This is a genomic window from Micromonospora sp. NPDC047527, from assembly GCF_040643015.1.
Classification (GTDB): domain Bacteria; phylum Actinomycetota; class Actinomycetes; order Mycobacteriales; family Micromonosporaceae; genus Micromonospora.
Genome location: NZ_JBEYTK010000003.1, coordinates 132,834 through 248,176 on the forward strand (window position 1 = coordinate 132,834; position 115,343 = coordinate 248,176).

At 69.7% G+C, this 115,343-nt stretch carries 92 protein-coding genes, 1 tRNA gene and 3 pseudogenes (1 of these 96 only partly in view); 49 read left to right on the plus strand and 47 right to left on the minus strand.

Features of this window, described 5'->3' with window-relative positions:
* Positions 1 to 77 precede the first annotated feature (77 nt).
* Complete coding sequence (locus ABZ808_RS13720; RefSeq protein WP_320064829.1) at positions 78 to 257, minus strand: DUF4236 domain-containing protein; 180 nt, start codon at positions 255 to 257, stop codon at positions 78 to 80.
* Between the two features lie 249 nt (positions 258 to 506).
* Between ABZ808_RS13720 and ABZ808_RS13725 the strand changes: the two genes are divergently transcribed.
* A complete protein-coding gene (locus ABZ808_RS13725; RefSeq protein ID WP_357005196.1) occupies positions 507 to 1,067 on the plus strand; it encodes a flavin reductase family protein in 561 nt (186 codons plus the stop codon).
* Positions 1,068 to 1,175: 108 nt separating this feature from the next.
* Here the strand turns inward: ABZ808_RS13725 and ABZ808_RS13730 are convergent, their stop codons facing one another.
* Together ABZ808_RS13730 and ABZ808_RS13735 are read right to left on the minus strand one after the other, a co-directional pair.
* Positions 1,176 to 1,631 carry an Rrf2 family transcriptional regulator gene (locus ABZ808_RS13730; protein ID WP_357005198.1) on the minus strand — a complete coding sequence of 152 codons (456 nt, stop codon included), beginning with the start codon at positions 1,629 to 1,631 and terminating at the stop codon, positions 1,176 to 1,178.
* 7 nt (positions 1,632 to 1,638) lie between these two features.
* Positions 1,639 to 2,634 carry an AraC family transcriptional regulator gene (locus tag ABZ808_RS13735; protein WP_357005201.1) on the minus strand — a complete coding sequence of 332 codons (996 nt, stop codon included), beginning with the start codon at positions 2,632 to 2,634 and terminating at the stop codon, positions 1,639 to 1,641.
* Between the two features lie 203 nt (positions 2,635 to 2,837).
* Here ABZ808_RS13735 and ABZ808_RS13740 point away from each other — a divergent pair, with 203 nt between their 5' ends.
* Complete coding sequence (locus tag ABZ808_RS13740; RefSeq protein ID WP_357005204.1) at positions 2,838 to 3,614, plus strand: glucose 1-dehydrogenase; 777 nt, start codon at positions 2,838 to 2,840, stop codon at positions 3,612 to 3,614.
* Positions 3,615 to 3,730: 116 nt separating this feature from the next.
* Here ABZ808_RS13740 and ABZ808_RS13745 read toward each other — a convergent pair whose 3' ends face one another.
* Entirely contained in the window at positions 3,731 to 4,162 is a 432-nt protein-coding gene (locus ABZ808_RS13745; RefSeq protein WP_007457244.1) for an SsgA family sporulation/cell division regulator, read from the minus strand.
* A 273-nt stretch (positions 4,163 to 4,435) separates the two neighbouring features.
* On the opposite strand from ABZ808_RS13745, the gene ABZ808_RS13750 reads away from it, so the two are divergent.
* Together ABZ808_RS13750 and ABZ808_RS13755 are read left to right on the plus strand one after the other, a co-directional pair.
* Positions 4,436 to 5,050: a TIGR02611 family protein gene (locus tag ABZ808_RS13750; protein ID WP_357005207.1), complete on the plus strand. Its 615-nt coding sequence runs from the start codon at positions 4,436 to 4,438 to the stop codon at positions 5,048 to 5,050.
* 50 nt (positions 5,051 to 5,100) lie between these two features.
* A tRNA-Val gene (locus tag ABZ808_RS13755) sits at positions 5,101 to 5,172 on the plus strand.
* 428 nt (positions 5,173 to 5,600) lie between these two features.
* Here ABZ808_RS13755 and ABZ808_RS13760 read toward each other — a convergent pair.
* A pseudogene (locus ABZ808_RS13760) lies at positions 5,601 to 6,163 on the minus strand (IS5 family transposase); the annotation flags it as partial.
* A gap of 65 nt (positions 6,164 to 6,228) precedes the next feature.
* Here ABZ808_RS13760 and ABZ808_RS13765 point away from each other — a divergent pair.
* Positions 6,229 to 6,566 (plus strand): annotated as a pseudogene (locus tag ABZ808_RS13765) (transposase); the annotation flags it as partial.
* Positions 6,567 to 6,613: 47 nt separating this feature from the next.
* Here the strand turns inward: ABZ808_RS13765 and ABZ808_RS13770 are convergent.
* Positions 6,614 to 7,459, minus strand: a complete 846-nt coding sequence (locus ABZ808_RS13770; RefSeq protein ID WP_357005210.1) for a hypothetical protein — start codon at positions 7,457 to 7,459, stop codon at positions 6,614 to 6,616.
* Between the two features lie 236 nt (positions 7,460 to 7,695).
* Here ABZ808_RS13770 and ABZ808_RS13775 point away from each other — a divergent pair, with 236 nt between their 5' ends.
* The 4 genes from ABZ808_RS13775 to ABZ808_RS13790 all read left to right on the plus strand — a co-directional run bounded on the left by ABZ808_RS13775 (position 7,696) and on the right by ABZ808_RS13790 (position 11,682).
* Complete coding sequence (locus tag ABZ808_RS13775; RefSeq protein WP_357005213.1) at positions 7,696 to 8,181, plus strand: hypothetical protein; 486 nt, start codon at positions 7,696 to 7,698, stop codon at positions 8,179 to 8,181.
* Between the two features lie 1,244 nt (positions 8,182 to 9,425).
* Positions 9,426 to 10,625 carry a helix-turn-helix transcriptional regulator gene (locus ABZ808_RS13780; RefSeq protein WP_357006759.1) on the plus strand — a complete coding sequence of 400 codons (1,200 nt, stop codon included), beginning with the start codon at positions 9,426 to 9,428 and terminating at the stop codon, positions 10,623 to 10,625.
* Positions 10,626 to 11,059: 434 nt separating this feature from the next.
* Positions 11,060 to 11,398: a hypothetical protein gene (locus ABZ808_RS13785; protein WP_357006761.1), complete on the plus strand. Its 339-nt coding sequence runs from the start codon at positions 11,060 to 11,062 to the stop codon at positions 11,396 to 11,398.
* On the plus strand, positions 11,395 to 11,682 hold the full coding sequence (locus ABZ808_RS13790) for a hypothetical protein (protein ID WP_357005216.1): 288 nt from the start codon (positions 11,395 to 11,397) through the stop codon (positions 11,680 to 11,682). The genes ABZ808_RS13785 and ABZ808_RS13790 overlap by 4 nt, the downstream gene beginning before the upstream one ends.
* A 679-nt stretch (positions 11,683 to 12,361) precedes the next feature.
* Here ABZ808_RS13790 and ABZ808_RS13795 read toward each other — a convergent pair.
* The 5 genes from ABZ808_RS13795 to ABZ808_RS13815 all read right to left on the minus strand — a co-directional run bounded on the left by ABZ808_RS13795 (position 12,362) and on the right by ABZ808_RS13815 (position 19,383).
* On the minus strand, positions 12,362 to 13,141 hold the full coding sequence (locus ABZ808_RS13795; RefSeq protein ID WP_357005219.1) for a transposase family protein: 780 nt from the start codon (positions 13,139 to 13,141) through the stop codon (positions 12,362 to 12,364).
* 154 nt (positions 13,142 to 13,295) lie between these two features.
* A complete protein-coding gene (locus ABZ808_RS13800; RefSeq protein WP_357005223.1) occupies positions 13,296 to 16,403 on the minus strand; it encodes an AAA family ATPase in 3,108 nt (1,035 codons plus the stop codon).
* The gene (locus ABZ808_RS13805) at positions 16,400 to 17,572 is read right to left on the minus strand and encodes an NAD(P)/FAD-dependent oxidoreductase (protein ID WP_357005226.1); all 1,173 of its coding nucleotides are present in this window, start codon (positions 17,570 to 17,572) and stop codon (positions 16,400 to 16,402) included. The genes ABZ808_RS13800 and ABZ808_RS13805 overlap by 4 nt, the downstream gene beginning before the upstream one ends.
* A gap of 22 nt (positions 17,573 to 17,594) precedes the next feature.
* A complete protein-coding gene (locus tag ABZ808_RS13810) occupies positions 17,595 to 18,806 on the minus strand; it encodes an NAD(P)-binding domain-containing protein (RefSeq protein ID WP_357005229.1) in 1,212 nt (403 codons plus the stop codon).
* Positions 18,807 to 18,810: 4 nt separating this feature from the next.
* Positions 18,811 to 19,383 (minus strand): OsmC family protein, encoded by a 573-nt coding sequence (locus ABZ808_RS13815; RefSeq protein WP_357005232.1) that lies wholly within the window; start codon positions 19,381 to 19,383, stop codon positions 18,811 to 18,813.
* A 589-nt stretch (positions 19,384 to 19,972) separates the two neighbouring features.
* Here ABZ808_RS13815 and ABZ808_RS13820 point away from each other — a divergent pair.
* The 9 genes from ABZ808_RS13820 (at position 19,973) to ABZ808_RS13860 (ending at position 25,603) form a co-directional block, all read left to right on the plus strand.
* On the plus strand, positions 19,973 to 20,707 hold the full coding sequence (locus ABZ808_RS13820) for a PIG-L family deacetylase (RefSeq protein WP_357005235.1): 735 nt from the start codon (positions 19,973 to 19,975) through the stop codon (positions 20,705 to 20,707).
* Between the two features lie 41 nt (positions 20,708 to 20,748).
* Complete coding sequence (locus ABZ808_RS13825; protein ID WP_357005238.1) at positions 20,749 to 21,501, plus strand: AzlC family ABC transporter permease; 753 nt, start codon at positions 20,749 to 20,751, stop codon at positions 21,499 to 21,501.
* Positions 21,498 to 21,812, plus strand: coding sequence for a hypothetical protein (locus ABZ808_RS13830; RefSeq protein WP_357005241.1), 315 nt, complete (start codon positions 21,498 to 21,500; stop codon positions 21,810 to 21,812). Before ABZ808_RS13825 ends, ABZ808_RS13830 begins: the two co-directional genes overlap by 4 nt.
* A gap of 204 nt (positions 21,813 to 22,016) precedes the next feature.
* The gene (locus tag ABZ808_RS13835; RefSeq protein WP_357005244.1) at positions 22,017 to 22,970 is read left to right on the plus strand and encodes an SdrD B-like domain-containing protein; all 954 of its coding nucleotides are present in this window, start codon (positions 22,017 to 22,019) and stop codon (positions 22,968 to 22,970) included.
* Positions 22,971 to 23,154: 184 nt separating this feature from the next.
* Entirely contained in the window at positions 23,155 to 23,388 is a 234-nt protein-coding gene (locus ABZ808_RS13840; protein ID WP_357005247.1) for a hypothetical protein, read from the plus strand.
* A 105-nt stretch (positions 23,389 to 23,493) separates the two neighbouring features.
* A complete protein-coding gene (locus ABZ808_RS13845) occupies positions 23,494 to 24,705 on the plus strand; it encodes a transcriptional regulator (protein ID WP_357005250.1) in 1,212 nt (403 codons plus the stop codon).
* Between the two features lie 333 nt (positions 24,706 to 25,038).
* A complete protein-coding gene (locus ABZ808_RS13850; RefSeq protein ID WP_357005254.1) occupies positions 25,039 to 25,218 on the plus strand; it encodes a hypothetical protein in 180 nt (59 codons plus the stop codon).
* The gene (locus ABZ808_RS13855; RefSeq protein ID WP_357005258.1) at positions 25,215 to 25,433 is read left to right on the plus strand and encodes a hypothetical protein; all 219 of its coding nucleotides are present in this window, start codon (positions 25,215 to 25,217) and stop codon (positions 25,431 to 25,433) included. The genes ABZ808_RS13850 and ABZ808_RS13855 overlap by 4 nt, the downstream gene beginning before the upstream one ends.
* Positions 25,430 to 25,603, plus strand: coding sequence for a hypothetical protein (locus ABZ808_RS13860; protein WP_357005261.1), 174 nt, complete (start codon positions 25,430 to 25,432; stop codon positions 25,601 to 25,603). The genes ABZ808_RS13855 and ABZ808_RS13860 overlap by 4 nt, the downstream gene beginning before the upstream one ends.
* 104 nt (positions 25,604 to 25,707) lie before the next feature.
* On the opposite strand, the gene ABZ808_RS13865 is transcribed toward ABZ808_RS13860, so the two are convergent.
* The 9 genes from ABZ808_RS13865 to ABZ808_RS13905 form a co-directional block, all read right to left on the minus strand.
* A complete protein-coding gene (locus ABZ808_RS13865) occupies positions 25,708 to 26,469 on the minus strand; it encodes a maleylpyruvate isomerase N-terminal domain-containing protein (protein WP_357005264.1) in 762 nt (253 codons plus the stop codon).
* Positions 26,470 to 26,609: 140 nt separating this feature from the next.
* The gene (locus tag ABZ808_RS13870; protein WP_357005268.1) at positions 26,610 to 27,287 is read right to left on the minus strand and encodes an HAD-IA family hydrolase; all 678 of its coding nucleotides are present in this window, start codon (positions 27,285 to 27,287) and stop codon (positions 26,610 to 26,612) included.
* Between the two features lie 143 nt (positions 27,288 to 27,430).
* The gene (locus ABZ808_RS13875; protein ID WP_357005271.1) at positions 27,431 to 28,384 is read right to left on the minus strand and encodes an AEC family transporter; all 954 of its coding nucleotides are present in this window, start codon (positions 28,382 to 28,384) and stop codon (positions 27,431 to 27,433) included.
* A 670-nt stretch (positions 28,385 to 29,054) separates the two neighbouring features.
* On the minus strand, positions 29,055 to 29,228 hold the full coding sequence (locus ABZ808_RS13880; protein ID WP_357005274.1) for a hypothetical protein: 174 nt from the start codon (positions 29,226 to 29,228) through the stop codon (positions 29,055 to 29,057).
* Between the two features lie 149 nt (positions 29,229 to 29,377).
* Positions 29,378 to 35,566 (minus strand): carboxypeptidase regulatory-like domain-containing protein, encoded by a 6,189-nt coding sequence (locus ABZ808_RS13885; protein ID WP_357005277.1) that lies wholly within the window; start codon positions 35,564 to 35,566, stop codon positions 29,378 to 29,380.
* Positions 35,567 to 35,581: 15 nt separating this feature from the next.
* Positions 35,582 to 35,743 (minus strand): hypothetical protein, encoded by a 162-nt coding sequence (locus ABZ808_RS13890; RefSeq protein WP_357005280.1) that lies wholly within the window; start codon positions 35,741 to 35,743, stop codon positions 35,582 to 35,584.
* Positions 35,744 to 35,824: 81 nt separating this feature from the next.
* Positions 35,825 to 38,719 (minus strand): AAA family ATPase, encoded by a 2,895-nt coding sequence (locus ABZ808_RS13895; protein WP_357005283.1) that lies wholly within the window; start codon positions 38,717 to 38,719, stop codon positions 35,825 to 35,827.
* Between the two features lie 420 nt (positions 38,720 to 39,139).
* Positions 39,140 to 40,390 carry a diaminobutyrate--2-oxoglutarate transaminase gene (gene ectB / locus ABZ808_RS13900; RefSeq protein ID WP_357005286.1) on the minus strand — a complete coding sequence of 417 codons (1,251 nt, stop codon included), beginning with the start codon at positions 40,388 to 40,390 and terminating at the stop codon, positions 39,140 to 39,142.
* A 182-nt stretch (positions 40,391 to 40,572) separates the two neighbouring features.
* Positions 40,573 to 40,770 carry an MbtH family protein gene (locus ABZ808_RS13905; protein ID WP_357005289.1) on the minus strand — a complete coding sequence of 66 codons (198 nt, stop codon included), beginning with the start codon at positions 40,768 to 40,770 and terminating at the stop codon, positions 40,573 to 40,575.
* 178 nt (positions 40,771 to 40,948) lie between these two features.
* Here ABZ808_RS13905 and ABZ808_RS13910 point away from each other — a divergent pair, with 178 nt between their 5' ends.
* The 8 genes and pseudogenes from ABZ808_RS13910 (at position 40,949) to ABZ808_RS13945 (ending at position 61,325) form a co-directional block, all read left to right on the plus strand.
* Positions 40,949 to 41,896, plus strand: a complete 948-nt coding sequence (locus tag ABZ808_RS13910; protein WP_357005292.1) for an ornithine carbamoyltransferase — start codon at positions 40,949 to 40,951, stop codon at positions 41,894 to 41,896.
* Positions 41,893 to 43,365: an amino acid adenylation domain-containing protein gene (locus tag ABZ808_RS13915; RefSeq protein ID WP_357005295.1), complete on the plus strand. Its 1,473-nt coding sequence runs from the start codon at positions 41,893 to 41,895 to the stop codon at positions 43,363 to 43,365. Before ABZ808_RS13910 ends, ABZ808_RS13915 begins: the two co-directional genes overlap by 4 nt.
* Positions 43,362 to 44,249, plus strand: a pseudogene (locus ABZ808_RS13920) (pyridoxal-phosphate dependent enzyme); the annotation flags it as partial. The gene ABZ808_RS13915 and the pseudogene ABZ808_RS13920, both read left to right, overlap by 4 nt.
* A 166-nt stretch (positions 44,250 to 44,415) precedes the next feature.
* Positions 44,416 to 45,426 (plus strand): 2,3-diaminopropionate biosynthesis protein SbnA, encoded by a 1,011-nt coding sequence (gene sbnA, locus ABZ808_RS13925; protein WP_357005298.1) that lies wholly within the window; start codon positions 44,416 to 44,418, stop codon positions 45,424 to 45,426.
* Entirely contained in the window at positions 45,420 to 46,430 is a 1,011-nt protein-coding gene (gene sbnB, locus ABZ808_RS13930) for a 2,3-diaminopropionate biosynthesis protein SbnB (protein ID WP_357005301.1), read from the plus strand. The genes sbnA and sbnB overlap by 7 nt, the downstream gene beginning before the upstream one ends.
* Complete coding sequence (locus tag ABZ808_RS13935; RefSeq protein ID WP_357005304.1) at positions 46,427 to 52,867, plus strand: amino acid adenylation domain-containing protein; 6,441 nt, start codon at positions 46,427 to 46,429, stop codon at positions 52,865 to 52,867. The genes sbnB and ABZ808_RS13935 overlap by 4 nt, the downstream gene beginning before the upstream one ends.
* Complete coding sequence (locus ABZ808_RS13940; protein ID WP_357005306.1) at positions 52,864 to 60,024, plus strand: amino acid adenylation domain-containing protein; 7,161 nt, start codon at positions 52,864 to 52,866, stop codon at positions 60,022 to 60,024. The genes ABZ808_RS13935 and ABZ808_RS13940 overlap by 4 nt, the downstream gene beginning before the upstream one ends.
* A gap of 5 nt (positions 60,025 to 60,029) precedes the next feature.
* On the plus strand, positions 60,030 to 61,325 hold the full coding sequence (locus ABZ808_RS13945) for an MFS transporter (protein WP_357005309.1): 1,296 nt from the start codon (positions 60,030 to 60,032) through the stop codon (positions 61,323 to 61,325).
* Between the two features lie 341 nt (positions 61,326 to 61,666).
* On the opposite strand, the gene ABZ808_RS13950 is transcribed toward ABZ808_RS13945, so the two are convergent.
* The 7 genes from ABZ808_RS13950 to ABZ808_RS13980 are packed head-to-tail and all read right to left on the minus strand — an operon-like array spanning position 61,667 to position 67,651.
* On the minus strand, positions 61,667 to 62,596 hold the full coding sequence (locus ABZ808_RS13950; RefSeq protein ID WP_357005312.1) for an LnmK family bifunctional acyltransferase/decarboxylase: 930 nt from the start codon (positions 62,594 to 62,596) through the stop codon (positions 61,667 to 61,669).
* Positions 62,596 to 63,651, minus strand: coding sequence for a histidinol-phosphate transaminase (locus ABZ808_RS13955; protein ID WP_357005315.1), 1,056 nt, complete (start codon positions 63,649 to 63,651; stop codon positions 62,596 to 62,598). The genes ABZ808_RS13950 and ABZ808_RS13955 overlap by 1 nt, the downstream gene beginning before the upstream one ends.
* Positions 63,644 to 63,871 (minus strand): acyl carrier protein, encoded by a 228-nt coding sequence (locus ABZ808_RS13960; RefSeq protein WP_357005317.1) that lies wholly within the window; start codon positions 63,869 to 63,871, stop codon positions 63,644 to 63,646. Before ABZ808_RS13960 ends, ABZ808_RS13955 begins: the two co-directional genes overlap by 8 nt.
* Entirely contained in the window at positions 63,864 to 64,928 is a 1,065-nt protein-coding gene (gene dmpG, locus ABZ808_RS13965) for a 4-hydroxy-2-oxovalerate aldolase (protein WP_357006763.1), read from the minus strand. The genes ABZ808_RS13960 and dmpG overlap by 8 nt, the downstream gene beginning before the upstream one ends.
* On the minus strand, positions 64,925 to 65,821 hold the full coding sequence (locus tag ABZ808_RS13970) for an acetaldehyde dehydrogenase (acetylating) (protein ID WP_357005320.1): 897 nt from the start codon (positions 65,819 to 65,821) through the stop codon (positions 64,925 to 64,927). The genes dmpG and ABZ808_RS13970 overlap by 4 nt, the downstream gene beginning before the upstream one ends.
* Positions 65,822 to 65,852: 31 nt before the next feature.
* Positions 65,853 to 66,617: a fumarylacetoacetate hydrolase family protein gene (locus tag ABZ808_RS13975; protein ID WP_357005323.1), complete on the minus strand. Its 765-nt coding sequence runs from the start codon at positions 66,615 to 66,617 to the stop codon at positions 65,853 to 65,855.
* Positions 66,618 to 66,664: 47 nt separating this feature from the next.
* Positions 66,665 to 67,651 carry a class I SAM-dependent methyltransferase gene (locus ABZ808_RS13980; RefSeq protein WP_357005326.1) on the minus strand — a complete coding sequence of 329 codons (987 nt, stop codon included), beginning with the start codon at positions 67,649 to 67,651 and terminating at the stop codon, positions 66,665 to 66,667.
* Positions 67,652 to 68,293: 642 nt separating this feature from the next.
* Between ABZ808_RS13980 and ABZ808_RS13985 the strand changes: the two genes are divergently transcribed.
* Both ABZ808_RS13985 and ABZ808_RS13990 read left to right on the plus strand, forming a co-directional pair.
* A complete protein-coding gene (locus ABZ808_RS13985; RefSeq protein ID WP_357005329.1) occupies positions 68,294 to 68,896 on the plus strand; it encodes a LuxR C-terminal-related transcriptional regulator in 603 nt (200 codons plus the stop codon).
* 44 nt (positions 68,897 to 68,940) lie between these two features.
* Complete coding sequence (locus tag ABZ808_RS13990; RefSeq protein ID WP_357005332.1) at positions 68,941 to 69,531, plus strand: LuxR C-terminal-related transcriptional regulator; 591 nt, start codon at positions 68,941 to 68,943, stop codon at positions 69,529 to 69,531.
* Between the two features lie 79 nt (positions 69,532 to 69,610).
* Here ABZ808_RS13990 and ABZ808_RS13995 read toward each other — a convergent pair whose 3' ends face one another.
* The 3 genes from ABZ808_RS13995 to ABZ808_RS14005 all read right to left on the minus strand — a co-directional run bounded on the left by ABZ808_RS13995 (position 69,611) and on the right by ABZ808_RS14005 (position 73,560).
* Positions 69,611 to 70,393, minus strand: a complete 783-nt coding sequence (locus ABZ808_RS13995) for a thioesterase domain-containing protein (RefSeq protein WP_357005335.1) — start codon at positions 70,391 to 70,393, stop codon at positions 69,611 to 69,613.
* Between the two features lie 361 nt (positions 70,394 to 70,754).
* The gene (locus ABZ808_RS14000) at positions 70,755 to 71,708 is read right to left on the minus strand and encodes a TauD/TfdA family dioxygenase (RefSeq protein ID WP_357006765.1); all 954 of its coding nucleotides are present in this window, start codon (positions 71,706 to 71,708) and stop codon (positions 70,755 to 70,757) included.
* A gap of 73 nt (positions 71,709 to 71,781) precedes the next feature.
* The gene (locus ABZ808_RS14005) at positions 71,782 to 73,560 is read right to left on the minus strand and encodes a condensation domain-containing protein (RefSeq protein WP_357005338.1); all 1,779 of its coding nucleotides are present in this window, start codon (positions 73,558 to 73,560) and stop codon (positions 71,782 to 71,784) included.
* Positions 73,561 to 73,920: 360 nt separating this feature from the next.
* Between ABZ808_RS14005 and ABZ808_RS14010 the strand changes: the two genes are divergently transcribed.
* Positions 73,921 to 75,378, plus strand: coding sequence for an AMP-binding protein (locus tag ABZ808_RS14010; protein ID WP_357005342.1), 1,458 nt, complete (start codon positions 73,921 to 73,923; stop codon positions 75,376 to 75,378).
* Positions 75,379 to 75,390: 12 nt separating this feature from the next.
* On the opposite strand, the gene ABZ808_RS14015 is transcribed toward ABZ808_RS14010, so the two are convergent.
* Both ABZ808_RS14015 and ABZ808_RS14020 read right to left on the minus strand, forming a co-directional pair.
* Entirely contained in the window at positions 75,391 to 78,483 is a 3,093-nt protein-coding gene (locus tag ABZ808_RS14015) for a BTAD domain-containing putative transcriptional regulator (protein WP_357005346.1), read from the minus strand.
* A gap of 156 nt (positions 78,484 to 78,639) precedes the next feature.
* Positions 78,640 to 78,951 (minus strand): phosphopantetheine-binding protein, encoded by a 312-nt coding sequence (locus ABZ808_RS14020; RefSeq protein WP_357005349.1) that lies wholly within the window; start codon positions 78,949 to 78,951, stop codon positions 78,640 to 78,642.
* Positions 78,952 to 79,142: 191 nt separating this feature from the next.
* On the opposite strand from ABZ808_RS14020, the gene ABZ808_RS14025 reads away from it, so the two are divergent.
* Positions 79,143 to 79,751 (plus strand): phosphopantetheine-binding protein, encoded by a 609-nt coding sequence (locus ABZ808_RS14025; RefSeq protein ID WP_357005352.1) that lies wholly within the window; start codon positions 79,143 to 79,145, stop codon positions 79,749 to 79,751.
* Between the two features lie 28 nt (positions 79,752 to 79,779).
* Here ABZ808_RS14025 and ABZ808_RS14030 read toward each other — a convergent pair whose 3' ends face one another.
* Positions 79,780 to 80,862, minus strand: coding sequence for a hypothetical protein (locus ABZ808_RS14030; RefSeq protein WP_357005354.1), 1,083 nt, complete (start codon positions 80,860 to 80,862; stop codon positions 79,780 to 79,782).
* A gap of 640 nt (positions 80,863 to 81,502) precedes the next feature.
* Positions 81,503 to 82,168, minus strand: a complete 666-nt coding sequence (locus ABZ808_RS14035) for a TetR/AcrR family transcriptional regulator (protein ID WP_357005357.1) — start codon at positions 82,166 to 82,168, stop codon at positions 81,503 to 81,505.
* Positions 82,169 to 82,277: 109 nt separating this feature from the next.
* Between ABZ808_RS14035 and ABZ808_RS14040 the strand changes: the two genes are divergently transcribed.
* Positions 82,278 to 83,195, plus strand: coding sequence for an SDR family NAD(P)-dependent oxidoreductase (locus ABZ808_RS14040; protein ID WP_357005360.1), 918 nt, complete (start codon positions 82,278 to 82,280; stop codon positions 83,193 to 83,195).
* An 810-nt stretch (positions 83,196 to 84,005) separates the two neighbouring features.
* On the opposite strand, the gene ABZ808_RS14045 is transcribed toward ABZ808_RS14040, so the two are convergent.
* Together ABZ808_RS14045 and ABZ808_RS14050 are read right to left on the minus strand one after the other, a co-directional pair.
* Positions 84,006 to 84,389, minus strand: a complete 384-nt coding sequence (locus tag ABZ808_RS14045) for a hypothetical protein (RefSeq protein WP_357005362.1) — start codon at positions 84,387 to 84,389, stop codon at positions 84,006 to 84,008.
* Positions 84,390 to 84,909: 520 nt separating this feature from the next.
* A complete protein-coding gene (locus tag ABZ808_RS14050; RefSeq protein WP_357005364.1) occupies positions 84,910 to 86,328 on the minus strand; it encodes an FAD-binding oxidoreductase in 1,419 nt (472 codons plus the stop codon).
* Between the two features lie 541 nt (positions 86,329 to 86,869).
* Here ABZ808_RS14050 and ABZ808_RS14055 point away from each other — a divergent pair.
* Genes ABZ808_RS14055 through ABZ808_RS14090 form a run of 8 tightly spaced genes read left to right on the plus strand, consistent with a single transcriptional unit; the run spans position 86,870 to position 93,835 of the window.
* On the plus strand, positions 86,870 to 87,913 hold the full coding sequence (locus ABZ808_RS14055) for an aromatic ring-hydroxylating dioxygenase subunit alpha (protein ID WP_357005367.1): 1,044 nt from the start codon (positions 86,870 to 86,872) through the stop codon (positions 87,911 to 87,913).
* Complete coding sequence (locus tag ABZ808_RS14060) at positions 87,910 to 88,128, plus strand: hypothetical protein (RefSeq protein WP_357005370.1); 219 nt, start codon at positions 87,910 to 87,912, stop codon at positions 88,126 to 88,128. Before ABZ808_RS14055 ends, ABZ808_RS14060 begins: the two co-directional genes overlap by 4 nt.
* Positions 88,125 to 89,081, plus strand: a complete 957-nt coding sequence (locus tag ABZ808_RS14065; protein WP_357005373.1) for a PDR/VanB family oxidoreductase — start codon at positions 88,125 to 88,127, stop codon at positions 89,079 to 89,081. The genes ABZ808_RS14060 and ABZ808_RS14065 overlap by 4 nt, the downstream gene beginning before the upstream one ends.
* Before the next feature lie 30 nt (positions 89,082 to 89,111).
* The gene (locus ABZ808_RS14070; protein WP_357005376.1) at positions 89,112 to 89,873 is read left to right on the plus strand and encodes an IclR family transcriptional regulator; all 762 of its coding nucleotides are present in this window, start codon (positions 89,112 to 89,114) and stop codon (positions 89,871 to 89,873) included.
* Between the two features lie 50 nt (positions 89,874 to 89,923).
* Positions 89,924 to 90,850, plus strand: a complete 927-nt coding sequence (locus ABZ808_RS14075; RefSeq protein ID WP_357005379.1) for an SDR family NAD(P)-dependent oxidoreductase — start codon at positions 89,924 to 89,926, stop codon at positions 90,848 to 90,850.
* A gap of 51 nt (positions 90,851 to 90,901) precedes the next feature.
* Positions 90,902 to 91,804: an amidohydrolase family protein gene (locus ABZ808_RS14080; protein ID WP_357005381.1), complete on the plus strand. Its 903-nt coding sequence runs from the start codon at positions 90,902 to 90,904 to the stop codon at positions 91,802 to 91,804.
* Positions 91,801 to 92,253, plus strand: coding sequence for a MaoC family dehydratase (locus ABZ808_RS14085; protein ID WP_357005383.1), 453 nt, complete (start codon positions 91,801 to 91,803; stop codon positions 92,251 to 92,253). Before ABZ808_RS14080 ends, ABZ808_RS14085 begins: the two co-directional genes overlap by 4 nt.
* Before the next feature lie 58 nt (positions 92,254 to 92,311).
* Positions 92,312 to 93,835, plus strand: coding sequence for a long-chain fatty acid--CoA ligase (locus ABZ808_RS14090; RefSeq protein WP_357005385.1), 1,524 nt, complete (start codon positions 92,312 to 92,314; stop codon positions 93,833 to 93,835).
* Here ABZ808_RS14090 and ABZ808_RS14095 read toward each other — a convergent pair.
* The 7 genes from ABZ808_RS14095 to ABZ808_RS14125 all read right to left on the minus strand — a co-directional run bounded on the left by ABZ808_RS14095 (position 93,759) and on the right by ABZ808_RS14125 (position 101,018).
* Positions 93,759 to 94,646, minus strand: a complete 888-nt coding sequence (locus tag ABZ808_RS14095; RefSeq protein ID WP_357005387.1) for a PaaX family transcriptional regulator C-terminal domain-containing protein — start codon at positions 94,644 to 94,646, stop codon at positions 93,759 to 93,761. The genes ABZ808_RS14090 and ABZ808_RS14095 overlap by 77 nt on opposite strands.
* Before the next feature lie 36 nt (positions 94,647 to 94,682).
* Positions 94,683 to 95,495 carry an ABC transporter ATP-binding protein gene (locus ABZ808_RS14100; protein ID WP_357005390.1) on the minus strand — a complete coding sequence of 271 codons (813 nt, stop codon included), beginning with the start codon at positions 95,493 to 95,495 and terminating at the stop codon, positions 94,683 to 94,685.
* Entirely contained in the window at positions 95,488 to 96,312 is an 825-nt protein-coding gene (locus ABZ808_RS14105) for an ABC transporter permease (protein WP_357005395.1), read from the minus strand. The genes ABZ808_RS14100 and ABZ808_RS14105 overlap by 8 nt, the downstream gene beginning before the upstream one ends.
* Positions 96,309 to 97,109: an ABC transporter permease gene (locus ABZ808_RS14110; protein WP_357005399.1), complete on the minus strand. Its 801-nt coding sequence runs from the start codon at positions 97,107 to 97,109 to the stop codon at positions 96,309 to 96,311. Before ABZ808_RS14110 ends, ABZ808_RS14105 begins: the two co-directional genes overlap by 4 nt.
* Before the next feature lie 72 nt (positions 97,110 to 97,181).
* Positions 97,182 to 98,156 carry an ABC transporter substrate-binding protein gene (locus ABZ808_RS14115; RefSeq protein ID WP_357005402.1) on the minus strand — a complete coding sequence of 325 codons (975 nt, stop codon included), beginning with the start codon at positions 98,154 to 98,156 and terminating at the stop codon, positions 97,182 to 97,184.
* 205 nt (positions 98,157 to 98,361) lie between these two features.
* Complete coding sequence (gene pobA, locus ABZ808_RS14120; RefSeq protein ID WP_357005405.1) at positions 98,362 to 99,534, minus strand: 4-hydroxybenzoate 3-monooxygenase; 1,173 nt, start codon at positions 99,532 to 99,534, stop codon at positions 98,362 to 98,364.
* Positions 99,535 to 99,557: 23 nt separating this feature from the next.
* On the minus strand, positions 99,558 to 101,018 hold the full coding sequence (locus ABZ808_RS14125; protein WP_357005408.1) for a benzaldehyde dehydrogenase: 1,461 nt from the start codon (positions 101,016 to 101,018) through the stop codon (positions 99,558 to 99,560).
* A 312-nt stretch (positions 101,019 to 101,330) separates the two neighbouring features.
* Between ABZ808_RS14125 and ABZ808_RS14130 the strand changes: the two genes are divergently transcribed.
* Genes ABZ808_RS14130 through ABZ808_RS14165 form a run of 8 tightly spaced genes read left to right on the plus strand, consistent with a single transcriptional unit; the run spans position 101,331 to position 107,607 of the window.
* A complete protein-coding gene (locus tag ABZ808_RS14130) occupies positions 101,331 to 102,149 on the plus strand; it encodes a CoA-transferase (protein WP_357005411.1) in 819 nt (272 codons plus the stop codon).
* Between the two features lie 38 nt (positions 102,150 to 102,187).
* Positions 102,188 to 102,955, plus strand: a complete 768-nt coding sequence (locus tag ABZ808_RS14135; RefSeq protein WP_357006767.1) for a CoA-transferase subunit beta — start codon at positions 102,188 to 102,190, stop codon at positions 102,953 to 102,955.
* A gap of 12 nt (positions 102,956 to 102,967) precedes the next feature.
* On the plus strand, positions 102,968 to 103,720 hold the full coding sequence (pcaH, locus tag ABZ808_RS14140) for a protocatechuate 3,4-dioxygenase subunit beta (RefSeq protein ID WP_357005414.1): 753 nt from the start codon (positions 102,968 to 102,970) through the stop codon (positions 103,718 to 103,720).
* Entirely contained in the window at positions 103,713 to 104,285 is a 573-nt protein-coding gene (pcaG, locus tag ABZ808_RS14145) for a protocatechuate 3,4-dioxygenase subunit alpha (protein ID WP_357005416.1), read from the plus strand. The genes pcaH and pcaG overlap by 8 nt, the downstream gene beginning before the upstream one ends.
* Entirely contained in the window at positions 104,260 to 105,600 is a 1,341-nt protein-coding gene (pcaB, locus tag ABZ808_RS14150; RefSeq protein ID WP_357005418.1) for a 3-carboxy-cis,cis-muconate cycloisomerase, read from the plus strand. Before pcaG ends, pcaB begins: the two co-directional genes overlap by 26 nt.
* Complete coding sequence (gene pcaD / locus ABZ808_RS14155; protein WP_357005420.1) at positions 105,597 to 106,376, plus strand: 3-oxoadipate enol-lactonase; 780 nt, start codon at positions 105,597 to 105,599, stop codon at positions 106,374 to 106,376. Before pcaB ends, pcaD begins: the two co-directional genes overlap by 4 nt.
* Complete coding sequence (pcaC, locus tag ABZ808_RS14160) at positions 106,373 to 106,753, plus strand: 4-carboxymuconolactone decarboxylase (RefSeq protein WP_357005423.1); 381 nt, start codon at positions 106,373 to 106,375, stop codon at positions 106,751 to 106,753. The genes pcaD and pcaC overlap by 4 nt, the downstream gene beginning before the upstream one ends.
* Positions 106,750 to 107,607 (plus strand): IclR family transcriptional regulator C-terminal domain-containing protein, encoded by an 858-nt coding sequence (locus tag ABZ808_RS14165; protein ID WP_357005426.1) that lies wholly within the window; start codon positions 106,750 to 106,752, stop codon positions 107,605 to 107,607. The genes pcaC and ABZ808_RS14165 overlap by 4 nt, the downstream gene beginning before the upstream one ends.
* A gap of 62 nt (positions 107,608 to 107,669) precedes the next feature.
* On the opposite strand, the gene ABZ808_RS14170 is transcribed toward ABZ808_RS14165, so the two are convergent.
* From ABZ808_RS14170 to ABZ808_RS14185, 4 genes are all read right to left on the minus strand, one after another.
* Positions 107,670 to 108,374: a DUF4386 domain-containing protein gene (locus ABZ808_RS14170; RefSeq protein ID WP_357005429.1), complete on the minus strand. Its 705-nt coding sequence runs from the start codon at positions 108,372 to 108,374 to the stop codon at positions 107,670 to 107,672.
* 170 nt (positions 108,375 to 108,544) lie between these two features.
* The gene (locus tag ABZ808_RS14175) at positions 108,545 to 109,633 is read right to left on the minus strand and encodes a hypothetical protein (RefSeq protein WP_357005432.1); all 1,089 of its coding nucleotides are present in this window, start codon (positions 109,631 to 109,633) and stop codon (positions 108,545 to 108,547) included.
* Between the two features lie 43 nt (positions 109,634 to 109,676).
* Positions 109,677 to 110,822, minus strand: coding sequence for an SPFH domain-containing protein (locus tag ABZ808_RS14180; RefSeq protein ID WP_357005435.1), 1,146 nt, complete (start codon positions 110,820 to 110,822; stop codon positions 109,677 to 109,679).
* Positions 110,823 to 111,155: 333 nt separating this feature from the next.
* Entirely contained in the window at positions 111,156 to 112,475 is a 1,320-nt protein-coding gene (locus ABZ808_RS14185; protein ID WP_357005438.1) for a cellulose binding domain-containing protein, read from the minus strand.
* A gap of 819 nt (positions 112,476 to 113,294) precedes the next feature.
* Between ABZ808_RS14185 and ABZ808_RS14190 the strand changes: the two genes are divergently transcribed.
* Both ABZ808_RS14190 and ABZ808_RS14195 read left to right on the plus strand, forming a co-directional pair.
* Positions 113,295 to 114,950: an ABC transporter substrate-binding protein gene (locus tag ABZ808_RS14190; protein ID WP_357005441.1), complete on the plus strand. Its 1,656-nt coding sequence runs from the start codon at positions 113,295 to 113,297 to the stop codon at positions 114,948 to 114,950.
* Positions 114,951 to 114,965: 15 nt separating this feature from the next.
* On the plus strand, positions 114,966 to 115,343 hold the start of the coding sequence (locus ABZ808_RS14195; protein WP_357005444.1) for an ABC transporter permease. It continues 633 nt past the right edge of the window; only the first 378 of its 1,011 coding nucleotides appear in the window; it begins with the start codon at positions 114,966 to 114,968; its stop codon lies off the right edge, out of view.

The window sequence follows — 115,343 nt, forward strand, 5'->3', positions numbered from 1 at the left end:
GCCCCGGTTTACCCCCCCCCCGGGCGGCGGCGGGGGGGGGGTGTCAACCCCCCCCCCCCCCCTCGACTCCCGGGTCGTTACGACCGGGACTTGTCCTGCTTCCAGGACAGCGGACCCGGCAGGTCGACCCGGTGCGCCTTGGCCCGCGAGTTCCAGGACCAGCGTCCGATCTTGATGCTCCACGAGGAGAAGCCGTTCTCGGTGAAGTTCAGGATGATCGGACCGTACTTCTTGCGCTTGCGAAACATGAGGCCCATCGGAGGACTCCCCTCGTCACCGTTCCCTGCCGTGTCGAGATCGAACATTCCCGAACCGACGAATGCCGAAACCCCCTCGACGTCCGGGGTGGACAGTGCTGTGGCGCCGCATCGTAATCCCTATCCACCAGATAGGCGTTGCGCGACGATAAACACTGCCTGGGGCTGCACGTAACAACGACAGCGATACAAGTCTCACGTTTTGGAAGGACGTTGACCGGCCGGTCGCACCGGCGGCAGCATGAGGTCATGTCGCAGCGGGGTGAGCCTCTCGTCGAGCTGCGGCCGGTCGACCGGGACCTGTTCCGCGCGCTGCTGCGCCGGCAGGCCACCAGCGTCACAGTGGTCACCGCCGTCGCCCGGGCCACCGACCCGGCCTGCCTGGGCGGCATCGGCGCGCCGATCCGGGCCGGGTTCACCGCCACCTCGTTCACGTCGGTGTCGATGGACCCGCCGCTGGTGTCGTTCTGCCTCGGCGTCGACTCGTCGAGCTGGCCGGTGCTGGCCCGCGCCGAGCATGTCGCGGTGCATCTGCTAGCCGCCGGGCAACGGGAGGCGGCGGCCGTCTTCGCCACCAGCGGCATCGACCGGTTCGCCGCGTACCCGGACTGGACGCCGGGGCCGTTCGGCGTGCCGCTGCTGGGCGGGGTGCTGGCCCGGCTGCTCTGCCGGGTGGTGCACCGCGTCCCCGCCGGCGACCACACGCTGGTGATCGCCGAACCGCTCGCCCTGGGCGACGGCGGGGACGGCGCGCCTCTGCTGCACCACCAGGGCGGCTACACCACCGCCGTCCCGCGGGTGCTGGCGTGAGCGCGCCCGCCCTGCCCGACCTGCTCGCGCTGGGACCACGCCCGGCGCCGACGGGTCCACCGCGTCGCCACGTCGCACCGTGGTCGTCGCTGTAGCCGCCGCCTGACGTCAGCGCGGCTCCCAGGCGTCGGGCAGGGCGGTGAGCTTGCGGACGTGGGCGGGCAGCCGACCGCTGACGATCTCGGCGAGGCTCACCTCGTCGACCACCCGCCGGACGGCGGCGCGCACCGCCACCCACAGGCCGGGCAGGTTCTCCGCCGAGCCTTCGTACCGGGTCTCCTCCGGGCGCAGGCCGCGTACCCCCGCGAGGGGGCCCTCCACGGCGCGCAGCACCGCGCCGACGGTCACCTCGCGCGGCGGACGTGCCAGGGTGTAGCCGCCCTCGGCGCCGCGCTGGGCCCGGACGACGCCGGACCGGCGCAGGTCCGCCAGGACGGCCTCCAGGAACTTGCGGGGCATGTCCTGCTCGGCGGCGATGGCCTGGGTGGACAGCAGCGAAGGGTACGCGGTGGCGAGGCTCAGCGCCGCCCGTACCGCGTAGTCGCCGCGCGCGGAGATCTGCACCCCGTCATCATGCCCGCCCGGGGCCGCCGCCCGGACCGGTGGGCGACCAGAGCCGCCCGGCGTGCCCACCGTTGGCCGGTTCGGCGAGGGTGCCAGTGCGGAACCACCCACCGTTGGCGCCCGGCGGGTCGGCCGGCGGTCGGGGTCGTACGATCCGGCCGGCCGCCGGCTGGTCTCGGGCTGCCCGGAACGCGCCCGGACTCGTCCCGGTCTCCCGGGTGAAGAAGCGGCCGAAGTTGGTGGGCTCGGAGAAGCCGAGCTGCCGGCCGATCTGGGCGATCGGCTCGTCGGTGGCGGCGAGCAGGCGGGCGGCCTGCAACGCGACCCGCTCGTCGATGACCTGTTTGGCGCTGCGTCCGGTGATGGCCAGGCAGGCCCGGGTCAGGGTACGCACCGAGCAGCCGAGCGCGACGGCGTAGTCCTCGACCCGCCGGGTGCCCTGGTAACCGTGCTCCACCTCCCGGCGGAACCGTTGGAACGTCTCCACCTCGGGTCGCTGGGGTGACCGGTCCACGCCGGGCAGGGCCAGCCGCAGCAGCAGCACGGCGAGCTGGTGGCGCAGCAGCGCTCGGGCGGCGGCCGAGCCGTCGCCGTGCCGCTGACAGTCCACGGCCAACTGGCTCACCTCGCTGATCACCGCGTCCTCGTCCTCGCCGGCCAGCTGCCGCCACGACGGTGGCGCGTCCGGGTCGACGGCGAGACCACGCAGCGCCTCCGGGGCCCAGGCGACCACGGTGCCGTCGAACTGAGGCCCGGGACAGCGCAGCACCTGACCGGCGTGGACCCGCAGCAGCGTGCCGGGTCGGCAGGGCAGCAGGTGGAAGTCGAGCTCGGCGTCGCCGTGCCCCCGGGTGGTGAGGATCAGCAACTCGGGCTCGACGATCACGGGGCGATGCCAGCCCGGGTCACCGGCGAGGTCGGCCAACGCGAACGTGGAAATCTCGTCGGCTACGGGTGACGCCGTTCCGATCGATGGCGCGGGGGAGGGATCGGTGGAGACCATCGCCTGCGACCGTAGCCCGAACCGCAGGTCATTGCATCCCCACGGGCGTGTAAGGCGGCCGGGGCGCGGCGTCACGGGCTTGTCCGGATCCCGGCGACCGGGCTACGTTACCCGGCGGTAGTGCCGTCCGGGCCGCGGTCCGCCCGGCGCCCCGCCGCCCGTCCAACGGGTCGGCGACCCCGCCGACTCGCGATGGGATGGGCATGACGCAGCTGTTCTCGGTCGAAGGCAAGACGGTTCTGGTCACTGGCGGGTCGCGGGGGATCGGTCTGATGATCGCCCAGGGCTTCGTCCGGGCCGGCGCACACGTGATCATCTCCTCCCGCAAGGCGGACGTCTGCGAGGCGGTCGCCAAGGACCTCTCCGCCGAGGGGCGCTGCGAGGCCATCCCCGCCGACCTGGGCAGCGACGCCGGCGCCGAGGCCCTCGCCGCCGCCGTGCGGGAACGCGTCGACCGCCTCGACGTGCTGGTCAACAACGCCGGCGCCACCTGGGGCGCGCCGTTGGAGAACTACCCGGAGGCCGCGTTCGACAAGCTCTGGGCGGTCAACGTCAAGGCCGTCTTCCGGCTCACCACCGCGCTGCTGCCGGCGCTGCGCGCCGCAGCCAGCGCCGACGACCCCGCCCGCGTGATCAACATCGGGTCCATCGACGGCGTCCGCGTGCCGTGGATGGAGGTGTACGCCTACTCGGCCACCAAAGCGGCAGTGCACATGCTCACCCGCAGCCTCGCCCACCAACTCGCCGGCGAGCAGATCACCGTCAACGCGATCGCGCCCGGCCCGTTCGAGAGCAAGATGATGGCGTTCGCCCTGGACGACCCGGCGAGCCGGGCCAGCATCGAGCAGCAGGTGCCCCTGGGCCGCATCGGCCGTCCGGAAGACATGGCCGGCACGGCCATCTACCTCTCCTCGCGGGCCGGCGCGTACCTCACCGGTGCGGTCATCCCGGTGGACGGCGGCATCACCACCCACGGCTGAGCACCGGCCGACCCGGGGGCGGGCGAACGCGCGTACCCCCGGGGCGTGCCGGGGCCGCGCGGACTCGGCAGATCCGCGCGGCCCCGTCTGGCCGGTGTCGCCCGTTCGGGCGGTGGTCAGCGACCGGCGAGCAGCCGGTTCACCGCCGTGTCGACGTCCAGGTGCTCGGCCTCCCGGCCGCGCGGGACGACGACGTAGGTCCGTCGAAGGAAACGCACCAGGACGCTGCGCGGCACCTCGAAGAGGGCGTTGCCGTCCGGTGACGAGAGGGCCAGCGCGACGAAGTCGCCGCGCGGGGTGGCCCACGGCCAGACCCGCACATCGCCGATGCCGGCTGGCTCGTCCAGGCCGGTGACCAGCAGTTCGCGGGCGAAGGACCAGCTCACCGCCTCGCCGCCGGCAGATTCGGCGTGGAACAGGACATGGACCGCATACGGGTCAGCAGGGTCGTAACGCAGACTGGCACGCACCGGCAAGGCGGTGGCGTCAGGTGCGACGAGCCTTAGCGACGTCTCGACCTCTACGGTCGTCGGTCGGATGACACTCATGGACGTTCTCCCCCCGGCACCGCTGCGGAACGCGCGTGTCCCGCTTTTCCCATACTCAGGTGCTACTCCTGGCTACGCTCCGCCATACGCTGACTTCACCCAGTGGTGGGAAGGGGGACGGAAAGGCCGCGTGAATGTGAGGATTCATGTAGGATTTCCGGTTCTGCCCAGTGCGTGATCCCGCCCGGCATCGGGTGGTTCAGTCGTCGACTTACTCCGGTAACGTCCAGTCGGCCGTTGCAGTGACGGGCCCGGGCGACACTGGGGGGTGAAATGGTCACGAACCGATCCTCAGTGGATCCGGTGGTCGTGCCTGGTCCGCCGAACGTCGCGGTCCGAGCAGCCGAAAAGCGGGGGTACGAAGTGTCGATGGAGCAGCCTGAGCGGGCTGGTCGGCCGGCGTCCGACGACGGCCGCCCCGACAGTGGTACGCGTGGCGGTGGCGCCGGTCACGCCGGCGGAATCCTCGTGGTGGCCGACCGGCCGCGACGCCCCCGCTGGCGGCAACGCATCTCCACCACCCTCGACCTGATCCGCGCCAACCCCACCGGCCGGATCACCCTCAAGGTCGTCATCGCGATCGTCGGGGCGCTAGTGGTGACCATCGGCATCGCCCTCATCCCGCTGCCCGGCCCTGGCTGGCTGCTGGTCATCGCCGGGCTCGGCATCTGGGCCGTCGAGTACCACTGGGCCCGCCGGCTGCTCGACTTCACCCGCCGACACGTGTACGCGTGGACCAACTGGGCCAAACGGCAGTCCCTTGCGGTGCGCCTCGTGCTCGGCTCCGTCGGCCTGGTCTTCGTGGCCACGGTGGTCTGGCTGTCACTCAAGTACAGCCTCGACATCGACCTGGTCGCCATCGCGATGGATTACCTCGGGGCGCGCTGACCCCGGATTTCCGGTCCGGCTCCACGATCGGGTAGAGTTACCGGCGCTGAGGGCGATTAGCTCAGTGGGAGAGCGCTTCGTTCACACCGAAGAGGTCGCTGGTTCGATACCAGCATCGCCCACTCTCAGTTCCGCAGGTCAAAGGCCACTTCCCGGGTTCGGGAGGTGGCCTTTCTGCTGTCGTACAGCAGCTAAGTACAGCAGCACGGCTATTGCGTTAGTGATTCGCCGAGGCGCCTGAGTGCTTCTCTCAGCGACTTCGATGAGACCTGCGTGTAGATCTCCATCGTTACCGAGGGCGTCACGGCCGACGGCGGGGCCGGGGCGGTAGGTGGTGAAGATGGCTGTCTCCTCTTCAGGGGTGGCAGGGACGGGGGACGAAACACCACCAGCCGTGGACAGGTGTCCGCTGGTGGTGTTCGTCGTGTCTCCTGGCACCGCCGAGAGGGCGGCTGATGCCGGAGGGCGGAGTCGTGGTGGTGCCATATCCCGCCGATGGGTCGTGTCCTTTCGCGCTCGTCGAGCTGCTGACTAGGGCGTGTCCTGTCGATCATGGAAGCCAAATGGTGGCCGCGATCAGGACGAGGCTGGCGCGGTAGAGGGGATGCGCGTTTGGCGTAGCGGGTGGCCAGGTCACGCCATTGCTTGAGCCGGTTGAAGCAGCGTTCCACGACGTTGCGCTTGCGGTAGACCTGTTTGTCGAAGGCTGGTGGCCGCCCGCCGGCGCTGCCCTTGGCGGCACGGCGGGCCACCTGATCGCTGCGTTCGGGAATGACGTGCCGGATTCCCCGTTGCCGCAGGGCACGTCTGGTCGAGTCGTGGGCATAACCCTTGTCCGCGATCAGCACCTCCGGCCGCTTACGAGGCCGACCGGGTCCGGGCTCGTTGACCCGGATCGCGTCGAGCAGCGCCAGCAGTTGGGGTTGTCGCCGGCCTGGCCGGGCGTGAGCAGTACAGACAAGGGTCGGCCGCGTCCGTCGACGGCGAGGTGGATTTTCGTGCTCAGCTCGCCTCGGGAGCGGCCGATGGCCTCGCCATCTTGCGCATCAGGTGTCGCCGGACTTGTCGGGGAGCCCCTTTTTTGCGGGCGCCAGCGGCATGCTGGTGCGCCCGCCCTCGACCGGCAGGTGACACCCATCATCCAGCGCACAGCGCCCCGCACCACGGCCTTGTTCGGCGTCGGCCCCGACGTCGCCGCCCAACTGCTCACCACCGCCGGCGACAACCCCGACCGGCTGCACTCCGAAGCCGCCCTCGCCCACCTCTGCGGCGCAGCACCCATCCCCGCCAGCTCCGGACGAGTGCGCCGCCACCGCCTCCACCGAGGAGGCGACCGCGGCGCCAACCACGCCCCGCACACCATCGCCCTCTGCCGCCTGCGCTACGACGCGCCTACCAGCAACGACGCATCACCGAGGGCCTCAGCAAACAGGAGATCCTGCGCTGCCTCAAGCGCTACATCGTCCGCGACGTCTACACCGCCCTACGCGCCGACTTCACCGCCCTGACCACTTGACCTCCATAGGAGCATCGGGATGGCAGCACTGAATGGTGCTGTTGCGATTACTGAGACTGGTCTTGAACCTTCATCCACAAACGGGCTCGTCCGTCGATGCGTGGGTTTGATGACGCTTCGCCCAGTATCTTGGCTCGTTCGCTTCTCCACCAGTCATGCCGTTGAGCCAGATCGTCCGTGAATAGGAACACCTGACCGCCGCCGAATAAGCAACTTCCGCGTATCTCCTTCAATAGGTCGGTCTGAACTTCCCGTGAATTGTGATACGCCTTGGCTATCTCAATGTCGATGACAAACAAATCATACTGGTGGCGATGGAAAATGGCGCGTCCAGTTTCGGGCGAGAAGCCGCGAAGTCCAGCAACCCCCTCGCCCTTGCCGAGGTCATCCGAGGAGTGAATCAAGCTGCGTCCGGCCAGGTACCAATCGCTCAGGGCAGCTACGTCTGAGGGCGCGTATAGAGCCCTATCTAGCCACTCGTCGATGTGCTCAAGGCTGTTTCTGATTCTGCCTAAATCGTAGAGTGGGTAGTCCTCGTTGTCGGGGAGCGCGAGTAGCCGACGCAGTTCTTTGATGCGAGTCTTCTTGGCCTCCTTAGCCAACTTCTTGGCCTGACCGTTGGTGCCTGGCCATCCTTCCGCCTTTGGATCCTGGCCGTAGGTCACCATCCTGCTCACAATTATCCCGGCAAACATCGCTGCTTGGATATTCTTCCATGCGTCAGCGTTGCTTCCGGCGGTGGCGGCTTCGACTGCCGACTCGAAGGAGTCGTTAAAGATTTTCGCTTGACGCTCGATCTCGATCAGATAAAAGAGCAGTTTGAGGTTTTGTGTAGAGGTGTCATCGCCACCCTTAATTGATTGGACTGGAATTGGCCGCTGCTCTATCATCATGCCATCACCTCAGCCGTGGTCCTTCGACCGTCCAGGTGCCTGTGCCCGTAGCGTGCCCGATGCAGCGGTCAATCCCGCGTAGCGATGGGCATGCTACGGACGACCTCGACACGCTCCGTGTTTTATTGAATCCAGGATGCCGCTACAGAGTGTGCAGATCAACCCGATTCCCAAGCTGACAGTGCGCGACCGCCCCCGCCAGGGGCAGGGGTTCCCGGCGGGTGGTAGAACGGGGCGTGGAGATCGCGCAGCTCAGCCAGGCGTTGGATGACATTTTCGACGGCGCGGTCGTGCATCACGGGTACACCGACTACATTCGCGATTACGAAGTCATCGTCTACGTCACCGCAGACTCACGTACCGGCATCCCACCCGTCCACCTCCGCTACCTCTTCTTCAAGTACTGCGTCGCAGCCGAGGTGCAGACGGCGGCGAGTCCCGATACCTGGCGTTGCTCGCTCGACGAGAGACTGACCGACCGGGAGATCGGTCCGGACCTGGACGGCTTCGTGTGGGCAGTGCGCTGGCAGCCGCTCTACCCAGGTGCGGAAGTGGTGGCGGACTCCGAGCGTGCGCGGTCGTGGGCTGACAAGATCGGCATTCCCTTTCACGAGGTCCGCTTCGGGATGAACGCTCACGCCATCACTCTCGTCTTCAGCGACCTTGACGTGACGGAGGTGGGGGAGGGCTACGCGCCCTTCACAGTCACCGAGGACGACTGACGCAAGGATCTTGCAACTCGCGTGGGTGACTAACTGGGTGACGATCGGGACGGACGCCAGCCGACGAGCAGGGATACTGATGGACGGTTCCAGCAGTTCAACGCCCATGAAACGGCAGGCCAGTGCCCCGTGTTGGTTGCCTGGGGGTCAGGAGTCCGGTAGGCGTACCGCTGCTGAGTGAACCAGGCTGGAGGAGGAAGCGTGAGAGAAGCCACCGGAGCAAGCGCTTGGGTCGTTTTCCTGGGGCTCGTCTTGACGTCGTCTGTTATCGCCGCCTTCGTAGGGAAGCTTATGGAGAGAGGTTCGACGCACGTCGACCGGTTACGTGAAGGGTATGCCGAAGCTGCGAAGGCTCTCGCCGAGTGGAGCAACTTCCCCTACAGGATCGAACGCCGTGTAGCTGACGATGCGGAGACGCGCAAGGCGCTCGCCGAACTGGGATCCGACATCACGGACCGACTGGCCTACTACTCGGGCTGGGTTAGCGCGGACAGTCCAGAGTTGGGGGAATTTTACATCCGCCTCGTGACCCGACTTAGGGTTGATGTGGCTGAGCATGCTCGCTATGCCTGGAACCAGCCACCTCGCCTAACTGGTTCAGAAATGAACATCAGAAGGAATCCAGTTGAATCCACTCCCGTCCGGATCGTATCGGGCTGGGCGTATGTTCAGCTGTTCTCGGCCGCCGTCAGGTATAGGTTCGGCTGGCGTCGACACCTGGTCTGGGGGCCACTGCTGAGACGCCTGCTTTCAGCACAAGAGACTGAGGCGAGGGTTGCGTTGGCTCGTGCCCGTAGAGGAGCGGCTTCAAGCGGCGAGCCCGAACAACATGCATCCGCTGGGCGATCGCAACGGCTACCCGGCCGGCAAGATCCAGAGCATGCGCGGAATGATCAAGCAATGGACACGGCGTAACACAAGGCCCGCCCCAGGTCAGGCTGGGTGCGTCGCGGCAAACGCTAGTCCCTTCCTAAACAGTGTGCGGCAGCAGCGTTGACAGCAGCCGGCCGGGACGAGGGCAGCCGCCAGTGGCCGTACGGACGGCAGCGCCCAGAACTTACTAGCGAGGGGTGGAGGTAGCTCTTGGCCGGGGCGTAGTGGAGGTCGGGAACGCCCGCCTGGCCGTTGCGGCATTTACCGTCGTGGTGGGGCGCGTCGGGGCGGTGGCGCGGGTACCGTCGACTGTGGTGGCCTGCCGTGGTGGTGGCTGGTGGTCCGCTGCCCAGACCGCTACCTGGGAGACGATGATGAGCGATCCCGCGACCTTCGGTGCGCGCCTTCGGATGTATCGCGAGCGTGCGGGTAAGACCCGGCCGGTTCTTGGTGGGTTGGTCGGGCGTAGCGCGGATTGGGTCAAGGCTCTGGAGAATGGTCGGCTACTGCCGCCCCGCCTGCCCATGCTGCTGCGGCTGGCTGAGGTGCTGGACATTTCCGATCTTGCGGATTTGACTGGTGATCAGTCTTTGCCGGTGGCGTCGGTGACCAGGGCTGGGCATTCCGAGGTCGGCAATGTGGCTGCCGCGATGCAGCGGGCCTCCGTGCCGGTGGGTGTGGTGACGCCGGTTGCAGTGATACGTGATCTGGTTGATCAAGCGTGGGCGTTGTGGCATCGGTCGACGACCGAGCGTTCGGCGGTGGCGGCGGTGCTTCCAGGGTTGCTGACGGATGTGCAGCGGAGTGCCCGGATGCTCGACGGCGGGGACCGTCGGCAGGCGTTGGTTGAGTTGGCGCGGGTTTATCACCTGGTGCAGTTGTACCTGGCGCACCAGCCGTATCCGGAGTTGGTGTGGCTCGCCGCCGACCGGGCGATGCTGGCTGCTCAAGACGCGGATGCCCCGGCCGCGATGGCGGTGGCCGCCTGGTACTACGCGCACGTCTACCGGGGTGCGAACCAGGTCGATGCCGCCGAGCAGGTGCTGGTCGAGGCTGCTGGGCTGGTCGACCCGGCGGCGGGTGGTGAGCAGTTGGCGCGGTGGGGTCAGGTGCAGCTCGGTATCGCGTTGGGGCACAGCAAGGCCGGTCGGGCTGGTCGGGCCTTGCGGGCGTGGGACGCCGCCGACTCGGCCGCGAGCAGGCTCGGCGGTGGGTACGTCCATCCGTGGCTTATGTTCGGGTCGGCGGCGTGTGCGGCGTACTCGGTCACCATCGAGACGGACTTGTGCCGGCCGGGGGAGGCGGTGCGGCGGGCCGACACCACTGACTATCGGGCGTTGCCTTCGCAAACCCGCCGGGCTGCTGCTCTGATCGAGGCCGCTCGGGCGCACATGCTGTCCCGTGGGGAGGTTGCGGGGGTGCACCTGCTCGGCCGGGCGCTGCGGGAAAGCGTCGACACGGTGCGACACAACCCGTACGCCCGCACAGTCGCGCTGGAACTGTCGAACCGGCCGGGCACGGTTGGTGAGGACGCCCGAGAGTTGGCCCTCGCCATCGGCGTGACCGGGTAACTCTCCCTCAGGTACAGACTCTCCCCACCGCATTGGGTGACCACTCGTAGCGTTCCCGTCACTGGCGGCGGCAGGTCTGTGCCTGCTTGACACCCGATAAAGCTGGACGGAACCTCGTCGCCGCCTCCTGTTGCTCGATCAAGGGGGCGGGTCTGTGGCGATCTGGTCTGAGCTGTGTGCGCTGACGCGGTGGCTGTTCCGGCGGCCTCCGCCTCCGCCGCCGTCAGGGACCGGGCAGCGGTACCAGGACGTTGAGCAGGTGGCGGCGCAGCAGCGTTTGCTTGACCATGCGAGGCAGGTCCGGTGGTTCCACAGCAACCACGAATCCGCAGATCCGCGCAACGCGCGCCGGCCGGAGGGCCTCCGGTGAGCCGACCTATGGCCGGCTGGTCCCGCCAGTCGGCGGTGAGCGGCCGGCGCGTCTCGTACGACGAATACCTCTCGGCTACCGCGATGACTTTTGCTCGCCGGCATCGTCCGGTGTGGTCGTGGCGGCGTTGGCGGCGAGTCTGCCGGTGCGGAGCGGAGTTGCCCTGCCGTGCCCGCCACCGCATTCCCATCAATCGTCGCCACTGGCCTGGGGAGGGCGGGCAGTGACCGGCGGGCCGGAGCGGGCGATTCTCGCGGTGCACGTGCGAGGGCTCGACGGCATGTGTGTCGGCTGCCGGGTGTGGTGGGCGCGGCTGACGCCGTACCCGTGCTGGCAGGTGGATTGGGCGACCAGCCGGCAGGCCCGCGCGAGCGTGGCCCGGTTTCTGGGCGGTGTGCGGTGACCACTCACGGCCCGGTGTTGCCGATCTGGAGTTGTGGTGGCTGCGACCTGCCGTGGCCGTGTCCGACGCGGCGGCGGGAACTGCGCGCGGAATACGCGGACGCGCCGGTGTCGCTGGCCCTCTACCTCGGGGCCTACCTCATCCAAGCCGCCGAGGACATGCCCTGGGCACCAGCCGGCGCGCTGCACCGCCGCTTCATCGGCTGGACCAGGCAGCCGGCGGAAGTACAGCAGCGAAGTACAGCAACCGTGCCGACCGAATCAGACCGGCAAGGGCGTCAGTAGGCCGGATGACCTCGGACGACACCCGAGCCGGCTCGTTCGCCGAGAGTTCACACCGAAGAGGTCGCTGGTTCGATACCAGCATTTGCGGTCCCGAGCGGGCCTGCTGGCTGGTTGAGGAGCTAGTCCTACCGCCACCGGTGCCCACGTCACGAGAGAGTGCCCCCGCGCTGTGGCTCACGGGCTGACTGGTGGCCAACAATCCGGTGATCCGCCCACTCGCCGGTCCACATTGCGAGGTCGCATACCCAGCGCTCGGTGTTCTGCCGGGACTTGGCCGCCCACTTCGTTGCGTTCTTTGACGCGAAGTCGTCCAAGACCTGTCGGTCAGTCGCGGTCCAGGCGGGAAGCTGAGCTATCCACTCTTCTGCCTGCTCGGCGCTGTGGCCGCTGCCGATCAGCCATGGGACGAGCAATGCGAGTTCGACCCATGCGGCGGCCTTGGTTGCCCACGCTCAGTCCACGATGCGTAGGCCGAGTGGTGTCACGATCAGGTTCGCCGGGTTGAGGTCGGAGTGGATAAGTGTCTCGCCGTCCATCGCAGGGTGGGCGAACCCGAGCCGGGCTGCCGGGGTGAACCACGTCTCGTCGGGTGCCGGCGTTTCCTGAACTGCTGTCAGTGCGGCTAGCTAAGGGACGTCTCGTAACTGGGTGAAGGCGTTGCCCGGCACCGGCCCGGTGGTCAGCCGGCGAGGATGATGTTGTGGAGGTTGGCGATGCCGGAAGCGGCGTCGGCCAATGTGTGGGCGGCACGGCGGTAGTCGCGCAGGATCTTGAAGCACTTCATCCTGGCCAGAGCGTGTTCAACCCCTGCTCGGACGGTCCGGTGTTCGACGTTGAGGGCTTCCTTCCAATCCGGCAGTGAACCGCCGTCGGCAGGCTTGCGGTACGGCATGATCACCTCCGGGTTGCCCCGGTAGCCACCGTCAGCCATCACCGGCCGCCCGTCCAACGTCTCGGCAATGCCCGAGGTGCGGTAGACGATGGTGTCGTTGCGGTTGCCCGGCTGCGGGTCACCGACGGCGATGACCAGGCGGGTGGAGGCGTCGATAGCGACCTGCAGGTTCGTCGAGTACCGGTAGTTCTTGCTCCGGGCCGCCAGGCGGTGATCACGGGTCGGGACCAGCGTCCCGTCGACGATCGCGATCTGCTCGACCGGCCGCTTGCGTACCGGCGCCAGCGCCAGCAGCGGCGCGAGGGTGTCGATGACCCGGTGCGCCGCGGAGTGCGACACCCCGAACAGCGGGCCGATCTGGCGCATCGTCAGATTCGTCCGCCAGTACGCCGCCACCAGCAACACCCGGTCAGCGAGATCCAGCGCCCACTGCCGGCCCGGCCGGCCGTCGGCGATGCCGTCACCGCCACGCTCGCCGACCAGCCGGACCAGCTTGCGGAACTGGTCGGGCTGCAACCCGGTGAAAGGGAATATCCACTCCGAGCGAGCTGCCGAGATCACCTGCACCCAGGCATCCTGCCCGACCATCCTCAACAGACAGACACCAGGGTTACGAGACGTCCCTTAGGCACTCACGCCGGCCCGGAAGACCGAGCCCTGCCGGTGGCCGCGCCGGTGTCCCGGCGACTGGCTGCCCCGCGGCTCCCGCGAGGCGCCGAGATCAGCCGGCGCGGCAGCGGGCCGCGTCCAGGGGGTGTGCGACATCGTCGAACACTTCTGCCGCGCGGTGCCGCAGTTGCCGCGCCTGCTCCGCGTCGCCGTCGGCCGCCAGGAGATGTGCGCGGGCTTCCAGCGTGGCGGCCTGCCACGCCGTGCCCTCCCAGAGAGTGCTTGAACGTTCCGCCGCCGCGAGAAACGTCCGCGCCGAGTCCAAGTCGCCAATTCGGACGCAGGTAATGGCCGCAGGAACCTCAAACATAATGGCGCAGAAATCGCAGGAGTCGTTCTGGGTCATGGCAGCCTTCGCCGCGTTGATGGCCGCCCGGGCGGCCTCCGGCGAGTCCGCTGCGGCCACCGTAGTGCCGTAGATCCGCTGAATCAGGTGGGGGGCGAGCACTGAGGAACGCGCCAAGGGAAGTGCCCGACGAAGTAGTCGCGTCGCGGTGCGCCGGTCACCACGCGTGAGGTGCACCTCCGCGAGTCGCTGCAACGAATGGGCCTCGCCAGCGGTGGCGCCGATCTCGCGGTGTAGGTCAACGGCCGTGCTGAGTTCGCGCTCGGCTGTGTCGAGATTGCCGGCGAGTAGTTCCGCCTCGCCGGCCAGGGCTCTGGCGAAGGCGACAGCCCGGAGAACGCCGGAGGACTGGGCGGTACGGCGCAGGCCTTGAGCGAGGTCGATGACGTCCTCGTAGGGCGTGGGCCCGTAGAGCAGATACTCGGCGACGCAGAGGTGCGCGTCGAAGACGGTGGTGGCCAGCCCGGGGTCATCGCGGGTACGCATCAGCTCTGCGCGCAGCGTGTGGTTCCATTCGCCACGGGTGTGCGTGATCAGCCCCCGCAGGGCGACCAGATTTGACTGGAGCAGGGCGGAGCCTTGTACCGGGTCGGCGCGTAGCGAATCGGCGACCGCCGCCCTGGCACCGTCGATGTCGCCGGTGAAGTAGGCGAGAGCGCCGTGGGCGAGTAGGACTGCCGAATCGTCGGGCCCGCCGTCGGGCTCCAGACCGTGCAGGACCGCCGCTGCGGTGTCGGTGTCCCCGGACAGAACCGCGAGCTGGCCCATCCTTGCCCGCAGCACTCGAGCCTGCCGTTGGTCGGCCACCGCGAGCGCCTCACGGTAGGCGGAGAGTGCTGCTGGGTCGCCGATCGCGGCGAGCGCGTCGGCTCGCAGGGTCAGGGCCGCTACCAAATCCTCGTCGCGGGCCGCCCCGAGAATCGACTCCACCAGGGACAGGGCGTCTCGGAAGGCGCCGACCGCCACCTCGGTTTGCGCGGCGCGCAGCACAAAAGGCACGGCTGCAGCGGTGTCACCTGCGGCGAGTAGGTGGTGGCCGACGCGTGCCGGTGACGCGCCAAACTCGATCAGGCGCCGCGCGCAGGAGCGGTGCAGGGCCGAACGCCGGTGGGGCGGGACCGCGTCCAGTAGGGCCTCGCGGATAAGCGGATGGCGAAACCGGAAGCCTTGTAGGGTCCGTTCGATGACCAGGACGGCCAGGGCGGCGTCCAGGCAGTCGAACGCCTGGTCCTCGGGCAGATCGCTCATCGCGATGAACCCGTCGGTGTCGAAGGTGGAGCCCATGAGCGCCACGCGCTCCAGCGCCGCACGTGTGGGTGGGGCCAGCGAGCCCAGCACCGCCTCGGCCGGTGCGCGAAGTTCTCCATCGACGGCCGAGCGGGCCAGTTCGGTGACCGTGAACGGGACTCCACCAGAAATCGACCAGATATGTTCCACGACATCGTCAGGCAGGTCCGGTGCCTGCTCGGCGACGAGCGCGGCCGTCTCAGACTGGGTCAGTGACGGCAGCGCGAGGTCGAGCGCGCCGGACCGACCAAGCAAGCTGTTGCGGATCCGCTCGAAGGCGTCCGTGGTCGGCTGACGTCGGTGGGTAAGCAGGAGCACCAGCCGTTCGTCCCTGCAGCTGCGGACCACGTAGCGCAGTAACCGCATGGTCCCTTCGTCTGCGTCGTGGACATCCTCGACGATAAGCAGCAGACCCGGCCCGGCTGCCGCGAGGCGTGCCAGTTGGGCCACCGCTATGAACAACCGTTGCGGGGCATTCTGGCCGGCCCAGTTCCCGACATCCCCTGACAATGCCCGGTCGATGTCGTCCCGATAGCGGTCGTTGAGGCCGTCGAGCAGGGTGGGATGGCGGCGGGCGAGGTCGGCCAGCGCTTCCAACACGGGGGCGAAGGGCCAGGCGCCTTCGACCGCCGAGACAACGCCTTGACCGGTACGCCAGCCGCGGGCGACGACCCGCTCGCGTAGCCATGCGGCAAGGGTGGACTTGCCCATGCCAGCTGCGCCCGCGATGAGGACCGCACGGCCACGTCCCGTTGCGGCCTCCTCGATCACACGCTCCAGCGCGACCCTTTCCCGCCTCCGTCCGACCAGGACCTCGCTTGCGGCCCTCTGCGAGGTCGGGCCGATCAGCGCATCGCGCAGCGCCAGCGCCTCCGCGTCGGGCACCGCACCGAGCTCGAGCTGACGGGCCCGGTCGAGACGCTCGAACAGGCGCAGGGCACTGTGACGGTCGCCCGACGCGGCACTTTCCCGCATCAGCGCCATGCCTACGCGCACGTCGGTCGGGTCTGCGGCAACCAGATCGCTCCACCGCCCGGCGAGCCGACACACCTCGAGGTAGGTGTGGCGCAGTCGGTCACGGTGCCCCTGGGCCCACTCCTCGTAGCGGTCCTCCGGCAGAAGATCACCGCCGTACGCGTCGACGGCCCGGCCGGCCGCCGTGACGTCCTCGTTCTTCAGCGCCTCGGAAGCAAGATCATCGAACTCGACCGCGTCGATGCGGACTTCGGTCCGAGCGTTCGGGAAGAGCGAGACCAACTCCCGGTGAAGCACCACACCATCGGGGCCGAGGACCCGGCGGGCGTAGTGGGCTGCCTTGTGCAGCCGGGGTGCCGCCTCCTCGACGGTGGCATTCGGCCAGAGTGCCGCGATCACCTGCTCGCGGTGGAGTTGCCGGCCCGGCGCGAGCGCCAACAGCTTGACAAGCGTGATCGGTTGGCGCCGGGTCCATGCCGTATCCGGCACCGCGACCGTGTCGACCGTCACTCCGAATCCACCAAGAAGACGCACCCCCACGCGATTCTTCATCGCTTAATGGTAGCGGCGCCGATCGGGCCGGTTAGGGCCTCCACTTCGGCGCTGAAAGCGGAATTCAGTCGCAGGAGTAACTCGCGTACCGCTGGCACGTCCCACCGGTACCCGGCGAGTTCGTCGACGACGTCGAAAATAGGTGTCGCGAGCTGATCCCGTTCCGCCTGGTATGCGGCCAGCGCCTCGATTTCCCCAACACCGGACACAATCGCTGCGACCTGCCGTGAAAGCAGGTCTGCGTCACGCAACGCATCGGTGATCCCATTAGAGCTCAACGGATCGATGAACTGACCTGCGTCCCCTACCAGCGCCCATCCCGCTCCGTGGGCCTGGCGCAGGTAACTGGTGCGTCCGGGATGGCCGTGAAGCCGTCGCGGCGCAAGCGATTCGGGCAGCCGGCCAGCGGCCGCTGGACCTGTCGCCTCGGCAAGCAGTCGCATGTACGAACCCCACAGATCACCACTCACCTCTCGGTTGAACCTTTGCGCGCTGGTTCCGGCGAAGACACAAACCTTGCCGTCGTTTGTCGGAATCATTCCTGCCGATGCACCCGGGCGGTAGAACCACTCGTAGTCGGTAACCCCAAGCCCGTCCCAGTAGCCATAGATAATCGCGCCGCTGGCGCTTCCGACTCGCACATTCGGCGCTCCCACCAGGCGGGCCACGGTCGACCCGGCGCCGTCGGCGCCGACGGTCAGCCAGGACCGCACTCGTACCGGCGCCGACGAGTGGTCGTGCCCCACGACGCCAGTGATTCGCCCAGACCGGTCGCGGTCGAGGCCGGTGACGGTGACGCCGTACCGAACTGTGGCGCCGGCGTTCTCGGCGGCTTCGGCGAGAAGCCGGTCCAGTAGCGTGCGGCGAGGGGCATAGAGTGCCTCCACGCCGGCAGCAGGCTTGATCGACACTGTGACCTGCTCACCCGGATAGTGGAAGCGGGTGCGCCGCACCGCAGGCGTGTCTGCGGCCACGATGGAATCCAGCAGGCCCCACCGGGCGAGTTGGGCTACGCCCGCCCGCATGAGCGCATGAGTCGAGAGCGTGTCAGCGCCGGGCTTCGCCCGCTCCAACACCAACACCCGCAGACCTTGCCGTGCCAGCAGTAGCGCCGTCGCGGCACCCGCCGGCCTGGCCCCGACGACGACTACGTCGTAGTCCTCCGTCACGCCGACCTCCCCCTACTGATAGTTACTTGGCGAAATTGATACTTCGATGGCGGAGCCTTACGGCGATCTGCTCGGCGAGATACGCCGCGTCGTGCCGGGCGCCATCAACCAGAGTGGCGTTGCGTCGGTGCTGAAACCGCAACCCGACCGCGTAGAGCCCTGGCGCGTCGGTGATCCCGCGTTGGTGACGCAGGTGACCAGCACTGTCCAACACCGGTATCTGCAGCCACGGGTAGACGGGTCGAAACCCGGTCGCCCACACGACGGAACTCAGACCGGTCACCTGTCGTAGCCCGCCGTCGAGGACGAGAGGCGGAATGTCGGCCGAGCGGGTAAAAACGGCGTACCGGTCAATCGTGCCCAACACCCGGAGCAACCGGTTTTCGGCCCGCGTCGTCGTGTCCTGGAGATCGTCCGCGAAGATCGCCCGTTCTCTCCCGTCCACCTGGACCAGGCGGCCGGCCAGGCGAACTCCGCGATCCCTCAGCACGCCCAGGTCAAGCGCCCGGCCGGCCGCGAGTTGAAACGACGGCTCGCGGCGGGCACGGCGCGGGTCGGGCACCTCGTCAAGAGTGCGGTCCAAGCTCCCGAGGCGGTCCAGCCAGTACAACACGTCCCGGCCGCCATACCGCCGCGGCATCCGCGTGTGCTCTCCGACTGCCAGGGTTACCTCACGGCCGGACCGGGCCAGCTCATCGGCGATCTGCACCCCGGTCGACGACGCGCCGACCACCAGAACGCCGCCGACGGGCAACTGCGCGGGATTCCGGTAGGCAGCCGCGCCGATCTGAGTGATCGTCGGCGAAAACTCGCCACTCAGCGCCGGCACCAGCGACCGGGAGTGGTACCCGGTGGCGATGACGACGCAGCGCGTCCGCCAAGTGCCCGCGTCGGTGGATACCAGATAGCTCTCTCCGTCGGCACGAACCCCGATGACACTGGTGTTCTCCAGCACCGGCGCCCGGCTGATCCTGGCGTACGCGGACAGATGGTCAGCGAAAGCCGCAGCAGACATGAACCCATCGGGGTCGTCGCCTTGGTAGGACCAACCGGGCAACCGGGAGAGCCAGTTCGGCGTCAGTAGCCGGCATGAGTCCCACCGGCCCGACCGCCACCGCTGCGCCACCCGGCCGCGTTCGAGTACGACATGCTCGATGCCGTATCCGGTTAGGCAGTGGCTCATCGCCAGCCCCGCATGGCCAGCACCGATGATGACCGTATCGGTGGTCTTCATGGGTCTACTCAGTCGTCACGTCGATGGCGACCGGTACGCCATTGGTGAACACGTCGTAGACAGCCGAACGGCGACGTGACTGCTCGATCAACCCCCGCAGGACGTCGTCCGGGGCGTCACCGGAAATCCGGAAGCTCACCGAGATCCCCTGGTACCCGTTACGCACATCGTCGGACATTCCGAGAATGCCGAGAAGGTCGATGTCGCCGACGACTGTCGCCTCGACCGAGTGCAACTTCACCCCACGGGCCGCCGCGATGTTCGCCAGGCCCGACGTGAGACACGACGCAATGGCGTGCAGCAGATACTCCACCGGCGCGGGACCGTTTCCCCCGCCCACCAACATCTCGGGGTGATCCGAATCGTAGGTAAAGGGCTCAGCGCGGCTCACGTCCTCCTGGCCGGCGCCGTAGAAGCCCTGAATCTCGCTGCGGTTATGAGTGCCACTGACCCACCGGTTGACCGCACGAAACTGGAACTTCGCCAGCTCCGGCTGGGCGCGCACGGCATCGAGCGTGGCAAAGAGGGCCGGCGTGTCAACGCCATTGAGCGGCTGGCGCTCGGTAGTCGTACCCACAGTCCTTCTCCCTTGTGTCGCCCATTCCGGACCCGACTTTGTCGCGGTGACAACCGGAGCAGGCAACACCGGGAAAGCTACGAACCCCGCCTTCCCGCAACCTTCCCAGCTCTTGTCTGTCAGGTTGAGCTGAGGACGCTTCCCGAGGTCAGGTGTCAGGAGTTCGGCCGCAGCTGCCGACAACGACGGGCCAGTCGGGGCTGCCCGGGCCGCCCGCGGCGAGGCGTGCCAGAAGATCTTGATTACCCGGACCCGAGGTTGTCAGGAATGGTGAGGATCTTCCGGGCAAGCCGACGCGGGAACTGTGGCGGGGTGACCGGGCAGCCACGCACGGGCTGTCGGCGGCCTGGTCGTGCCCGGACCAGGGTGGGCGTCGGGAAGGTTGCGGGAAGGTGAGGCTCGTAGCTTTCCCGGCGTTGCCTGCTCCGGTTGCCCGGGCCGGTGTGGGTGGCGCGGTGAACAGGTTGGGGCTGCCGTTCTCGGCGTTCCCGTGCCGCCGATCCGCGTTTGCTGCGGTCGCCGTGTTCGTGGCTGGTCATCGCACGTAGAAGCACCGTGCAGGAGCACCATTCTCAATTCGGAGAGCGTAATGAACATCGAAGAGCTGGGCTCGATTCTAGGAATTTGGGCACATCCCGACGACGAGGCGTACCTGTCCGGCGGTCTGATGGCGATGGCCCGTGACGCTGGCTCGGAGGTCGTCTGCGTCACCGCCACCCGGGGTGAACGCGGCACGTCCGATTCGGTGACGTGGCCGCCGGATCGACTGGCGGTGATCCGCCAGGACGAGTTGACACGCAGCCTGGGGGTGCTCGGCGTCACAAAGCACCATTGGCTGGGATACTCCGACGGCGAATGCGCCGACGTTGCCCCAGCCGAGCCGGTCGCCCGGCTATCCGAACTGATCGACGAGATCCGGCCCGACACGATTGTGACCTTTGGTCCGGAAGGCCACACGGGGCACCCGGACCATCAGGCGGTGTCAGTCTGGGCCGAGAGCGCATTCCGCCGGGCCGCGCCTGCCGGCACACGGCTGCTGCACGCTGCCGTCAGCCACGAATGGGCGCGAATGTGGAATGACGTCCACCACGAATTCGCCATCTTCCAGGACGGATACCCGCTCGCGGTGGACCACGACCAACTCGCCGTGGAACTCGTGCTGGACGACAGGACGCTCTCCCGCAAGCTCAATGCGCTCACGGCACAGGCGTCTCAAACGAGCGGACTGATCACACTGATGGGCTTTTCGCGCTACACCCGGTGGGTCAGTCAGGAGTCGTTCGTGGAGGCGGCGCGGGTCCCGGACGGCCCCGCAACCAGATGAGACTCCAGCAGGGGCGGGATGTCGCCGCTGGAATGCGAAGCATGCTGCCGTGGCTGGTCGCGGTGGCGCCGTTCGGCCTCGTCATCGGCGTCACCGCAGGGCATTCGAGTATCCCTTCGGCGGTCGGCTGGTTCACCGGGCCAGCGATCTACGGCGGCAGCGCCCAGATTGCCGCGATTCAACTGCTGGACAGCGGAGCCGCCGCAGCATCGGTGATCGCGACCGTACTCGTCATCAACCTGCGACTTGTGCTCTACTCGGCGGCGCTCGCCCGATACTGGCGCGGAACGCCGCTGTGGTGGCGACTGCTCGCCGGCTACCTGCTCATCGACCCGTCCTTCGTCGTTGGCATACGCCGCTACGAGCACCACCGGTGGGCGTATGCGGCAGCCCGCCAGGGCGACCAGCGGCTGACCCCTGACGTGGGCTTGGGAGATCTACGGTCATCGCACGCCTTCTACTTCGGCGGAGCCGTCGTACTGTGGGTGGGATGGCTGATCGCGCTCGGCGTCGGCACAGTCGTCGGGGCCCGCGTTCCCGAGGGTCTTCACCTAGAGCTACTCGTGCCGCTCTACCTCGTCGGCCAGGTCGTACCAGATCTGCGCCAGCGAGCAACCCGTCGTGCCGTCGTTGTCAGCAGCGTCGTGGTGGGCGCGTGCATCGCCGCGCCGCTGAACCTCGGCATCGTCGTCGGTATCACCGCGGGACTCGCAGCCGGATACCTCACGTCGCTCAAAGACCGCCCGGGCCCGACCGCCACGCCGGCTCCATCCGCACAGGAGCATCAGCTATGAGCCCCTGGTTCGTCATCCTCGTTGCCGGCATCGGCAGTTACGCGATGCGAATTTGCATGACGTTGACCGACCGGCTGATCGTCCCTCCGCGATTGGAAGCGTCCGCCGAGATGGTCGCACCAGCAGCCTTCGCCGCCCTCGCCTCGGCCAGCCTCACCCCGTTGGTGTTCTCCGCCACCGGACTCTCCGCAGCTGCACCTGTCGTCCTTGCTGTTGCCGCAGCTGTCGCGGGGACCGCAGGAACAGGCAAACCCTACGTTGCGATGCTCGCTGGAATGCCCACCTACTGGGTCGCCGCCGCGCTGATGTGATCGCATAGCCTCCGGTGGATTCCGGTACACCGGCGACGATTGTGCTCATCGTCCGCCCCGAGTTCGCCTGATCCCGTAGGTCACGGCACGTAACGGCGAGGGACAGCGGAGCGACTCGCCCAGCGCTAGCATCGCGCTGATTCCCGCCCTGATTACGGAGACCTCATGCGCACACTTGCCGCCGCCGCCCTCGTGGGCGTGTTCGTGGCCGTCCTGCCGGCGACGGCCGCCCTGGCCGCCGCCCCCAAGCCGGATATCGCGGTGACCTCCGCCGCCGACAAGGCCAACTACGCCGAGGGCGAGACCTTCACCATCACGGTCACGGTGAAGAACAAGAGCTCCGTCGACGCTAAGCGCGTGCACTACACCGGCGGCGACAGCGAGGGCGTCGAGGGTGTCGCCTATGGTGTGCTGTCGACCGGTTTCGATCTCGCTGCCGGCGCCACCAAGACCGTTCAGCTCACCGGCAAGACCAACCGCTTCGCGTGGGAGTTCGGCTACGGATTCGTCGCCTTCTCGCTTGCCGCCGACAACGGCGAGGCCAACGACGCCGACAACACCACCAGTGTGCGGCTGCTGGTGCCGGGCGCCTTCGACGATCTCGGCGGCTACGTCTACCAGGGCGAGTCCGAGGGCGACGAGTGGACGCCCCGGACGCCTGGAGTCCCGGGTGTCAAGGTCGTCGCCACCAGTCGCGACGGCAAGACGAAGTACGCCGAGACCATCACGGACGCCAAGGGCCTGTTCCGTTTCGCCCGCCTCCCCGTCGGCGAAATCCTGCTGACCTTCACCGCACCGGCGGGCTGGAAAATCCTGGCCGACCAGGACGGCGAGGACAACCGCACTCTCACGCAGGTCAGTGTCGACGACAGCGACGAGCCGCGCGTCTTCGTGGCGGCGAAGAAGGTCGCCGTGAGCTCGCCGAGCGCCTCGCCGTCAGCGTCGCCGTCGCCATCAGCCTCGCCATCAGCGTCGCCGTCGGCATCAGCGTCGGCGTCGGCGTCGGCGTTGCCGTCGGCTTCGTCGAGCGCTGGCCCGGGCCTGCCGGTCACCGGCGGCAAGACCATGCTGTACGTCGGTGCGGCAGCGGTCGCCGTCGTGGTCGGGGTCGCGCTGGTGCTCGTCGCGCGGCGCCGCCGCGTACACCTGCAGGCCTGATCGACCCTTCGCAGGCTGTAGCGTCCTCCGCTACGTCGAGCAAGGCAAAGGGCGCCGAGGCCCCAGCACCCCGCTGGAGCCTCGGCGCCGCGACTCCGGCCGCGACGCGAGGTCACCTGTCCTGAGAGGATCCGCGTTGAACGCGGTGCACGGACAATGGGGATATGAAGCGAGGGTTCGCCTGATGCGGTTGACTGGGACGCGCGCCGACGGCGCGGCGGCTACGGGCGCGCGGGCTGCGGGTGCGGCGTCGCTCGGCGCCCTGGCCGTCGGGGCGTTGGCTGTCGGGGCCCTGGCTGTCGGGGCGCTCGTCATCGGGCGGCTCGCTATTCGCCGGGCCGTGGTGCGGGAGCTGCGCGTGGGCCGGTTGGAGATCGACGAGCTGGTGGTGCACAGCCGACCCGGCGTCGAGGGATAACCCGCTCCGCCTTCGGCGTCAGCAGCATGGCGGCCGGTAGCCTTGAGCGTGACGACGGCCGATGGGTCGGTGGCGCATTTCCCGCGCTACGCGAGGAGGTTCCGGGTGGATGCCTTGCCGGAGTTGACGTTCGGGCAGCGGTTGAAGGTCTACCGGGAGCGGTCCGGCAAGACTCGTGCGGTGCTCGGTGGGTTGGTGGGGCGCAGCGCCGAGTGGGTCAAGGCGGTGGAGACGGATCGGATCCTGCCGCCACGCATTCATATGCTGGATCGGATCGCGCGTGCCCTCAAGGTCGACGTGTCCGCCCTGGTCGGAGAGCTGAGCGATCGTTCGGCCGTGATCAACGGGCCGGAGCATCCGGCGCTGGCGTCGGTCCGGGATGCCGTGAACCGCTTCGCGATCTCCGGAGACATCCCCGTCGAGTCGTTGCCCAGTCTCCGAGGGCGGCTTGCGGCGGCGTGGCGGGCCCGTCATCAGGCGTCGGATCACCGGACGGTGCTGGGTGGGCTGTTGCCGGGGCTGCTGCGGGACGTGCAGCGTGCCGCCTTGGCGTACGAGGGTGACGAGCGGCGGCAAGCACAAGCGTTGCTGGCGGAGACGCTCGGGTTGGCGCAGATGTTCATCGCCTACCAGCCTGCTGCGGAGCTGCTGTGGCGGGTGGCAAACCGGGCGATGGTGGCGGCGCAGGAGTCCGGTGATCCCGAGGCGATCGCCGGTGCGGGGTGGTGCCTGTGCCAGGTGCATCGAGACGCCGGGGATTGGGACACCGCCATGGCGGTGACGCTGGACGTGCTGTCGGCCCTGGAGTCGCGGACGGCCGACGGAAGCATGAATCTGCTGGCGCTGTGGGGGTCGCTGAACTTCGAGGCCGCCTACACGGCCGCTCGTGCCGGTGAGGAAGGGCGGGCCTGGCGGTACTGGGACCGCGCGGACCGGGTGGCGCAGCGCCTGCCGCAGGGGTTCTACCAACCGCAGACGTCGTTCTCCCGGGTCATCATGGGCGCTCATGCGGTGACCGTGGCGGTCGAGCTGCAAAAGTCCGGGGAAGCGGTTCGGCAGGCACGCCGCCACGACTCGGCGGCGATTCCGTCGAGGCCACGTCAGGCACGCCATCTCATCGAGGTCGCGCGGGCGCACTACGGCAAAGACGACAAGGAAACAGCCGTAGCAACCTTGCGGCAGGCGTACGAGTCGGCTCCCGAGACGGTCCGCTTCAACGGGTACGCCCGACAGATCACCCTGGACCTGCTCGACGGTCCACGGTCTACCCGCGACGATGCCCGTGACCTCGCGGTGAAGGTTGGTCTGGTCTCGTGATCTAGGGGTAGGAACCCTACCCATTCCGCACTGCGACTCTCCGTAGCGTCACCCCACGGGATGCGGCGGGCGGTGCGGCAAACGCCTGGTCGCCGCGTCCCCCTCAGCAGAGGGCGATGATGCCGCCCTCGTGAGCGACGAGGGAGGGCGCGTGCGGCGCGTCTCGTACGACGAGTATCTGTCGGCCACCGCGTTGACTTTCGCTCGGCGGCATCGGCCGGTGTGGTCGTGGCGGCTCTGGCGGCGCGTCTGCCGCTGCGGAGTCGACCTGCCCTGCCGTGCCCGACACCGGATCCCGATCAATCGTGGTCACTGGCCTGGGGAGGGTGAGCAGTGACCGGCGGGTCGGAGCGGGTGATTCTCGCGGTGCACGTTCGTGGGCTCGACGGTATGTGCGTCGGCTGCCGGATGTGGTGGGCGCGGCTGACGTCGTACCCCTGTTGGCAGGTGGATTGGGCGACCAGCCGGCAGGCGCGGTCGCTGACGGCGGCGGTGCTCGGAGGCCGCGCATGACCACGCACGGCCCGGTGCTGCCTATCTGGAGCTGTGGTGGCTGCGATGCGCCCTGGCCCTGCCGTACCCGGCAGCGCGAACTGCGCGCGGAGTTCGACGGCGCTCCGATTTCTCTGGCCCTCTACCTGGGTGCCCAACTGGTGCGTGCGTCCGAGGACCTCACCTGGATGCCGGCGGGGACGCTGCACCGGCGTTTCCTCGGCTGGCTGCGGTGAGCATCCTTCGCCCTGGGGACGAGAAGTTCCACTACAGCGACGGCTCCCACAGGTGGATCCCACCGGACCCGGACTACGACCAGGAGATCTGGGACGAACAGGTCCGCCAGCACAAGAGAGGCCACCTCAGGAACGAACGCCCAAAGGTCCGCATCCAGCGCCTCGTCTGACGCCAGCATGCCGTCTGACCTCGCATCAAGCGATCCGACTGCCTTGCCGAGCGTGCACACCGAATAGGTCACTGCAACCAACAGATGCGTCACAAGTGCGCGTTCTACGCGTTCGGGTCCCAGTCTGCGAGCTGCTCCATCGGCTCGATGTCGCCGGTGGTCGCTAGGCTATCGAGCGGGATGCGCGCGTAGAAGTAGAGGACCATGTCGCTTGCTGCGCCTCGCATCGCCATGTCGCCCGGCTCCGCGTCGGCGGCGAGGTCGTCGCAGCGGACGCCGTCGGCGTTGAGGGTCAGACGCCAGGAGCGGCCCTCGGTCGTGTGCAGGTCGATGGTCGCCGACTTGAACGGCCAGGGGACGGTCGTCGTCGAGACGGTCGTCAGGAACTCGTCGACGCCCTCGACCGCGACGTCCGTCGGCAGCGGCTGTGCGGCCGCCTGAGTGAGCTGGGCGTCGTAGGTGTGGACGGCGATCTCCTGAATCTGGTGCCGGGCCACGGCTCCGCTGGTCCCCGGGGCCTGCGAGCGGCCCCACCAGGTCCAGCAGCCGCGGTCCGGGCCTGCCTCGCGCATCGCCTCGAGCATGAGCTCGGTCGACTCGGCGAGCCAGGCGTCCAGGGCTTCGCGGTCGCGGGGCGCGGTCGGGGCGCCCTTCGGGTCCGTCCTCGCCGGGGGCTCAGCGCCCGGGCCCGCCGCGATGATGGCGGCCTGGCGGCGGCGGCCGTCGCCGAAGTGCTGCGCCAGTTCGCGCAGCGTCCAGTCCGGGCAGGTCGGGACCTGGACGTCAAGGTCGGGGGCGGACGCGATCGCGGCGCGGAACGCCGCCGAGCGGTCTTCGATCAGCCGCAGCACTTCGGGGAACTCCAAAATGGTCTGTGTATCACTGCGCTCCGGCGGCCGGGTAGCGAATTTGCCGCACGAACGCGTCGACGGCCGGGCGGCAGCGCTGGAGGACTTTCTCGCCTGACAGTCTCGCCCACCCATCGTCCGCTCACGGCGCCGTCCGCTCATCGGAAACTGTCCACGCGCCGGGCCAGTCCGGCCAGGACCGCGTCCAGCGACAGCTCCGCGGCACTGGGCAGCAGCAGGTCCGCGGCCGTGAAGCGGTCGTGGTCCGCATTCGGGTTCGGCACTGCCACGCAGCGCAGCCCGGCCGCGTGCGCCGCCTCCACGCCGTGCGGGGTGTCCTCGAATGCGACAGCCTCCTCTGCCGGCAGCCCGAGCCGGTCCAGCGCCAGCAGGTAGACGGCCGGATCCGGCTTGTGCGCGGCCACCTCCTCGCCGGTCGCCAGCACCTCGAACCGCTCCCGCAGCCCGGCCCGATCGAGCATCGCGCCCACGTGGGTGACCGGGGAACTGCTCGCCACCGCCAGCCGCAGCCCCAGCTCCGCGGCCCGGTCCAGCCAGCCGACGATGCCGGGTGCCGGCTGCAGCGCCGCATTCAGTTCCGCCCGGTACGCCATCCGCAGGGCGTGGCTGGACTCGCGGTCGTAGGTCGGTCCGACCGCCGCGGCGAGCGCGGCGTAGCGCGGCTCGTTCGCGTCGCCGCCGTGGTTGGCGAAGAAGCCGGCCGGGTCGAGCTCCAGGCCGTGCCGTAGCCACTCCCAGCGCCAGCTCTCCAGCAGGGTGCTCTCCGTGTCCATCAGCAGGCCGTCGAAGTCAAAGATCAGCGCCTTGATCGTCACGGCGGCCAGTATCGCAACCTCTGCGACCGGTACCCGGGCTCAGTCACGCCGGCTCCCCGTGAGGTCGCAGCGAAGAGTGAACAACCCGGCTGATCTGCTGTCGGCACCATGGTCGGCATGACTCACCATGATTGCTGGACGAGTCAGTTGACGGACCTACCGAGCAGCGTCGCCGCCACGGCCAGGGTGGCCAGTGACAGCGTCGTGGTCACCACCACCGCCCGGTTGGCCACCTCCTCGCCGGCGCCGTACTCCTGGGCGTAGATGAACGTGTTCTGCGCTGTCGGCAGGCCCGCGCAGACCACCACGGCGAGCAACTGCGGCGCGGACAGGTGCAGGGCCAGCCCGGCCGCGTACGCGATGACCGGCTGCGCGACGAGCTTCAGCGCGGCGATCACGGCCAGCTCGGCCGGTTGGGCCGGCTCTGCCGGCTCTGCCGGCTCTGCCCGCGACGGCGCCGTGCGATGCAGCGACGCGCCGAGCGCGACCAGGGCGGCCGGAACCGCGGCGCCCGACAGCAGGGTGAGCGACGCGTCGGCCGCCGACGGCAGATGCAGGCCGGCAGCCGACCACACGACACCGAGCAGCGACGCCAGGATCACCGGGTTGCGTACCGGCAGGGAGGCGAAACGGCGGACCCGTACCCGCCCAGCCGGGTCGCTGTGCCGGTCGAGGGCGACCAGGATTACGGGCGTCACCACCAGCACCTGCAGCAGCACCACCTCCGCCAGGAACGACACGTTGCCGAGAACCTGCGTTGCGATCGGGATGCCGAGGTTCGCCGAGTTTACGTACCCGGCGGCCATGCCCCAGATCGGCCGTTCGCCGGGCGTGCGACCGAACAGCCAGCTCGCGCCGACCCACCCGACCCCGATGACCGCGGCAGTGCTCACCCCGAAGGCGAGCAGCGAGCGGCCGGCGAACCCGGAGAGCGGCATTCGCGACAGGGTCAGGAACAGGGCGGACGGCATTGCAAGGTGGAACACGAAACGGCCGAGCACCGACGCCACCGCCTCGCCCAGCAGGCCCGATCGACAGGCCGCGTAGCCGAGCGCGGTGAGGATCCAGATCGGTACGAACGCCGACACCAAGCTCATACGGGCGTCACCGGCGGGCGGGCGTCGCGCCGGCTCAGGGACTGGCGGGCGTCTGAGGCGTACGAGTCGAGAAAGCCGTCATCGACCGGCCGCAGAGTGAGCCCGGTTCCGTGACACCCCACCGCGCTGTCGCCGGTCTTCAGAGACACCGACGCGTCCAGGGTGCGTACCAAGCCGCCGAGCCGCCGGGGGTTGTCCACGTGTACGCCAAGCGGGAAGCCACGCGCTCAGCCTCGCATCCCGTCCGGATCCCAGCCGCACACGTGCTGACCGATTGACAGAGATCAAGCTGGAGAGTGTCGGATCTGCCGGGTGCCGTTCGTTGGGAATGCTCCGCTCGCTGGTGGGGATGGTCCGGTCGCGTCCTTTGGAGCTGAATCGCTTACGACATCGACCGACCGACGCCCCTGGGCGGGTGCAACCGTGCGCGAACCGGCGATCATCCGAATGGCGTCACCCGACTACCTCGCGGGGACGGATTCTCCGAGCGGAAGAAGAGAGGGCGGTGCAGGGTCGGCAAGGCCAGACAGTGTGCCCGAATCGTTTACGGCATCAGCTCCAAAGGCACCGCGATCTGCCGCTGACCGCGCCCGATCAGCGTCCGGTCGTGCTGGATTGGCGGACGTCTGCCGCGCGGGTGGCCGCTGCTCGCTATCCGAGGGGCACCGCCTCAAACGACGTCGGCGAGATCGCGCTGCGCCATCAGGGCGACGGTAGCTTCGATCGCTGCCCTGGTAACGGTCGGTACGACAGCGATAGCCGGCTCGGCGAAGTAGCCAGGCATCCACATGGCGCTCTGCACGCAGTCGTAGTCGTCCAGCGAAGCGGGGTAGACGACCTGCACGGTTCCGGGCTGGGCAGGGTTGTGGTTCGTACCGGCGACGAACTCGGATATCCGGCAGTCTCCGACCCGGCGGCGGAACCCCTTGGAACGGCCAGAGCCTCCACGGCGATCCTTCTCCGTGGAGGCTCTGACCACTGCTTGCGGCTAGCTCACAGGCGCGGGTCCTCCTGGACCTTCAGGGCGTTGAGGATCGGGTCGCCCTCGCCCTTCTCGCGGGTGAACTCGATCGTCAGATCGCCGCCGGTGTGCTCGACGGTGACCGTGTTCATGTCCGCGGTCAGCGCACCCACCTTCGCCTGCACGTCGTGGTCGTAGAGCGCGACCTTGCCGTCGACCAGAACATCGAAGGCACGCTTGCCGGCCTTGACCTTCTCGATCTCCGCGAAGTCCAGACCGATCCGGTACGTCCCGGCAGGCGCGTTCTTGAACACGTAGCTGAACGTCTCGCCGGTCCGCTGGGTGCGGAACAGCGCGTCGTCAGTCGTACCCGCGATGTCGGCCTTGGTGGCCCGCGTCTTGCCACCGACGTAGCCCCACGGCCGCTTGCCGAGTTCCTGGTCGGGCGACCAGACGAAGCCGTCGGCGCCGACGTACCCGGATCCGCCCACGTCGACGCCCTTCCAGTACGCCGAGGTCGCGAGGCGGACCGGCTTGAGCTGGGTTTCGCCCTTGCCGGCGTTCGACGCCACGAGCAGATCCCCGACGAGTACGCCGGGCGCGACACCCGCGTTGTCGGCGGTCGCCGTGACCGTGGTGGACTGGCCGGCCGCGAGCGTGACCGTGCCGGTCGCGGCCGCACCCGTGAGGGTCAGCCATCCAAGGTCGGCGGCCTCGTGCCCGCCGTCGTCGGTGCGCTTCTGCTCGCTGATCCGCACGTCGAGCGGGGCGGAGCCGGTGTTGGTCACGGTCACATCGGTCGACGCCTTCTGGCCCTTGTCGAGGAGCCAGTCGAGGTCACTTCCGGTGACGGTGGCGATGCCCGTGGTCAACGCCGTGTCGATCACCTCGGCCTGATCCTTCTTGGCGATCGTCACGGGGTGGCTGGCGGTGACGTAGTTCGGCACCGACACCTCTACGGTGTTCTCGCCTACCAGCGCCTGGGCCTTCCACCGGCCCTTCACGTCGGTGGTGATGACCCGCTCACCGCCCGGCCCCTTGAGCGTGATGATCGCGCCCTCGATCGGCTTGCCGTCGTTCTTGTCGGTGACCGTGCCCTCGATCGTGCCCGACGCCGGGAGGGTGTACTCCAGGCCCAGGCCGGCCTTCAGGACAGCCTGGTCGAAGGAGTGCTGGCGCGCGGGGTTGCGCGTCAGGCTCTCCACGCCGACCGTCGCCGACGACCCGCGGGTGAGCGGGTTGTCGCCGCCGACGCCGTCGCCGTACCCGATCTGGATCCGTCCGTCGGCGATCAGGGTGACCGAGAAGCTCACGCGAGCCGTCCGGTCATTGTAGAAGGCGACGTTGCGCCACTCGATGACCTGCGCCGCCAGCCCGTCCACCTCGGTCTTGCCGAAGTAGATTCCTGCCTCGTCGTCGACGATGAGGTCGTCCCAGAGCGGGTAGATGGCGTCGATCGGGTACGGCGACGGTAGTGCCGTGTTGCCCCCCGACGTGCTGGCGCGGTCGAAGGTCAGCGCGCCGTTCGTCGTCACGCACACGCCGTCCCAGGCCGTGTCGTAGAACGGGAACAGGAAGCTGGAGTCGAACCACAGCACGCCGCAGGAGTCATCGCCGTGCCAGCCGGACTCCTCGGTGCCCTGACGGTAGAGCCCCTCGGTGACCTTCACCGAGTACGAGCGGCCGGCGGGGGCCACCGGCACGGGGCCCGGCTCCGGCTGCTCGGGCTGGGGCTCCGGCTCCGCCACGTCAGCGCGCGGGTCGAGCGTCACCCGCAGCGCGGCGATGGTCGGTGGCTTCAGGCCCTTCGAGCCGCGCAGCTCCACGGTCAGCGGACCGCCCTCGTGCTTCACGACGGCGGTGCGCCAGTCGGCGGCGTTCGGCCCCACGACCGCAGCCGGGTCGTACGCGTACTCCGTCAGCGATCCGTCGACGAGGACGTCGAACACCCGCTTGCCCTTGGCGACCTTCTCGATCTCGGCGAACCCGAAATCGATCGCGTAGGTGCCCTTGGGCGCGTCCGGGAAGCGGTAGAACAACTGCTTGTCCGGCGTGGTGCGCTGCGACTGGAACAGGGCGTCGTCCGTCGTACCCGCGATCGCGGTCTTCGTGGAGGCGACCTTCGTCTTCCCCTCGTAGCCCCACGCCTTCTTGCCGGCGGCCTGGTCGGCGGACCAGGTGAAGCCGGAGCCGTCGGTGAACTTTGCACCGCCGGCGTTGACGCCGACCTGGTACTTCGTGGTCGTGAGCGTCACGGGGATGTAGGTCTTGGACTGGCGTCCGGAGTCGGACCTCAGCACGATGTTCGCGCCGAGGACTCCGGGCTTGGCGTCCTTCGAGGAGATGGAGACCTTGACGGTCGTCGACTGACCCGGGGCGAGGGTGCCACCGGTCGACGAGAGCGACAGCCACGGCAGGTCGGTGAGCAGGTCGTCCTCGACGTCGACCAGCACGACGTCGTCGGCGAGCTGGTCCGCCGCCCACAGCGCGCCGGTCGAGTCGGTCTCCAGGCCGCCGCCCTGGCCCGCCTTCTGGCCCGGGAACCACCACGCGTTGACAAGCGAGCAGTCGTCGGGGTCGACCTGCAACAGGCGGGTGGGCCTGTTCGAGGTGAGGTCGGTGTACCAGATGGTGTCGGACGCCTGGTTGTAGGCCAGGCCGATCACCTCGGGCAGCGGCGGTGTGCAGAAGGACAGCAGCGCACCCGGCTTGTCGTGCGACGTCCCGGCGACGGTGCCGATCATGCCGTTGGCCCGACCGCCGACGTAGAACACGTCCCGGGTCGGGTTGTAGGCGAGGCCGGTCAGTGGCAGCGTGGACCAGTCACCCTTGACCTGCCGGGTCTCCTTCCCGGTGTTCCGGTCGAAGCAGTGGATGTAGCTGGCCGGGGCGTCCTCCATCTGGCACATGTCACCGGTCTTGGTGTCGAGCGCCATGTCGAACGCCCGGTACGCGGGGTTCCACGCCGCGTCGAAGACCTTTCCGGTCGGCTTGCCCGTCACCGTGTAGGCGGTGTTGGTCCGCTTGTTGTAGTCGTGGACCCAGACGTCGCCGTCGTACCCGATGCCGGTGGGCTCCTTGTCCTCGATCTTGCCCGGGATGGGGATCCGGGTGATGACGTCTCCGCCGGAGGTCGCGCCGACCTTGCCAGCGGCCTGGGCTTCCGCGGCGCTCGACGTCGCCGCCTTGCCGTCGACGTTCGACGGCTTCATGCCGCTCGCGCCGGCCTTCCAGGCGGCGAGGTCGATCGTGCTGGCCACGCCCTTCCCGGTGCGCGCGGTGGCGCCGGCGGCGTCAAGGTCGGGGTGACGCGCTGCCTCACCCAGGTTGTACGTCAGCGGAGCGGAACCGTTGTTGGTCAGCGTCAGCGAGCCCACACCGTTCTGGTCGGTGCCCAGCAGCGCGTCGAGGCCGTCGGCCTTCAGGCCGGCGACACCCGTGGTCAGACGCGCGTCGATCGTGGCCTTCGCGTAGAGCTTGTCGAGGGAGAACGGGTACGCCGCGGTCGTGTAGTTCGGCGTGTCGACAGTCATGGTGTAGTCGCCGACCGGAAGTTGGCGATGCACGAGGCCCGTCGCGTTGGTCGTGACGGTCTCGACGAGCCCGAGCTTGTTGCTGAACGAGACCTTGGCCCCGGCCACCGGCAGCCCGTCGTTCTTGTCGACGACTGTCGCGTCGAGGTATCCGAAGTCAGGCATGTCGTAGGTGACGATCATCCCGTCGCGCAGCACCGGGGCGCTCTCGGAGAACCGGATGCCGTCGACCCCGGCCCAGCCCTGGATTCCCGTGATGGCGTGCCCGCCGGCGGTCACCGGGTCGTCGGACCCGACGCCGTCGCCGTACCCGAAGATCACCGTGCCGGAGCGGGTGAGCGTGGCCGAGAAGTTGACCGGCTCCGTGTACTCCGACCGGATCGGGTACGCCCACAGCTTGGCGTTGCGGTACTCGATGACGAACGCGTCCTCGCCGCCGACCTTGGTGGCTGCGGTGAAGATGCCACCGCCGGGGGCGAACTCGATGGGGGAGTTGACGTAGAACGGGAAGATGCCCGCACCGCCGCTACCGGGTCCGGTCGTGGTGTCCGGGGAGATCACGCCGCGCAGGCCGACACCGAGGGTGTCGTGGCTGCCGTTGTAGAGCGCGATCGGGAACGGCAGCTTCACCGTGGCCCACACGCCGCTGGTGATCGCGACCGGGTCGGTGCCGCGCAGGTACTCGCCCTCGGAGACGGCGCAGCTGTAGCCGCCCTTGTCGACGACGAGCCCGACCGGGATCTCCGGCGACTCGTTCTGCGCGCCCACGGTCAACGGAATGGTGGTGGGCGAGAAGCAGGCGTTGGGCTTGACGGTCAGCGTGTACGAGCCCTCGGGGACGCCGGTGATCTGGTACGCGCCGTTGGCGTCCGTGCGTACCGGCTTCAGCGGCGTGCCCGTGAGGGAGACGTCGGCGTTCGGCACGGCCTGCTTCTTGTCGTCGACGACCCTGCCGCTGATGTCGTGCTTCGCGGCGGCCGTGAGCGGCAGCTTGACGGAGGTGTCCTGGCCGAGGGTGATCGTGACGTTGGCGGTCGCGGTCAGGTAGCCGAAGACCTTGGTGGTGAGCTGGTAGTCGCCGACCGGGAGGTTCGTCGTGAACCGGCCGTCCTTGTCGGTTCCGATCGACCGGCTGAACGGCCCGCTGATCGTCACCTCGGCCGCGGGGACCGGGGCGCCGTCGGCGGTGACCACACCGGTGAGGGTGCCGCCCTTGCGAGGCGCGAGTTCGAGCAGGCGGACGAGGTCGAGCCGGCCCTCGCCGTACTTGTTGTTGATCTGGGCGGTGCCGCCGCACTCGGTGTCGTCGACGTCGACAGCCGACTCACCGAGCAGACGGCGGGTCTCCTCGACCTGCCCGATGAGGGTCGGGTCGTAGCTCCACAACGCCGCGACGGCACCGGCGACGTGGGGTGACGCCATCGACGTGCCGGACATTTCGACGTAGCTGTTACCCGGGTAGGACGAACGGACGGCGTCGCCCGGAGCGGAGATTTCCGGCTTGACCCGGCCGCCTTCGCCCTCGCCCTTGCGGGAGAACAACGCGAGCGTGCCGTCCGACGTGTAGGCGCCGACGGAGTAGGCACTCTCGGCGGAGCCGGGCGAGGAGACGGTGTCGCAGGCCGCGTACGGCGTGGTGTTTCCCGATGACCAGACGCTGAAGATGCCTGCGGCGCTCCAGGCCTCGTCGATGGCCTGGAAGAAGTCGTTGAAGCTGTGCTCTTCGGTCTGGCCCCACGAGTTGTTGACGACGTGGGGGCGCTTGGACGGGTCGGGGTTGTTGCCCTGGACGTCGGTCGGGGCGAGCAGCCACCAGCCGGACCGCAGCAGCGACTCGACGCCGGTGCTGTCGCAGCAGCCGTTCGTCGCGATCCACTGCGCGTCCGGGGCGACGCCGACGTGGTTGGTGCCGTCGTCGCCGACCATGGTGCCCATGGTGTGCGTGCCGTGGCCGTTGTCGTCGCACGGTGCGCCCGTGCACGTGCCCCGGGCGGCCATCCAGTTGTAGTTGTGGTCGACGGTGCCGTCGGGCTTCGTGCCGCGGTACTGGTGCATCAGGGCGGGGTGGTCGAACTGGACGCCCGAGTCGAGGTTGGACACGGTGATGCCCGCACCGGTGGCGCCCATGGCCCACGCCTGGGGGGCGTGGATGGCGTCCAGACCCCACGTCGAGGTGCCTGCCTCGGCGGTGGCCTTCGGGGCGGCGGGGCGGGGAGCCCGGTCAGCCGGGCTCTTCTCCTCCACGGGCTCGACCAGCGCGACCTGCGGCGTCGCGTGGATCTCGGCGACCTGCGTCATCGAGGCCACGTTGAGGGCGAGCTTTTCGCTGCCACCCTTGACGAGCACGGTGTTGGCGATCGGGTAGGAGGTGTATTTGACGCCCGCCCGATCGAGTTCGGGGGAGACGGATGCCAGGGACTTCTTCGCCGCTGCGGTCAGCGCGTCGTAGACGAACGTCCCGCGAGCGGCCCAGTCGGTGATCTTCTTCGCCGGCTCAAGGTCGGGTTTGGTGTCGAACGTGATCCAGAAGTCGGAAGCCGGCTCCGTGCGAAAGCGGTCTTTCAGGCTCGGCGCGATCTTCTTGGCGGCCGTGCCGGGATCCGGCTCGGCGGCCGACGCCGGTGGTGCCTGGATCATGCTGAGGCCGACCGCTACGGCAAGCGTTGCCGCGAGGGTTTTGAGTCTCATGGGGGTCCTTCCCGCCTACAGGGGTTGGTAGGGGTCGTGGCTCTCGTGGTCGTCGGCACCGGCGGCGTCGTGGGCGTCGGAGGCGTCGCGGTCGCTGTCGTGCGGTTTACGCGACAGATCGAGAGGTGGCTCGTGCTCGCCGGCGGAGTCGTCACGCGCGACAGGTCGCTCAGGCATGCATCGCCCAATGGCTATGGATCATGCAGCCATGCTCGGTGCGGACGAGTGACCTTAGCTATCCAGCGGATACGTCAATTTTCATGACGGGTCATCGAGGGAGTTCTCTTCCGCGAACACTCCGGCCTCCACAGCCTTGACCGCGAGCGCCGTCCGGGAGGTCACCTTCAACTTGCGCATCGCCGCACGCAGCTGCTGATCCACCGTGGCCGGCGACTTGGCCAGGATCCGGCTGATCTCCCGGTTCGTCTTGCCGGCGACGACCAGTTGGACCACGTCGAGCTCGCGAGGTGAGAGCTGGTCGCCGTACCCTCGTCGGCCGCCGCGCCACAGTCGCGGGACCTCGGCGCCGTGTTCGCGAAGCCGCTGTGCGACACGGTCGGCATCGCCGCGAGCGCCAAGCCTGAACAGTTGCTCGTACTGTGCGGCCAGCAGCTCGCGGCCCTGTTCGGTCTGGCCTTGGGCGATGAGCGCCTCGGCTTGACGCTCGCGGGCGAGCATGGCGTCGTAGGGGCGCGGCAACGCGCTCCAGGCACGCGCCGCCCGGTCGTATGCCGTCGCCGCGCGGGCGTGGTCTCCGGCTGCGGCGAGCAGCAGGGCACGGCAAACGGCGAGCGCGGCGCGAGGCGCGGGCGCCGTACGGCCACGCAGTCCTCTGGCGAACTGGTCGCCCAGGCGTGTCGCGGCCGTCAGGTCGCCCGCGGCGAGGTGCGCCTCGATCCGGGCGGGGACGAGGTCCGTCGCCCACACCCAGATGCCCTTTCTGCGTACGGTGTCCATCGGCTCGTTCGTGATCTGCAACGCCCGGCCGCTGTTTCCGTCCGTCAGCCACAGTCTGGCCAGCGCGGCGGCGGCCTCCATCGTGTCGTCGGCCGCGCCGAGACGGGCAGACTCCTCGAGGACCAGCCGGAACTGCTCCTCCGCAGCGCGTCGCCGTCCGGCTGCGGCTGCCAGCCGGGCCGCGAGACGGATGCTGCCGAGGTAGTGCGCCGGCCGGTCCCGGTCGGCGTCGGCGAGTGCCGCGCTCTCCTCCGCCAGACCCTCCCACCGGCCGGTGAGCCACGCCAGGTTGGCCTGTTCGAGCCGGACGTTGTGCTGCAACCGGGACGCCTGCTCGGCCTCGGCAAGGCGCATGACCACGGCGAGGTGTTTTTCGGCGTCGGCGTACCGCCCCCAGATCAGCGCGCCGGTCCCGACATTCGCGTGGATGCGGGCCACGTCGAGACGCTCCGCCGAGGTCGCGCCGTCGACGGGCAGGTCGGCGACGACGTCCCAGGCCTCCTCCTCGCCGAGCATGAGCAACGCCGCGGCTCGGTTGCCGGCCAGGTTCAGCCGCTCCGCGGGAGAGTCGAATTCGGCGGTGAGCTCAGCGGCGCGATCCAGCCACCGCCGATGGGTCGACGCCGGCCACGGCCCCGCATAGGCCCATCCGAGGTAGGTCATCGCCCGCGCCGCCTCGACCGGGTCATGGTCGAGGTTGGCCACCGCCTGCTCCAGCTCGCTGAGTGCGGCCTGCGCCTCACCCCCGGTGATCAGGAGCCGACCCAGGGGGTTGCGGATCTCGGCCTGCTGACGGGCCGAGAGGCCGGGGGTCTCCAACACCGAGCGCAGGGTACGGATCACGCGGTGGTAGACCTCGTCGACCGGTTCACGACGGCCCAGTGCGGCAACTCCGGCGATGCGCGCGACCCGTGCCCGATCCACCGGTGGCAGCACGGCCCACGACAACAGATCGACCAGCAGGTCGACCGCCTTGGTGTGGTCACCTGAGGCCATGGCCAACTCGGCGCTCTGCTCGGCGTACCGCGTCCAGGACCGCGTCTCGCCCGCCTCACGGAAGTGGTGGGCGAGGCGTGCCACAGACGGCGGATGGATGTCCTCCAAGGCCCGGCCGGCCAGCAGGTGGAAGTGCCTGCGGTCGGTCAACGGGATCGCTTCGTAGACAGCCGTTGCGGCCAGCACATGCCGGAATCGCCACTGGCCGCGGTCGTCTCCGTCCAGGACACCGGCGCCGGCCGCCTCCGCGATTGCGCCTCGACACGCGGCTGGTGACAGACCGGCGGTCATCGCGATCGTGGCCACCGATGACCGCTCGGCCAATGTGGCCGCGGCTCGCAGCACCTGCTGCGCCGTCGGCGACAGACGGCCCACCCGCTCCCGGGTGGAGTCGCGCACCGTTGGCGGCACCTGTAGCTCACGCAGCTTCAGCCGGACCCACTGCCCGTCGCGGAAGACGAGGTCGGCGCGGTCGCACATGAGGCGAACCGACTCCTCCAGCGCCAGAGGGACGCCACCGGTCCGCTCGTGCATGAACGTGGTGAACTCCCGCGATATCGGGTTGCCGTCCAGCATCGAGGACACCAACGCCGCCGTGTCATTGGGTCGCATGGGCGCCAGCGCGATCCTCAGCTGGGTCACGCCAGCAGGCAACCGGGACGTCAGCCGCAGCAACAGCGATCCGACGTCCACCTCCTCGGGCCGATAGGAGATCACGAGGCTCGGCCCGTCCGACTGCTGTCGGGAGGTGACGAACAGCAGGAACTCCAGGGTCACCTCGTCGGCCCAGTGCGCGTCCTCGAGCACGAGAACGTCGACACGCAGAGCCCGCAGCAGCTCGTCCAGGGCGCGGAACAGGCGATGCCGTGCCGCCTTCGCATCGTCCAAGGGCGGCAACGCGGGCGGCAGGTCCGAGGACCATTCCGGGAACAGGGGCCGTAACGCGCCGGCAAGCTCGGTGAGCCGCAACCGCGACACCGGGCGGTCGATCCCACGGAACGCGTCGACGATCGGCCCCAACGTCAGCGACTCGCGAAGCGGTGGGCACACCGAGACGAGAGCAGTGCGATGGTCCGGCGCGGCCAACCACTCTCGCAGCAGTCGGCTCTTCCCGATCCCCGCCTCGCCCTCTACCAGCACGATCGCCGGTGGCCGGGCCAAGGCGCCCCGAAGCGCCGCCAACTCCCGATCACGTCCCACGAAACGCGGCGTAGAGACCGTCGGTGGAGTCCCGTCGTCCTGGGGCGAGGGGTCGAGCATGCGTGATGATCTCGCTTTTCGATGCTCGGGCGCAACCGGCTACCCCAACAGCTGCGGCGCGACGCTGCCCTCACGGTGTCTTGCCAAATCATCTCAGTCATTAAGATAACTGCATGGGCTCATCGACTGGCGCCCACGGCGGCAACACCGCGCTGCGCGACGCCGCCCTGCTCGGCAGGAAACTGGTCGAGGCCCCCGCCTCCGGGGTGGCGACACCGCGCAGCGGTCTGCCTGACTGGGTATCGCGTGGCGTGACTCGGCGGGAGAACTGGTCGGACGCCCCGGCCCGGACCACCACCGAGGTGGCCTGTTCGTCCCCGATGGTGTCGTCATGCGGCGGCGCGGGCCCGGACGGTGCACTCAGCGATCGACCGCTGCCGCCACCGCTTCCTCCAGGATGCCGAGGCCCTCGGCCAGTTCTTCATCCGTCGATGTCAGGGGCGGCATGAGCTTCAACACCTCGTCAACGGACCCGGACGTCTCCACCAGCAGCCCACGGGAGAACGCCTCCCGGGCGACCCGTCCGGCCATGCGCGGTTCCCGGAAGGCCAGACCCCACACCAGGCCCCGACCACGTGAGGCCGCTATGTGCGTTGGGTGCCGACCGGCGAGTTCCGCCAGGCCCTCCTCGAGCAGGATGTCCCGATCCGCCGTCTGCTTCTCCAGTTTGCTGTCGGTCCAGAACTCCTTCAGTGCGGCGGCCGCTGTGATGAAGGCGGGGTTGTTGCCGCGGAATGTTCCGTTGTGTTCGCCGGGTTGCCATACGTCGAGTTCGGTGCGGAAGAGAGTGAGGGACATCGGCAGGCCGTACCCGCTGATGGACTTGGAAAGGCAGACGATGTCGGGGGTGATTCCGGCGTGTTCGAAGCTGAAGAAGGGGCCGGTGCGGCCGCAGCCCATCTGAATGTCGTCGACGATCAGCAGTACGTTGCGGCGGGTGCACAGCTCGGCGAGGTCGGCGAGCCAGGTCGCGCGGGCCGGGTTGACGCCGCCTTCGCCCTGCACGGTTTCCACGATGACGGCGGCCGGTAGGTCCACTCCGCTGCTGCTGTCGGCGAGCATGGTGTCGAGCAGGGTGAGCCCGGATATCTGGCCGCCGGCGAAGCCGTCGTACGGGATGCGCAAGGTGTGTCCGAGTGAGACGCCGGCGCCTGCGCGTACGGTGGCGTTTCCGGTGACGGCCAGTGAGCCGAGTGACATGCCGTGGAAGGCGCCGGTGAAGGCGACGACGGTGTGGCGTCCGGTCACTTTGCGGGCGAGTTTGAGTGCGGCCTCGACGCTGTTGGTTCCGGTGGGTCCGGGGAACTGTACGCGGTAGTCCAGGCGGCGTGGACCGAGTACCCGCGATGCGAATTCGGTGAGGAAGTCCTGTTTGGCGGCGGTTAGCATGTCGAGGCTGTGCGTGACTCCGTCCTGCTCGAGGTAGTCCAGCAGGGCTCGCTTGAGTATCGGGTGGTTGTGGCCGTAGTTGAGGGCGCCGGCGCCGGCGAAGAAGTCGAGGTAGACGCGGCCGTCGCGGGCGAACATGCGGCTGCCTCGCCCGTGGTCGAACACGACCGGCCAGTTCCGGCAGTAACTACGGACCTCGGACTCAATTGTCGGGGCGATCATGATGTCTCCTCGGAGTTGGAGCTGCCCGTCCACCACGGTCTTGGAGTCGCGTCGACGTAGGCACCGACGTCCACGGCGCTGAACCGCGGGCCCCTCGGCGGCCAGGAGGTTCTGCTGCCGGCCGCCACACACCGCGCTCGACGGAGCGGCGTGACAGTGCGACGTGGTGCGAACCCGGGCCTTCAAGCCTGAGCCATCTGCTCCCGCAGGCTTCGCGGCCGCATGTCCGACCACACCTTTCCGATGTGATCCAGGCACTCCTGCTTCGACCCGGACGTCCCTTCCGCGGTCCAGCCGAGCGGCAGTTCCCGGTCGGCCCACCAGATCGAGTACTGCTCCTCGTCGTTGCGCACGACGCGGTAGACACCGTCGTCACTCATGGCCCCTCCGGCGTGGTCGGGTGATCCGAATATGTGAGCCCGATACTGCCGGGCCCACTCGGACCATCCATAGAGACGAACGCGCAGACGCGTCGTGCGGTCCCGTCCCTGTTCGACAGTCCCCTGCGGCGCGCAGGCTCTGGTCACGGCGGATCGCCACCTGGAAGGGGGGCTCGACATGGCTGAGCGACACCACCTGATCTCTATCGACGACCTCTCCGACGACCAGCTGCGCTGGATCGTCCAGCGCGGCGCCGAGTACTCGCGTGGTTCCGCGGGAGCCGCCCAGCCCTTGTCCGGGACGGTCGTCGGCGTGCTGTTCCGTAAGACGTCCACCCGTACCCGGACCGCGTTCTCCGCCGGTGCGCTGCGTCTCGGCGCCGAACTGATCACGTACGGCCCTGACGACCTGCAGCTGACCACCGGCGAGTCCGTCGAGGACACCGGCGCGGTGCTGTCCGGCATGCTTGACGTTCTGGTCGCCCGTACCGCCGGGCCGGAGGCCGAGTTTCGGGCGTACGCCGCGCAGAAGCGCATGTCGGTGATCAACGCGATGAGCGCGGTCGAACACCCGACGCAGGCCCTCGCCGATCTCACCACGATCGTCCGGCACTTCGGTCGTGTTGAGGGCGTACGGGTGCTGTACGTGGGGGAGGGGAACAACACCGCCTCCGCGCTGACGCTCGCGCTGTCCCGCTATCCCGGCATCGAGCTGCACCTGCGTACCCCGCCCGGGTACGGGGTCGAACAGAGGTACCTCGATCAGGCGGCGGCGTCGGCCCGGCGTAGCGGCGCGCGGGTCGAGCAGCGGCACGATCTGTCGGGCCTGCCACCGGTCGATGTCGTCTACACCACCCGTTGGCAGACCACGGGATCGACGAAGCCGACGCCCGACTGGCGCTCCGAATTCGCCCCGTTCCAGGTCAATGAGGCGCTGATGGCAGCCTGCCCGGGCGCGGTGTTCATGCATGACCTGCCGGCACACCGGGGCGAGGAGGTGACCGGGGCGGTGCTCGACGGACCTGGGAGCATCGCCTTCGCCCAGGCCGAGAACAAGTACCACAGCGCCCGGGCGGTCCTGGAGTGGTGCGCCGCCGACCGGCCGAGCGGCGGAGTGGGGCTGTGACCACCTTTCTCGACGACATCTTCACCCACGCCGCGTCCCGGCCCGCCGCGCCGGCGATCGTCACCCCGGACACCGTCATGTGCTACGAGGATTTCGCCGCCCGGACCGATCGGCTGGCCCGGGCGCTGGTCGCCCGGGGCGTCGGACCGGAGCAGGTCTGCGCGGTCATGGTCGACCGAGGCCCGGAGGCCGTCGTCGCGATGGCGGCCGTGCTTCGAGCCGGCGGCGCCGTCCTCGCCCTCAACGCCGAGCTGCCCGATCAGCGGCTGGCGGCCATGGTCCGCACCGCCCAGGCCAGGTTCCTGGTCACCACGCCGTCCCGGGCCGGGCAGCTCGACTTCCCCATCGACGGCCCGACCGTATTCGTCGACGCGCCGGACGTGCCGGCGACCCTGCGACCGTTGTCGCCCCGGTCGCTCGCCTACGTGAGTCACACCTCCGGCTCGTCAGGGCCGCCGAACGCGGTACTGCTGGAGCACCACGGCGTCACCAACTACCTACGGTTCATCGTCGCCGACTACGAACTCGGTCCGGACACCGTGGTGCTGCAACTCGCGCCGTTCGGGTACGACGCCTCGATCCGCGACACGTTCGCCCCCCTCGTCGCCGGCGGGCAGGTGGTCCTGGTACCGCGCTCCACCCTGTTGCGGACCGGTCAGTTCGTCGCGGCCGTCCGGGATTGGGGGGTGAACACGATCCTCTCGGCCACCCCGACCTTCCTGACGTCGCTGCGGCAGAGCGAGCTGCCCGACCTGCGGCTGACGGTGTCCAGCGGTGAGTCGCTGCGGCCGTTCCTTGTCGCCGGCGGCCGGGACGGCGTACGTGGACGGATGATCAACCAGTACGGTCCGACCGAGACCACGATGACCTCGACACGCTTCGTCGTGCCGCCGGTCCCCGACACGACGGTCGACCTGATCGGGACACCGATCGACGGCGTCAGCGTGCGCCTGCTCGACGATGATCTGCACGCCGTGCCCGACGGTGGCGTCGGCGAGGTGTGGATCGGTGGATGTGGTGTCGCGCGCGGGTACAGCGGCCGGCCGGCGTTGACCGCGGCCCGGTTCGTGCCGGACCCCCATGGCGCGCCTGGCACACGCATGTATCGCACCGGGGACCTGGCGCGCCGGTTGCCCGACGGTGACCTCGTGTACCTGGGGCGCATCGACCGGCAGATCAAGATCCGTGGAAACCGGATCGACCCGGCCGAGATCGAGGGCGCGCTGCTGGCCCACCCCGCCGTCGCTGGCGCGGAGGTCACCGCAGGTACCGATGTCAGCGGCCGGGTCTTCCTCATCGCGCACGTCGCCGGCGCGTCGGCGGAGGTGACGGACTCAGCATTGCGCGCACATCTCGCGATGACGTTGCCCCACCACATGATCCCGCGACGGTTCGCCCGGATCGACAGCGTACCCACGACCGTCAGCGGCAAGACCGACCGCCGGGCGATCACCGTGGACGGGCCATGAGGACGACGGGCATCGGGCCCACCCTCGCGGACGTGCGCATGGCCGCCGACCGGATCACGGGCCTGGTGGACCGTACCCCGGTGCTGGCCCTGGATTCGCGGGTGCTGCTCAAGGCCGAGCACCGCCAGCGCGGCGGCTCGTTCAAGGTCCGGGGCGCGGCGAACGCGATGCTCGCGCGGTACGCGGACGAGGTGGTGGCTGGTTCGTCCGGTAACCATGGCATCGCCGTCGCCATGCTCGGTGCCGCGTTGGGCATCAGGGTGACCATCGTGATGGCCGCCGGGGCCAGCGACGGCAAGGCACAGGCGATCCGTTCGTTCGGCGCCAGCGTGGTTCAGGTTGCCGGTGGCGTGGTCGAACGTGACCGCCGGGCCGAGGACATCGCCGCGGCGACCGGAGCGGTCTTCGTGCCGTCCTCCGACCATGAGCTGGTGGTGGCCGGCGCCGGCACCGTCGGGCTCGAGGTGTTCGAGGAGGTGCCGGGCGTGTCGACGATCTTCGTACCGACCGGCGGCGGTGGCCTGCTGGCCGGCGTGTGCCTGGCCGCGTCGGCGCTGTCCCGGCCGGTGCGGGTCGTCGGGGTGGAGCCGATGTCCGCCCGTCGATACGCCGTTTCGGTCGCCCGGGGTGTGCCGACGGAGTTGCCACCGTCCCGGACGATCGCCGACGGTCTTCGAGGGCAACGACCCGGTGCGGTTCCCTGGCCGATCATTCGGCACCGGGTCGACGACCTGATCGGCGTGACCGACGACGCGATCACCCACGCGATGGGGGTCCTTCGCCGCGTCGGTGTCAGCGCGGAGCCGAGCGGTGCGGTGGCGCTGGCCGGCGCGCTACGGCGCGGATCCGCCGGCCGCGCGGTGGCGATCGTGTCCGGTGGAAACGGCACGGCCGGCAACGGCAGCACCCGAACAACAGAAGAACCTCCGGCAGAACTGCTGCCGGCGTCAACCGGTGAGTCTGCATGTTCTTCCCTGCGCTGTCTCGGTGGTGCGGAGGAGTCTCGTAGCAGGCGCATCGCGGAGCGGATGCAATTCGAGGAGCGGCTCGATGACCGAACAAACACCCCCCGGGTCAGGAGTGCTGGCGACCATCGGAGCGACACCGATCGTCGAGCTCGTGAAGCTCGACCCACACAGTCTGTTCAGGACGTTCGCTAAGTTGGAGTCGCACAACCCGGGCGGCAGCATCAAGGACCGCTCCGCGCTGGAGATGCTGCGAGAGCGCATCCGCGACGGGCGGCTCGTACCCGGACGGTCGGTGGTGGTCGAGTCCAGTTCCGGCAATCTCGGGATCGGGCTCGCGCAGGTCTGCGGGTACTACGGGATCCGCTTCATCTGTGTGGTCGACGCGCGCACCAATCGGGACAACATCGCCATCATGCGTGCCCTCGGCGCGCAGGTCGAGGTGGTCACCGACGTCGACCCGGCCACCGGTGAGTACCTGCCCGAACGCATTCGTCGGGTTCGTGAGCTCGTCGCGACGATCGATCACGCGTACTGCCCGGACCAGTACTCGAACCCCCTCAACCCGCGGGCACACCACACGACCGTGCGAGAGATTGTGCAGGCCCTGCCCGAGATCGACTACCTGTTCTGCGCCACGAGTTCCTGCGGCACTCTGCGGGGGTGCGCCGAGTACATCCGGACGCACCAACTGCCGGTGACCATCGTGGCGGTGGACGCGTTGGGCAGTGCGATATTCGGCCCAGCGGTCGGTTGGCGGATGATTCCCGGCCACGGCGCATCGGTGCGTCCGAAGCTGTACCGCAGCGATCTCGCCGACATCGTGGTCCGAGTCGACGATCTCGACGCGATCGCGGCCTGCCGCCGGCTGGCCGCCCGCGAGGCGATCCTCGTCGGTGGCTCGTCGGGCGCCGTCGTGGCGGGCCTGGAGCAGATGCGCGATCAGATCCGGCCCGGGGCCACCTGCGCGATGGTCTTTCCCGACCGCGGTGAGCGGTACCTGGACACCATCTACGACGACGACTGGGTCATGACGTACTTCGGTGACGTGTCGCATCTGTGGAACAAGCCCGACATGCAGGTGACGCCGTGTTGATTCTCGGGGCGGGAGAGGTCCGTGCCGTCCTCGACGGGGCCGAGCGCGACGTGGTGTCCGCGGCGGACGCGGCGTACCGGTCGCATGCGTTGGGCCGTACGCGGGTACCGCAGTCGGTTTTCCTCCGCTTTCCGAACGGAGAGCGCGAGCGGATCATCGCGCTACCGGCCTATCTGGGTGGTGCGACGCCGACCTGCGGGGTGAAGTGGGTGTCATCCTTCCCCGACAACCTCCGGCGGGGGATGCACCGAGCATCGGCCGTGATGATCCTGAATTCGGTGCACACCGGTGTGCCGGAGGCGATCCTCGAAGCGTCGGCGATCTCGGCTGGACGTACGGCCGCGAGCGCCGCTCTGGCGGCGTCGACGCTCTCCTCGTCCAGCCCGGAATCCGCGGTGACGCTCGTCGGCTGCGGCCCGATCAATTTCGAGGTGCTGAGGTATCTGCACGTCGTGCTGCCGACGGTGGACACGGTGACGTTGTACGACCTGAGCGCCGAACGGGCGCAGTCCTTCGCCGCCGAGGCGCGGTCGGTCTGGCCGACGTTGAAGGTCGACGTGGCCGAGAGCGCGGCCGACGCCCTGGCCCGTCACAAACTGGTGTGTCTGGCGACGACGGCGAGCGCCCCGCACCTGGGTACCGAGCACTGCCGCCCGGGAACGCTGGTGCTGCACCTGTCGTTGCGTGACCTCACCACCGACTCCATCCGTTCCAGCGTGAACATCGTCGATGACGCGGACCACGTTTGCCGGGCCGCGACGTCGTTGGATCTGGCTCAGCAGGAGGCCGGCCACCGCGACTTCATCTCCTCCTCGCTGGGCGACATCCTCGTGGCCGGTGAGCGGTACGTCAGAAGCGACGACGCGGTGACGGTGTTCTCCCCGTTCGGCCTCGGCTGCCTGGATCTGGCGGTAGCCGACCTGGTCCGGCGTGCGGCGTCGGCCCGCGGCCTGGGCACCACCTTGGATGACTTCCTACCGACAGAGCAGCAGGTGTGCGCATGACTGACATTCTCGAAACCGACAACCAGTTCCGGCTGTCGTTCGAGCAGGAGCAGCTGTGGTTCCTCGACCAGGTCCGGTCCGGCGCGCAGGAGTACCTGTTGCACTGGGGATTCCGTCTGCGCGGGCCGCTGGACCGGGAAGCCCTGACCGCGGCCTTCACTGAGATCGTCGGCCGGCACGAGATTCTGCGTACCCGCTACGCGACGGTTGACGGACAGCCGGTGCAGATCATCGACGAGCCGGCACCGGCCGAGATCACGGTGGTGGACCTCAGCGGGTACCCGGCGGGTGAACAGGACCGACGGGTACGGGAAATCGGCGAGGTCGCGGTGACCACGCCGATCGACCTGCGCGCGGCCGCGCCCTGGCGGCTGACCGTCATCCAGCTTTCCCCCAGTGACGCGATCCTGATGATCGTGGTGCATCACATCGCCTTCGACGGTCCGTCGCTGGGCATCCTCGCCAGGGAGCTGGGTGTGCTCTACGCGGCCCACGCCCCGGGCGAGGAGCCACCGCCGGCGCCGCTGGAGCCGTTGGAGCTCCAGTACGCAGACTTTGCCGACTGGCAGCGGAGCCGCTGGAGCGTGGACGACGCGGTGCTCGTCCGGCAACTGGACTACTGGCGCGAGCGACTGGCCGGACTGGCGCCACTGGAGCTGCCCACGGACCGACAGCGCCCGGCCGTGTGGGAGCCGGCCGGCGACGTGGTGGCGTTCGCTGTGCCGGCGTCGTTGGCGGCCCGAATCATCACCGTGGGACGCGCCGCCCGGGTGACCCCGTTCATGGTGTTCCTGGCCGCCTACCAGCTCCTGATCAGCCGTTACGCGGACCAGCTCGACTTCGGTGTCGGGGTGTCGACCAGTGGGCGGAACCGGATCGAGCTGGAACCGGTGATCGGCTCGCTCGCCCAGACGGTGGTGCTGCGGACCGACCTGTCCGGCGATCCCACCTTCGTGGAGCTGCTCGTCCGCGTCCGCGAAACGGCCCTGGACGCCTTCGAACACAAGGACGTACCCCTGCAACGCCTGGCCGCCGAACTGGCGCCGGACCGCGGCCTGTCCCGCAACCCGCTCTTCCAGGTCGGGTTCGCGGTCCTGAACGGCCAGGGGGAGCCGCTGCGCCTGCCCGGCATCGAGGTCGACTGGGTGCCGACCCCCGTGCTCAGCGCCACCTTCGACATGTCGTTGCAGATGACCGAGGAGCCGGACGGATCGTGGGTCGGCCGGATGACCTATCCCACCGCGCTCTTCGACCGGGCCCGGGTCCAGCGGATGGCCGACAACTACCTGGCGCTCCTGGAGAACCTCGCGGCGGCGCCGGAAACACCGCTGCGCGACGTGCCGACCGTGACGGCCGCGGAACAGCAGCGGCTGCTCGGCTGGAACCCCACGCCGCGCGAGGCGACCGACACGCTGCTGCCGCACCTGTTCCGGGCGCGGGCCGAGGCCACGCCGGACGCGGTGGCCGTGGTCTGTGGTGACGTCCAGCTGACCTACGCCGAGCTGATGTCCAGGGCGGACAGCGTGGCCGGCTTCCTGCACGCCCGCGGAGTCGGCGCTGAAACAGCCGTCGGCGTCGCCATGCACCGCGGTACCGATGTCGTGGTCGCGCTGCTCGGTACGCTCACCGCCGGCGCGGTCTACGTCCCGCTCGCACCCGACCTACCAGCCGAGCGGCTGGAGTTCATGATCGACACCGCCGGCATCGAGCTGGTCCTCACCGAGACGGCGCTGCGACAGCGGATTCCGCGGCGCACGCCGGTGGTGGTGCTCGACGAGCAGTGGGACGACATCGCCCGCGCCGCGCCACCGCCTCCGGTGGCGCTCGACGCCGCCAACGCCGCCTACGTCATGTACACGTCCGGATCCACCGGTCGCCCCAAGGGCGTCGTGATCACCCACGGCGGGATCCGGAACCGGGTGCTGTGGACAGTGAGCCAGCACCAGCTCACCAGTACCGACCGCGTACTGCAGAAGACGACCATCGGGTTCGACGCCTCGGTGTGGGAGTTCCTGGCGCCGTTGGTGTCCGGCGGCTGTGTGGTGATGGCGCCGCAGGACGCGCACCGCGACACCGCCGTGATGGTCGGCGCCCTCGCGGCGTACCGGATCACCGTGGTGCAACTCGTCCCCTCCGTGCTGCGGGCCGTGGTCGACGAGCCGGAGCTGGCCGCCTGCAAGGCATTGCGGCTGGTGTGCTCCGCCGGCGAGCCGCTGCCGACCGAACTGTGCGAGCGACTGCTCGGCGTGCTGGAGGTGGAGCTGTACAACACCTACGGCCCGACCGAGTGTTCGATCGACGTGACCGCGTGGCGCTACGAGCGCGGCGAGACGGACGGTACGGTCCCGATCGGTGCCGCGCTGCCCGGCGTCGAGCTGTACGTGGTGGACTCCGCCGACCGGCTCGCGCCCATCGGCGTACCCGGCGAGTTGTGTGTCGGCGGCGTCGGCCTCGCCCGCGGTTATGTCGGGCGCGGCGACCTCGCCGGCGAGCGGTTCACCCCGAACCCCTTCGCCACCCGGCCGGGTCAGCGGTGGTACCGCACCGGAGACCTCGCCAGGTGGCGTGCCGACGGGACCCTGGAGTTCGTCGGCCGCCTCGACGCGCAGGTCAAGGTGCGGGGGGTGCGCGTCGAGCCCGGTGAGGTGGAGGCTGCGCTCCGGGCGCATCCGTCGGTCGCGGCGGCCGTGGTCACCTCCTATCGATCCGTCACCGGTGATCTGGAGCTCGCGGGCTACGTGGTGCCGGCCGCCGGGGCGACGGTGGAGCCCGACGAGTTGTCCGGATTCCTCGGCACCCGGCTGCCCGCCGCAATGGTTCCCACCGGCATCATCCCGCTGGTCGCGCTCCCGTCGCTGCCCAACGGAAAGGTCGACCGGTCGGCGCTGCCGGCCCCCGACAGCCGGCCGCGCGACGACGACCCCGGTCACGTCGCGCCACGAACGGAGACCGAGCGGGCCGTCGCCACGGTCATGGGCGAGCTGACCGGCGTTGAGCGGGTCGGCGTGGACGACGACTTCTTCGCGTTGGGTGGGCATTCGCTGCTGGCGATCCGGCTCGCGCACCGGTTGCGCCGCAGGTTCGGGCTGGAGCTGACGGTGGCCACCCTGTTCGACGGACGGACCGTGGAGCGGGTCGCCGCGGCGATCGACGCGGGCACGACACCCGACCCTGAGCCGCAGATCGTGCCCGTACCCCGCGACGGCGCACTGCCGACCTCGTTCGGCCAGCAACGGCTGTGGTTCCTGGACCAGCTCGAACCGGGCAGCGCGGAATACCTGATCCCGATGGTGTACCACCTCACCGGAACGCTGGACACCGCGACGCTGCACCGCGCGATGGAGCAGGTCAGCGCCCGGCACGAGGTGCTGCGCACCCGCTACGTCGGGGACAGCGGTATCCCGCTGCAGCTCGTGGATCCCCCCGGCCCGGTGGCCTTCGACGTGGTGGACCTGACCGGCACCGCGAATGCCGCCCCGCGCGCCAAGACGATCATCGACGCGGCGAGCGCCCGGCCGTTCGACCTCACCCACGAGCGCCCGCTGCGGGTCACGGTCGTGCACACGGCGGCCGACGAACACCTGGTCGCGATCACCCTGCACCACATCGCCTTCGACAACTGGTCGCTGGGCATCTTCCTGCGCGAGCTGAACGAGGCGTACGCGGCGGGCCTCGCCGGTATCCCGTGGTCGACGCAGCCGCTTCCGGTGCAGTACGCCGACTTCGCCGCCTGGCAACGCGACCGGCAGGCCGACGGCACCATCGGCAACCAGATCGAGTACTGGCGAACCCAGCTCGCCGGGCTCGTGCCGGTCGAGCTGACCCCTGACCGGCCCCGCCAGCCCGGTCGTGACCTACGCGGCGACCTGCTGATCGTCGATGTTCCGGAGGGCACCGGAGCGGCCGTACGCGAGCTGAGCAACCGAACCGGCGCCACGTTCTTCATGGTGCTGCTGGCCGCGTTCGACGTGCTGCTGAGCCGCTACACCGGCCGCACCGACATCGCGATCGGCACCCCGGTCGCCGCCCGGACGCGGCCGGAGAGCGAGGACCTGATCGGCTTCTTCGTCAACAACCTCGTGGTCCGGGCCGACCTGGGCGGAGACCCGACCTTCCTCGACCTGATCGACCGGGTCCGCCGGACCACCCTGGAGGCGTTCGCCAACCAGGAGGTGCCGTTCGAACACCTCGTCGACGCCCTGCAACCGGACCGCGACCTGTCCCGCAACCCGCTGTTCCAGATCATGTTCGAGGTACAGCACACCACCGGCGCCGCGGAGGCCAGCCTCGCCGGGTGCACCTCGGTCGGCCTGGGCAGTGGCGTGTCGGTGGCGAAGTTCGACCTCACCCTGTCGGTGATGGAGCAGCCGGACGGGCGGCTGGAATGCTGGTTCGAGTACGCCACGGCGCTGTTCGACCGCTCGACGATCGAACGCCTCGCCCGCCAGTACCTGCGCCTGCTGGGCGGCGTGATCGCCGACCCGCACGCCCCGATCAGCGAGCTCGATCTGCTGTCGGCCGACGAACGCCACGCGATCGTGCACCGGTGGCCGGACCCCGACGCGGACCGGCTGGACCTGCTCGACCCGCCCGGCGAACGGCACCTCTCGGTACCGGAGCTGTTCGAACGGTGGGCGGTCCGGACCCCGGACGCGACCGCGGTGGTGTTCGGTGCCGAGCGGCTCGGTTTCGCCGAGCTCAACGCACGGGTCAACGAACTCTCGCACCATCTCCGTTCGATGGGTGTCGGCCCGGAGGTCGTCGTCGGCTCCTGCCTTGAGCGCGGGTTCGCGTCGGTCGTGGTGCTGCTGGCGGTGCTCAAGGCCGGCGGGGTGTACGCGCCGTTCGACCCGGAACATCCGCCGGAGCGCCTGCGCTACATGCTCGCCGACGCCGGCGCGCACCTGGTGGTGACCACTGGCAAGTTCGCCGACCGGTTCGCCGGGCACGAGCGCCCGGTGCTGGTCGTCGACGACGAGGACCGGGCGAGTGGCCAGCCATCGGTCAACCCGGCACCGTTGACCGTTCCGGACAACCTCGCGTACATCATCTACACGTCCGGGTCGACCGGCCGCCCGAAGGGCGTGATGATCTCGCACCGGTCGTACGCGCACCACTGCCGGGTGATCGCCGACTACTACGGCATCCACCCCGGGGAGCGGGTCGTCCTGCTCTCGGCGCTCACCTTCGACGTGGCCATGGATCAGATCGGCGCCACCCTGGCCGCCGGCGCCACGCTCGTGGTGAGTGACCCGGTCTTCTGGACGCCGAGCGAGCTGCCGCCCAAGCTGGAGCAGTACGGCGTGACGATCATGGAGATCACCCCGGCGTACTACCGGGAGATGCTGGAGTCCGGCGTGGACCGGCTCGCCGGGATGAAGCTCATGAACGTCGGCTCGGACGTGGTGACCGTCGCCGACGCCCAACGCTGGGCGGCGACCGGCCTGCCCGGCCGGTTCCTCTGCAACTACGGGCCGACCGAGGCGAGCGTCACCTGCATGCTCAACCCGGTATCGGGCGACCTCGCCGACGAGCGCAGCACGGCCACCCTGCACATCGGCCGCGCGGTCGCGGGTACCCGGGTGTACGTGCTCGACGCCGGGCTGCGTCCGCTTCCGGTCGGGGTCCCCGGCGAACTGTGCATCGGCGGCGTCCGCCTGGCCCGCGGCTATCACGACCGGCCCGAGCTGACCGCGGAGCGGTTCGTGCCCGACCCGCTCGGGACCGAACCGGGAGCGCGCCTCTACCGCAGCGGTGACCTGGTCCGGCACCGGCCGGACGGCACCGTCGAGTTCCTCGGCCGCCTCGACACCCAGGTGAAGATCCGTGGTTTCCGGATCGAACTCGCCGAGATCGAAGCCGTGTTGGCCAAGCACCCCACGGTGCCCGCGGCCGCCGTCGTCGCGAAGGACGTCGGGCCCGGCGACAAGCGGCTCGTCGCTTACCTGGAGTGGCCCCATGACACCGGACCCGACATCGACGAGCTGCGGGCGTACCTACGGGAGTCGCTGCCCTCGTACATGATCCCGTCGGCCTGGGTCACCGTCGCGGCCCTGCCGCTGTCACCGAGCAAGAAGGTCGACCGGGCGGCGCTGCCGGATCCGACACCGTCCCAGCTCGACAATGCCCGCGGGTACGTGGCACCGCGGGGCCCGGCGGAGGAGACCATCGCCGGGATCTGGTCCGACATCCTCGGCGTCGACCGGATCGGCGTCGATGACGACTTCTTCGGACTCGGCGGGCACTCGCTGCTGGCCACTCGGGTCCTGGCCCGGCTGCGGGCGGCCCTCGCCGTCGAGGTCCCGCTGCGCTGCCTGTTCGAGGCGACCACCGTGGCGGAGCTGGCGGTGGTGGTGACCGACCTGATCGCGGCGGAGCTCGACGAGCTGACCGACGCCCAGATGAGCGAACTGCTTTCCCGGGATGGTGCCCTGTGACTGAGACAATCGATCGAGCCGGTCTGCGCGCGGAGTTGCTTCGGCGCAGGCTCGTAGGCACCGCGGCCGCCGCGCCGGACGAGGGGATCGCCCGGGTACCGCGCGAGACTCCGCCCGCGTTGTCGCTCGCGCAGCGCCGGCTGTGGATTCTCGACCAGGTCCGGCCGGGCGGCACGGAGTATCTGGCCAGCGCCGGCCTTCGACTGTTCGGCCCGCTGGAGCCCGGCGCGCTGCGGGCGGCGCTGGACGGGATCGTGGCGAGGCACGAGGTGCTGCGCACCCGCTATGTGGTGGTCGACGGTGAACCGGGGCAGGTGATCGACCCTCCGGAGCCGGCCACGCTGCACGAGGTGGACCTGCGTGGCCTCGACCCCGCCGCACAGGACGAGCGGATCGCCGGCTGGATGACCCACGACCGGGCACCCGTCGACCTCGCGACCGGGCCGGTGCTGACCGGAACCCTCGCGCGGCTGGCCGACGAGGAGCACGCGCTGGTCGTGACCCTGCACCACATCGCCTTCGACGGCTGGTCCGAGCAGGTGCTGTGGCGTGAGCTCGACCGGTTGTACGCCGCCGCGCTGACCGGCGGACCGTCCCCGCTGGCACCACTGCCGGTGCAGTACGCGGACTTCGCCGCGTGGCAGCGCGGTGCGATGTCCGGTGCCGCGCTGGACCGCCAGCTCGACTACTGGCGGCAGGCGTTGGCCGGCGCCACCGCCGTGGAACTGCCGCTCGATCGGCCGCGCCCGCAGGTCCGGGACAGCGCCTGCGACCTGGTCCCGTTCGCGGTGCCCGCGCCGGACGCTCGAGCCCTGCACGAGCTCGCCCGCCAGGCCGGCGCGACGCCGTTCATGGTGCTGCTGGCCGTGTACGCGATCACGCTCGGCCGGTTCAGCCGGAGCAACGACATCACGGTCGGCACCCCGGTGGCCTGTCGCGACCGGGCCGAGGTGCTGGACCTGATCGGGCTGTTCCTCAATACGCTGGTCCTCCGCACCGACCTGTCCGGCGACCCGTCCTTCCGCGAGGTGCTCCGGCGGGTGAAGGAGATGGCACTCGGCGCCTACGCCCACCAGGAACTTCCGTTCGAGCGGCTGGTGGACGAGCTGGCCCCCGTGCGCGACGCGTCCCGGACCCCGCTGTTCTCGACCATGTTCCTGTGGACCGGCGGGGACTCCGAGGCCCGCCGCGTCGGCGGGCTGCGCGCCGAGGAGCTGCCGGTCGGCGAGAGCGACGCCAAGTTCGACCTGACCCTGGTGGCCGTCGACCAGCCCGACGGCACAGTCACCGGCTTCCTGAACTACGCCACCGCGCTGTTCGACCGGGACACCGTCGAGCGGTTCGCGACCCACTTCACCACCCTCATCGGCACCATCGCGCGCACGCCGGACGCGCCGATCAGCCAGCTGGTCGAGTCCCCACCGGGGGAGCGGGAACTGGTGGTGCGGACGTGGAACGAGACCGAGGTGGCGTACCCGACCACCGGCACACTGCCGGAGCTGTTCGCGCGACAGGTGGCCCGCACCCCGGACGCCGTTGCCGTCCGCTTCGAGGGCGAGGACGTCTCCTACGCCGAACTGGACCGGCGAGCCGACCGACTGGCGCAATACCTGCTCGACGCGGGCGTCGGACCGGAGTCGATCGTCGGTGTGCACCGCCGGCGCGGCACCGAGCTGGTGGTGGCCCTGCTGGCGATCCAGAAGGCCGGCGGCGCCTACCTGCCGCTGGACCCGGACCACCCGGCCGAGCGCCGTGACTTCATGTGTGCCGACGCCGGTGCCACGATCGTGCTCACCGACGCCGAACCGGCCATCTCCGACACCGGGCCGGCACCGGCGGGGGCGGTCCTGGCGGGCCCGGACCACCCGGCGTACGTGATCTACACGTCCGGCTCGACCGGCCGGCCCAAGGGTGTCGTGGTCACGCACCGCGCGATCGTCAACCGGCTGCGCTGGATGCAGGACGCGTACCGGCTGGACGCCTCCGACCGGGTGCTGCAGAAGACCCCGTACAGCTTCGACGTCTCGGTGTGGGAGTTCTTCTGGCCGCTGATCACCGGGGCCACGCTGGTGATCGCCCGGCCCGACGGCCACCGCGACCCGCACTACCTGGCCGAACTGATCGCCACCGAACAGGTCACCACCCTGCATTTCGTACCGTCCATGCTACGGGTGTTCCTGGCCGAATCGCTCGGGCCGTTGCCGTCGGTGCGCCGGATGATCTGCAGCGGCGAGGCGCTCACCGCCGACCTGGCCGCCGCCGTCCACGAGCGGATCGGTTGCCAGCTGCACAACCTCTACGGGCCGACCGAGGCGGCCGTCGACGTCACCGCGGTGCGGTGCGAGCCCGGGACGCCGATCACGATCGGACGGCCGATCGCCAACACGCGCACCTACATCGTCGACGAGGGCCTGCGACCGGTCCCGATCGGAGTGCCGGGTGAGCTGCTGCTGGGCGGCGTGCAACTGGCCCGCGGCTACCTCAACCGCCCGGGGCTCACGGCGCAGCGGTTCGTTCCCGACCCGTTCGAGGAGTCCAGCGGTGGGCGGCTGTACCGCACCGGTGACCTCGCGAGGTACCTGCCGGACGGCCGCATCGACTACCTCGGCAGGCTCGACGACCAGGTGAAGATCCGTGGGCATCGCGTCGAGCTCGGCGAGATCGAGGCGGTGGCGGCCGAGCATCCGAGCGTGTCCGCGGTCGCCGTGACGGTGCACGACGGTCAGCTCGTCGGCTACCTCGTCGCCCGGGAGCCGGGCGCCGACGTCGATGTGAGCGACGTGGCGTTGTTCCTGCGCGGTCGACTGCCCGAGGCGATGATCCCGAGCCACTGGCAGCTGCTCCCCGCGCTGCCCCTGACCACCAGTGGAAAGACCGACCGCCGCGCGCTGCCGGCCCCGACGCCGGGCCGTGCCTGGGCGGCCGGAGCGTACGTCGCCCCCCGTACCGGGGCCGAACGCGTCGTCGCCGACGCACTCGGAGCGGCGCTGGGCGTCGAACGGGTCGGTGTGCACGATCGGTTCTTCGACATCGGGGGTGACTCCATCCGCGCCATCCGCGCGATCGGGGCCCTGCGCCGCGCGGGGCTGGGCCTGTCGGTGCAGGACATCTTCACCCACCAGACCGCGGCGCAGCTGGCGACGCTCGCCGACCGGCCGGCGGCCGGTGCGGACGACCAGTTGGTCGGCCCGTTCGAACAAATCGGCCCGGGCGACCGCGACCGGCTCCCGGACCGCCTGGTCGATGCCTACCCGATGGGCCAGGTGCAGGCCGGCATGGTGTACGAGATGCTGGTCGACAGCTCGCACCCGGCCTACCAGAACGTCACCAGCTTCGACATCGTCGACGACGGCCCGTTCTCCCTGGCCGCGTTGCGCGACGCCGCGCAACGGTTGGTCGACCGGCACGAGGTCCTGCGCACCACGTTCGACGTGTCCGGCTACTCCGAGCCCATGCAACTCGTCCATGCCAGTGCGCGGGTCGAGGTGGGCTTCGACGATCTGCGCGGGCTCCCGGAAACCGAGCAGCAGGACGTCCTAGAGCGGTATCGGCACACGATGAAGTCGACGACGCTGCCCATCGATCACGCCCCGCAACTGCGCTGGCACGTGCACCGTACCGGGGAGCAGACGTGGGTGCTGACCCACACGGAGTGCCACGCCATCCTGGACGGCTGGAGCCACCACTCCCTCATCGCCGAGCTGCGGGACACCTACCGGGCGATCCGGGACTCGGACACCGACGCGCTGAAGCCCCCGCCCCCGGGGCGCTACGCCGACTTCGTCAGGTTGGAGCGGCGATCGCTGTCGTCCGAGGCGGATGAACGGTTCTGGCGGGACCGCGTCGGCGACTACGACCGGGTCACGTTGCCCGCGGACACCGCCCCGGCCGGCCACGGCGCGGTGCCGGAGCTGCGGATGTCCTGGCGGCATCTCGAACCGGGGCTGCGTGAGCTGGCCGCGCGGACGCAGACCTCGCTCAAGGCCGTGCTGCACACCGCGCACCTCGCGATGCTCGGCGTCATCACCGGCCAGCGGCGGTTCTTCAGCGGTCTGGTCGTCAACGGCCGGCCCGAACTGCTGCGCGGCGACGAGGTCATGGGCATGTACCTCAACACGGTGCCGTTCGCGGTGGACCTGCGCACGCCCCGTTGGCGCGACCTCGTGCGCGCCGTGTTCGCCGAGGAGCTTGCCGTCTGGCCGCACCGGCGCTACCCGATCCCCGCGATGCAGCGCGCCTGGGGCTCCGGGACGCCGCTGATCAGCGGCATCTTCTCCTACCTCGACTTCCATGTGCTCGACGCGCAGCAGGAGGTGTTCGGCACGGTCGTTGACGACAGCCCCAACGAGTTCACCCTGGTCACATTGACCTTCCCGGGCGAGCTGCGACTGGAGTGCCGGGCCGGTTGGGCGACGCAGGAGCGGCTGACCGCCCTGGGAGAGACCTTCCTCGAACTGCTCACAGCGATGGTCGCCGACGACGGCGCGAATCCGGTGGACCTCGGCTCGACCCCGGCGCACCGGTTCACCGTGCCGCAGCAGGCCTGGCCCGCCCTGCCCGAGGTGTGCATCACAGACCTGTTCACGACCCAGGCACACGCCCGGCCGGACGCCGTCGCACTCGAGTACGGCGAGTCGCGCCTGACCTACGGCGAGCTCGACGCCCGGGCCAACCAACTGGCGTGGGCGCTTCGCGAGCACGGTGCCGGCCCGGACACGCCCGTCGCGGTCTGCATGGACCGCGGGATCGACGCGGTTGTCGCGCTGCTCGGCATCCTCAAGGCCGGAGCCTGCTACCTGCCGCTCGACCCGAAGTATCCGGACGGCCGCGTCGAGTACCTCCTCGACGACTCCGGCGCCCGGATCCTGGTGAGCGGGCCGAGCCATGCGCACCGTTTCGCGGCGCGTGCCGGGCTGACCACGCTGAGCCTGGACTCCGGCTGGTGGTCGAACGGCAGCCGGCCGACCACCGCGCCACAGGTGACACTGTCACCGGAGAACCTCGCCTACATCACGTACACGTCGGGATCCACCGGCCGTCCGAAGGGCGTGATGGTCCCGCACCGCGGCGTCGTACGGCTGGTGCACGGCCAGGAGTACGCGCAGCTGGACGCCGACCAGGTCCTGCTGCAGGCCGGCACGCTCGCCTTCGACGCGTCAACGTTCGAGGTCTGGGGCGCGCTGTGCAACGGGGCACGGCTGGTCGTCTCCCCGGAAACGCCGACCGCAGCCGAGCTCGAAGAGATCCTGCGCCGGCACGGGGTGACCGTGCTGTGCCTGCCCACCGGCCTCTTCAGCACCATCCTGGACGTTCGGCCGCAAGCGCTGGCCGGGGTGCGGGAGGTGGTGGTCGGTGGTGAGGTGCTGTCTCCGCTGCATGTGCGTAAGGCGATGGAGCACGGTGTGGTGGTCAGCAACGGGTACGGCCCGACCGAAAGCACCACGTTCGCCACCGTCCACCCGCGGATCCCGCTGCCTGCGGTCACTGATGCCATCCCGATCGGGAAGCCGATCAATCACACCTACGTGCGGGTCGTCGACGCCAACCTCGACCCGGTCCCGTTCGGCGTGCCGGGTGAGCTGCTGCTGGGTGGTCCGGGCGTCGCGCGCGGATACCAGGGCCGCCCGGACCTGACCGCCGAACGCTTCGTACCGGACCCGTCCGGGGACTCACCGGGAAACCGGCTCTACCGCACCGGGGACATCGTCCGCCAGGACCCGGACGGCACCGTCCATTTCATCGGGCGGCGCGATCACCAGGTGAAGATCCGCGGACACCGCGTCGAGCTCGGCGAGGTGGAGGTCGCGATCTCCGAGCTGCCCACGGTGCGGGCCGCCGCGGCGGCGGCGTACGAGGGCGTGGACGGGATCAAGCAGCTCGTCGGATACGTCGTTCTCGACGAGGACGGCCCAGCCGACCCCGCCCGGCTCGGTGACCTGATGCGGAGCAGGGTGCCCGGTTTCCTGGTCCCGACGGCTTGGGTGCGCCTGGACCGGCTCCCGTTGAACAACAACGGGAAGCTCGACCGGGCCGAGCTGCCCCGGCCGGCGGCGGGTACGTCGGCACGGGAATACAGCGCGCCGCGTACGCCGGCGGAACTGGCCGTGGCCGACGTCTGGACCGAGGTGTTCCACCTGCCCCGCGTCGGCCGTGACGACGATTTCTTCGACCTCGGTGGGCACTCACTGCTGACGTTGCGGGCGATCGCGATGTTGCGGGACCGGCACGGCATCGAGACGACCGTTCGGTCCTTCGTCGAGCACCGCACGCTCGCGGCGCTCGCCGAGTCGATCGATCGCAAGCGGCTGCCGGCCACGGCGTTGCTCTGGTTGCGCCGTACCGGTGACAAGCCCCCACTGGTATGCGTGCATCCCGGCGGCGGCAGCGCGCACTGGTACCGGCGGCTGGCCGAGCACCTCGACCCGGATCTGCCGGTGGTCGCCTTCGAATGGCCGGGCCGTGACCCGTCGACCGGCTCGGTTCCGTCCACGGAGGACATGGCGGCCCGGTACGTCGCAGAGTTGCGGGAGGCCGTCCCGCACGGGCCGTACCGGATCTTCAGCTGGTGTGGCGGCAGCGGGGTGAGCAGCGAGATGGCCAACCGGCTGACGGCCGATGGTGAGGAGGTCACCTTCATCCTGCTCGACCCGGGGCAGGACGCCTGGCAGAAGGAGCACCTCTGGGACGAGTACGCCCTGATCAAGCAGTGTGTGACGAACCTGGAGCGGCTCGACGCGGCGCCGCCGGACGAGGACACGTCGGTGCTTCGGCAGGAGACGCTGGCGCTGCTCGAACACATCGTGGACGACATCGTCGGCAACGACGGGATCACGCTGCCCGAGCGCGGCGCGGGAACGATGTGGCTGCCCGCCGCGCGGATGTGGGAGGAGGTCATGGAGATGGTGCTGTCCTACCGTGATCGCCCGTACGCCGGTCACCTGGATCTGATCGTCAGCGACGAACTGGCGCTGGGCGCGCACGAGGTCGTCAGCTCCGGCCAGAGCTTCAGCGACTACCTGGAGCGGTGGCGTGAACGGACCGCCGAGGTGGGGGTCCATCGGATGAAGGGTGAACATTTCTCGGTCATGAAGGAGTACGTGGCAGACCTCGCCCGCATCGTGACGGCGCTGATCGACGAGCCGGTCGGGCGACGGTGAACGGGATGTCCGCGCAACCGCCCGGCCGGGCCCCCGCCAGACGGGCACTCGCGGCGGTGTACGCCGCCGGCGGCGGCTCCGCTTTCGGGGTCCAGATGACGATGCTCGCGATGCCGTGGCTGGTCCTGGAGAGCACCAACTCGGCACCGCGGGCAGGTCTGGTCTTCGCCGTGTCGGTGTTGCCCATGGCTCTGCTCGGATTCGCGGGCGGCGAGGTGATTCAACGGTTCGGCGCACGCCAAACCATGGTGGTCGCCGACTTCGCGCAGGCCGCAGCCATCGCGGCGGTACCTGTGCTGGCCGCGATGGATCGGCTCAGCTTCCCTCTGCTCCTCACGATCGTCGCGGTGATCGGCGTGCTCGGGGTGCCCTATTTCGCCGCGCAACGCGACCTGACCACCGAGCTCGCCGGTCCGCACCCGAAGGCGCTGATGCGGGCGAACAGCGTGCTGGAAGGGGGCTTCAACGTCGCCGCGCTCGCCGGCCCGGCCGTGGCGGGCGTGTTGATCGCGACGCTCGGTGCGGAGAAGGTGCTGTGGTTCAACGCCGCGACCTACGCGTTGTCCGGTCTGCTGCTGTGGTGGTTCGTCCCGCGCACGTGGCGGACGCAACCGCCGCCGCCACCACAGCAGGAGCAGCCCGCCCACACGGGAATCCTGGCCGGTGTACGCGCGCTGCGCGGGGACGACTTCCTCCGACGGGTGATGGTCTCGACCGTCAGCTTCGGCTTCCTCATGCGGGTCCTGATGCTCGCGCTGCCGCTGCTGGCGTTCGACCGCTTCGGCGGCGATGCCAAGGTCGGTGGGCTGCTGCTCTCGGGCTTCGGCGCCGGCGCGATCGCCGGGGCGGCGGTCAGCTATCTGATCGGCAGCCGGTTGTCCCCGGCGTTGGTCTTCGGCCTGGCCGCCTTCCAACTCGTTCTTCCATGGTGGGTGCTGCTGTTCGACGTGCCGGTGCCGGTCCTGGTCGCCGCGCTCGCGGTGTCCGGTGCGGCGCTCCCGTTGTCCAACGCCCCGTTCTTCAGCATCCTGGCCACTCGGTTCGCGGCCGACATCCGCGTGAAGGTGATCCAGGCGGTCATGACCATCAGCAACATCGCCGGCCCGCTGGGCTTCCTCGCCGGCGGGATGGCGATCGGCCGCTTCGGCGTGACGACGACCCTGCTCGTCCTCGCGGCCCTGTCCACCCTCGCGGCGGTCAACCTCGTGGTGGCGCTGCGGCGTCTCAGCCCCGTGGAGCTGCGACGTCTCAGTCCCGTGGCGCCGACCAGCGCGCAGGACGCGACGGCAGCTGCTCGATAGCCCGCTCGGGCCCAGTGCCTACGGCGGACAGTGTGGCAACAGTGCCGGGTTGGTTCCTCGCGGAACCGTTCACCCACGATTCAAGGACGGTGTGATGTGGGTCGAGGTCTACCGGACATCACAGTGGTGACGACGCGGGAGAAAGCCGCGGTCACGGTCCCGATAGCCGACCCCCCCGGGGACTGCCCGGCCACTGCTGGGTAGCGACCACACGGTGAAGAACGTCATCGACGACATGATGGGCGCGGTTGCAGGTTCGCAACCGCGCCCATGCGGTGGCCTGCGGCAGGCCGGTCAGCGGGGCTGACCGGGACCGCAACCTGTCGCCGTCGACGCCGTCCTCATGCCGGCGTCGATGGCGTTTCCGTCTCGATCGCCGCGATGGCCAGCAGCCGACCGGTGGTGGAGTCGCGGAGTTGCAGGTCGGCGATCTCGGAGAGGGGGTCGGCGACGTTCTGCCATCTCCGCGCGGTGATGGTGAAGAGCGAGCCCAGGTCGGCATTGCCGAAGAAGCCCACCTTCTGATCGATCACCCGCCGCTGGAGGAATTGCCGCTCGCTGCGGCCGAGCCCGCGCCACAGACGCAACAGCGCCGTGTCGAAGATCGAGAAGTACGAGGCGAAGTAGACCAGCCCGGCGCCGTTGATGTCCCGTACCGCGTCCAATGCGTACTCGAAGGTCTCCTCGTCCCCGGCGACGGTGAATCCCGCCGGCCCCGGAGTGCAGAAGCTGCCCGCATGACGGGCGCGGCCGACGAGCGTACGCGGTGAGAACTGATTGGGAAGTCGCGGCAGATCGGCGTAGTCGAAATCGTGCGGGACGGTCTCGGTGAGGACCCGGTTGCTGTCCGGATGGCCACGCGCGATCCACCGGTTGAGAGTCTCCGCGTACATGCACTCCGGGTTCGGCGTCTCGTAGACCTCCGCCGGATCGAGCAACGCGGTGCCGAGGCCGGAGCCGGCGGGCGCGAGCCGATGCAACGTGAGAACCGAGCCGCCGCCGAACTGGAAGACCTTCGACGTCACCTCGAGCTCGTCGCCGAAGGCCAGGCCGTGCGGATGAACGGCCTTCCCGCCACGCACCCGGTAGTAGTAGAACGACAGGTAGGTCGGTTGGCCCTCGGTGGTACGGGCGGCGTGCACGTTGGTGCGGCAGGCCGCGGCCACCGATTCCCACGTCCAGTCACCGATTCGCCCGAAGATCAGTGAGCCACCGCTGCACATTCCCGGCGCGACGATCACCTTCCGGGAAAGGGCTGTGTTCTCTGGCATCATCGCACCGCTCCAGTCGTGAGTAATTCCGGTGCGTTGCGGACGCGCCACTGGTGTACCGCCGCGAGGAACGCGTCGTTGTCCGAGGGCGAACCGATCGACACCCGGACGCCGTCACCGTCGAAGACCCGCAGCTCGATGCCGGCCCGTGCACACCAACGGCCGAACGGGCCCGCGTCCTCGCCGAGCCCGAGCCACACGAAGTTGGCCTGGCTGGCGGGAACCGCGAAGCCGTCGGCCAGCAGGGCCGCCCGCACGCGGGTACGCTCGGTGATCGTCTCTCGGACCCGCGTCAGGAGCACCTCCTCGAGGCCGAGGGCAGCGACTGCCGCGTGCTGGGCCGGCCCGCTCACCGCATAGGGCAGCGACATCTCGCACAGCGATGCCACGATGCGCGGGGCGCCGATGAGATAGCCGACCCGAAGTCCTGCCAGGCCGTACGCCTTCGAGAACGTGCGCAGGACCACCAGGTTCGGATACGTGTCGCACAGCGCGAGGCCGCCGGTCCCGACCGGCGCGTCGACGTACTCGAAATACGCCTCGTCGAGGGCCACCAGGCAGGTCGGCGGGACGCGGTCGAGGAACGCGCGCAGATGGTCGAGGCCGACCAGCGTGCCCGTCGGGTTGTTGGGATTGCAGACGACGACCAGCCGGGTGGTGGCGGTGATGCGATCGGCCATGGCGGTGAGGTCGTGCGCGTCGTCGGCCAGCGGCACCCGCTCCGAGTGGATCCCCAGATGGCCGGCGAGGATCGGGTAGTACTCGAAGGATCGCCAGGCGTAGACGGCCGTCGCACCCGGCCCGGCGAGCTGGAACAGCGCCTGGAGCAACGCACAGGACCCAGCGCCCACCGCCACCCGATCCGGCGTGACACCGTGCCGGTGAGCGAGCGCCAGGGTCAGGTCGGCACACGCCGGGTCGGGATAGCGGTTGACGTCCCGGCCGCTCGCCGCGACTGCGGCGACGATGTCCGGCAACGGGCTGTGCGATGACTCGTTGCGCGACAGGACCCGCGTGACGGCATGGGGCGCGGTCGGTCCCGCGGCCTCACGCACGACAGCGCTCCGCGACCAGATCGGCGATGTCGCCGACCGTCGCGAGTTCCAGCAGTTCGTAGTCGGAGACCTCGATGTCCAGCCGCTTGCGGAGCAAGGCCGACAGCTCGACCACGGCGAGGGAGTCGAGGCCCACCTCGGCGCGATCGGCCGTGGCAACGACGTCCTCGGCCCGCATCTGCAGATCCTCGACCAGGATGGTCTTGAGTTGGTCAAACATGGCTTGCCATCCGTTCACCCCGGCCCGTGGACCCGGCACGCAACGCGAGCGCCACGTCCTCGATGAGGTCCTCCTGTCCGGCCACCGCTTGCAGGCGGCCGAGTTCGAAGAAGACGTCGCGCGGATCGACGCCCTCGCGGGCGGCGACGTCCAGCACCCGGTTCTTGAACCCGGAGAACACCCCGGCGAGACCGCTCACCACGCCGATCGAATCGATGGTGGGCGGCGCGGGCATCAGCTCCCGTTCGGCGATGTCCGCCGCGTCCAACAGCCGATAGAGGTCGATGCCGGTGTCGTAGCCCAGCCGTTCGAGCACGGGCACGAGAACTTCCAGCTGCGTGTTGCCGGCTCCCGCGCCGAACCCCCGCGCGCAAGCATCCAGGATGGTGGCGCCTGCCTCGGCGGCGGCGATCGAGTTCGCCACCGCCATACCGAGATTGTTGTGTCCGTGGAACATCACCGGCACGCCGACGGCGGACCGGATCGCCGTGATACGCGTGGTCACATCCGTCGGCAGGTAGTGGCCGGAGGAATCGAGGATGCCCACGCCGGTCGCGCCGAACCCGACGAGCCGCGCACACTCCTCGGCCAGGCGCTCGGGATTCGCCATGTGGCTCATCAGCAGCACGCCGTGTGCGTCGACGCCCGCGTCGCGCAGGAGCCCGAGGTGCCGTTCGGCCAGGTTGCCCTCGGTGCAGTGGGTGCCGATACGGACGAGGTCGACGTCGTACGAGATGGCCTGCCGGATGTTCTCGGTCGTGCCCCAGCCCGGCAGCATGAACACACCGAGCTTGCTGGTCGTCAACGCATCCCGGACCGCCGACAGCATCGCCTCGTCGCTGAGGAGGGCTCGGCCGGCCTGCAGGGACGAGGCGCCGAGGCCGTTGCCGTGCCCCACCTCGACGACGGGTATCCCGGCGGCGTCCGCGGCCCTGGCGTACGCGCGAAGTTGCTCCCGCCCGAGCTGGTGGCGGACGGCGTGGTGTCCGTCGCGCAACGTCGGGTCATGGATCAGGATCGGTCGTCTCGGCGAACTCTCCGCCGCTTGCTGGCTCATGACACCACCTCCATGACCTCGATCGATCGGCGTTCCACCGCACAACGCTCAGCGACCCGTATCGCTGCGGAGTTGATGATGTCGAGGTTGCCCGCGTAGGCGGGTATCTGGTCGCCCGCGGAGGTCACCTCCACGGCGATGAACGCCTTGCTGTCGTTCACGATGCAGCTCGTCACGGTGTAGCCGGTGGCGAAGGCACGGACGTCGGCGGCGGCGGCCGCCACGAGTGGGCGCACCGAATCGTGTGTCAGCCCCTCGCCGACCAAGGACATGGCCACCCTGAAGGTCGCCGGAGGACGAGCCGGGCTGATGTTGAGGATGGCCTTCACGTCCCCGACGCCGGTGAACTCGCGGAGCGCGTCCTGAGTGGTCTCCACGTACTCATCGAGGTTCAGCCTGGTCCCACGGCCGACGCTGAGCGTCGCAGCGGTCGCGACCACCTCCACGTAATCGATGCGGTGGGCTAGTGCGATCGCCCGGACGATCGGCACCGACGCCTGCCCGCCGCAGCTCACCATGTTGAGGTCGCGGTGGGCGGCGACGTCCGCGCCGTTCACGGTGGGGACGACCATGCGTCCGATCCGGCTGGGCGTCAGGTCGACCAGCAGCGTGCCGAGCGGCGCCAGCGCCTCGGCGTGTTCGGCGTGCGAGCCGGCGTTGGTGGCGTCGAAGACCACGTCGAGCGGTTCGTCGAGGTCGGCCAGTGAACGTATGCCCCGGCTCGCGACCGGCAGCCCCAGCCGAGCGGCCTGCTTGAGGCCCGGGCTTTCGGCCGCCCGGCCGGCGACGAGGTGCAGGTCCAGTGCGGTGGACCGCTCGACTTTCATCGCCAGGTCGACGCCGATGAGCCCGGCGCCGAGCACCCCAACTGACAGCCGTCGTTCTGAGTTCATCGAGGGGATCGCCTTCCTGCCGGGGTCGTGACTACGCATTCGCTACGTGCAGAGTGACCGTGCCCAGATGATCGAATTCGGCGGTGTAGGTGTCACCGGGGCTCAACGGGACCGCGGCGTGCAGGGCGCCGGTCATGATCAGCTGCCCGGCCTCCAGCGTGACGCCGCTCTCGCCCAGCAGGTTCGCCAGCAACGCCACCACCGCCACCGGGTCACCCAGAGCGTCGGCGCCCCGGCCGGACGCGACCAGCTCCCCGTTGCGGCGGAAGGCCATTCGCACGAGCCGGTAGTCCAGCTCCGCGCGGGCCGGGATCGGGCGTCCCAGCACGGCTGCGCCGTTCGAGGCGAGGTCGGCGATCGTGTCGCCCAGCCGGATGCGCCAATCCGCGATCCGGGAGTCGACGATCTCGAGACCGGCGGCGACCTCTCCGATCGCCGCGTGGGCCTGCTCCACAGTGACGCCGGGACCGGTCAATGGGCTCGCCAGACGAAAGACGATCTCGGCTTCCACCTTCGGCGAGATGAACTCGCCACGAGCGAAGCGCGTACCGTCCGTGCGGACGGTCGAGGCGAACACCGGGCCGTAGTCCGGGGCGTGGACCCCGAACATCTCCTGCATTGAGGCGGAGGTGAGCCCGGCCTTGTAGCCGATCACACGCTCGCCGTCGGAGATCAGCAATTCGGTCAGCCTGCGCTGGACGGCGTATCCGCCCGCCGCGTCGAGCGTGGGGCAGACGTCGGTGAGCGGAGCGATCGGCACGTTTTGCCTCCGCGCCTCGTACAGGGCCATGGCCATGCGCTCGGCGTCGTGCTCCGCCAGGGCCGGTGATCCGCCGTTCCGGCTCATCGCGTGGCCACGAAGAGGCGGCTGCCGGGCATCCGCAGCGGAGTGCTGGTCACGTCGGAGAAACCGGCCTGCCGGAAGAGGTCGCACCACTGGTCCTCGGCCGGCAGCCGTACACCCATCGAGCTCTCATGGAGGTAACTGAACAGGGCGCTGAAGGCGCGCTCGCCCGGAGTGTCCACGTACGGCACCGCATCGGTGACCACCAGGCAGCCGCCGTCGGCGAGGTGCTCGCGGCACGCCCGCAGGACCCCCGCGAAGACCTCGGGAGTCTGAGCGACGTCGTGCATGACGAAGCCGGCGTGGACGATGTCCGCGCCGTCGAGTGGACCGGGGTCGTCGACGAGCGTCTCGACGGACCGGTTGACCACCGTGAGCCGGTCGCCCACGTGGGCGCGGCGACCGGCGCGTTCGGCCTCCTCGCACGCCCCCGAGCTGAGGTCCAGGGCCACGCCGGTGCTGGTGGGCAGTTCGGTCAGGAGCCGGATCAGAAGCGCGCCCGCGCCGGCGCCGAGATCGACGATGCGCCGGGGCTTGCGGTTGATGATCTCGGACAACACACCGGGATAGAAGCCGTGCGAGCCGATCCAGCGGGACGAGACCGCCACGCGTCGGCCGTCGCGCTGGTGTTGCCGGCCGGCCGCTTCCGGTTCGCGCAGGAACCGCTCGGCGTGATCGATGTACGGACGGTTCGCGTTGAGCGACCAGGAGAGGTAACCCGCCTCGTACCGCCGGTCCGCGAGCTCCGCACAGGGCGCGAACGGCCCGGTCTCGGCGTCGCGATCGAGCAGCCCGGCGGCGACCATGGCGCCCAGGAAGAGCAGGGTGCGAGCTTCGGGAACGCCGGCGGCGGTCGTTGCCTCGGTCAGCGTGAACGGCGTCCCACGATCGAGAAGCGGCGAAAGCCCCAGATTCTCGGCGATCTCCAGGAGAGTGGCATTCGCAGCAAGATCCGCGGCGATTTCACTGACGTCAGAACTGATCACTTATTCACCCACGTCCCGCCGATTCGGCGATTGTTCGGTATCGACCCTTGCTTTTCCGGTTCGCGTCTGTCCACGCAGGAGGCCGGCGATCCCGCGTCGGTCCGACACCTTCGAACTCTCCAGGGATCCGGCGTACGCCAACAAGGTCGTCGACATCGTCGGCCTCTTCTGGACCTGCCTGACGGGATGGTCGCGCTCTGCGTCGACGCCCGCTCCTTCCGCAACGGCGGCAATCCGCGTTTTCGGCACGGATCTACAACGGTTGTCAATGTGCCACGGAGGCGCGACCGACCGCAGAGAAGCATCGGCAGACATACGGGAAGAGGTCGACTGTCGTTGCTTCTTGTCGCCTGCCGCTCGTCGATCGTGTCGCGGGACGTGAGTCGCACGGCGGCCGGGCCAGCTATCGGGCGGTGGCCGCGGACTGCCGCCACCGGGTCGACCGCCGTCTGAGCCGGCCCGTTCGGCGTACCAGGGCAGGACGACCGGCGCTGCGCGACGATAGCGAGTCGATGCCCCGCTATCGTCCTGCGCCAGCGGCTGACAGCGAGCCGAGAGCGACCGGTTAGCTCGTCGCGGAACCATACGCCCAGGACATTCCGACGCCACGCCCCGCCACGGCGCGGCGACGAAGGAGGCGTGATGGGCGAACCGATGTGGGTCAACGTCGTGGCGACCGACCCCGTGCTGGAGGCGGGCGTGACGAGCGCGATGCTCGGGTGCCCGGACATCACCGTGGTGACGACGCGGGAGAGGGCCGCGGTCACGGTCCTGGTGGTCGACCATATGGGCCAGGACACGCTGGATTCGGTGCGGGCCGTCCGTGCCGGGGCGCACCGGCCCGAGGTGGTGCTCGTGGTGCCCGAGGTGGAGCCGGCCGACGCGCTGTGGGCCATCGCGGCTGGTGCGCGCGGCCTGCTTCGGCGCCGGGAGGCGACCGCGGACCGGCTCACCCGCGCCGTGCTGGCCGCCGGTGCGGGGGACTGCACGGTCTCGCCGGACATGCTCGACCGGTTGCTCGCCGCGCCGGCCGTTCCCGCCGGCGCCCTCGCGTCCAACATCAGCGACCGCGAGCGCGCGGTGCTGCGGCTGCTCGCCGACGGCCGGGAGACCGGCGAGATCGCGCAGGAGTTGTGCTACTCGACGCGCACCGTGACGAGTGTCGTGCACGACATCACGCGGCGGTTCCGGCTGCGCAACCGGGCCCACGCGGTGGCCTTCGCCCTGCGGGCCGGGATGTTGTGAACGGCGAACAGGAGAAGAGCAGGACGGCGCCGACCGCACATGTGGTGGCCCCGGACGCAACCATTCGGGCCGAGGTGCTGGCCGTGCTGCGGCAGGCCGGCGTCACGTCGGTGCCCGAGCCGTACGGATCACCGGACACCGTCATCGTCACGGCGGTCGCTACGGTGAGTGAGGCGCTGGTGGCGTGCCCGCCGCAGCCGCGGTCCGCGCCGCAGGGGACGCTGGTGATCGCGGACCGCTTCTCGCCGGCGGACGTGGTCCGCGTACTGCGTTCGGGGACTCTGGTGATGCTCCGGTTCGCCGACGCCACACCGAGCCGTCTGGCCGCCGCGTTGCAGGCGGCCCGGGACGGGGAGGTCCGGTTGCCGCACGAGGTGCTGGTCGGGGTGCTCGGTGGCGTCGGTACGCCGCACCCGGCCGGAACGGCCCGGGCGGCTGGCCGGTCACCGCTGACGCCCCGGCAGACGAGGGTGCTCGCGTTGATGGCCGAGGGTCAGGACAACGCGATGATCGCCCGGTCACTGCTGTGTTCCAACCACACAGTGAAGAACGTCATCTACGACATGATGGCGCGGTTGCAGGTTCGCAACCGCGCCCACGCCGTGGCCTGCGGGGTAGAGGCCGGGTTGATCTGAGTCTGTCGTCCGCGGCTTCACACTGGAGTGAAGCCGCAGGCCACGGCGTGGGCCGGAGTGAGTCGATCGGGTGCCGCTGTCACCACTCGGCTGGCCGGCGGATGTCACCGGCCGGCGCTCGGTCGGCGATGACCCGCAACAGGTCGGCCGGCTCGGTCGCATAGCTCAACCCGGATCCGGGCAACTGCACCAGGTCGGTGTCCCCGTACGTCGACCAGCCGGCCAGTGCTTCCGGTTCGATGCCCTGGCCCAGCCACCGAATCGCGGTCAGCGGGCAGCGCAGCGGCACCGGGCGGGGCATCCGATAGCCCCGCAACGCAGCCAGTTCGGCCCGGAGCGCATGCACGCCGGTCGCGACGATCGATGGCAGCGGGTTGCCGCCCATGGCCACTGCGGTCGCCAGCACGCGCTCGGTCAGTTCGTCGTCGGTCGGTTCGGTGTGCGCCTCGCCGGCATATCGGCTGAGATACTGGGGTGCGGGACAGCCCGACACGAACAGGCGCAGCGGTGCCGGCGCGCCCCGCCGGTCCAACTCGACCGCGACCTGGTAGCCGAGCAGCGCGGCGCTCTCGTGGCCGAACAACGCGAACTGCTCGACCCCTCGGCGCATGAGGTCGGCCACGAGCTCCGCGGCCCGCTCCGGCAGCCCTGATGACGCCGGCGGGGCTGAGGCCGCAGAGCTCGTCCCCGGTGCTTCGCCGCCCAGGCCGCCAGCGGCCGGCGTGCGGACAACGCACCACGGGCCGACGGTGTCGGGCCACCGATCGAACTGGAAGTCGCCGTTACCGGCGCTGGGTATGCAGATCAGCGCCGCCGTGCCGGCATGCGGCGTATCGGTCCGGTGGTCCAACCATGAGGCCATGAGGAAGGTCGCCTTCGTTGACGGAGAGTAGGCAATTCTTGCTCAGTCGTCGTTCCGGGCGCCTCCATATCGCTATCGCCGATCGGGCAGGTCCCGGCCGGCGAGAAAAGCGTCGTGATGGGGAGTCGAAAACGGCCGGCCATAGCTTCGAATCTGTCGGCGGCAGCCGGCACGAGAGCCGAAGCAGACAAGGGGTACTGAGTTGCGAATCTCAATGGTTTCCGGTCCGCGCCTGATCGCCACGCCGCCCACATCGGTGGTCGCCGTTATCGGCGACACTCCGTGGGGCTGATCAGTCTCACCGGAGAGGTTCACGGAGGGCCGCCACAGAGGTGGCCCTCCGTCGTTGTGCCACCTGTCGTTACGAAACCGTCGATGGTTCGGCCATCGCTACGGCGATTCTGCGCGATCCGGTGAACGGTTCACGGCCGTGGGCGGAGAGCATATTGTCGACGATCAGTACGTCGTCACGTTGCCAGTCGAATCGGCGCTGGGCGGCGCGGTAACAGTCGCGCAGGTGCGCCACGATCTCGTCGGGGATCGGTCCGCCATCTCCGTAGTACGTGTTGGTGGGCAGGTCCGCCTCGTCGAACATCTCCCGCAACCCCTCGCAGTCCTCCTCGGGCAGCGTGGTCACGTGGAAGAACGTGAGGTGGTTGAACCAGACGGTCTCGCCGGTCACAGGGTGCTGATGCACCGCCCGTCGGCGGGCCGTCGTACGCAGGCCGGTGCGCCCGATCCACTGAACCTCCACACCGTTACGCGCACAGTAGCGCTCGACCTCGGCCCGGTCGGTGGTGTTGAACGCCTGTTGCCACGGCACGCCGAAGCCCTCGGTGAAGTTGCGTACCACGGTCCAGCCGCGCCGGGTGAATTCCTCCAGCACGGCCGGGTCGATCGACCGTAGGATCCGGCGGGTGTCGGCGAGCGGAGTGGCGCCCAGTGTGTCGGGCGGGGTGATGCAGTAGAAGAACAACGTCAACGGCCAGGCCGCCTGGTACGAGTTCTCGTTGTGCAGGAAGATCTCCTCGGTCGGCGGGTAGTCCGTCGACGTATAGACCTGGCCCTCAATGGTGCTGCGCGGTGACGATCGTTCGGCGTAGGACAGCGGTTCGCCGGACACCGCCCGGACGACTCGTTCGAAGCCGCTGACGTTGCCGATGTCGAAGCCGCGCAGCAGGACCGCGCCGTGGGTGCGCAGCTGCCGCCGGACCGAGTCCCGGACCCCTGCGAGATGACTCGCGGCCGGTACGCCGTCGGTGGGCGCGGTCAGCACACCGGGCAGTGCCGACTCATCGGCTGATACCGCGGGCATGAGGCGCGCGGGCGTGATCTTGCTCGTGGTCACCGGTCGGCTCCCTTCGTTGAACCTGGCGGTCGGGTGGGGATCAGCAGAGCCCCGTGTCGGCGGTTCTGGCGGTCCGGCCGGACCCCTGGCAGCACACGTCGATCCATGCGGCCGGGTCATCGGGGTCATCCGGGACGCGTTCGCAGATGACGTAGCTCTGTGGTGCCATTGCCGTCGGATACGCCTTCAGCGCTGCCATGCACGCGGCGTGGGCCTGTTCGGGTGTGCGTACGGTCTCGGTCCGCGCCAGATGAGCGACCAACGGCACGCCGTTCACGGCTGCGAAAACCTTGGCACCGGTGGACGGCAGCTCATCGTCGAGCAGCCGTTGCACTTCGGCCACCTCGACCCAGCAGCCGTCCACGAGCAGCCAGCCGGGGCCCCGCTGTACCGGGCTGAGCGGGATCGAGCCGCGGATCCCTCGGGCGTCGAGGTCACCGGACCCGGCCGCGATCAACAGGTTCTCGACCGCTACGAGCAGCGATTCGACCTCGTCGGCGGAGATGCGGCCGGTGTCGCTGCTCCAACAGCCGAGACGCAACTGTCCGTCGGTCTCGTAGAGATCGAACCGGATCAGCGTGGTCCCGACGGGCATCGGCTGCCGCTGGAGCTGCGTCGCGCGCCGCGTGACGTCCAGTTCACCCGGCGTGGGTACCGATGCCACGGCACTGCCGGTCGCCGGACCGGACTCGATGACAAGGTTGTTGAACAACGGTTCGCAGTCGAATACGACGCCGCGTTCGTGTTCGACCCGGCGTGCGATGGCACTCTGCCGGTCCACGTCGTACCGTCCGTGCCGGCTCGCGTCGACCGCCGCGGCCCACGCCTGCCGGACCAGGCGGTCGAAGGTGGTGTCACTGATCGTGAGCGTGATCAACGCGAGCTGCGCGAGGCTGCCGACGTGCTGCCGAAGGTGTGGCTCGAAGCGATTGGCGGACAGGGTGGGGAGCACGAGCTCCCGGGTGCCGGTCCGGTGCGAGAGCACCGCGCCGATCGCAGCCAGCACGACGCTGGCGCGACTCGTCCTGGTGCGCGCTGTCACCGCTCGCAACGCCATCCCGGCTGCGGTGGAGGTCATCTCGACGGCTACCGACCCGTTGCCGGCTGCGACCCGCGGAACGGGGTACAGGCACTGCGGCATGCGGGAGAACCGATCTTTCCAGTAGCTCAGAACTGATTCCTCGCGCCGCAGGGCCGCGGGTGTGCGTTCCAGGGCGACCAGGTCCAACGGCTGGATCGGTGGTCCACCGGCCGGTCGTGCGGTGCGATCACGGATCAGGTCCGCGAACTCCCGCTTGATGATCTCCATTGCCTGGTAGTCGACAGCGAGATGCGAGCAGCCGATCACCGCGGCCTGCACCAGCCAGGCGGAGTTGGTGGACGCGTCACTCGGCCGCACCGCGAGGGCGGCCCGGACCGGCAGTTCGCCGATGCGGTACGCGCCCGCAGCGCGCAACCGCCGGGTGAGGTCCCGGGACAGGCCGGCCCGGTCGACGAGTTGTGGGTCAGCGACCTCGATTGCGTAGACCTCCACGACGAGGTCGCCGGTGGCGTGCACGAACTGCTGCGGTTCGACGCCGTCGACGTACGTCGTACGCAGTCCTTCGTGCCGTTCGATCAGGACTGCGAGTGCCTCGGCGACGTCGTCGACCACGGCTGCGGCCGGAACGTCGAGTTCCCCCGCGACGGCCGCGAAGAACTGCTCCGACTCACCGCGCAGCCACTGCAGAACGTTGTATTGGCCGATATTGAGCGGCCCCTCGGCCGATCGCGTTCCGCTGAACCGCACGGTCACCGATGGCCGGGGGACCAGGCTCACCGATCGCTCCCGGCGGCGGGGACCGCGGGTACGGGTTGCCTGATGGGTCGGCGTCGCCCGAGTGCTCGGCGCGGCACTGTCGACATGCCCTGGTGAAACCATGTGCGCCAGGCTATTGAGCGGTCCGCGCCGCGCAGTAGAGAAGGACCGGCAGCGACTCGCGGATCGGATCCAGTGCGTTGTTCTGCCGGTTGTTCTCTGCGTGCGCCGGGCCGCGCGAGCCACCATCGACCTGCGTCCATCATGTGTGCGCCGGCTCGGTCTGCCGCGTGGGCTTGTGTTTCGTCCACTCGGCCGGCCCGTCCGGCATGTCGCCGACCGCCGGGTGGATGACGACGCACTCGATCGTGGGAGGCCCGAATGAGCGTATCGATCCGTCAGCGGATCACCGATATCGCGGAGATGTCTACCGATCAGCCCGCGGTCGTCGGCTTCGACGGGAACTCCGTCGAGCAGGTACTGACGTGGCGGGAGTTGGCCGAGCGGAGCGGCCGGCGGGCGGACGCACTGGTGGATGCCGCCGCCCGGCGTACCGGTCCGGGCGTGGTCGCGATCGAGGCGAACAACACGATCCAGACGGTGGTCGACATCGTGGCCGTCCTCTCCGCGGAGCTGCCACTGCTGCCGCTGAACCCGGCCTCGCCCGTACCCGAGCGGGAGAAGCTCCTCAACTTCATCGGTCAGACGTACGGACGGGCCCAGCTCATCGACGCCGACGCCGACGCCGACGCCGACGCGGGCCGGCCGGCGCGGTCGCCCGCGTCGGTGGCCAGCCGGATCGCCTACCTGCTGCCGACCGGCGGCAGCTCTGGCCGGCCGAAGATCGCGATTCGCCCCGGACCGCTCGACTACGATCGGCACCAGGTGCCGTTGCCGTTGCGCCGTCGCGCCGGTTGGCGATCCGGCCAGCGGCAACTGATTCTGGGTCCGTTGCACCATGCGGCCCCGTTCACCACGCTGCTGGACGGACTCCTCGACGGCAATACCACCATTTTGCCGCCGTACTTTCTGCCGGCTTGGACGGTGGAACTGGTCGAGCGCCACGCGGTGGAATGGATCCAGCTCACCCCGGCGCACATGCGCACCATCCTGTTGCTTCTCCAGCCTGACCCGGCGTCCTTCGCCAGCGTGCGCACGGTGATGCACACGGCGGCGTCGTGCGACTCGTTCACCAAGAAGCGGTGGATCGAGCTGGTCGGGCCACAACATCTGTACGAGGTTTACAGCTCGACCGAGAACATCGGCGGCACCCTGGTGCGTGGGGACGAATGGCAACAGCGGCCCGGAACGGTGGGTCGTGGGTTCTTCACCAAGATCAGCATCAGGGACGACGCCGGGAACCGGCTCGGCCCGGGACAGACCGGCAAGGTGTTCATGCGCGCCGGTCGGGTCTCCAGGGGAGACGCGTACCTCGGCAGCCAGGTGCTGGAAACGACGGCCGACGGTTTCGCCAGCGTCGGCGACTTCGGATGGCTCGACGAGGACGGCTATCTGTTCCTCGCCCCCCGGCGGCACGACGTGATCAATGTGGGCGGCGAGAAGGTTTACCCCAACGAGGTCGAGGCTCAGTTGCTGGAACACCCCGCAGTGCTCGACGCGGTGGTGGTGGCAACCGAGGATCAGGTGCTCGGGTCGACTGTCGGCGCCTACGTCGTCTGCAAGCCGGGAGCCTCGGTCAGTAGCGCCGAGCTCATGGCGCACTGCCGGGCCGGTCTGGTCAACTACAAGGTGCCGACGCGGGTGACGTTCGTCGATCAGGTGCCGCGCTCGGCCGCCGGGAAGCTCGAACGTTGGCGGCTGGCCGGCCAGCGGGGCTGATGGCGGCCCGCTTCACCTCTCTCCGGTCGGCTCGTTTCTACTCCGCGCCGGTAGCCGGCCGGCGGCCCGGCGCAACGCGCCCAGCTCTTCGATGGAACGCGAGTGCCACGGGTTGTTCTCCTGCATTGCGAATGCGTTAGCGGCCTGCACGAAGAAATGTTCCGCGGTATCGAACTCGCCCCGGCCCATGTATACCCGCCCGAGCCCAAACAGGGCGTGTGCGTGCACATTCCGCTCGTGCGTCATTCGGCAGATCTCGACCGCCTCGCTGAAATGAATCTCGGCCGCGGTGAATTCGTTCTGCTCCAACATGGCCCCGCCGAGGCCGTTGAGGGCATAGGACTGGCCGACGCGATCGTCCTGCTCCCGAGCCAGATCCAGTGCCGATTGGAAGACGGCTCTCGCGGCCAGCGACTGCCCTGCGTCGGCGAACACCTCACCGAGCCGGTACAAGGCCTGTGCCTGAAGGCGCCGGTTACCGAGTTGTTCACCCAGTGCGAGCGACTCCTTCGCCAGCATTTCGGCCCGTTCCGGGGAACCGAGATCCAGATGGCTACGAGCGAGTCCACTGAGTACATGGGCCTGTGCGCCCAGGTCGCCTACTGTCCGGAACTTCTCCAGGGCCTGCTCGTAACGCAGCACCGCCACGGCGGGCCGGCCCTGGATTCGGTCCAGGTGAGCAAGGTTGCGCAGCGTCAATGCCGACCCGGCCTGATCGTCGGCCGCCTCGAAGAGGCTCATGGCGTGCAGCAGGTTGTCGCCGTCGTCCTCGGCGTGTTGGGCGACGCCCAGCGAGCCGAGCGACGCCAACACGGCAGCGTCTCCCCGGCGATTGCCGGCCCTGCTGGTGGCCTCCAGCGCGATGTTGTGCGCCGTACGCCACTCGGCGAACAGGCCGCGTCTCTCATACATGGTGACCGAAACGACGGCCAACTCCCAGCACAGCTCGTCCAGCTCCAGCTCCGCCGCCTGGCGGATCGCCACCTCCAGCGTGATGCGCTCCTCGTCAAACCAGGCCGTCGGATCGCCGAGGAAGCGGTCGAACTCGGCACGTGCGCCGGCCCATCGGGGCGCCGTGCCGTGCAGAACCGCGAAGCGTCCGCCGTAGATCCGTTGATGAGCCTCCTCGGCGAAGGCGAGCAGAGCGCCGAGCGACCGCGTGACCGCCTCTGTGCACTTCCCCTTGTCGTCCTGCTTCAGCCGCTGCTCGCTCGCAAACACCCGCACCAACTCGTGGAATCGGTAGCGGGGTTGCCTGGTGAGCGCGGAGAAGTGGGCCTCCAGCAGCCGGACGTCCGCGAGCTCGTCGAGGAGTGCCGTCGCCCGCTTCGTGTCGCAGTCCAGCAGAGCCGCCGCGGTCCAGGCGCTGAACTCGTGTATCTCCAGTGCGCTGAGGAGCCAGAACAGGGTCTGTGCCGGTTCGGTGAGTGACTCGTACACGTCAGCGAGCAGCGAGCGGACCGCGACGTCGCCGTGGGACAGTTCGTCCAGCCGAGACCGCTCGTCGCGCAGTCGGTCCAGCAGAGTGCCAACCGCCCAGTGCGGGTGCGCAGCCAGTCGGACCGCGGCGATCCGCACGGCCAGGGGCAGTCCGCCGCACATTCGGGTCAGCTCCGCCGCGGCGTCGGGCGCCGCGGCGACCCGCTGCTCCCCGCAGATTCGGCCGAGCAGGGTCAGGCTCTCGTCGGCCGACATCATGTCGACATCGACGGCCCGTGCGCCCGGGATGCCGGCGAGCCTGCGGCGGCTGGTGATCAGCACCGCCGGACCCGGCACGCCGGGGAGCAGGTCGGCGATCTGGTCCTCGTTGCCGACATCGTCCAGCACGATCAGCAGCCGTCGCGTCGCCATCTGGCTGCGTAGTAGGTTGATCCGCTGCCCGGCCGCGACCGGGATCGCCGCCGGGGCAACGCCGAGTCCGTGCAGGAGGTCGCTGAGCACCGCGTCGGTCGAGCGTGGCTGCGCGGTGCTCCCGTACAGGCAGGCGTAGAGGCTGCCGTTGACGAACTTGGTCCGTAACAGGTGCGCGACGTGCAGGGCCAGCGAGGTCTTGCCGCAGCCCGGTGCGCCGGTGATGACCGCGATCGGTACCTGTTTGGTGTCCTCGCTGGTCAGGGTGGCGGTCAGGGTGTCGATCAGCGCGGCATGGCCGACGAAGTCCGGCAGATCGGCGGGCAACTCCTGCGGACGGTGCACGCTTGTGGCGGTCCCGGTACGTCTGTCGTCCACGTCGCCGCTGATGCTGCTGTCCTGGCTGAGAATCGCGCGTTCCAGTTTGCGCAGGTACTGGCTCGGCTCGATGCCCAGTTCGCCCACGAGGTTGGTGCGGGCCGTACGGTACGTCGCCAGCGCTTCAGCCTGCCGTCCGGACCGGTAGAGAGCGAGCATCCGGAACCCCCACAGGCGTTCCCGCAGGGGGTACTCCGTGGTCAACGCGACCAGCTCCTCGACAAGCTCCCGATGACCGCCCAGGCCCAAGCGGATCTCGGCGCGGTCCTCCAGCGCCATGATCCGCCGCTCCTCCAGACGGTGGGAGACGACTTCCGCGGCCCGGCCGGGCACTCCGCCCAACGCCGGGCCGGACCAGATGTCGATGGCGCGGTCCAGGTGTGTCAGCGCCTCGTCCAGCCGCCCTTTGGCCGCGGCGGACCGGCCCTGGGCGAGGGCGTCGTCGAACATGAGGTAGTCGAGCTGCTGGCGGGCCACCCGGATGGCGTACCCGAGTGGGTTGGTGTCGATGACCTCCGGACTGCCGAGAGCCCGGCGCAGCGCGGAGATGCAGATCTGGATCTGACCACGCGCGCTGGGCGGCGGGGAATCGTCCCAAACGGCGCCGATCAGCTTCTCGACGGTCACGACATGGTTGGCGGCCATCAGCAAATTGGCCAGCACTATACGTTGTCGCGGGGAGGTTATCGGCACGGGGGAACCATCGACCACGGCTTCCAATGTTCCAAGAACCCGGAACTCGACTCGCACCATGCCGGCAGCATACGGTACCACGGAACGACTAACGTCAATCCAATTTGCCTCGGTCGCCGTTCGGGTGGCAAGCGGGCGGACTCGAGCGGGACGCCGAGCTGCGATACTGCGGAGTAACCTCAATTCGGCAGGGGGCGGTTTGGCAGGTTATAGATGGTCTTATTGCTGGAGTGTAATGGTCGGGGTTGGTGTGCCCCATGTCGGTACGGGTTGGCTACCCCGGCTTCGACCACGTCGCCACCGGGGCACCCGAGTCCCGGCTCCCACCGGACCCGTCGCTTACCTGCGCTTGATACGTGCGTCCTGTTCGGCGATGGGATAACCGGGCAGGGCCGAGGCCAGGGTCGCGACGGTCGGCCAGTCGAACAAGGCTCGCTCCGGCAGGTGCCGGCCCAGGGCGACGCACAATCTGGCCACGGCCTGCGTCGCGAGCACCGAGTGGCCGCCGAGGTCGAAGAAGTTGTCGTGCCGTCCGACCTCGTCAAGGTTCAGTACCTCGGCCCACACCTCGGCGATGACCCGCTCCGTAGTAGTGCTTGGCACGTCCTCCTCGACAAGCGATGACTGTGCGTAGCTGATCTCGTTCATCATGCATTACCCCCTGGGGCCGGCGACAACGTGCGTCGAATAGCGAACGGTCGCAGGCTCGCCACCCGTCGGCGTGAATTGTGGTCCGATTCGATCGGCGCGGGCAAGGGTAGGCGGGAAGAAGCAACGGCGGTCGACCTCTTCCGGAATTTCTGCCGATTCGTCTCTGCGACCACTCAAGCTTCCGTGGCACATTGGCGACTGTTGTCAATCCGCGCCGACGGCTCGGACTGCCGCCGTTACTGAAGGAGCGGTTGATGGTTGGCTTGGCAGAGCTCGCATCCACCCTGCGGGGGCATTCGGCCGTGCGTGATGCCCGGGCGACGACGATACGCCACGATGATCGGGACGCCACGATTGGCGTGGTCGAGTTCTCCCAGTACGTGAGTGGGCCGGAACTCCGAGGCTACGTGTGGGACCGGCTCGGTGCGTGCTGCGGATTGGACGGTGTGCTACTCGTCGACGCCATGCCGCTCGCCGGCGACGCGCTCGACACCGAATACATCCGGTCCGCCGTCATCGCCGGCACGTGCACCCTGTTCGAAGGTCCGGTCGACCGCATCGAAGAACGACTCCTGTCGATCTGGGCCGGCACCATGAACCTGAAGTGGATCGGCGTGCACGACGACTTCCTGGACCTCGGCGGCGACTCGATAGTGGCGGTCGAGATCCTTTCGAGGATCGAGGACGAGTTCGGTGAGGCGCTGGACGTCTACGACTTCATGAGCACCTACAGCATCCGAGGCGTCGCCGGCCTCCTGCGTGGACCCCGGGTAACGCCGGCGGCGTCGGCGGCGGCCTGAGGAGGGCCGCCGCCGACGCTGACCGGCGTCAGAGCCGGGAGGTGAAGGTGGCCAGGAAGCGGTGCGGGGTGACCACGCCAGCGTTGTCGAAGCAGATCACGTCAACGTCGGCGTTGGTGGTGTACGTCCAGGGTTGGGTGAGGTGGCAGTAGTTGCTGCCGCGGCCCTGTGCCACGACCTGGGCGTGCGTCTCCTTGATGCCGATCTGCGGGAACGTCGCCAGGTAGCGGCCGGCGGGCGCCAGCGATGCCACCGTGTTCGCACCGACACCGAGCACCGAGTTGTCGTTGGTCGGCCCGCCGACGGCGGTACCCAGGTAACCGAAGTACGACGGAGGACCGAGGGAGCCAATCACCGACCGCTGGCGGTGGTACGAGAGGACGAAGTCGGTGTTGACGAACGCGCCGGCCTGGTTGTAGCAGAAGACGTGCACCTGCACCTCGGTGCCGACCGGGTTCCAGGTGTCGACCTTGCATCGGGTGGGACTGGCGTTCGGTTGCACGGCGGTGACCTGCACGTTACCGGCGAGCAGCCCGGCAAGCCCCACGCCGGGTAGCCGCACCAGGTACTGCCCGACGCCCATCGGCCCGACCGTGTTCACCACGCCCGTGGAGTTGTACGACTGCACCACCCCGCCGGCCCACTGCACGTACGCGTGGGAGGTGGCGGCCGGCACCACGCCCGAGCTGGTCGTCCAGAGCACGGTGAACGGGGTGTCCTCGCGAGTGCCGCCGGGCTTGTGGCACTGCACGTCGACGATCTCGTCGGCGCCGGACTGGAACCAGCGAACCACCTCGCAGTAGTGCCCGCTCCGGTTCACCGGGGTCACGTGCGGCACGCCCCGCGAGCCGGTGCCCACCTGTGGGAAGCGGACCTGGAACCGGCCAGGCGCGAGCTTGATGCCGTCGGCCCAGGCGGCCGGGAATGCCGTCTTCCAGCTGCCCCACTGCCGGGTGGTGTCCAGCACGGTCCAGGCCGGAACGGTGGGGTCCTTGACGTAGGCGAACCCCCACCGGTCGGCGGTGGCCGCCGCGGCAGGTGCCGCCGGCGCGAGTGCGCTGGCGGCCAGTACGGCAGCCAGTGCTGCGGTGACGAACGATCGGAGACGCATGTGTTCCTCCACTCGACCGGAACATGTCGGGGAGGAGTATGCGAGGAGTGACCCCATGGTCACAATCGGCTACATCCGTGCCAGCGTCGGGTGGCCACCCCCGGCAACCGAGCCCGCACGTCGATGTGGACCAAGGCGTCGACCCGACTGGCGCAACCGATCAAAGCCTGCGTACCGCCCGGACTGTCGTCACCGACGGGCTCTGGGCCGGGGGTGGTATTGGCGCCACTTCCCCATGCCCGTTCCGAGGGCGGAAGACGGCGAAACGTCGGCATTGGCGCGTGGTGAACGACCGCTATCCCGGACGGCGGTCCTGCGCCGATCATTGCTCGAATCGATGTGAGTCAATCCCACCTCCGGGTGGAACGCCCGGGCGCGGAGGGTGAGAAATCGGCACCGGCAGTCGGGCGTACCGAACGGCCCGACTCCGCGTCCCCCGGAGGATCGCCATGCCCAGACCCGCCCTTCGCGCCCGGCTCGCGGCGTTCACCGCCGCCGTGAGCCCGCCCGGAAGGGGCGGCGGGAGTCACACGCTGGCCCTCCGGGGCGTGCGTAGCCCCATGGCCGGCGGGCAGGGCCCCGCGGGCGCTCCCGAACACGATCGTGGTGTCGGCGGTCCGGTCGATCGGGTCTCCACAGGTCAGCGGCGGGGTAGCACGCCCAGGAGGGTTGCGATCAGTGCCTGCCTCAAGTAGTCGCTCAACTCCAGGTGGAAGCGGGCCAGGTCGGGTTCGGCCTGGTAGGCCGCCTGCAGGCTGGGTGGGGGTGTGCCGTACGCCGACAGCGCGCCGGCCATGACCATGGTTTGCAGGCTGAACAGTGTGGCGTTCTCGCCCAGCTCCGGCAGGTACTTCTCGATCAGGGCGGTCATGGTTGTCAGGCGCTCCAGGGAGGCGCGCTTGTAGCGCGCTACGACCTCGACGGAGACGTTGTGTTCCAGGACGCTGCCCTGTGCGCCGAAGAGCTCGCACAGCACCGTTCGGTCAGACAGTGAGCGGCCGAGGATCTCGGCCACCGCTGTCGCCCGCTCGGCCATGGGCAGGTTCTCGTCGACGCCGGCGGCCAACTCCCCCGCCAGGTCCGTCAGCCACTCCTGTAGGAAGCGGTCCAGGAGTTCCAGCAGCACCGCCTCGCGAGACTCGAAGTAGCGCAGCACGTTCGGCTTCGCCAGGCCCACCCGGCGGCTGAGCTCGTTCAGGGTGACCGCGGCCACCGGCATCTCGTCGAGCATCGCCGACGCCACGTCGAGGATCGCCCGTCGACGGATCTCCCGCTGCTCTTCGGTTCGCGCCCGCTGGAAAGTCACGATCACCAGCCTAACTTAGGTACCTGCGGTACGTTGACAACGTACCGCAAGTACTTTAGCGTTGTCGGCACAAGATACCTTCGGTACTTTATCTAGTTGGGAGCCTGTCATGGCCGAGAAGTGGACGACGGCGAACATTCCGGACCAGCGAGGGCGGGTGGCCGTGGTGACCGGGGCCAACACCGGACTGGGGTACGAGACCGCCAAGGCACTCGCCGAGCGCGGGGCGTCAGTGGTGCTCGCCGTGCGCAACGTCGAGAAGGGCAAGCAGGCCGCGGCCCGCATGACCGGCGACGTGACAGTGCAGGCGCTGGACCTGACCTCACTCGACTCCGTCCGGACCGCGGCGGCCGCGCTGCGGTCCCGGCTCGACCGAATCGACCTGCTGATCAACAACGCCGGCGTGATGTACACCCCGAAGCAGACCACCCGGGACGGCTTCGAGATGCAGTTCGGCACCAACCACCTCGGCCACTTCGCGCTCACCGGGCTGCTGCTGGACCTCATGCTGCCGGTGCCCGGCTCACGCGTGGTGACGGTCAGCAGCACCGGCCACCGCATCCGCGCCGCGATCCACTTCGACGACCTGCAATTCGAGCAGTCGTACAGCCCGGTCCGCGCCTACGGCCAGTCCAAGCTGGCCAACCTGATGTTCACCTACGAACTGCAACGCCGACTCGCCACGCACGGCACGACCGTCGCGGTGGCCGCGCACCCCGGCATGTCCAGCACCGAACTCGCCCGCAACACCCCCGCAGCCCTCCGACTTCCGCTTACCTGGCTCGCGCCGCTGATCACCCAGACGCCGGCGATGGGCGCGCTGCCGACCCTGCGCGCCGCCACCGACCCCGCCGCGCTCGGCGGCCAGTACTACGGCCCCGGCGGACGCAACGAGATCATGGGCCACCCCCGGCTGGTCACCTCCAGCCCGCAGTCGTACGAGGTAGCCATCCAGCAACGGCTGTGGGCCGTCTCCGAAGACCTCACCAGGGTGACGTTCCCCTTCGCCCTGGCCTCCGTACGGTGACGTTCACTCGCCCGTCCTGCGGCGCCGGCCGATCCGGCCCGTGCCGCAGGACGGGGACGGGCTCGGCGCGGAGAGTGGTCCTCGCGCCGGGCGCCGGCATCGGGTGGGGTCAGCCGGCCGCGCGGGTGGCCGTCGCGCTCGGGCCGGTGCCCTGGACGCCGAAGTTGATCGGCCGCCCGGCGCTGGGCCTGCCACTCGTCATTGCTGCTGCTGTGGCCGCCTCCTGGCCGCCTCGCCTCGCCCACCTGACCGACGCAGCCTTCTCATCAGCCACCAACCCGCCAGCCCCCATCCAAATGCCACCAGCGCCAGCACGGCCGAGCTCTTTACTGGGCCGAGAGATACCCCCTCGCCGTAGACCACCCTCCGTGCCCCTGCATCGCGCGCGGGCACAACCTGGCCAATCCGCATCCGATCAGGCGGGGTATCAAGGACCACACCGTGACGGATGGTCCGCTGATCCGTGCTGACAAACGTCCCCCGCCACTCCTCGTGGCCACCTCGCCCGACAGCATCCACCCGCTCGGGTGTGAATGCCCCCTCCACGCCGTGTCCCATCGCTGCCCGCCACGACGGGCCGAATTCGTCGAGCGACTGCCAAACGCCGAGTACAGACAGCGCCGCGATGGCGGCGACCAGCACACCGACCAGGAAGTAACGCGCTACTTGCCGCACGTTCCTCGCGAACCCGCCCTGAGACTTCAGCATGTAGACCAAGGCGAGTCAGGCCGCGTGACAACCAGCAGGACCAGGAGCTTCATGATCGGATCGTACGAGCCCGGGTCACCTCGGACGGCGGAGGGCACGGGGTCACTGAGGACGTTTGTCCTCGACGTGTACGACGTTAAGTTCATGGCCGTCCTGGTCTCGCTTGCCGCGCCCGTACAGACCGACTGCCAGGTCGCTGTCGTCCGAGATCTCGTCGGGCCCTACGTAGGTCAGCACATCGTTGTGGTGGCCGTAGACCACCCAGCCCGGACCGGGATCGACGGTGATGGTGCCGAAGTCTGCGGCAGGCGAACCGATGTGGACGGGGCCGTACTCGCGCAGGATGTCGACGGCCTGAGCGGCGAGGTCAACGCCGGGGCCGGGGTCTGGCAGGACGACGCACGTGCCGTTGGCGAATACGACCCAGGACTTGCCGTCCCCTTGGATGATGCGGCGCCAGGTTCCGGCGAGATCGTGTTCGGACATGACGATCATGATTCCCGAGATGACGCACCAGCGCTATCCGCGAAGCGTGCGCGATGCGACGGTCAACACGGGCGACAGGCCTTCAATCCCCTCCGCAGCAAGAGTAGAAGCGCGGTTGGGGTGGTACTGAGCCGGCCGTGGGAGTCTGCGGCCATGGCGCCCGAGGTTGTTCAGGATGTACCACGGGTTGCCGCGATGACGTCGATGACGGGGTCCGGCGTCGTCACCGGGGGGTGGTCTGATTCCGTGGCCACCACGGAGTCGTTCGCCGCGTTGAGCCTGACCGGCGCGGGAACTGCCTACGGCGGCTGAGCCGGCACCGTCGGTGGACAAGGGAAGAGGAAAATGTCCTCGCCGGGAACGAGCGGTCAGGCGAGCAAACACTCCCGTAGATGACTTGCGGAATGCCGTGCGTAGCAGGGCTATCCAGGTCAGGGGCGGCGACCGGGGCCGCATTGCGGCGAGGGGTGCTGAGTGGTCGCCGTGACTGCCTCTCAGCACCCTTCCGCCATGCCCGCCCCTACTCGTTCGAACCCGGGATGATGTTGTGGTTTACGCGAAAGATGTTGGTCGGGTCGGAGCGGCGCTTGATCGCAGCCAGCCGCTCGTACGTCTGCGGCGGGTAGGTCGCCTGAACCCCTTCCGCAGTGGCGTCGCTGGCGCCCAGGAAGTTCACGAACCGCCCGCCGGTGCTCCACGGCTGGATGGCCTGCAGCAGGCGGGTCAGGTAACCCTGGAACGCCTCGGCCTGGTCCGGGCCACCGATCGCGACGGTATAGAAGGTGAAGGCGGCGTCCCCCAGGTCGATCGCGTTCGTTGGCTCGGGACGGCGGCCGAGGGCCCCACCGAGGTGCCGGATCTCCAGCACGGTCAGCGGGCTGCCCGTGCCAGGGCCGGCCTGGGCGATGATCGTGTCGACCAGTTCCGGGGTGAACTCCCGTAGCAACGCTGAGCGGTCCACGAAGGGGATCGGGGTCGGCGGGTCGGCGTGGATCGATCCGACCGCGCTGTACGGCATGTCGGTCACCGAGTCGATCAGCGGCGGGGTGACCGCGCGCAGCGGGGCGATCAGCCGCTCGCCCTCCTCAGCCGCGCCGAGGTAGGCGATCCGTACGTGCGCCACCAGCCGGCCGCGGAGCGGCTCGGGTACCTCGGGGGTCGGTGGCAGCTGTAGCAGCGCGACCGACGAGGTCAGCTCGTCCGGCACGCCGGCGGTCCACCGTCCCCACGCCTTGAGTACCTCGGCGGCCTGCTCGCCCGGGAAGAAGAGGCCACCGCCGTAGAGCCGGCGCACCGGGAAGAGGGCGAACTCCAGCGCGGTGACCACCCCGAAGTTGCCCTTGCCGCCGCGCAGCGCCCAGAACAGCTCCGGCTCGTCGGTCGCGGTCACCGTGCGGAGCTCGCCGTCCGCGGTGACGATCTCGATCAGGTGGACGTGGTCGGAGGCGAAGCCGAAGGTGCGGCCGATCGGGCCCAACCCACCGCCGAGCGTGTAGCTGACCGCGCCGACGGTCGGAGACGCTCCGTTGAGCGGCGCAAGCCCGTGCGCGGTCGCCGCGTCCACGACCTGCTGCCACCGTACGCCGGCCTCGACCCGGGCGGTACGCGCCTCGGCGTCGATGACCACCCCGTCCATCCGGCGGGTGGTGATCAGCAGCGCTCCGTCCGAGGGGAGCGCAGAGTGGCCGGTGGCGAGCACCCCGACCGGCAGGCCGTGCTCGGCGGCGAAGCGGACCGCGGCCTGGACGTCGGCGGCACCCGCGGCGCCCACCACGAGCGCCGGCTGCTGCGGGATCGCGAGGTTGTACGACGCGCACTCGGCGTCGTACCCGTCGTTGCCGGGCAGCAGCACGGGTCCCGCCGTCTGGGCGGCGAGCCGTGCCACGGCAGCCTCGGTGACCGGGGTGCGGCCCTGGGCTGGATTGTTGCGCGGATTCATCTATTCTTCGCCTTCCTCAAGGTCAGGGCGCGTGTCCGTAACCGGATGTGATCGTGCGCCGATAGTTCGAAAATCGAGCCATCCTGAGAGCCTTTTCACACCCGTGAAGCGCCTGGCCAGGAGGGTCGACGCCCTGCTCAACGGGCCAAGGTCAACCCGGAAACCGGCACGGACCGATGCTTGATTCAATAGGTTCGCGTCAATAGATTGAGGGCGGGCCCGCCCAGCCCACCGAGCACACCACGATGGTGGCCATGACCGACGCCGCCGACGGCAACCGGGACCTGCGGCTGGGCGGCCAGAACGGTGCCCTGCGGTGAAACCGCGCCTCCGACGACGCGACACTGCCCGAGCAGAGCCCGGCCGGGGGTGGCGCAGAGCCTCGCCATGGGCGCCAGCCGGATCGGCTGCTGACCCCCGCGACGAGACGCGGTGGCCGGACCGGCGCTCTTTCACCCAGTGAAAGCGCCGGTCCCGGCCGGGGGCAGCGCACGGGATGATGCGGCTTCATCGACGTACGTCCACGAGGAGGCCCGCTCTCATGGTGTTCGCCCGCAACCAGTGGTACGTGGCGGCCTACGGCAGCGAGGTCGGGCGGAACCTGCTCGCCCGCACGGTGCTCGGTGAGCCGCTGGTGCTGTATCGCACCGGTGCCGGCGAGGCGGTGGCGCTCGCCGACCGGTGCGTGCACCGGCGCTACCCCCTGTCGGAGAGCCGGCTCGACGGCGACACGATCGTCTGCGGCTACCACGGCTTCACCTACGATCCGACGGGAGCGTGTGTCTTCGTACCCGGTCAACAGCGGATCCCGCGGACCGCGCGGGTCGCCTCGTATCCGGTGGTGGAGCAGGATTCTCTGATCTGGGTCTGGATCGGTGACCGGGAGCGGGCCGAACCGGCGGCGATTCCCCGCGCCCCGTGGTTGGCCGACCCGCGGTACGCGGTGGTGCGGGGCATGGCGCCGCTGAACGCGCGATACGGCCTGCTCGTGGACAACCTGATGGACCTGTCCCACGAGACCTATCTGCACGGCGGCTACATCGGCACGCCGGAGGTGGCGAACACCCCGATCACCACCGAGGTCGACGAGGACCGGGGCGTCGTCTACGTGAGTCGGCACATGGACGACGCCGAGTGCCCCCCGTTCTACGCGCGCTCGACCGGGATCCAGGGCCGGATCACCCGATGGCAGGACATCGAGTACCACCCGCCCTGCCTTTATCTCCTGCACAGCCGGATCGCGCCGCAGGGCGTCCTCCCACCCGCCGAGGGCGAGGACAGCGAAGCGTTTCACGCCGAGATCGTGTACGCCATCACCCCGTCGACCGAGAACACGACCTACGACTTCTGGGCGGTGGCGCGCGACTTCGCGATCGACGACGAGTCGGTCAGCGCGTACCTGCACCAGAGCAACCACACAGTGGTCATGCAGGACGTGACAGCGCTCAACATCCTGGAGCAGGTGATCGCGGCCGAGCCGGACCGGTACCAGGAGTTGAGCATCAACATCGACACCGGTGGCCTGGCCGCGCGGCGGTTGCTGGCCCGGATGGTCGGGTCGGGGACGGTGGGAGCGACGCGGTGAGTTTTCGCGCAGGTGTGCTCACCGGGGACCGGGTCTACCGGATCCACTGGGTGCCGGGCAGCGACACCCTGCGGGGGATCTGCCACTGCGGCGCCGAGCGCGTCGCCGAGGAACCTGTCGAGTTGTGGGAGTGGTTGCTCGCCCACCCGGAGGGCCACCGGGCGGCGGCCGTGCCGGTGCCCGGCCCGCCGAGCCGGCTGGCGGTACGCGCGTGACCGGGGACGAGTTGGCCGGTGTGGGGCTGGTGGTCGCGGGGCGGGACCAGGTGGCGGCGGAGGTCGTCGAAATCAGCCTGTGTCGCCCGGGCGGCGGTGAACTGCCCGAGTGGACGCCGGGCGCGCACGTCGACCTGGACCTCGGCGCCGGGCTGGTACGCCAGTACTCCCTCTGTGGCGATCCGGCTGACCGGGCCGCCCTGCGCATCGCGGTGCAGCGTGAGCCCGCCGGGCGTGGCGGCTCACGGCTGGTGCACGAGCGGCTCACCGTCGGCGCGAGCGTCCGGGTGCGCGGGCCTCGCAACAACTTTCCGCTTGTCACGGCGCGGCGTTACCTCTTCGTGGCCGGCGGAATCGGCATCACGCCGATCAGACCCATGGTCGCCGCCGCCGACGCCACTGGCGCCGACTGGAAGCTGGTGTACGGGGGACGCAGCCGCGCCACGATGGCCTTCGCCGCAGCCCTGCGGGAGAAGTACGGCGACCGGGTGAGCCTGCACCCGCAGGACGAGTGCGGGTTGCTCGACCTGGCCGGGTTGCTCGGCCGGCCCGACACCGGGCTCGTCTACTGCTGTGGGCCGGAGCCACTGGTCAGGGCGGTGGAGGAGCACTGTCGCGGCTGGCCGCCCGGCTGCCTGCACGTCGAGCGCTTCACCCCGCTGGATGACGCCGTCGGCGGGGAGGAGACGGCGATCGAGGTCGAGCTCGCGCTCTCCGGGCGGACGGTGACGGTGCCGCCGGGCACACCGATCCTTCAGGCGGTGGAGGAGGCCGGGGTGCAGGTCCTCTCGTCCTGCCGGGAGGGCACCTGCGGCACCTGCGAGACTCCGGTGCTCGCCGGCACTCCGGAGCATCGCGACAGCCTGCTCACCGAGCAGGAGCGGGCCGCCGGTGACACGATGATGATCTGCGTCTCCCGGGCCCGTACGCCCCGGCTCGTGCTGGAGCTGTGACCGGCCGGCGCGGGCGGGGATGATGGCGAGATGCGGGCGCAACCGGGGCGGTCGGTGACCAGCAAGGTGCTGGCGTTGCTCGGCGCGTTCGACCCCGCGAGCGCGGCGCTGACCCTGAGCGAGCTGGCTCGTCGCACGGGGTTGCCGCTGTCCACTGTGCACCGCCGGGCTGCCGAGCTCGTCGAGTGGGGGGCGCTGGAGCGCGGCGACGACGGGCGTTACCGGATCGGTCTGCGGTTGTGGGAGGTGGGCTCGCTCGCCCCGCGCGGTCTGGGGCTGCGGGAGCTGGCCCTTCCGGTCATGGAGGACCTGTACGAGGTGACTCACGAGAACGTCCAGCTCGCCGTCCGGCAGGATCTCGAACTCGTCTTCATCGAACGGATCGCCGGACGGCACGCCGTACCCGTGCTCACCCGCGTCGGCGGCCGATTCGCGCTGCACGCCACAGGCGTCGGGTTGGTTCTGCTCGCGCACGCGCCCGTGGACGTGCAGGAGCAGGTGCTGTCCGCGCCGCTGGAGCGGTACACCGACCTGACCATCACCGACCCGGGGCGGCTGCGTCGCTGCCTCGCCGAGGTGCGGCGGGCCGGGTACGCGGTCAGCGATCGTCAGGTCACCATGGACGCACTCTCGGTGGCCGCGCCGATCCGCGCGCCGGAGGGTGTGGTGGCGGCGATCTCACTGGTGGTCGCCCATGACCGGGCTGACCCGGTGGCGCTGGCCCCGCTGGTCCAGGCCGCGGGCCGGGTGCTCTCGCGGACGCTGGGCAGCTCGGGCGCGGGTCTGGTGTAGACATACTGCAAATCGTTGACGCCCGATCAAATTCTGCATAACGTTGCCCCATGTCACTTGCCGGCAAAGTCGCCATCGTCACCGGTTCCGGGCGGGGTCTCGGCCTCGCCTACGCCCAGGAGCTGGCGCGGCGGGGCGCGTCCGTCGTGGTCAACGACATCGACGCCGAGGTCACCACGGACGCCGTGGAGGCGATCCAGGCATCCGGCGGCCGAGCCGTCGCCGTTGTCGCACCGGTCGGCCCGACCGAGACCGCGAAGGCACTCGTCAGCACGGCGGTCGAGCACTTCGGGCGGCTGGACATCCTCGTCACCAACGCCGGCGTCCTCCGCGACACCGTGCTGTGGAAGATGAGTGACGATGACTTCGACACTGTCATCAACGTGCACCTGCGCGGCACCTTCACGACCGTGCGTGAGGCGGTGCAACACATGCGGCAGGTCGGCGAGGGCGGCCGGATCATCTGCATCGGGTCACCCACGGGACAGCGGGGCAACTTCGGCCAGACCAACTACGCCGCCGCCAAGGCGGGCATCGTCGGCATGGTCCGCACCTGGGCGCTTGAGCTCAAGCGGGCGGGCATCACCGCCAACGCGGTCGTCCCGGTCGCCGCGACCGCGATGACCGCCACCGTCCCCTACTTCGCCGCAGCGGTGCGGGCCGAGGCCAACGGCGAGCCGATGCCCTCCTTCTTCCGGCACGAGCTCGGGTTCGGCACGGCGGACGACGTGGCCGGGCTGATCGCGTTCCTCGGCTCCGACGCGGCGGCGTCGGTGACCGGGCAGGTGATCGGTGTGGGAGGCGACCGCCTCCAGATCTGGACCCACCCGGAGCCGGCGCTCTCCGCCCACCGCGAGGGCGGCTGGACCTACGAGGCGCTGGAGGACGCCTGGCCGACGACGTTCGCCGGGGCCACGCAGAGCGTCGGTGAACACTTCCCCGAACTCCCCGAGGAGTTCAAGCCCGCGACCGACTGACCCGCCCGACGAGGCCGCGCGACGAGGCCCGCCCGACGAAGGTTGCCGCCCATGTACCAGCCCGCGATCGACCTCGACACCGTCACGGCGATCGACATGCACGTGCACATCGAGGTCGACGACCACGGTCACGCCTCACTGCCCGAGCCGCTCGTGGCAGCCGTATCGACGTACTTCCGGACGGACGGGCCACGACCTGCCGTCGACGCGGTGGCGCAGTACTACCGCGAGCGCACCATGGCCGCCGTCGTCTTCACCGTGGACGCGCGTACGCAACTGAGGCACCAGCCGCTGTCCAGCGCCGACATCGCCCGCGCGGCAGCCGAGCACGCCGACGTGCTCATCCCCTTCGGGTCAGTCGACCCACGCACCGGCGAAGCGGCCCTCGAACTCGCCACCCGACTGATCGAGGAAGAGGGCGTACGCGGCTTCAAGTTCCACCCCACCGTGCAGGGCTTCGATCCCAGCCACGACGAGTACGCGCCGCTGTGGAGCCTCCTTGAGCGGGCGGGCGTTCCGGCGCTCTTCCACACCGGGCAGACCGGCATCGGGGCGGGTACACCTGGCGGCTACGGCCTGCGGCTCGGTCTGTCGAACCCGATGTTGCTCGACCCGATCGCGGCGGACTTCCCCGACCTGCAGATCATCATGGCCCACCCGTCGGTGCCCTGGCAGGACGAGGCCCTGTCGGTGGCCACGCACAAGCACAACACGTGGATCGACCTGTCCGGCTGGAGCCCGAAGTACTTCCCGGCCGAGCTGGTGCGTTACGCCAACTCCGTGCTGAAGCGACGGGTGCTCTTCGGCACCGACTACCCACTGCTCACCCCCGACCGGTGGCTGCGCGACGTGGCAACCACCGACCTCAAGCCGGACGTGCTCCCGGGCATCCTGAAGGACAACGCGGCCCGGTTGCTGGGTCTTGCCCGGGAACGACGAGAGGAAGCGCCATGACGACGACCATCACCTACGACCAACTCGCCCACCTCGCCGGCACCGATCTCGGCCACAGCGCGTACCGGACGGTCACCCAGGACCAGGTGAACCTGTTCGCCGATGCCACCGACGACCACCAGTGGATCCACGTCGACCCCGAGCGGGCGAAGTCCGGGCCGTTCGGCGCACCGATCGCCCATGGTTTCCTCACCCTCTCGCTGGCCGTGCCGTTCTGGACCGAGCTGCTCGAGGTCAAGGGCGTGTCCACGAAGGTGAACTACGGCCTGGACAAGGTGCGCTTCCCCGCGCCGGTCGTGGTCGGGTCGCGGGTGCGTATGCAGGCGACCATCGTGGAGGTCGTCGAGGTTCGCGGCGGCTACCAGTTGGTCGTCGACCAGACGATCGAGATCGAGGGCGGCAGCAAGCCCGCCGTCGTCGCGCGGGGGCTCTACCGCTTCTACGCCTGAGCCCGGGGCGTCCACCGAGCCGGGTGAGCACACCACCTTCACCACCAGGAGGTTGTTGATGCACCAGCACGGAATCGGCGCCTGGATGGCCAAGCGCCGCCTCAAGTCCCCGGACAAGGTCGCCCTCATCCACGGCGAGGGGGCGACCATGACGTACGGACAGTTCGCCGACGGCGTGGACCGCATCTCGGCTGTGCTCCGGGAGTGGGGCGTCGGCAAGGGTGACGCCGTCGCCTACCTCGGTGAGAACAGCCCGGACCTCCTCCAGACGATGTTCGGGGCCGCGCAGATCGGGGCCGTCTTCGTCCCGGTCAACACCCGGCTGGCACCACCGGAGATCGCCTACATCCTCGGCGACTGCGGCGCGCGGGTGCTGATCCACGACCCGGACTTCCTGGTGCCGGTGGCCTCCGCCGCGCCGGCCGCCCGGACTCCGCACGTCGTCGTCACCGGCGAGGGCGCCGCAACCAGCCCGGGGCTCGCCGCGCTGGCGCGGGCCGCTGACGGGTTCACCGGTCATGCCGTCACCACCCACCGGGATCCGGCGGCCATCGTCTACACCTCGGGCACGACCGGCAGGGCCAAGGGGGCCGTGCTGACCCATGGCAACCTCACCTGGGTCGCGCTCAACTGCGTGGTCGACTACGACGTCGTCTCGACCGACGTCGCGCTCATGATCTCGCCGCTGTTCCATGTCGCCTCGCTCGGCATGGGCGCCCTCCCCGTCATCCTCAAGGGCGCCACCATGGTCCTGGAGAAGAACTTCGAGCCGGGCCACGCGCTCGCGCAGATCGAGCGGCACGGTGTCACCATGCTCAGCGGCGTGCCGACCACCTACCAGCTGATCGCCGACCATCCCGCCTGGGCCCGCACCGACCTGTCGACGCTGGCCAAGCTCACCTGCGGAGGTTCGGCGGTGCCGGCCCGCATCCTCAACGCGTACGAGGCGCGGGGCCTGTCGTTCTCACAGGGTTACGGCATGACCGAGGCCGCGCCGGGTGCGACCGCGCTGCCACCGGCGATGACCCGCGCCAAGCAGGGCAGCGTCGGTCTGCCGCACTTCTTCACCGACGTGCGGATCACCGACGGCGCCGGTGCCGTGGTGCCCACCGGCGTCGTGGGCGAGATCGAGATAGCCGGGCCCAACGTCTTCCCCGGCTACCACGGGCTCCCGGAGGCGACCGCCGAGGCGTTCACCGCCGACGGGTGGTTCCGCTCCGGCGACCTGGGCCACCTGGACGACGACGGTTACCTCTACATCTCCGGCCGACTCAAGGACATGATCATATCGGGGGGCGAGAACATCTACCCGGCCGAACTCGAACACCTGCTCGGCGAGATCGACGGGGTCACCTCGGCGGCGGTCATCGGCGTGCCGGACGACCGCTGGGGGGAGGTGCCGTGGGCGATCGTCACCGTACGGGAGGGGGTGTCCGTGGACACCGACGCCGTGCGGGCGTGTCTCGACGGCAGGATCGCGCGCTACAAGCTGCCGAAGAACGTCGTCATCGTGGACGAGTTGCCGCGGACCGCGTCGGGGAAGGTGCGGAAGGCTGACCTGAGGGCCCGCTTCGGCGCCTAGCCGTCGGACGGGCGGCGACGAGCTCGGCGAACTCCGCGGTGGACGCCTCGGCCAGCCTGTCGTGCATCCGGCGGTAGGTCTCCGCCGAGCGGGTGGCCGGCCACTGCGCGTCCATGAACTCGGCCGGCAGCCTCGGGTCTTCGCGCAGCAGCGCCAGCCAGTCGGCCACCAGCATCGTCCGCACGGTCAGAGCGCTCGGTGCCATGGTCGCGGCGGCCGGGTCGTCCCACACCTCGATGAACGCGAGGTGCGCGCGCCGGATCGCCTCGATGTCCCAGGCGGCGCGCACGCTCTCGGCGATCGGGAACCCGGCGAGTTCGCGGGCGTGGAAGGCGACCACGGCGTTGGGCGCGAGATCCTGCTGTAGCGGCTCCAGCGACCCGGCGAGGTCGATCTCTCCGGGTGCCAGCCAGAGCCCGTCGCGCAGCGGCGCGAAACCCTCCCAGGTGAGGATCGAGCGCAGCCGGTGCCGCAGCATCCGCTGGCCCTCCGGGATCGAGAAGGTGACAAGGGTCCACCCGCTGCCCTGGGGGTCGAACGGCCGTGGGCCACGGACGCGGTCCGTCGCCTCACGGAGCACCGCGGCCCCGTGCTCGGTCAGCGAGAACAGGGTCTCCCGGCCACTCCTGGTGCGCGCGAGGATGCCGCTGTGCACGAGACGGTCGAGGGTCGCACGGGTCGCCGGTGCGGCGACGTCGGCGCCCTCCAGCACGCTGATCAGGGCGCTCGCCCGGATCGGCCCCGTGGCGTTGTCGACAACATGCTCGCCGAAGAAGGCGAGCAGCAGTTGTTTCGGCTGACGACTACCCACGGCCCTCCCTCCGACGAACCCGTTGTCCCGGCGCGATCACGACGTGGCCCCCGGCGCCATAGCCTGCCCGCGCTTGGCCCGCTGGATCTGGTCGTAGACGTGCGTCCGCAGTTGCGTGAAACGGGGTAGGGCGCGGGTGGTGATCTGATCGCGCTCCGGCGGCAGATCGACCGCGAGATCCTCTTGGATCCAGGTCGGCGACTTGGACAATACTAGAACGCGCTGACCGAGATACACCGACTCGTCAATGTCGTGCGTGACGAAGAGGATCGATATCTCGCGGCTCGTGTGCAGCTCGCGCACCAGATCCTCCAGGTCCGCCCGGGTCTGCGCGTCCACCGCGGCGAACGGTTCGTCCATGATCAGAATCTCCGGCTGGTACGCGAGGGCCCGGGCGATCGCCACGCGTTGCTGCATCCCGCCGGAGAGCTGCCACGGGTGGCTTCGCGCGGCGTGCGCCAGGCCCACCGCGTCGAGGGCGTCGACGACCAGTTGGTTGCGCTGCGCGCGGGAGAGCTGCTTGTGTCGCAGCGGAAGCTCGACGTTGCCGCGCACCGTCAGCCACGGGTAGAGGCTGCGACCGTACTCCTGGAACACGACGGCCATGGCGGGGCTCGGCCCGGTCACCGGTGAGCCGTCCATCTCGACCACACCACTTGTCGGCCGCAGCAGGCCGGCGAGGCACTTCAACAGGGTGGTCTTGCCGCACCCGGACGGCCCGACGATGCAGACGAGTTGACCGGCGTCCATCGTGAAGCTGATGTCCCCGATCGCCTCGACGTCGCCGGTCGTCGACTCGTAGACCTTTCGCAGGTGCTCCACCCGCAGCAGGGTGCTCCGATCAGGCACGGTTGACCTCCCTGATTCCGTGGTACCAGCGCAGGACGCGCCGTTCGACGAGACCGAAAACTACGGCGAGCAGGATGCCGACGAGGCCGAGCAGGAGGATGCCGCTCCACATCTCGGCGATGAGGTAGTTGCGCTGGAAGTAGGCGATCCGGTAACCGAGCCCGGAGGACGACGCGAACATCTCGGAGATGACCATCAGGATGAGCGCGACCGAGAGGGCCTGGCGGACCCCGGCCATGATGCGCGGGCTGGCGGCCGGGAGCACGAGGAACCAGAGCCGCTCCCACCAGGTGACCCGGAACGAGTCCGCGGTCTCCTTCATGACGCTGTCCGTGGCCCGGACGCCCTCGATCGTGTTCAACAGGATCGGCCAGACCGCGCCGGAGACGATGACGACCACCTTCATGGTGTCCGTGATGCCCAGCAGGAGCATGGCCACGGGGATCAGCACCGGCGGCGGGATCGCCCGGATGAACTCCAGGAGCGGTTCGAGGAGTTCGCGCAACCAGTGGGCCAGGCCGATGACGGTGCCGGCGGCGATGCCGAGCACGATCGACGCGGCGACGCCGAGGCCGAGGCGGGCGAGGCTCGGCAGCACGTCCTCGACGAACGCGGGGCCTACCCACGTGTCCAGGAACGCTCGGGAGATCGTCAACGGGTCGGGAAAGAACCCGCTCGTCGCCCTCGTCGACGCCAGCCCCCAGATCACCAGGAGCAGCATCGGCAGCCCGAACGCGTTGAGCAGGCTCACCACGAGGCGGGATCCGACGGTGCGGCCGCGCGGCGTGGCGGCGATCCGACCGGTGTACGCGGTCACAGCGCCTCCTCCCCTCGTACGGACTGGTGCCACGACAGCACCCGACGCTCGACGAACCGGAAGACGAGATTCACCAGCAGCCCGAGCAGGCCGGTGACCACGACGAGGGCGTAGAGGCCGGTGGCGTCTCCGGCGGACCGGGACAGCTCGATCATGCGCCCGAGGCCGGGGTTGCCGATCACCATCTCGGCGGTGATGGCGAGGATGAGCGCGACCGCCGCCGCGAGCCGCAGGCCCGTCATGAGGTACGGCAGGGTGGTCGGCAGCACGAGGTGCGTCAACTGTTCACGCCGGGTCAGGCCGAAACTGCGAGCGGTGTCCCGGGCGACGGCGTCGACGTCGGCGACGCCGTAGATCACCTGCACGAACACCTGCCAGAACGACGCGTAGATGATGATGACGAGGGCGGCACGCATCTGGATGCCGAACATCAGGACGGCGAGCGGAATGAGGGCGACCGACGGGATCGGACGCAGGAACTCGACCATCGTGTGGGTTGCCCGCCGCAGGGGCGGCACCAGGCCGACGACCGTGCCGAGGACGACCGCGGCGATCGTCGCCACCGTCAGGCCGATCGCCCAGGACGTCATGGTGCTGCCCAGTCGCCGCCAGAAGGCGAGGTCGACGACCTGCTCGACCAGTCGCGCCAGCACGTCGGTCACGTACGGCAGGTAGTCCGGGTTGATCAGACCCAGCGTCGGGATCATCTGCCAGACGACGAGGAACCCGGCCAGGCCGGCGACGCCCAGAAACGCCTTACGTAACGCGCGCAGGCGTCGGGCGGAATGGACGCGCATGTCACCTCCGTTGTCGCGCGACCGGCGACGCCCTCCCCGGCCCGGGGAGTCGGGGAGGGCGGGAGCGCGCGGTTACTGCTGTTGGATGAGGCGGTCGAAGTTGGGTTGCTGGTCGAGCACCTTGTACTTCTGCGCGAGTTCGGTGAGCGTCTGCAGGCTCGTGCGGTCGATCTCCCAACCGAACTCCGGGAGTTTCACCGACTCGGCCACCGGCGGCGGCAGCTGAAGATTGTCCTTGATGGCCTGTCGGACGGCCGCCTCGTTGGCGGGGTCCTTGGCCCACTCCAGGGTCTTCTTCATCGCCGCCGAGAAGTCCTCGACCAGTTTGGCGTCCTTCTCGGTCCGTTCCTTGGTGGTGATCGTGGTGAGGGTGGCCAGACCGGGCACGACCGCCTGGTAGGGCGCGACGACGAAGGTGTCGCCGCGGCTCTTCAGTTGCGTGACGAAGGGCTCGGGCACCCAGGCGGCGTCGATGTTGCCCGCCTCCAGTTGGGCCGGGGCGTCCGGGAAGGCGACCTCCACAAATTTGATCTTCGTTGGGTCGCCGCCGTCCTTCTCGACCGCCGCCATGATCGTCACATCGCCGGCGGCACCGAGGCTGTTGACCGCGACCCGCTTGCCCGCCAGGTCGGCCGGCCGCTTGATGCCGGACTTCGCCGAGGCCACCACGGCGTTGATGTCGTCGCCGGTGGCGTAGGAGGAGGCGTAGTTGCCGATGATGACGACGCCGAGGTTGCGCAGGTCGGCCCGGAACGGGCCGAAGGGCTGGCCGATCGCGAAGTCGATGTCGCCGTTCAGCAGGGCGGGGATGGACTGCGCGCCACCCTGGGCGGGCAGCACCTCGACCTGGAGCCCGCGCTCGGCGAAGATGCCCGCCTTGATGCCGCCCCACAGCGCGGCGGTCTCGGTGATGGGCAGCGCGGCGACCCGTACCTTGCGCAGTTCGCCAGAGGTCTGTTCGGACGGGTTGGACGCGTCGGAGTCGGTACATCCGGTGAGGGCGATCGCGGTAGCGGCGATCAGCCCGAGAGCCAGAACCTTCTTCATTGACGAGGCCCTTCCTGGGCAGGGGTGGTGGGGTGCGTCAAGAGCCGGCGGATGCCTCGGATCTGCAGGTGGACTACCGCTGCGTGGGGGCACGCCGCTGTGCTGGCCATGGTCAGTCACCCTGGCATTGAATGTCAAGAATTTTCTGACGCCCGTCAGGAATAGGTTGAACAATGCTGCGCTGCCGCTCGGGCTGCCCAGGCGGTCAGACCTCGGGAAGGCCCACGTAGTTCTCCGCCAGGCTCGTGGCGTAGGCGCGGGAGGTGGCGACGTACCGCAGGGTGGCGGTCTGGAGGTTCGCCTCGTACGGGTCGTCGCGCTCCAGCCGGTGCAGCATCGAGGTCATCCACCAGGAGAAGTGCTGGGCTCGCCAGACCCGGCGCAGTGCGGTGGCCGAGTAGGTTTCCAGCAGCTCGGTGCGCCCCTGGTCGTACCACGCGGCGAAGGCGTCCCCGAGCAGCGCGACGTCTGCGAGGGCCAGGTTCATGCCCTTCGCGCCGGTCGGGGGGACGATGTGCACGGCGTCCCCTGCCAGGAACAACCTCTGCCACTGCATCGGCTCGACGACGAAGCTGCGCATCGGGGTGACGGATTTCTCCAGGATCGGCCCCTCGTTGAGTGACCAGCCCGGCACCGTCTCCAGCCGCGCCCGCAGCTCCGCCCAGATCCGCTCGTCCGGCCACGCCGCGATGTCCTCGTCGGGCGCGACCTGGAGATAGAGCCGCGAGATCTCCGGCGAGCGCATGCTGTAGAGGGCGAAGCCCCGCTCGTGGTTGGCGTAGATGAGTTCCTCCACCGCCGGCGCGGCGGCGGCGAGGACACCCAGCCAGGCGAAGGGGTACGTCCGTTCGTAGGTGGTCAACACGCCGTCGGGCACCGCCCCTCGGCTCACCCCGTGGAACCCGTCGCAGCCGGCCACGAAGTCGCACCGCAGCTCCTCGTCGCGGCCGTTCCGTCGAAAGTGGACGACCGGCGAGTCCGAGTCGAGGCCGTCCAGGCGTACGACGTCGGCGTCGAAGAGGATCGAGCCGCCGGCCGCGAGTCGGGCGGCGATCAGATCCTTGACCACCTCCTGCTGCCCGTAGACGGTGATCGCCCGCCCGGTCAGCTCCGTCATCGGCACCCGGTGCGACTCCCCGGCGAACCGCAGCTCGATGCCCTCGTGTCGCAGCCCCTCGCGGTGCAGGCGCTCGCCGAGGCCGGCGCGGGTCAGCAGGTCGACGGAGCCCTGTTCGAGGACGCCCGCCCGGACCCGGTGCTCGACGTAGTCACGGCTGCGACTCTCCAGCACCACGGATTCGATTCCGTGCAGGTGCAGCAGGTGCGACAGCATGAGTCCTGCCGGCCCGGCTCCCACGATGCCGACCTGGGTACGCATCTGCGGCATTCTCCTCTCCGATGTCAGAACGGGTACCGCGTGACGGTGCCCCGCACGGTGAGCCACTGGGTCTCGGTGAACGCGTCGACGTTCGCTGCCGGCCCGCCGAACCGGGAGCCGGTGCCGGAAGCCCCGACCCCGCCGAACGGCGCGACGGCCTCGTCGTTCACCGTTTGATCGTTTATGTGCACGATCCCGCTGGGAATCCGGTCGGCGAGGGCCATCGCCTTCATCACGTCGCGGCTGAGTATGCCCAGCGACAGGCCGTACTCGGTCTGCCGGGCCAACGCCACGGCCTCGTCCTGGTCGGCGAAGGCGATCACCGGCGCGACCGGGCCGAAGACCTCCTGGGCGTACGCCGGTGTCGTGGGGGTGACGTCGGCGAGCACCGTCGGCCGGTAGAACAGCCCCTCGTACGTGCCCCCGGCCGCCAGCCGGGCGCCCGCGTCGACGCTCGCCGTGACCAGAGAGTGGATCTTGTCGCGTTGGCGCTCGTCGATGATCGGCCCGAGCGCCACCTGCTCCTTCGCAGGGTCGCCGACCGGCAGGTGGTTCGCCTTATCCGCCAACAGCTCGACGTACCGCTCGGCCAGACTCGCGTGCACCAGGTGCCGGCCGGTGGTCATGCAGATCTGACCCTGGTGCAGGAAGGACCCCCAGGCGCCGGCGGAGACCGCGAGGTCCAGGTCGGCGTCGTCGAGGACGATAAGCGCCGAGTTGCCGCCGAGTTCGAGGTGCGCCCGTTTGAGATGGCGTGCGGCCGCCTCGCCGACCGCGCGGCCGGCCGCGGTCGAACCGGTGAAGCTGATCACCCGTACGTTCGGGTCGGCCACCAGCGCCTCTCCGGTCTCGACCCCGCCGGGAAGGACGTGCAGCAGTCCGTCGGGCAGGCCGGCCTCCTGGAAGACCCGGGCGATCGAGACGCCGCCGCAGACCGCCGTGCGCGGATCGGGCTTGAGCACCACGGCGTTGCCCAGCGCCAGGGCCGGGGCGACGGAGCGGGTGGCCAGGATGAGCGGGAAGTTGAACGGCGCGATGACGCCGACAACGCCGACGGGCAGCCGGCGAGCCAGGCTGAGCCGCGGTTGCGCGCTCGGGATGATCTCGCCGAGCGGGTGCGAGGCCAGCGCCGCAGCCTCGTAGCATTCCTGCGCTGCGGTGTCGGTCTCGACGGCGGCCTTGGGCGGGATGGACCCGGACTCCCGCACGATCCAGTCGCCGATCTCGGCGGAGTGCCGCTCGAACAGCAGCCCGGCCCGGCGCAGCACTGCGGCCCGCTCGGCGTAACCGGTGGCGGCCCAGGTCCGCTGGGCGGCGGCCGCGCGGGCGCAGGCCCGCGTCACGTCGTCGGCGTTCGCCACGCCGACCTGGCCGATCTCCTCCCCGGTGGCGGGGGAGCGCACCGGCGCCGTGCCACCGGCCGGCTCAACCCAGCCGTCGCTGTGGAGCGTGCCCTGCCAGATCGTGGCGTCCAGCAGTGTCATGGGGTCCTCCTGGGAGCGTGGGGCCGATGGGGGTGATCCCGGGCGCGACCGGGCGGGGCGGACCGCCTTCGCAAGGGGCCGGAAGCTGTTCGCTCACCGAACGGCCGTTCTCTTCATGAACGTTGGCACGCGGTCCGGCTCGCGTCAACGCATCGCCCGGAGTGAGTTCCGTGCACGGTGGACGGTGCGCCTCGGGCCGGACGAACCCGTCGTTGACGGATGCCGTTGTCCGCCGTACGTTCGATATGGGGACGGCAGTTCGCATAGCGAACGCCCGGCGATGCCAAGGTTTTGCGGGAGGCGGGGAGGCTCATGGCGACGCTCGTCTCGCTGGCCGACGGGGTGGCGGACCTGGTCCGCGACGGCGATGTGGTGGCCCTGGAAGGGTTCACGCACCTCATCCCGTTCGCCGCCGGCCACGAGATCATCCGTCAGGGACGGCGGGACCTGACCCTGGTGCGGATGACCCCCGATGTCATCTACGACCAGCTCATCGGCGCGGGATGTGCCCGTCGCCTGGTCTTCTCCTGGGGCGGTAACCCGGGCGTGGGGTCGCTGCACCGCTTCCGCGATGCCGTGCAGCACGCCTGGCCGAATCCGCTCGAGCTGGAGGAGCACAGCCACGCCGGCATGGCGAACCGCTACGTGGCCGGGGCGTCCGGGCTGCCGTTCGCCGTCCTGCGCGGCTACACCGGCACCGACCTGCCCCGGCACACCGCCAACATCCGGCCCATCACCTGCCCCTTCACCGGAGAGACCCTCACCGCCGTCGCGGCCCTGCGTCCCGACGTGACAGTGGTGCACGCGCAGCGCGCCGACCGGGCCGGCAACGTGCAGATGTGGGGCATCACCGGTGTGCAGAAGGAGGCGGTGCTCGCCGCGCACCGCTCGCTGGTCACCGTCGAGGAGATCGTGGACGAGTTGGCTCCCGTGCCCGGGCAGGTCGTCCTGCCCGGCTGGGCGATCACGGCCGTGGCCGAGGCACCCGGTGGCGCACACCCCTCCTACGCCCACGGCTACTCCGTACGGGACAACGACTTCTACCGGGCGTGGGACGCGGTCAGCCGGCACCGCGACACCTTCCGCGACTGGCTGGACCAGCACGTGCACCGGGCCGGGGCGGCGGCGTGAACGAGCAGACCACACCGGCGGCCTGGACCGCGGACGAGATGATGACCGTCGCCGCGGCCCGCCAACTGCGCGACGGCACCGCCTGTTTCGTCGGAATCGGGCTGCCCAGCACCGCGGCGAACCTCGCCCGGGCCACGCACGCCCCGAACCTGGTGCTCATCTACGAGTCCGGCTGCCTCGGCGCCAAGCCGGACCGGCTTCCGCTCTCCATCGGGGACGGTGTCCTCGCCGACACGGCCGACGCGGTGGTGTCGGTGCCCGAGGTGTTCAACTACTGGCTCCAGCCCGGCCGGATCGACGTGGGCTTCCTCGGTGCCGCGCAGCTCGACCGGTACGGCAACATCAACACCACGGTCGTCGGAGGTGACTACGACGCCCCGGAGGTCCGGCTTCCCGGCGCCGGGGGAGCCCCGGAGATCGCCGCCTCCTGCCGCGAGGTCGTGGTGATCGTCCGGCAGAACCGCCGGACGTTCACCGAACGGGTCGACTTCGTCACCTCGGTCGGCTACGGGTCCGGCCCGGGTGACCGGGAACGGCTCGGTCTACGCGGCGGCGGGCCACGCCTGGTGATCACCGATCTCGGCGTCCTCGAACCCGACCCGGTCACCTGCGAGCTGACGCTGACCCGCCTGCACCCCGGGGTGACCCGGGAACAGGCACGCGCGGCCACCGGCTGGGACCTCGCCGTCGCGGAGCGGCTGACCACGGGCGAGCCGCCGACGGCACAGGAGTTGGCGGTGCTGCGTGCCCTGGAGGCGACGAAGCAGCCAGGGCCGCAGCGGCAGGCCGTGGCACCGGAAGTCTGACGGGAGACGACCATGACCCAGAACTCCGTCCACCGGGCCGACACCGGCCTGGTGCTGCCGCAGTACCGGCGGGACGACGTCGACGCCCACCCGCCTCTGCTCAGCCCCGGCTACAAGTCGACAGTGGGGCGGGCGCCGAAGCACCCGCTGACCTACCTGCCGCAGCGGCTGACCGAGATCACCGGGCCGCTTCTGGGGGAGGGGCGGCTCGGCGACCTCGACCACGACCTGACCCGGCAACACGACGGGGAGCCGCAGGGGCAGCGGATCATCGTGCACGGGCGGGTCCGTGACGGCGACGGCCGACCGGTGCCCCACACGCTCGTCGAGATCTGGCAGGCCAACGCCGCCGGCCGGTACCGCCACGCGAGCGACACCTGGCCGGCACCGCTCGACCCCCACTTCGAGGGAGTCGGCCGGGCGCTCACCGACGAGCGGGGGCACTACCGGTTCATCACTGTGCAGCCCGGCGCCTACCCCTGGCGCAACCACGACAACGCCTGGCGGCCAGCGCACATCCACTTTTCCCTCTTCGGCCGCGCGTTCACCCAGCGCCTGGTGACGCAGATGTACTTCCCGGGCGACCCGCTCTTCTTCCAGGATCCGATCTTCAACTCGGTCCGCGACCCGGACGCCCGCAACCGGATGGTCGCCCGGTACGACCACGCCACGACGGTGCCGGAGTGGGCGCTGGCGTACGAGTTCGACATCGTGCTGCGGGGCCGGGCGAGCACCCCCTTCGAGGGCGAGGACGACGATGAGTGAGCGGTTGGGTGTGACGCCCGCGCAGACCGTCGGGCCGTACCTGCACATCGGTCTGCGCTGGTCCGACGGCCCGTACGTCGTCCCCGAGGGCACGCCGGGGGCGTTCTGGATCCGCGGCCGGATCCTCGACGGCGCCGGGGAGCCGGTGGTCGACGCGCTGGTGGAGAGCTGGCAGGCGGACCCGGACGGCCGTTTCGACCACCCGGACGACCCGCGCGGGGCACGACCGCCGGCGCTGGCGGGCTTCCGTGGCTTCGGGCGCAGCGAAACCGACGGGCAGGGGTGGTACGAGCTGCTGACCGTGAAGCCAGGGTCGTTGCCCGACCCGGACGGCGGCACCGAGGCACCCCACCTGGCCCTGTCGGTCCTCGGTCGAGGGCTGCTGCACCGCCTCGCGACCCGGCTCTACTTTCCCGACGAGCCGGCCGCGAACGCCGACGACCCCGTCCTGCGCAGCGTGGACGCCGACCGTCGGCACACGCTGCTGGCCAGTCCCGCGCCGGACGGACTCCGCTTCGACATCCATCTCCAGGGTGACCGTGAGACCGTCTTCTTCGCCGTCTGAGGGCCTGCTTGGCGGCCTCTCCGGCGCCCCCGACGTCGACCCGGAACTCAGCGATACGGCCCTGCTGCGGGCCATGCTCGACGCGGAGGCCGCGCTCGTCCGGGCCGCGGCGGACGTCGGCGTCCTGCCCGCACCGGCGGCCGACGCGATAGTCGAGCAGTGCCGCGCCGAACGGTACGACACAGCGTCCCTCGGCCGGGCGGCCGACGCCGCCGGCAACCCGGTCGTCCCGCTCGTGCGGGAGCTGACCGCCGCCGTGCCCGAGCACGCCCAGGGCTGGGTGCATGTCGGCGCGACCAGCCAGGACATCCTCGACACCGCGCTGAGCCTGGTGGCAGTACGGGCCCTCGGTCCGCTGCTGCGCCACCTCGACGCCGCCGTGGACGCCGCCGCCCGGCTCGCCGACACCCACCGGGACACCGTGCTGGTCGCCCGGACCCTCGGGCAGCAGGCGGCACCCACCACGTTCGGGCTCAAAGCCGCGGGCTGGATGACAGGCCTGGTCGACGCCCGGGACCGGCTCCGGCAGGCGGGCGCCGCCCAACCCGCGCAACTCGGCGGCGCGGTCGGCACCCTTGCCGCGCTCGGCCCGGCCGGCCCGGACATCGCCGAGCGCTTCGCGGCGAACCTGGGCCTGCCCGCCAGCCCGCTGCCCTGGCACACCCGCAGACAGCCCCGGCTCGACCTGGCCGCCGCCCTCGGTGGGCTTCTCGCGGCCACCGGCAAGGTCGCGCTCGACGTCGGGCTGCTGGCCCAGACCGAGATCGGCGAGGTCGCCGAGGGCGGGGCCGGGCGGGGCGGCTCCTCGGCGATGCCGCACAAGCACAACCCGGTGGACTCAGTGCTTATCGGCTCCGCCGCGCGGCGCGCTCCAGGCCTCGTCGCCACGCTGTTCGCCGCCGCCGTGCAGGAGCACGAACGGGCCGCCGGCGCGTGGCACGCCGAGTGGGAGCCGCTGCTCGATCTGCTGCACCTGGCCGGCGGTGCCGCCAGCCGGTGTGCGCGGATGCTGGCCGAGCTCCAGGTTCGCCCGGAGCGGATGCGCAGGAACCTCGACGCCACGGGTGGGCTCGTGCTCGCCGAGGCCGTCGCCGCGCGACTGGCACCCGGCCTCGGCCGCAGCGCCGCACACGACCTTGTCACCCGCGCCGCCGCCGCACCCTCGTTCCGCGCGGCCCTGCTCGCCGACCCGCAGATCCGCGCCCACCTGTCCGAGGCGCAGGTCGACGAGGCGCTCGACCCGCACCGCTGGCTCGGCTCGGCCGGCCGGTTCGTCGACCGCGCCCTGGCCACCGTGCGAGGGCCGCGGACGTGACGTCGCGGCTGCACACCACAGTGGACGGCCCGGCCACCGCACCGGTGCTGCTGCTCGGCAGTTCCCTCGGCACCACCGGCGCGATGTGGGAACCCCAGGTGGCGGCCCTCGCGCAACGGTTCCGGGTCATCAGGTACGACCACCTGGGCCACGGCCGCTCGGTGGTGCCGCCTGGGCCGTACACGATGGATCTTCTGGGCCGGGAGTTGCTGCGGACGCTGGACGACCTCGACGTGCCGTGGGTCCACTACGCGGGTCTGTCCCTCGGCGGCATGGTCGGCATGTGGCTCGCCGCGCACGCGCCCGACCGGGTGCGGCGGCTGGCGCTGTTCTGCACGTCGGCGTCGCTCGGTCCGCCCGCGCAGTGGTGGGATCGGGCGGCGACAGTACGAGCCGCCGGGCTGGGGGCCATCGCCGACGCTGTGGTGACCCGCTGGTTCACTCCCGACTTCGCCGCCGCCCGACCGGATGTGGTCGCCACCCACCGCGCCATGCTGACCGCGACGTCCCCCGCCGGCTACGCCGCGTCCTGCGAGGCGATAGCCACGATGGACCTGCGCCCCGACCTCGGCCGGGTTGTCGCGCCGACGCTGGTCGTCGCGGGGGCGGACGACCCGGCCACCCCGCTGGAGCACGCCCGCGAGATCGTCGGGCGGATCCCGGGGGCCCGGCTGGCCGTGGTGCCTGCGGCGGCGCACCTGGCCAACGTCGAGCAACCCGAGCAGGTGTGTCGACTCCTGCGGGACCACTTCGACGAGGAGCCTGGTGGACGATGAACGACCGCGAGCGGCACGAGACAGGCATGACGGTACGCCGGCAGGTGCTGGGTGACGCGCACGTCGATCGCGCGGTGGCCGGCACGGACGACTTCACCGCCGACTTCCAGGACTTCATCACCCGCTACGCGTGGGGAGAGGTCTGGACCCGGCCGGGCCTGGATCGGCGTACCCGCAGTTGCATCACCCTCGCCGTGCTCGCCACTTTGCACCACGACGAGGAGTTGGCGATGCACGTCCGCGCCGCGCTGCGCAACGGACTGAGCCCGGCGGAGGTGGCGGAGGTCCTGCTGCAGGTCGGCGTCTACGCTGGCGTACCGGCGGCCAACCGGGCGTTCAAGGTGGCCCGGGAGGCCCTGCGGCAGGAGGCCGGGTGAGCGTGCGCGCGGAGGCGACGAGATCGCCGGAGTTCGTCCAATCGCTGGAGCGCGGGCTCGCGGTGATCCGGGCGTTCGACGCCGACCACCCGCAGCTCACGCTCAGTGACGTGTCCAGGAGGACCGGGCTGACCCGGGCCGCCGCGCGCCGGTTCCTGCACACCCTGGTCGAGTTGGGTTACGTGCACACCGACGGCCGCCTCTTCTCGCTGCGGGCGCGGATCCTCGAACTCGGCTACGCGTACCTGTCGAGCCTGAGCCTGCCCGAGGTCGCGCAGCGGCACATGGAGGCGCTTGTCGCGCAGGTGCGCGAGTCCTGCTCCATGTCGGTGCTCGATGGCGACGAGGTGGTCTACGTCGCCCGCGTCCCCACCAAGCGGATCATGACGGTGGGGATCAGCGTCGGCACCCGGTTTCCCGCGTACGCCACGTCCATGGGCCGGGTGCTGCTCGCCGCCCAACCGGCGGACTGGTTGGACGCCTACCTCGCCAAGGCGGAGCTGCGGCCGTTGACCCGGCGCACCATCACCGACCCGGGGAAGCTGCGGACCGTCCTGACGAAGATCGCCACCCAGGGGTACGCGATCGTGGACCAGGAGTTGGAGGAGGGGCTGCGTTCCCTGGCCGCGCCGATCCACGGCGAGAACGGCGCGGTGGTGGCCGCGGTGAACGTCTCCGCGCACGCCTCCCGGGGGTCCTTCGAGGTGATCCGCCGGGACCTGCTTCCGCCGCTGCTGCTCGCCGCGAAGCGGATCGAGGAGGACGTCCGGGGCGGCCACACCCGGGCAGGTGCCGACCCGTCCGCCACCCACGTCGAAGGCGCGGGCCACCCGATTCGACAAGCCAGCCGATGAGCGAGGTCCGGCGGCGGCGCGGGGCCTGAACCGCGACCGGTGGCGGCGGCCCTCCTGGCGGGTCAGACGGTGGCGCCCTCGACGGGCCGAACGCCGTCGGCGGCCATGTCCGCGGTGACCGGCGAGGGCCTGAAGCCCTTGACGATCAGATAGACGCCCAGCGAGAACTCCCACACGGCGATGGGGAGGGCCGCGATCGCCGTCACCGGGGACAGCCGGTCCCAGAGGCCGAACAGGATGCCGAGGTCGGCGGCGACGAGCAGGGGTGCTCCGACGAGCCCGAGCAGCGGCAGAACCCGCGGTACGAGGCGTGCCTGGTACAGCAGGGAACCCAGCAGCAGGGCGTTCACGGCAGGCAGGAAGCTCTGGCTGAGCAGGAAGACCGAGTCGTAGAAGGCGACAAGCATCTGACCGGTGACGAGCGCGTCCGCTCCGGCGTCGGCCCGTCGCAGGGCCACGACCGTCAGGAGGCTCGCGACGCCGATGAAGATGCCGGCGGCTTCGAGGACCCTGGCGCCGACGAAACCCAGCGCTCGGGCCTCACCCTGCCGCTTGAGCACCGGGTACAGCGCGATGGCGGTGCCGATGCAGGCGAGGGCGACGATCACCTCAAGGGCGGCGCCGACGACGACCGTTGTCTCCGACGTGGTGCCGACGATGTAGTCCGCCTCGCGCACCGGTTCGTACAGGGTGAGGGTGGGGATCGAGACGAACGTGAGCACGTAGAACACGCCCGCGGCCAGCGAAGTTCTTCTCAACGAATTCATCGAGGGCTCCATTCCGGCGCGTCGCTCGACTCGACGATGGTGAACTCACGATCCTGCGGATCGGGGCGCTGGCGAATCGGCCGCTCGGCCAATCCTCGCGGCCATGAATGCGCCAACGGCACGGGCGACCGGTATCCGTTCGCGGTGGCCCGTGCCGCGTTGTGGGGGCGCTAGCGGCTCATCATGTACGCCACCACGAGCCCGACCAGCGCCAGCGCGGCCAGCACCGCCATCGCGATCTTCGCGGCGCTGTACGGGCGCTCACCGATGACCTCGCCGGTCCGGGCGTTGACCAGGATCTGGTACGACTTGCCGGCGTGCAGGTACGCGGCGATCCACACCGGCAGCAGCATCAGCTTGTACGACACGTCCGAGTACGCGGTGTCCACCGAGGACACCCGCTGCTCGTCTCCGCCGATGTCGGACCGGCAGTCGCCCTCGATGACCGGAGCCATCCGCGCCTTCGCCTCGGTCAGCCCCGCCTCGGGCTCGGTGTCGTAGCGCAGCGCGTGATAGCCGGCCAGGTAGTCGCCGTGGTACGCGACCGCCTCGGCCAGCGGCCACGGGGCCAGCTCGTCGAGCTGCTTCGTCGGCAGGTGCGTGGTGGCGGGCACCAGCACGTCGTCGAAGTCCCGGCGGACGGTGCCGCTCGCCGAGTGCCACCGGGTGTGGCGCACCTGTCGGGTGCGCGTCTCCTGCTTACCGTCCACCGTCACCGTGTATGTCTCGGTGACGTAGTAGTACTCGCCGCGCTGACCCTGGTAGTCCGACACGGTCCGCGCGTCGAACGTCCAGTGCGGCAGGTAGGTGCCCTTGAGGGTCTCCGCCTCGCTGACCTTCTTGAGGCTCCCCGGCGCGAACCAGCGGCTGCGGCACCACGTGCCCAGGGCGGTGCGCACGCCCGACCGGTCCACCGCGAACGGCAGCACCGCCTCCGGAGCGATCAGCTCGCCGGGCACGTTCTCCGCCACCAGTGGCGTGGCGCAGAACTGGCAGCGCTTGGCGATCGCGTCGCTCTCGGTGTGGGCGCCGCAGGCCGGGCAGACGTACGCGTGCGCGGCGACGCTGCCCACCGGCTTGCGCGGCAGGCTCGCCAACTCGCTGTACGCGTGCTCGCGCACCTCCCGTCCGGCGCCGGCGATCTGCTGCTGGTGCCCGCAGTACGGGCAGCTCAGCGTCGCCGCTCCCGGCGCGTACTCCACCCGGGCACCACAGCCCCCGCACCCGTACGTCGCCGGGGATACCGTCGTGTCGCTCATTGCCTTCTCTTCCCTCGCAGCGGTCCGTCGGCCTGCCGTGCGTTCACTGCGGGGGCAGCGGCGGCGGGACGCTGGCCAGCACCGACGCCAGCTCCGGCACCTGCCCGGCGGGCTGCCACTGCGCCATGCCGGCCTGCCACACGAGCGTGTCCGGGCCTAGCGCGCCCGCGCCGACCTGCTCGGCCAGCCCGCCGAGGTCGTACGGGCCCTGCCGCTGCCCGGCGACGCCGACGTACCACTGGGCCTGGTTCGGCAGCGGCGGCGGCCCGGCGGCGGCCGGCTGCGCGGGGGTCGGCTGCGCGGGGGGCGCCGACGGCTGCGGCGCGCCCGAGCCGCCCGCCATCGCCCGGGACATCTGCTGGCCCATGGCCATGCCCATGCCCAGCCCGATGCCGGCGCCCGCCTCGCCGCCCGGGTTCTTGGCGGCGGCCTCCATGGCGTTGGCCGCCTGGAACTGGGTGTACCGGCCCAGATCGCCGACCGCGCCCATGCTGGTGCGCTTGTCCAGCGCCTGCTCCACCTCCGGCGGCACGGAGACGTTCTCGATGACGAACTTGGGGATCGCGATACCGACCTCGGCCAGCTCCGCGGTCAGCACGCCCGCCAGGCGGCGGCCGATCTCGTCCTGGTGCGCCGCCAGGTCCAGCAGCGGCACGCCCGCGGTGGCCAGCGCGTTGCCCAGCCGTCCCACGATGAGCTGCCGCAGGTATTCCTGCACCTCCTCGGTGCGGAACTGCGGATCGGTGCCGACCAGCTCCCGCAGGAGCTGCGACGCGTCCACCACCCGCGCCGCGTACGCGCCGAACGCCCGCACCCGGACAACGCCGAACTCGGCGTCGCGCAGGATCACCGGGTTCTGCGTTCCCCACTTCATGTCGGTGAACTGCCGGGTGTTGACGAAGTACACCTCGGCCTTGAACGGCGAGTTGAAGCCGTACTTCCAGCCCTTGAGAGTGGACAGGATGGGCATGTTCCGGGTTTCCAGCGTGTACGTGCCGGGAGGGAACGCGTCGGCGATCTGTCCCTCGTTGACGAACACCGCCGTCTGGGACTCGCGGACGACCAACTTGGCGCCCATCTTGATCTCGTTCTGATAGCGCGGGAACCGCCAGACGATCGTGTCGCGGCTGTCGTCCAGCCACTCCACGATGTCGACGAACTCGCCCCGGAGTTTGTCCATCAGACTCATTGCGTCCCCTTCCCTCGCCGCCGAGGCTCGGCGTCGCGGGCGACGATAGCAACCCCCCGCTACCTGCGAAAAGTACGTCTGTGAGGCCATCGGCTGCCGCCGATAACCGCCTCGACCAACGGATGAGGGCAGCCACCGCCGAACGCACGGGCCGACCGGCACGGGCGTCTGCCCGAGGTGTGGTCCCGGGCGGCCGGCGGTGGCCGATCGGTCAGGGAACGCCGCCGGGCGTCCCCGTCGAGGTGCGCAATTGTCCGTCCATATCCGACGCCGTCACGGGTGCGCCACGTGGGTCCGGAGCCGAGTGGCTCCGGACCCACGTGGCGCCGTCGCTCAGGGGCTGGTGCAGGTGAGGTTGCTGGCCGGCGTGGTGCCGTCTCCGGTGGCGGTGAACCCGAAGGTGGTGGAGGCGTTCGGGCCCAACGATCCGTTGTACGGGGCGTTGCGGACGCTGACGGTGCCGGTGGTGCCCGTGTTGACGCCGTTCCAGAGGCTGCTGATGGCCTGGCCGCCGGCCAGGCTCAGACGCACGGTCCAGCCGTTGATCGAGGTGGTGCTGGTGTTGGCCACGGTGACCTCAGCCTGGAAACCGCCGGGCCAGGTGTTGACGGTGCGGTAGGTGGCGGCGCAGGCGCCCGGCCCGCCGGTCGGCGGCGGGGTGGTCGGCGGGGCGGTGGTGGGCGGGGCGGTGGTGGGCGGCGTGGACGTGGGCGGCGTGGTCGTCGGCGGGGCGGTGGTGGGCGGCGGGGTGGACTCGAACTGGGTGAAGAACCGCCAGATCTCCGCCGAGGTCCACGTCCGGGAGTCGTTCGGGCTGGACGACCCGTCGACCGGGCTGGGGGTGTGGTCTCCGTCGAAGGCGGCCCACTGCACCGGGTACCCGGCCCGGCAGCCCGAGTAGGTGGTGGTGATGTGGGTGAGGCTGCCTCGGCTCGGCTCGCGCGGGCTCTGCGCGGTGCAGCCGTTGTTCCGGACGAACGTGTCCCGCACCGATCGACCCATGGAGATGTTCAGCACGCTGTCGAAGGTGCCGTGGATGCCGAAGTAGGCGACGGGTTGGGTGCCACCGTTGCATCCGCTGAGGTTGGCGCCGGACAGAACGGTGACCGCGCGGACGATGTTCGGCCGGGCGCAGGCCACCGCGTAACTCATCGCCCCGCCGTAGCTCCAGCCGAGCGCGAAGCGCTGGGTCGTCTCGACGCAGAGGTCGTTCTCGATCTGCCGGGAGATGTCGTCGAAGAGGGTCAGGTCCCGGCCGTTGGTGTTGGCCCAGCCGTTGTCGAGGCCCTGCGGCGCGACGAAGATCGTGCTGTTGTTCGACAGCGGCTGCAGACCGTAGTAGCCGGCCGAGGCGACGTTGTTGGCCGAGCCGTTCAGCCAGTGGAAGCCGAAGACCAGCCGGTAGGGGTGGTTGCGGTCGTACCCGTCCGGGATCCGCAGGATGTAGGTGCGGTTCTGCCCGCCGCTGGAGATGGTGCGCGTCCCGCTGGTCAGGGTGGGCGCCTTGCCGCAGCCGGCGGTGGCCGCGAGCGTGCCGTTCGTCGCGGCCTCCGCCGTGGCGCCGAGCGCGCCGCTCAGCGCCGCGCCGGTGGTCGCCGCGAGAAGAACGGCCGCGGCGGCGATGGACGAGAGAAGCTGTGTACGTTTCACCATTGCTTGCCTCCTTGCCCTTGATCGTCTGGGCCGGTGGTGCGCGCGACGTCGACCGAACGACCGCCGGCAGTGCCCCGCTCGTCCGCGGTCGGAGAGCCGGTTGGTGCGTTCCACCGATGCCGGGGGCGCCCGTGCGGGCGTGGGGAGCTGGGCGTGCGGCCGGGTCGGAGTCGCCCGATGGCCGCCTGCGGTCAGCCTGCGTCGGCGGAGCGGCCCGGACTGGTCGCCGACCGGCCAGGCGACGAGGCGGAGTGCCCACCGAGTGCCCTGCCGATTGGCGGTGCGACGGGGAGCGTGCCCTGCGCTCCCGCGCCGAAAGATAGCAGTTTATCGATAACACCTTCAACCGCTGTCTTGCGGAAAACGTGGCGACGCGCGTCGTCCCCGACGGTGCGGCACCGTCCTGTCCAGGGCCTTCTGGCGGCACCCCTTCCCGCCGTAACTATCGCTGGGGCGGCCGAAAATTCCGGAGGTGCGGTGGCCCGGCTGGTTGTGAACGCTCACAGCACGACATGGCGAAAACGCGGGATCACGTACGTCCGTGGGGCGGCCGACCGACGCATTGGTGAACATCGACGACAGCTTCCCGCGGGTTCGCGACGGGTGGGGCTGTTGGTGAACGTGTTAGGTAACGAGTTAGTGAACCTGTGTGAACGCTGGCTACACGCTAATCCCGCACTTCGAGAAGGGTTTCGGGCAAAGGTGCCGAGAGAGCCTGTGAACGCCGTTCACCCACTTGTTCACTCTCGCTTAATCCTGTAGAACTCCAGGTGGGTCCGCTGGGCGGCCCATCTCCCCCTGGTTCTAGGAGGACTACTAATGGCTCGTTCGCACCGCCCGGGCGCCTCCTCGCCCGCGCTTTCCCGCCGCGGTGTCCTGCAGTTGGGGGGCAGCGTCGCGCTCCTTCTCGCGACCGGCGCCTGCGCCGCGGACAGCGGCAACAAGTCGAAGGACGGGACGTCGGGCGGCTCCGCCGCCAAGACGTTGCGCATCGCCGTCTCGAGCTACCTGTCGAGCTGGGACCAGGACTTCGTCGGCTTCGACCTGACCGCGCTCATGCTCTACAAGAACGTCTTCCCGTACCTGATCGACTACGGGGTCACCAGCGCCGGTGACAGCAAGATCTTCGACACCCAGAACGTCACCCCGACGTTCGCCGAGTCGTTCGAGCCCGACGCCGCACAGAAGGTGTGGACGCTCAAGCTGCGTCGCGGCGTGAAGTTCGGCAGCGGCAACGAGATGACGGCCGCCGACGTGAAGTGGTCGAAGGACCGCGCGTTCGCCGCCCAGGCCAACGTGGCCGGCGTCTACCGCACCATCGGCCTGACCGAACCGGACCAGGTCAAGGTCGTCGACGACTACACGGTGGAGTTCCACCAGGCGTTCCCCAGCGCCCTCACCCGGCAGATCCAGGCGATCTCGCTGTACGTCTTCGACTCCGTCGAGGCCAAGAAGCACGCCACCGCCAGCGACCCCTGGGCCAAGGAGTGGTTCGCGAAGAACCCGCCCACCGGCGGCTACTACAACGTCGCGAAGGCCACCCAGGGGCAGGAGATCGAGCTCAGCGCGAACACCGGCTACCCGGGCCCCGACCCGGCCAAGATCCCGACCATCCGGATCTCGGTCGTGCCGGCCGCGTCGAACCAGCGGCTGCAACTGCAGGCCGGTGACATCGACGTCGCCCTCGGCATCAGCCAGCGCGACATCCAGGACCTCAAGAAGGCACCGGGCATCAAGGTCATTTCGGCCGCCAGCAACCGTCAGGTCGCCATCCAGATGTCGGTCACCACGGCGCCGTTCAACGACGTGAACGTCCGTAAGGCGCTCGCGTACGCGGTGCCCTACGAGCAGATCATCAGCAACGTGTACGGCGGCGACGCCCGCGCGGCGAAGAGCACCGTGCCGCTGGACATGCCCGGGCACGACGAGAACGGCTACCCGTACACCCACGACCTCGACAAGGCGAAGGCCGCGATGGCCGCCGCCGGCAAGTCGTCGCTGGACTCCGAGTTGGTCTTCGAGTCCGACAACGAGGAGCAGCAGAAGATCGCCGTCCAGGTGCAGGGCGAGGCGGCGAAGGCGGGCATCAGGCTCAAGCTGACCCCGCTGGACCCCGCGACCCTCGGCGAGCGGCGGACGAAGAAGAACATCCCGATTCAGCTCACCTCCGGTCAGCTCTGGGTCGACGACGTCGAATACATGCTCGCCACGAGCTTCGTCAAGGGCGCCAACCTCAACTACTCCAACTACACCAACCCGGAGATCGAGCAGATCTACGAGAAGTCGCACACCACGGTCGACGAGGCCGCCCGCAACGCGCTCTGGAAGCGGGTTCAGGAGATCCTCGCCGCGGACGTGCCCTGGGCGGTCATCTGCCAGCCCAACTTCAACCTGCCCGTGCGGGAATCCGTCGCCGGCTGGGTGCAGCCGATCGACGGCCTCGCCCGCCTGCGCTACCTGAGCGCGTCGGACTAGGGACACCACCCACCCATGCGCATCTTCCGGTTTGTCGTCAGGCGACTACTCCAGCTGATCCCCGTTCTGCTCGGAGTAGTCGTCCTGGCGTTCCTCCTGGTCCGGGTGCTGCCGGGCGACCCGGTGCGGAGCATTCTCGGGCCGAACGCCAGTGCGGAGGACGCCGCCGCGGCCCGGGCCCGCTTCGGGCTCGACCAGTCGCTGTGGCAGCAGTTCCTCGACTATCTCGGCGGGCTCCTCACCGGGGACTTCGGCACCTCGATCCAGAGCGGCGGCTCCGTGGGTGCGGAGATGGCGCTACGGGTCGGGCCCACCCTGCAACTCGTCGTCATCGCCGTGACCATCGCGCTGGTGGTGGCGACAGTGCTCGGCGTCTGGTCGGCCCGGCGGGCC

Excerpts from the sequence above, each read along its gene's own strand:
- ABZ808_RS14175 (WP_357005432.1), bottom strand. The coding sequence starts at position 109,633 with ATGAGCGACACGACGGTATCCCCGGCGACGTACGGGTGCGGGGGCTGT.
- ABZ808_RS14115 (WP_357005402.1), bottom strand. The coding sequence starts at position 98,156 with ATGAAGAAGGTTCTGGCTCTCGGGCTGATCGCCGCTACCGCGATCGCC.
- ectB (WP_357005286.1), bottom strand. The coding sequence starts at position 40,390 with ATGATCGCCCCGACAATTGAGTCCGAGGTCCGTAGTTACTGCCGGAAC.
- ABZ808_RS14085 (WP_357005383.1), top strand. The coding sequence starts at position 91,801 with ATGACGACGACCATCACCTACGACCAACTCGCCCACCTCGCCGGCACC.
- ABZ808_RS13995 (WP_357005335.1), bottom strand. The coding sequence starts at position 70,393 with ATGGCCTCATGGTTGGACCACCGGACCGATACGCCGCATGCCGGCACG.
- dmpG (WP_357006763.1), bottom strand. The coding sequence starts at position 64,928 with ATGAGCCAGCAAGCGGCGGAGAGTTCGCCGAGACGACCGATCCTGATC.
- ABZ808_RS13810 (WP_357005229.1), bottom strand. The coding sequence starts at position 18,806 with ATGAAGACCACCGATACGGTCATCATCGGTGCTGGCCATGCGGGGCTG.
- ABZ808_RS13745 (WP_007457244.1), bottom strand. The coding sequence starts at position 4,162 with ATGAGTGTCATCCGACCGACGACCGTAGAGGTCGAGACGTCGCTAAGG.
- ABZ808_RS13825 (WP_357005238.1), top strand. The coding sequence starts at position 20,749 with ATGCTGCCGTGGCTGGTCGCGGTGGCGCCGTTCGGCCTCGTCATCGGC.
- ABZ808_RS13970 (WP_357005320.1), bottom strand. The coding sequence starts at position 65,821 with ATGAACTCAGAACGACGGCTGTCAGTTGGGGTGCTCGGCGCCGGGCTC.
- pobA (WP_357005405.1), bottom strand. The coding sequence starts at position 99,534 with ATGCGTACCCAGGTCGGCATCGTGGGAGCCGGGCCGGCAGGACTCATG.
- ABZ808_RS13780 (WP_357006759.1), top strand. The coding sequence starts at position 9,426 with ATGATGAGCGATCCCGCGACCTTCGGTGCGCGCCTTCGGATGTATCGC.
- ABZ808_RS14110 (WP_357005399.1), bottom strand. The coding sequence starts at position 97,109 with ATGCGCGTCCATTCCGCCCGACGCCTGCGCGCGTTACGTAAGGCGTTT.
- ABZ808_RS14180 (WP_357005435.1), bottom strand. The coding sequence starts at position 110,822 with ATGAGTCTGATGGACAAACTCCGGGGCGAGTTCGTCGACATCGTGGAG.
- pcaG (WP_357005416.1), top strand. The coding sequence starts at position 103,713 with ATGAGTGAGCGGTTGGGTGTGACGCCCGCGCAGACCGTCGGGCCGTAC.
- ABZ808_RS13735 (WP_357005201.1), bottom strand. The coding sequence starts at position 2,634 with ATGGTCTCCACCGATCCCTCCCCCGCGCCATCGATCGGAACGGCGTCA.
- ABZ808_RS13945 (WP_357005309.1), top strand. The coding sequence starts at position 60,030 with ATGTCCGCGCAACCGCCCGGCCGGGCCCCCGCCAGACGGGCACTCGCG.
- ABZ808_RS14040 (WP_357005360.1), top strand. The coding sequence starts at position 82,278 with ATGGCCGAGAAGTGGACGACGGCGAACATTCCGGACCAGCGAGGGCGG.
- ABZ808_RS14000 (WP_357006765.1), bottom strand. The coding sequence starts at position 71,708 with ATGCCCGCGGTATCAGCCGATGAGTCGGCACTGCCCGGTGTGCTGACC.
- ABZ808_RS13720 (WP_320064829.1), bottom strand. The coding sequence starts at position 257 with ATGGGCCTCATGTTTCGCAAGCGCAAGAAGTACGGTCCGATCATCCTG.
- ABZ808_RS14190 (WP_357005441.1), top strand. The coding sequence starts at position 113,295 with ATGGCTCGTTCGCACCGCCCGGGCGCCTCCTCGCCCGCGCTTTCCCGC.
- ABZ808_RS14010 (WP_357005342.1), top strand. The coding sequence starts at position 73,921 with ATGAGCGTATCGATCCGTCAGCGGATCACCGATATCGCGGAGATGTCT.
- ABZ808_RS13960 (WP_357005317.1), bottom strand. The coding sequence starts at position 63,871 with ATGTTTGACCAACTCAAGACCATCCTGGTCGAGGATCTGCAGATGCGG.
- ABZ808_RS14020 (WP_357005349.1), bottom strand. The coding sequence starts at position 78,951 with ATGATGAACGAGATCAGCTACGCACAGTCATCGCTTGTCGAGGAGGAC.
- pcaH (WP_357005414.1), top strand. The coding sequence starts at position 102,968 with ATGACCCAGAACTCCGTCCACCGGGCCGACACCGGCCTGGTGCTGCCG.
- ABZ808_RS13875 (WP_357005271.1), bottom strand. The coding sequence starts at position 28,384 with ATGAGCTTGGTGTCGGCGTTCGTACCGATCTGGATCCTCACCGCGCTC.
- ABZ808_RS13750 (WP_357005207.1), top strand. The coding sequence starts at position 4,436 with ATGGTCACGAACCGATCCTCAGTGGATCCGGTGGTCGTGCCTGGTCCG.
- ABZ808_RS14125 (WP_357005408.1), bottom strand. The coding sequence starts at position 101,018 with ATGACACTGCTGGACGCCACGATCTGGCAGGGCACGCTCCACAGCGAC.
- ABZ808_RS14070 (WP_357005376.1), top strand. The coding sequence starts at position 89,112 with ATGCGGGCGCAACCGGGGCGGTCGGTGACCAGCAAGGTGCTGGCGTTG.
- ABZ808_RS13910 (WP_357005292.1), top strand. The coding sequence starts at position 40,949 with ATGGCTGAGCGACACCACCTGATCTCTATCGACGACCTCTCCGACGAC.
- ABZ808_RS14075 (WP_357005379.1), top strand. The coding sequence starts at position 89,924 with ATGTCACTTGCCGGCAAAGTCGCCATCGTCACCGGTTCCGGGCGGGGT.
- ABZ808_RS14135 (WP_357006767.1), top strand. The coding sequence starts at position 102,188 with ATGATGACCGTCGCCGCGGCCCGCCAACTGCGCGACGGCACCGCCTGT.
- ABZ808_RS14050 (WP_357005364.1), bottom strand. The coding sequence starts at position 86,328 with ATGAATCCGCGCAACAATCCAGCCCAGGGCCGCACCCCGGTCACCGAG.
- ABZ808_RS13830 (WP_357005241.1), top strand. The coding sequence starts at position 21,498 with ATGAGCCCCTGGTTCGTCATCCTCGTTGCCGGCATCGGCAGTTACGCG.
- ABZ808_RS13820 (WP_357005235.1), top strand. The coding sequence starts at position 19,973 with ATGAACATCGAAGAGCTGGGCTCGATTCTAGGAATTTGGGCACATCCC.
- ABZ808_RS14045 (WP_357005362.1), bottom strand. The coding sequence starts at position 84,389 with ATGTCCGAACACGATCTCGCCGGAACCTGGCGCCGCATCATCCAAGGG.
- ABZ808_RS13855 (WP_357005258.1), top strand. The coding sequence starts at position 25,215 with ATGACCACGCACGGCCCGGTGCTGCCTATCTGGAGCTGTGGTGGCTGC.
- ABZ808_RS14030 (WP_357005354.1), bottom strand. The coding sequence starts at position 80,862 with ATGCGTCTCCGATCGTTCGTCACCGCAGCACTGGCTGCCGTACTGGCC.
- ABZ808_RS14090 (WP_357005385.1), top strand. The coding sequence starts at position 92,312 with ATGCACCAGCACGGAATCGGCGCCTGGATGGCCAAGCGCCGCCTCAAG.
- ABZ808_RS13935 (WP_357005304.1), top strand. The coding sequence starts at position 46,427 with ATGACTGACATTCTCGAAACCGACAACCAGTTCCGGCTGTCGTTCGAG.
- ABZ808_RS13950 (WP_357005312.1), bottom strand. The coding sequence starts at position 62,596 with ATGCCAGAGAACACAGCCCTTTCCCGGAAGGTGATCGTCGCGCCGGGA.
- sbnA (WP_357005298.1), top strand. The coding sequence starts at position 44,416 with ATGACCGAACAAACACCCCCCGGGTCAGGAGTGCTGGCGACCATCGGA.
- ABZ808_RS13985 (WP_357005329.1), top strand. The coding sequence starts at position 68,294 with ATGGGCGAACCGATGTGGGTCAACGTCGTGGCGACCGACCCCGTGCTG.
- ABZ808_RS14080 (WP_357005381.1), top strand. The coding sequence starts at position 90,902 with ATGTACCAGCCCGCGATCGACCTCGACACCGTCACGGCGATCGACATG.
- ABZ808_RS13770 (WP_357005210.1), bottom strand. The coding sequence starts at position 7,459 with ATGATGATAGAGCAGCGGCCAATTCCAGTCCAATCAATTAAGGGTGGC.
- ABZ808_RS14185 (WP_357005438.1), bottom strand. The coding sequence starts at position 112,475 with ATGGTGAAACGTACACAGCTTCTCTCGTCCATCGCCGCCGCGGCCGTT.
- ABZ808_RS13890 (WP_357005280.1), bottom strand. The coding sequence starts at position 35,743 with ATGCCTGAGCGACCTGTCGCGCGTGACGACTCCGCCGGCGAGCACGAG.
- ABZ808_RS13840 (WP_357005247.1), top strand. The coding sequence starts at position 23,155 with ATGCGGTTGACTGGGACGCGCGCCGACGGCGCGGCGGCTACGGGCGCG.
- ABZ808_RS13975 (WP_357005323.1), bottom strand. The coding sequence starts at position 66,617 with ATGGCCATGGCCCTGTACGAGGCGCGGAGGCAAAACGTGCCGATCGCT.
- pcaC (WP_357005423.1), top strand. The coding sequence starts at position 106,373 with ATGAACGACCGCGAGCGGCACGAGACAGGCATGACGGTACGCCGGCAG.
- ABZ808_RS13740 (WP_357005204.1), top strand. The coding sequence starts at position 2,838 with ATGACGCAGCTGTTCTCGGTCGAAGGCAAGACGGTTCTGGTCACTGGC.
- ABZ808_RS13800 (WP_357005223.1), bottom strand. The coding sequence starts at position 16,403 with ATGAAGAATCGCGTGGGGGTGCGTCTTCTTGGTGGATTCGGAGTGACG.
- ABZ808_RS14170 (WP_357005429.1), bottom strand. The coding sequence starts at position 108,374 with ATGAATTCGTTGAGAAGAACTTCGCTGGCCGCGGGCGTGTTCTACGTG.
- ABZ808_RS13725 (WP_357005196.1), top strand. The coding sequence starts at position 507 with ATGTCGCAGCGGGGTGAGCCTCTCGTCGAGCTGCGGCCGGTCGACCGG.
- ABZ808_RS13905 (WP_357005289.1), bottom strand. The coding sequence starts at position 40,770 with ATGAGTGACGACGGTGTCTACCGCGTCGTGCGCAACGACGAGGAGCAG.
- ABZ808_RS14055 (WP_357005367.1), top strand. The coding sequence starts at position 86,870 with ATGGTGTTCGCCCGCAACCAGTGGTACGTGGCGGCCTACGGCAGCGAG.
- ABZ808_RS14130 (WP_357005411.1), top strand. The coding sequence starts at position 101,331 with ATGGCGACGCTCGTCTCGCTGGCCGACGGGGTGGCGGACCTGGTCCGC.
- ABZ808_RS13885 (WP_357005277.1), bottom strand. The coding sequence starts at position 35,566 with ATGAGACTCAAAACCCTCGCGGCAACGCTTGCCGTAGCGGTCGGCCTC.